Consider the following 115,343-nt stretch of genomic DNA (forward strand, 5'->3'; position numbering starts at 1 on the left):
TTTCATTCGATAGCAGAGCCATCCATTTTAACTTCATTGGCATTTATCCTTTTCCCAACGATGGGGGCATTAAGATTAGCTAAATTTAGTGTTAAACCAACCATTGGGTATTTTAAAGGATTACCTATTCCAGCTGCGGGATTGCCATTGGCTGGAATGGGATTATTTTTATATAGCAATGCATGGATCACTTTAATCCTTGCTCTCTTAATGGTGAGTCCAATTAGGGTTAAAAAACTTTAATTTTATTATCCGATGTAAAAAAGCTAGTAACCTTTTCATAAAGGCAATAGCTTTTTTATTTTATCCATTATCCTTTTTGTTCTCTTAATACAAGATTAATAATTCATTAAGATGGAAAATGAAATCATTTATCGTGCTACATTGTATTTAGAACTAGAGTTGATGGATTATTTATTTTAGTGTTTTTATAAATAACGGAGGCATTTATATGTCATACTTAATCACTTTATTTGAACAGCACAGTTATCTGATTCTATTTTTAGGAATCTTTTTAGAACTTATGGCCCTGCCTATTTCAGGCGAATTTCTAATGAGCTACGCCGGGTATTTTGTATTTCAGGGAAAAATGAATTACCTTTTGGCTCTCTTGACAGTCTTTGTTTCAGGCGGTGCAGGAATTACTGTAACCTATTGGATTGGAAAGGCAGGGGGATATAAACTTATCGAAAAATACGGAAAATATATCCATCTAGGACCTGAAAGATATAAAAAAACATCCGTTTGGTTTGAACGTTCAGGTAGTAAATTGCTGGTCTTTGCCTATTTCATTCCAGGGATTAGGCATTTCACTGGTTATATTTCGGGGATTTCTAGAATGCCATTTCGAAAATTTATTATTCCTGCATATATAGGTTCATTTTTATGGGGATTCTGTTTTATTACATTAGGAAAAGTATTGGGACCTCACTGGGAGGTTTTCCATCATGCAGCAAGTAAATATTTTGTGATTTTTATAATTGTTATAGCAGTATTACTAGCAGGGTATTTAGTCTATCGGTTTAATAAAAATCAAATTAAGTCATTATTTATTAGTTTGTTAACTTGGTTAATTAATCGACTAAAAACCATAAGAAAAACAGAGATATTTCTTACTTTTCTCACTTTAGTTTTAATTGGTATGGTGACCTTGATGCTAGGAATGGCTCAAGACTATTTATTTAATGAGTTTACTCAGTTTAATGAAATAGCTGAATATATGGTTAAGTCTGTTATCTATATGAGTTGGATGAAAGGGTTTCTAGTATTTCAATCTCCGTATGCTATTGGTCCAATTATCGGCATAACCATCATCCGTATTTGGAGAAAAGGAAAGAACAGGATCCTAGAGTATCTTCTTCTCATCGTTTCAATTTTAGGAGCTAGGCTGTTTCATGAATCCATTCTGCAGATTTTTTCCCATCTACAAACAATAGGGTTTGTAGGAAAATTTCATTCCGATAATTTTCCTGATATAAGTTCCACTTTAACAATCATTGTTTATGGGACATGCATATTTTTACTTGTTCGCCATCCCAAAACGAATATACCGCCAGTATTAGGCCCTTTATTTACTTTAGTTTTATTAATGGGATTAACCATAGCAAATATTGCATCCACTGAAAAACTCCCGAGTGATATTGTTGGGGGTTATGTTTATGGGGGTGTCTGGATATTTTTTAACTTCTTGTTTTTTGAAATGATACGCCTTGTATTGGAAAAAAATAAAAATGAATACATTTAAAGTCATCATGGTTAAGAGAAAATTTCAAACAAACAAAAACCCCCATATCTACAAAAGTAGGTAAGAGGGTTTTTGTCTGTTACATGCCAGTCCTAATTCATTAGAGTTACGGTTTTTTCCTCAAAGTATTTATTCATAAGTAAATTAAGTCTGATTGAAAGTGTAATATATTCGGAACTGCTTGGACCTATTTGATTATATATTTCGCTTAGTTTCGTTTTAAGAGTAACTATTTCCTGTAAAAGTTCCATGTTTTCATTTTGAGCAGATTCGATTGCTTCCATCATACACCTCGTAAAATAATATTTTTTTCCAACAATGGTTTGGAAGGCATGATGACTTGATTCCTTATTCTTCATCTTCTAATGATAATACGATTCCAATCCCATTCTGATAGTAACATAGTGGATTTTTCATGTGAACAGGGAATGAAATAGTAAAAATATTTGAAAAAAGGTAAATAATATTGGTATATCAAGTGTTCTCCAATAGCAATTTGTAACCGCTTGAAAATAAACAAATACTGAATTTAGCTTATTTCGATTCACTGCGAACAAGTTATATTGTAATAACATTAAAATTAAAATAAAAATATTTTAAAAATTGAAAATAACTTAGATGAGGCATCAAATCTGGTTAAAGCTTTTTATAAAAAAATATCCGGCAAGATGCCGGATCTACAAAAAATATATTAAAAGGGGGTTATGAAAAAGAAAAAGTTAAATGTTGTCCTCTTCATGTATTTATCTTACTACTTAATCATGAACAAACTATGAATAAACCGTTTAGATTTTATTAAAAAAGTTAAATTCAAACCTATTTATGGGAATAGGGCTCTGCTACTAGCTCGTTAGATACCGTTTGCTAGGATTGTTACAAATGCGCTTAGTATAATAGTTCCTATGGCTATAAAACTATAAGTAAGGTTCTTTTTGCGCTTTTTCTTTTCCAGCATTTCCTCTGTGGTGAGCCAGTAATTTTTTGACATCTATTTTACTCCTTTATGCCATTATAAAAATTCACTAAATTCCTGATGTTTATCTGTTTTTCCAAAATGATATTATACTATAATTTTTAAAAGATGGAAAGTGGATTTTAGGTAGTGAATTTATGGATGCTGATGGGTAAATTTATTCTAGTCTATAAATGTGATCCTTGGGTTGGTGTACACGACCTTATGTGAATAAGAGGGGGGTCACTTTGTCATATCCAGAGCTCAGCATCTTCATTGGCAGGCATCCCTTTAGTTTTTACATAAGAATCGGTGGGTAATTCGCCTAATTTATAGGTAAAATAAGCTCCCATATTTTCTTTTAGCATAGTATACAAAAGAAAGTAGGTGAAAACATGACATTAGGGTCACAAGGTATGATGTCATTTCCAGGAATGGGAATGGGCGGTTTTCCAGGCATGGGGATGAGCGGTTCACCCGGAATGGGAATGGGCGGTCAACCAGGCATGGGGATGGGCGGTTTTCCAGGAATGGGAATGAGCGGTTCCCCAGGAATGGGAATGGGCGGATTTCCCGGAATGGGAATGAGCGGTTCACCAGGAATGGGAATGGGCGGTCAACCAGGCATGGGGATGGGCGGTTTTTCAGGAATGGGGATGTAGCGGTTTCTCTAGAAAGGGTATACGGCTATGCTGTAACGAAAACCAAAGCTGTCAATAACACCATTCAAGTATTCCAACGAGTAAGGAAACCAAGGCAATCATAAAGAATGATTCGTATAAGGTAATTATTACATCAATAGACAAGAAGGAAACTGTGATTACATCTAATTGATAGGTGGGGATTTGCCTCCGCTCAGTTAAAGCGGTAAAGTAGAAAAGCTTCTAGTGTGGACTAGAAGCTTTTTGCTGTGTCATATCAATTTTTTGGAAAATCAAGTTCAATTTCAGGTTGATAATTTACATATATTGTCTAAAAGCACAAAATCAACTGAAAAATGCACAAAACCCTCCTAAAAATACACAAATCAAAATTTCTTGATAAAAAGATCTATTCAGCCTTACAAAGAGTCTTAATTACAACCAAAAAAACCCCAACTCGGGAGGTTTAGCGGGTCTGACCACCAGTTTGTTATATTGATAGTTACGACTGAAAAATGTATAATATTTACAATAACAGCTAATTAGGAAGTGGTCGGATGAAATTAAAGAGCTTTATAGTTACATTTGGTTCATTTGTATTTACGGTAGGACTGCTTTACCTAGTTGGACATATGTTTACTATTCCTTGGTTAATGTTCCATCACGAATATACAGATAACGCAAATGGTTTCTTTATTTCAGCTGGTTCGTTGACTCCGCTTGTTATCGGGTTGATTATTAGCTTTTTGGCAGAAAAAATTTACATTTACAAGTCCCGAAAAAAGCTTAGTTAATCATGCCAAGTTTTTTTGTATGTCATTATTATGTTTTTAATTTAAGTTTATCAAAAAGCAGCATAAAACCCCTAGCTTTAGATATGGGGATATAAGCTGTATTTTTGTTCGTTTTTTTAGGAAAATGCATGTAATTTTACTATACATTCTTTGAAATTCTTTGGTATAATGAGAATATAAATAGAACATTTGTTCTCCTGTGAGAGGGGTGAATGATATGTATCGATCCTATAAAATACAAATTCAGCCGGAACATGAATTGTTCGACTACTGTGACTCACTCTGTTTTAAAGCGAAAAACTTGCACAATATCACCAACTACTATATTAGACAGGTTTACACTGCTTTAAAAAAGGAAACAAGAAATGAAAATCAACTTCAAGTTCTTACAGATATTCAAGTCCATTTACCTGAAATGAATAAAATTCGTCTAAAAAGTTTTGAGAGAGCCAAATCTAAGCCAAAAAAAATTGATAATAATGGTCACGTTTTGGAGCCAAAACCAAATCTATTTAAAATGCCCCATCCAAAGAAAGCATTCCTTCCCTATAACTTTGTAGAAGCACTGTTTAAAGTGATGAAACAAACCGATTACCTTTCTATGCCCTCTCAGTCCAATCAACAAACTATGAAAAAGGTATATGATGATTGGAAAAGTTTCTTCGAAGCCTCTAAGAAATATAAAACCATGCCTACTAGCTTTTCAGGAAAGCCAAAGATTCCTAAGTATAAACCGAAGAATGGACGTACGACTTCTTATTTAACCAATCAAATTATCAAAATTAAAAATGGAAATCTGCTTTCATTACCAGGTACTCCTCTTACATTAAAACTGGGGAAAATCCCACATATAGATTGTAAACTACAACAAGTGCGGATTGTCCCGACTTATGGCCGGTATGTAATGGAAGTCGTTTTTAAAAGTGAAGATGAAAAAGAGATCAAACGATCAGAAAAACAATTAAATGAATGGCTTTTTGAGCCGAGGCGAGTAATGGGTATTGATTTGGGCGTGGATAACCTGGCAACTATCATCGATAACACGGGGCTAAAGCCTCTGCTTATCAAGGGCAAATGGTTAAAATCGATCAATCAATATTATAACAAATTAAGAGCGAAATACATGAGTATCCTTCGAAATGGAAAAGGACCAAAGGAAGGGAGGTTTAACAGCACAAGATTAACTTCATTAGACCGAAAAAGGAACAATCGGGTCATGGATTTTTTACATAAGGCCAGTGCAAAAGTGGTGGAGATTGCGAAAGAAAGAACCATAGATACGATCATCATTGGAAAAAATAAGGGTTGGAAGATGGATGTTGATATGCAAAAGACTAGTAAACAAACCTTCATACAAATCCCATATGCCACTTTCATAGGAATGATTCGATACAAAGCAGAGCGACATGGAATTCAAGTCATTGTTCGAGAAGAAAGCTATACCTCCAAGTCTAGTTTCTTGAATCATGACCCGATTCCAACTTACGGGGAAGAGCACCAAACTAATTTTAGCGGGTATAGAAGCAGTCGAGCTTTTTACAAAATCAAAGGTTCTAAGATTTTGATCCATGCCGATGTGAATGGAGCTTTTAATATTGTCCGTAAACATACCAAGGATGTCTTCGAAGGACTGGAGAGAAAACAGTTCCTCCAATCCCCACGAAAAATAAACATCATAAAGAAAAGAAAGGCAAAGCTGAAGGCCTCGGTCTGATGTAGTAGCGGGACTTGTGGTAGCCCTCGTAAAGACAATGCGGCTTTAAAGCCTATTCTTTCGAAACCCCTAGCTTCAGCTATGGGGATACTCATATATAGTAGAAAATGTTCCTTATATCTATCTTAATTGAGTTTAGAGGCGAAAAATCGGCTCAATTATAAACAAATGAGAAATGTTTCATGATAAGGTTGTTGCAAGAGGCCTTGTTATGGACAATTTACAGGATGGTCATTAGTTTAGATAGTGTTCGTAAATTTGAAAGGCTGAAATCAATAAAGTGAGGTTTATGAATGATTTTTACCTATGCTATTACACAAGATAATCAGTTGATAAAAGAAGTAAAGTTGGAGGATCTAAGGTCAGATCGGTTCAAATTTTATTGGGTGGATTTTGAGGAACCAACTGATGTGGAAACGAAGTTATTAAGTGAATTTTTCCACTTTCATCCCTTGGCGATTGAGGATTGTCTGCATTTTATCCAGCGCCCCAATATGAATTATTATGATGGTGTCCTTTTCTTTGTTTTACATTCATTAAGTAAAACAATAAGGTGCGAGGAGATAGATGTTTTTGTAGGAGAAAACTATGCCGTGTCCTTTCATAAGGAGAAGGATGTGGCAATAGATATGGTTAAGCAAAAATTATTTGCAAATAAGGAAATGGAAAAGGTTGGACCGTTATTTGTTCTACATAGCATTATTAATGAATTAGTGGATTGCTATTTTCCAATTTTGCATCAAATTGAGGATAAATTAAATGAATATGAAGAGAAGGAAGCCAGCAGCAAAAAAATCATCGAAGAGGTTTATGAGATTCGCAGAGAACTGATTCGGTTGCGAAAAACGATCATTCCGATGAGAGATTTGTTATATCGGATGATAAACTCGAAGCGGATTCAGGAAACAAAGCAAATTCATCATTATTTTTCCGATATATATGATCACTTGATGAAGTTAACGGATATGGTTGCGTCTAATCAAGATGTAACTTCTGATATGAGGGAGAATTACATGTCTATTCAATCCAATCGCATGAATTCCATTATGATGACACTTACCGTTATAACAACCATTTTTATGCCGCTTACATTTATTGTAGGCGTGTACGGAATGAATTTTGATCATATGCCAGAGTTACATTGGCAATACGGCTATTTTATCACTCTAGGAGTTATGGCGATCATTGTAATTGTAATGATTTTTTGGTTTTACAAAAAAGGCTGGTTATTTAAAAAGTAACAACCAACCAATATTAATTAATTTCAGAAAGAGTAAAGTGCATGGTTACATATTAATCGGTATAGTTGATATTTTGTATGATTTTCTCTCGGTTTTTCTCGGTAATTTCACCTAAACACGAACATTAAGTGGTTCAAATGGATTAATATTCACCTTTTTATTGATTATCTATTTTAGCTTTGTTATATTATCATAGTAATCATCTTAAATATCATTACTCGTATATACTCGGTAATATGGTCTGAGTGTTTCTACCTGGTTCCCAATGAAAGAACAAGACTACGAGTTAAAGTATTTGGCTGTACGGCTTTTTTAGCCGTTGCCATGTTATCATTTAGCCTATTTTTCTATGTTTGCTAAATGATCTATACTTTGACTCTTGTAGGTCTAGAAGGTAGAAATCATTCTACAATTTCTAGATCTTTTTTATTGGCCAAATTTTTCGAGTTTATTAAACATCAAGAGAAAAGGGAGAGGTTTTTTATGACGAACAAAATTTTAAAGAAATACGCTCCATTAGCAGCTATTGCTCTGCTGTTCTTATTGTTGCTTGCATTACGTAATTCAGCTTTTCTAAATGAAACAGAGGTAGAGGGTGCTGGGAGGCCAATACTTATTCAAGGTCCAATGCCAATAGAGGCTGAAAAATTTGCACAAAAGTTAGAGAAAGTTAAAGTGGAAAAATCAGGGAATTTTGTCTTTTACAAAGGAAAGCTGGACAATTATCCTGTAATCGTTGCTAAAACAGGTAAGGGAATGGAAAATACAGCAGCCGCTACAGCAGTGGCGATTGAAAAATATAACCCGATCGCTATCATCAACCAGGGGACATCTGGCGGACATGATCCGAATTTACATGTATTTGATATTGTTTTAGGAAAAAGAACGACAAATATCGGTTCCTTAAAAACAGAAAGTAAGAATGAAAACGAGGGAATGGATCCCACTCAATGGATCCCGATGGACTTAATGGCTTCTGAAGGAAGCGGGTCAGATCCGAATGCTGAAAAAATCCGTTACTACGAGGGCGATAAGGATTTACTTGCAGCTGCTAATGCGGTTAAAGATACCTATACTAAGGGTGAAGTTGTCGAGGGTACGATCGGTTCAGCAGACGTTTGGAATAATGAAGTTGATCGAATTAAATGGTTCCATACGAATTACGGTACATCTGTAGAAGAAATGGAAGGTGCCGCAGCAGCACAAATGGCCAAAGCTTATGATGTACCATTCTTGGGTATTCGAGTACTGTCAAATAATAAAACAAATGGTGATAAATACAACTCGGATACGGCAGCAGCCAATCAAGAATATGTTTATGAAGTAGTTAAAAAATACATTTCTACTATTCAAGGCAAATAATATCGTAAAACTAAACAAAAACCCTTGTCCAAGTAGACAAGGGTTTTTGCTTTAAGTGGAATTCAGGTTATTTATTTTCCCATCAACCAATTTGAAGAAGAAGACTTATCTATATGATAACTTCTTCTTTTTTTTGCCGATAAAACGTTTCGAGGCCATGTAATTATTATAAAAATGTGTATTGACAATTGGTTAAATAGAGGTATACTAAAATCATAAGGTACCTTAGTAGACAAGTAGACAACGTAGAAATACTGTGATGCTTTTAGTTAATGTCTAAAAAAAGTAAGTCAAAATTTAATGAGGTGGCTGGTATGAAGGATTGTAGTGTTGAAGAATTAAAGAAAAAAGCGATTGAGCTTAGAAAAACGGCTATTACGATGATTCATGAAGCAAAATCTGGGCATCCAGGTGGTTCCCTATCAGCAGCTGATGTAGTAGCGGCACTTTATTTTAGGGAAATGAACATTGATCCGGCTAATCCCCAATGGGAAGACCGTGACCGGTTTGTTTTATCAAAAGGGCATGTTTGTCCTATTCAATATTCAGCATTAGCTTTACGAGGGTATGTTCCGTACGAAACCATTTACACGTTAAGACAGTATGGCTCTCCATTTCAAGGTCATCCCGATATGAAAAAGTGCCCTGGCATTGATATTTCTACTGGGTCTCTAGGACAGGGACTTTCTTGTGCAGTTGGAATGGCACTAGGAGGAAAAAGAGATTCAAAGGATTATAGAGTTTTCACTATTGTAGGAGATGGAGAGTGTCAAGAAGGACAAATATGGGAAGCGGCACAAAGTGCGGTTAAGTATCAATTAGATAATTTAGTTGTATTTGTTGATGATAATGGATTGCAAATTGATGGTACAACGGATGAAATTATGCCAAATCAAGATTTAGAAAAAAAGTTTCAAGCCTTTGGTTTTGAAACAAGAAGAATTGATGGACATTCAATGGAAGAGATCGTTCACACATTAGATGATATAAGAGAAGCGAAAAATGGAAAGCCGAAATGCATCGTATGCGACACGGTAAAAGGTAAGGGCGTATCTTTTATGGAAGATGTTTGTGGTTGGCATGGTGTTGCTCCAAATGATGCTGAGTATCTTCATGCAATAGAAGAAATTGCTGGGGGGTTAAAATAATGAGTGTTATCGAAAAGGATGTTTTCCAGAAAAAAGCTACCAGAGAAGCCTTCGGTGATGAAATTGTAAAATTAGGAAAAAAGAATAAAAATATTTATGTTGTTGATATTGATATTGGCAAGTCATGTAAGACGACAGAATTCGCAAAGCAATTACCTAATCAGCATGTTAATGTTGGGATTGCTGAGCAAAATGGTGCTGGATTAGCTGCAGGATTAGCGACAACTGGCAAAATTCCTTTTGTAAGCACTTACGCAGTATTTGGTTCATTAAGAATGGCAGAGCAGATTCGACAAGAAATTTGTTACCCCAACTTAAATGTAAAAATTGCTTGTTCTCATGGGGGACTTACGCCAGCTAATGATGGTGCAAGTCATCAAAGTATAGAGGACATGGGAGTGCTAAGAACGATTCCAAATATGACAGTCATTATGGGTGCTGACTATTATTCTACTAGAAAATTAGTAGAGCAAGCGGCAGAAATGTATGGTCCGGTCTACCTTCGTTTTACTAGAGATACCGTTCCAATTTTATATGATGAAAATGAAGAGTTTACCATTGGGAAAGCAAAGAAAATCAAGGATGGTAAGGATATTGCGATTATTGCGAATGGTGATACCGTCTATCTTGCATTAGAAGCAGCAAAGGAATTAGAAAAAGAGGGGATTTCTGTCAAGCTATTAGACATGCATACGATTAAACCTCTCGATCGAGAAGCGGTCGTGGAATGTCTAACGATTGGCAAGATCATTACGGTTGAAGATCATAATATTTTAAATGGTCTTGGAAGTGCCGTGTGTGAAGTAGTTGCGGAAGAAGGAAAGGGTATTGTGAGAAGAATAGGGGTTCAAGATCAGTTCGGACAATCTGCCCCCTATGAAAAATTGTTAGAGCTTAATGGAATTACGATAGAAGATATTGTTAGAACAGCAAAGGAAATGCTTTAGTAAGGAATAATAAATCAGGAAGAGGGAGTAAACAATGTTTGAATTAAATAATAGAGTAGCAATCGTTACTGGCAGCGGATCCAAAAAGGGGATAGGACGTACCATCGCATTAACACTTGCAAAACAGGGAGCATCCGTTGTTGTTGCTGATATAAATATGGACGGAATTCAGGATACAGTTCATGCGATTACAGAAGCTGGCGGAACAGCTTTAGGGATCGAGTTAAATGTAACTAGCAAGGAATCTAATGATGCCATGGTGGAAAAGGTTCTCCAAACCTATGGCAGGATTGATATCCTTGTCAATAATGCAGGGATTTCACAAAAAGTCACTGTTCAAGAGATGACACTAGAGGACATAACAAGAGTCTTTAATGTTAACATGTTTGGATTATTTTTATGCACCCAATCTGTACTTGAAACGATGAAAAAACAAAAGTATGGCAGAATCGTGAGTCTTTCCTCTGTTTCAGCCAAACGAGGAGGAGGAGTGTTTGGAGGGCCGCACTATTCAGCCTCAAAGGCTGCTGTATTAGGATTCTCCAAGAACCTTGCTCGCGAGGTTGCACTGGATGGTATTACAGTAAACTGTGTAGCACCAGGACTTGTTAATACGGACATATGGAAATCGCTTCCTGAAGATCAGGCGAAGGAAGTTGTAGCAGGAATCCCTATGGGAAGACCTGGTGAAACGAAGGAAATTGCAGCAACCATCGCATTCTTAGTTTCAGAAGAAGCATCCTATATTACTGGTGAAGAAGTAGATATAAACGGTGGTTCGCACATGGATTAGTCTACATAGTTCTCCTTTACAGGCATTCCAAACTGGTATGCCTGTATTAGCATTATATAGGAATATGGAAATTTCAATGGAAAAAAATGAGTCTGCTCGGCTTTTGTTAAAAGCTTTATCGTCAGCCCATGCTGTTTCCATCAAAAGAATTAAGCTTGTTGCCCTTTCAAATATATATATATATAATTATTTATATCTAATTACCTAAAATATAATGAACAATATATGGAGAGAAGTGGTTATTATTAATTTTAATCCAGTATCTAGCAAAAAATTATACATGCAAATTTATAATCAAATTCTTTCAGAAATTCAATCAGGTTCATTTAAAATAGGTGATAAGCTGCCAGCTGAAAGAGAGCTATGTGAACAGTTTGGTGTAAGCCGTGCACCTATTAGACAGGCCCTTAGTGCATTGGAATTGAATGGGGTTATTTATTCCCGTCAAGGCGAAGGTGCTTTTGTTAAAAGTAATCATACTGCAGCTGAAAATTCTCAATCCGCCATCTTTTTTGAATCCATCACTCCAGAGGACATTGTTGAAGCAAGGATGAATATCGAGCCTCTGATTGTTAGATATGCAGCCGAAAGGGCTACTGATGAAGACATAGAGGAGCTTCGTTCGACCATCAAAAAGATGGAGGAAGAAACCAAGGCTGGTGTATATGTACCAGAAACAGATGAGAAATTACATAATAGTATTGCAAAGGCCTCACATAATGATTTATTTATTAACATTATGGCGGCTATTAGTAATGCTATGAAACAACAAGAAATGTGGAAATTTATTCGAGACCGAACCGTAACTCGACCAGACTATCGAGACGTTAATTTTAAAGAGCATCAATTACTTATTAAAGCAATTGAGGATCACAACGAAATAGAAGCAGTAGAAATTATGACGAAACATATGCAAAACTTATATGATCGATATTGGAAAGATTAAACAGGAGAGTCCCGTGCCCAAAAGAGTTTGAAGGCCATTAAACAGGACGTAAAAGAAACTTACAGTTTAAATCCCCTACCTAAAAAATGGTGGGGGATTTTTATTTTTCATTAGAAATGGATTCATTTCAATAATCTTATTGACAAACAATTCAAGTAAAAGTATATTACTAATATAAGGTACCTTAGTAGACAAGTAACCAAGATGACAAGAGCAAAGCAGGGTGAGTGTAAAGATTTTCATTGGTTAAAAAAGGGGGAAGATGATGAGAGCAGCAGTCATTGATAAACCATTCTCAGTAGAATTACAAGAGGTTGGCATCCCAGATATCAAGCAAGCGAATGAAGTCAAGATCCAAGTCAAGGTAACTGGAATATGTGGTTCTGAAATTCATGCTTACCACGGAACCCATCCTTTTCGAATTCCACCAGTCATCTCAGGACATGAGCTTGCTGGTGTGGTAATCGAAATAGGTTCAGAAGTAAAAGGTGTCTCGGTGGGCGATCGCGTCACTGTTGAGCCCCATTATGGCTGTGGGGTTTGTAGACACTGTCAAGCCGGAAATTATCATATTTGTAAAGAAAAGAAGGTTTTAGGTACACAGGAATGGATCGGTTCCTTTGGTGAATTTATTGTTGTTCCGGAAAACACAATCGTAAAGTTGCCTGATAATGTATCCTTTGAAAAGGGAGCCCTGATTGAGCCGCTTGCTGTTGGTGTCCATGCTGTCAGAAAGACTAGAGTAGGTCTGGGCGATAAAGTGGCGATCCTAGGAGCAGGTCCAATTGGGTTGGGACTATTGCTAGCAGCAAAAAATTCAGGCGCAACCAAGATCTTTATAACAGATGCTGTGGATTTTAATTTAGATATTGCAAAAAAATTAGGAGCCACTTCTCCCATCCATACGATTCATGAGGATGCAGTTCAAAGAATTTTGGACGAGACCAATGGTGAGGGGGTAGATACTGTATTTATTGCGGTTGGAATCCAATCCGTGCTAAATGATTCTTTCAAAATGGTTAGAAGGGGCGGAAAGGTTTCTGAAGTTGCTCTTTTTGGAAAGAAACCAGAAATTGATATTTCCTACATTCAAAATAAGGAAATCCAATTAATCGGTTCCAATATGTATGTGAGAGATGATTTCGAGATTGCTGCGGAGGCAATAGCAGCCAATATGTTTGATACCTCTCTGCTCATTTCAAAGGTTGTGCCCATTGAAGATATCAAGAATGCCATGAAAATTGTTGATGAAAAATTAGAAAATGTGGTAAAAGTATTGCTGAAGTTCTAATCTATCCTATACTGTATTGCTTTATATACCTCTTGGTCTTTACTTTATCGTATAGTAAGATAAAAGTTATTATGGGAAAACATTTGAGGAATCGATCGGACATACCCCATCTTTTGTTTCGCTAAACCGAGTGAAATAAAAAGTATTTTTTGAAAGCGTTTTATGTAGGGGGTTGCGATTTTTAAATTCTCGAAATTTTTAAACCTTTTCAGGGAGATTAGTAGCTTCATTGTCTAAAGGCATTTGATAGACTATCAAACTCTAAATGAAGGCTTGAAAAATAAGGCATGAACACACAAGGGGGAATTATTTTGGATCTACTACAATTAGAGCGTTCAACTACTAAAAAAGTTACGTTAAGATTAATCCCATTTCTATTTCTATGTTTTACAATATCGATACTTGATAGGGTAAATATTGGATTTGCTGCACTGCAAATGAACGAAGATTTAGGTTTTTCTAATGCGGTTTTTGGATTTGGAGCAGGGATCTTTTTCCTTGGTTATTTCCTTTTAGAGGTACCTGGCAGCGCCATTATGACGAAAATTGGAGCTAGAAAATGGATTAGTAGAATCATGGTGACATGGGCTATAATTGCCGTTTTAATGGCCTTCGTACAAACTCCAATGCAATTTTATACAGCACGGTTTCTTTTAGGTGTTGCTGAAGCTAGTTTTTATCCATGTATGGTTTTTTATTTAAGTGGTTTTTATCAAACGAAGCATCATGCCAAAGCGATTGCAGGATTCATGGTGGCGATACCAGGTGCGAATGCATTAGGTGCTCCACTCTCTACTTTCTTACTAGGAGCCGACTGGTTAGGCCTGGCTGGATGGCAATGGCTGTTTATTATGGAAGCGATTCCAGCGGTCATCTTAGGTGTAGTATGTTTCTACTATCTTGATGATAAAATTGAAGATGTAAAATGGTTGAACAAAGACGAGAAAAAATGGTTAATTGACGTTACAACAAAAGAGAAACTTGAAAAACAGAAAGTAAAACACTACACTTTCTGGCAAGCTTTAAAGGATCGTGACGTTCTCATCTTATCGGTAGGGTATTTTTGCTGGATGATTGGTTATTACGGAATTGTCATGTTTTTACCAACCATTTCTCAAGGATTAACGGAGACAACATCACTAAGTACACAATCTATGGGTTGGGTTTTAGGGCTAATGTATGTTTGTGCCATGGTGACGATGATTCTAGTTGGTAACCATTCCGACAAGAAGAACGAGAGACGGTGGCATGTTGCGGCATGTTTAACAACAAGTGCCGTTGCAATGGTTATTAGCAGCTTAGTTGCAAATACCAGTATTGTATTATCCTTTGTTTTCCTAACAATCGCCTTATGTGGAGCTTTTGGTGCCTACTCTCCATTCTGGTCCATTCCGCCATCTTTCTTAACGGAGGCCGCTGCAGCAGGGGCAATTGCACTCATCAACAGTGTAGGAAATCTTGGTGGATTCTTTGGACCATATATTGTGGGATATATTAAGGATACAACAGGATCCTTTAATACAGCGATGATTTTCTTAGGTGTCAGCATGATCATTAGCTCCTGTATTGTTGTTTTCTTGGTGAAACAGTCAGGAAGGTCTCTAAATAAGAATGACTTAAGTCTAAAAAAATCTAGTTAAAACAAAAATTTGATCATTCCATGATCTACCTTAAATAAAATTTCGGCGGTTATGTTTATCTGGCTGCTGGAAGTTCCTTCTAACCTATTAAAATTCTTATTGTGTAAGAGGTGTATTGATAATGAATAAACTAGGGGTCTTAACAAGTGGTGGAGATGCCCCAGGAATGAATGCTGCTATTAGAGCAGTCGTAAAAGCAGCAAATTATTATCATATCGATGTAATGGGTATACAGTGTGGATATCAAGGTTTAATTGATGGTGAAATTCATCGATTAACTTCATCAGATGTAGAAAATATTGCTGATAGAGGAGGAACGATATTAAAAACGTCGAGATCCTCAGAATTCATGGAAGAAGCAGGAAGAAAAAAGGCTCTTAAGGTGTTAAAAAACTTTGATATAAATTCTTTAGTTGTAATAGGTGGGGAAGGATCTTTAAAAGGAGCCGAAAAATTACATGAACTAGGTATTAACGTGATCGGTATACCCGGAACGATTGATAATGATTTGGCGTACACAGATTATTCCATCGGATTTGATACCACTTTAAATACCGTATTGGAGTGTATTGGTAAAATTAAAGATACAGATTTTTCTCATGATAAAACAACCATTGTCGAAGTGATGGGAAGATATTGTGGTGATTTAGCCTTATATTCAGCTTTAGCAGGCGGTGGAGAAATCATCTCCACTCCAGAAAGAAAACTTGATTTTGATACCATATGTTCAAAACTAAGTTCAAGAATTAGTAGTGGGAAAAAGGATAACCTCGTCATCATAACAGAAAGAATGTATGATTTACAGGAATTACAACACTACATTGAAGAGAAGTTAAACATTAGTGTAAGAACTACTGTATTGGGTTTCATACAAAGAGGCGGAAACCCATCAGCATTTGATCGGGTATTAGCAACCAAAATGGGCGTTACGGCCGTAGAATTGTTGGTGAAAGGACACTCCGGTCATACTGTAGGAATGAAAGAAAATAAAATCATCCATAGAGAACTTGAACATGTCCATGCCGAACGGGCTGATAAGCAAGATAAATATAGATTACTAGAAACGCTGTTGCACTAGGAAATAGCCATTAGATTAGGATGATTTTAATGGTACCAAAAATGTGTTTATCAAACAAAAGTTAAGGGGGCAAACAATTATGGTTGAGCAATTAATAGTAAAACAAGGTACCATCATATGTCAGGTATGTGGAGAAGTGATTGACATAGTTGATAGCCCAGAAGGCGTTAAAACATGGTATGGAATGTGTACGGATTGTTCTAATGGGAAGAAAGAAGATTGATTTTGTTCTAGGAACTTTTATGTTTTATATTAGCTGAAGACGAGAGCAAGCTGCTCTTTGTCTTTTTTTATTAGGAGTGCACTTAAAAGCCCTTGATTAAAAAAAGACAAAAAAGAGAGAGAATGCCATGGGTGCATTCTCTCTAAATTATTAACGAATTCAAACACATTTAGAAACGGTTCTCAAAGGACTTAAGTTGAGGTATACGACTATTGCAATTAAATAAAAAAAGATCCGTAAGGAATAGATAAAATCCTATGTACGTGTGTTGTAAATATTGTGAAAAGGTCAAAATAAGGATTTAGGGGGTTAGAATGTTTATCGTCTAATAATAACCTATTATATTCGTTAAGCAGTTTGTCTAGTTCTTGGCTGCAATAGATGGTTTCTTCATTTTGAAGTCCTTTTGTCATTCCTAATTTAATCATTTCCTTTTTTTTCTCTTTAATAGCAGCTTCACATTGTTCTAGTCTCATTGCCGATTACTCCTTATAAAATTTCAGTAAAATTTCAGTAAACGTAGATTCTAGTAGAGTTGAATGAATTATAGCATTTATTAACTGATATGGATTAGATTCGATAAAAGAAGATAAAAGAAGATAAAAGGAGACAAAAATAGACGAGGCTTGTAGATTTTCGACAACATGGCCTGTTGAATTCACTCACATTGTAGTCCCTTAAAGAAGTTGAAGGACTTTAAGACTAAAATTTGCAGGAGTGTTTCCAACAACTAATAGGTAGATAGTAAGCCCTTCTGGAGATTAAAAAGACCGAGTTTCTTCTATTAAGGAAGAAATTTCTGTTATTATTATTTCATACTTAAAAAGGTGTATGGAAGGATGCGTGATCGTTTGATGGACCACTATGATGTGATTATTGTAGGCGCAGGGTCTATGGGCATGGCTGCAGGGTATTATTTATCGAAGCTTGGAAAAAGGACATTATTACTAGATTCGAATGATCCCCCCCATAGCTTAGGCAGCCACCATGGGGATACTAGAATCATTCGTCATGCCTATGGAGAAGGAAGGAAATATGTTCCGCTTGCGCTCCGCGCTCAAGCATTATGGCGTGAATTAGAACAAGAATCAGGAATGGATTTGTTTTCTCCTACAGGAGTATTGTGTGTCGGTGCAGAGGGCTCTTTATTTATCGAGGAAGTTGTCAAAAGTGCAAAAGAATTTTCTTTACCTCTTGAAATACTATCAAGTGATGAGATAAATGTTCGGTGGCCAGGCTTCAAGATACCAGAAGGATCCGTAGGATGTTTAGAAAAAAATTCAGGAGTGTTATTTAGTGAAGAATGTATTCGAGCCTATCGCCGACTTGGCTTAGCGAATGGGATGACATTGGTGCCATTTACAAAAGTGGAGAAAATTGAAAAGTTTGGTGAAGGTGCCGTTGTACAAACAAATAGCGAGCAATATGTTGCTGATTATGTGGTGATCTGTTCAGGAGCTTGGACAGGAAAAATCCTCGAGGAAACAGGATTGGACATTCCTCTTCAGCCGACACGTAAGACTGTCTCATGGTTTGAATGTGATGATCTTCTTTATGATGCCAGTCATTTTCCGGCTTTCACGATCGATTTATTAAATGAACACTATTATGGCTTTCCAAATATCAATGGAAGTGGGGTAAAAATCGGAAGACATGATGGAGGCGAAAAGGTAGATCCGGATTGTTTCAATCGGGAATACGGTGTGAATTCAACTGATGAGGATGAGGCTCGAAACTTTATTAAGAAGTATCTGCCAAAAGCCAACGGTCCCCTGATTAAAGGTAAAACATGTCTTTATACACTTACTCCTGATGAGCATTTTATTATTGACCGTCACCCTATACTCTCAAATGTCATTATAGCGGCTGGTTTTTCAGGACATGGCTTTAAATTTGCCAGCATTGTAGGAAAAATCATTTGTGATCTAGTTACGGAAGGTAAAACAAATGATGATATCTCCATGTTTTCACTTCATCGATTTTCAAGTGAATGTAGTAGTAAATAATATTGCAGTAGACTGAATGGGTCATCATCGGCATATCCTTGATTAAAAGTTGGGATCAGAACCCTACTCATGAAAGTAAAGAAATAACGTTTGAAAAAACAAAAAAAGGCTGACTCAAAATGGTTGCAGTGTACAACTTATTGAGTCAGCCTTTGCTAACCTATGCTTATTTCAAATCTCAGTTATTCATCAAATCCTCGCAGTACTCCCGGATTAGTTTCGAGGCTTTCGTCTGGCTGATACCGAGGTCTTCCGCGACTTTCCTTGACGATTTGTAGGTTTGGAAAGATCTTCTGATTAGTAACCGCTTCGTTTCGTCAATCGCTTTATCGAGTGAAGTGGGGAGAGCAAGCTGGGTAACTTGTTCCACGTTGTCGGTGATCATATCCGGCAAGTCGGCCACCTGGATGATTGAGTCGCTAATGACGACTAACCGTTCAATCAAATTTTCGAGCTGGCGTACATTTCCCGGCCACGAATAATGGATTAATATATTCATGCATTCTTCCGAGATAACTTTGTTGTCTTGGTATTTTTTATTGAATTGATGTAAAAAATTGTACGTGAGCGGAATGATATCTTCTTTGCGCTCACGCAGCGGCGGCAGGTAAATGTCGATCACATTCAGCCGGTAAAATAAATCTTCCCGGAATCGTTTGTCATTGACCATTTCAATTAAGTCCCGGTTTGTTGCGGCGATGATGCGGATATCGACTTTTTTCATTTCGCTGCTGCCGATGGGAATGAATTGTTTATCCTGGATGACTTGTAAAAGCTTTGCCTGCAGGGCGAGTGGCATTTCCCCGATTTCATCAAGAAAAACCGTGCCGCCGTTCGCAGCTTCGATCAATCCTGGTTTTCCAGTTTTGTTTGCTCCGGTAAACGCCCCTTTTGAATAGCCGAATAGTTCCGATTCGAGCAGCTCTTCCGGAATGGCCGCACAGTTAATCGTCAGGAACGGGCCGCTTTTCCGCTTGCTGATCCGGTGGATGTAATGGGCGAGTACGCCTTTTCCTGTTCCTGATTCTCCCTGGATTAAAATCGTGGAATCTGTCGGGGCTACTTTTTCGCAAAAAGTCAGGATTCGATTGATTTTGCTGCTGTTCGTAATGAACTGGCCAGCTTCCTCCTCTTGAGTGGTTTTTGACTCATTGCTCGTTCCAATCGCTTTCCCCATTTTATATGTCTGTAATTCGGTCGATGTGGTGACGACAAGTTCGATTTCCCCCTCGTCATTTAAGATGGGAATCGCCGATGTCATCAGTTCAGCTCCGATATACGTCTGCTGCCTCATGTAGCAAGGCTTTTTTCTTTTATACACTTCTGGCACAATCGACGGTTTCCAGTAGCCTTTTTCAAATAATTCGACATTGTATTTACCGATGACATCACTCGGCTTCAGCCCATAATGGCGCTCACAGGCCTGGTTAACATATAGAATCCGCTTTTCGCCGTCGAGGACGAAAATTTCATCGGAGGAATGATCGAGAATTTTTAAAAGAGTTTGCAGCGTCATCTCAATATTGCCAGTTGCCTCAGGACTTTTCATAGAATGTTCCTCTCTTTTCACAAGGTATGAGTTAATTTTGACAAAAATTTGACCATATTGAGTCAATTATAACTCAATATGAAAGCGTTTTTAATAAAAATCAAAATTTTTCGTGTATTCTTACAGTTATTTAAACTTGGCACACGAATTGCATATATACAATTGACAGGCGGCAAAGCATGTAGGCAATCATCATTTATTTACGGAGGAGAATGAATTATGGCTTATAACACAGTAGAAAATGCATCTAATCGGACATTTGAAAGAACATTGACTTATGACAAATACACAGATCCGAAAGTACTTGAAAAAGAGTATGATCTTGTTTTCTCTAAATCCTGGCAGCTTGTGGGACATATTAGCCAGTTGGAAAAAGTAGGTTCTTTCTTTACGACTGAAGTAGCAAAAGAACCGATTATTGTGACTCGCGGTCAGGATGAAGTCATCCGTGCTTTTTATAACGTTTGTCCTCATCGTGCCACAAAGCTTGAAAAAAGTGAGTCAGGCAAGAAGAAAATTTTACAATGCATGTATCATGGGTGGACCTTTAAGTTAGATGGAAAATTAAACAAAGCACCGAACTTTAAAAGTGAGGATGAAGCTTGTGTACAAGACGCTTGCTTACGTACAGTTCGTATGGAAATCATGGAATCTTTAATTTTTGTCAACTTGGACGATAACGCGAGGCCACTTAGTGAATCTTACGGCGATTTTTTCGACCGCTTGAGTAAATTTCCATTTTTGAGTGAGTTAAAAAGAACGGGCGTAACATCACGGGTGATTAAAGCGAACTGGAAAGCGTTTATTGATAATTATTTAGAGTGCGATCACTGTCATGTAGCTCATCCAGGCTTCGTTGCAGCTCTTGACATGGATGATTATCAAATCATTACATGTGAAAACTATTCACTTCAAGGCTCAATTGTTAAACCTGATAAAAATTATGGAACCGTTGATTTAAATCAGGCAGAAATGCAAGGCGGATCTTTCTTCTGGTTGTGGCCGAACCTAATGTTAACAATTTACCCAGGTCCTGGGAACATGGCGACAATTCAATTAGTGCCGATTGATCATGAAACAACTAAGATTGTGTACACTTATTATTTCCGTGACGAAAATTTGACGCAAGAAGAAAAAGACTTAGTTGCTTTTGCTGAACAAGTTCGCTTGGAAGATGTGGAACTTGTAGAGTTAGAACAAATCGGTTTCCGCTCACGTGCATTTAACAAAGGAAGATATTCGTCTTCAGAAAAAGCAATTGTACAATTTCATGAAATGGTATTGGAGGCCCTCAATGAGTAATTTAGCGAATGAAGTAAAAGTGGCGAAGCAGTTTCTCATGATCAATGGTGAAAAAGTTGAAACAACGAAATATGCTCCATTATACTCCCCTTATTCTGGGGAAGAAATCGCTCAAATTGCGATGGCGGATAAAGAACTGACTGTACAGGCCATTACTGCTGCCTATAACGCACGCGGAATAATGGCAAAAATGCCAGCGTATCAGCGGGCGGAGATTTTGGAAAACGTTGTGGCGCTATTAAAAGAGAAAGCGGATCAAGCGGCTGAAGTTATTTCTCGTGAATCAGCTAAACCAATTATGTTCGCAAAAGCGGAAGTGGCCAGAACGATTGAAACGTATAAGTTTGCGGCTGAAGAAGCAAAAAGAATCCACGGAGAAACGATACCTTTTGATGCCGCTGTTGGCGGCGTCGGCCGAATTGGTTACACGTTAAGAGAGCCGATTGGTGTCATTGGAGCGATCACACCTTTTAACTTCCCGATGAATCTTGTTGCTCATAAAGTTGGGCCGGCTATAGCGGCGGGCAATACGCTTGTCTTGAAACCAGCGTCGCAGACTCCACTGTCTGCTCTCTTTATCGCGGAAATTTTTGAAGAAGCAGGTCTTCCAGCGGGTGTATTAAATGTAGTAACAGGTCCCGGCGGCATAGTCGGTGAAGTGATTGTTGAAGATGACCGCGTAAGGATGGTAACATTCACAGGCAGCCCGAGTGTCGGAATTGGCATCCGCAATAAAGCGGGCTTGAAAAAGACGACGCTTGAACTTGGTTCAAACTCTGCATTAATTATTGACAAAGATATTGACATTGATCAAATTATTGACCGATGCATCATGGGGGCATTCTCGAACCAGGGACAAGTATGTATTTCTCTGCAGCGTGTGTATGCACATGAGGATGTATATGATGAATTTGTTGCCAAGTTCACTGAGGCAGCAAAGAAACTGAAAATTGGTGACCCTCTTGATCCGGACACATATATTTCTGCTTTAATCTCTAAAGGGGAAGCTGAACGTGTACTAGGCTGGATCGAAGAAACGAAAGGCAGTGCTGCAACAATAGCTGCGGGCGGCAAACTTCAAGATGGCGTTCTTGAGCCAACAATTATTACAGATGCGGACCATTCATTAAAAGTTTCTTGCCAGGAAGCATTTGCACCGGTTGTCGTTGTAAACAAAGTGAGTTCAGTTGAAGAAGCGATTGAGCAAGTGAATGATTCTCGGTTCGGATTACAGGCAGGCATTTATACAAACAATGTGAAAAACGCTTTATACGCTTCAAAGGAACTGCATGTGGGCGGAGTAATCATTAATGACGTGCCTACCTATCGTGTCGATCAAATGCCATATGGTGGTGTGAAAGAAAGTGGTACAGGCCGTGAAGGCATAAAATACGCAGTGGAAGAAATGACTGAAATGAAATTGGTTGTTTGGAACCAAAGCTAAAAAGCGAGGGAGATCATAGTGAAACTTTTTAAAGTAGCAGTTATTGCTGGAGATGGCATCGGTCCTGAAGTCATTACTGAAGGGGTCAAAGTATTAAATAAAGTGGCTGAAATTGATTCTGGTTTCAGATTTGAATTCACATACTTTCCATGGGGATGCGAGTTTTACGCGGAAAATGGAAAAATGATGGAAGAGGATGGAATTGAGCAGCTGAAAGAATTTGACGCAATTTATTTAGGGGCAGTCGGGTTTCCCGGCGTCCCTGACCATATTTCGCTTTGGGATTTGTTGTTAAAAATTCGCAAAAGCTTTGACCAATATGTTAATATCCGTCCTGTGACGCTATTAAAAGGGGCTCACTTGCCTCTTGTGGATGTAAAACGCGAAGACATCGATATGCTGTTCATTCGTGAAAACACTGAAGGCGAATATTCAGGCGCGGGTGACTGGCTGTTTAAAGGGCAGGAACACGAAGTCGTTTTGCAAAACGGTGTATTTTCCCGTAAAGGCACAGAGCGAATCATTCGTTACGCGTTTGAAACGGCGAAAAAAGAAGGAAGATCGCTGACGAGCATTTCTAAAGGAAACGCCCTTAATTACTCAATGGTTTTCTGGGACCAGGTATTTGAAGAAGTTAGTGCAGAATATCCTGAAGTCGAAACGGCATCTTATCTCGTCGACGCGGCGGCGATGCTGATGATTAAAGATCCAAAACGCTTTGAGGTCGTTGTGACATCGAACTTGTTCGGCGATATTTTAACGGACTTGGGGGCGGCGATTGCTGGTGGGATAGGGCTCGCTGCCGGAGCGAATATTAATCCCGAAAGAGACTTTCCGTCTATGTTTGAGCCGATTCACGGATCAGCTCCTGATATTGCAGGACAGCAGATAGCTAATCCGCTTGCCGCTATTTGGTCCGCTAGCCAAATGCTCGACTTTTTCGGCTTTGAAGCATACGGAAAACTAGTGTTGGATGCGATTGAACAACTTTTGGTAGAAGATGAAGTTTTGACACCTGATATGAATGGAACTTCTACTACGTCAGACGTAGGAAACCGTGTAGTAGACCTGATGAAATCTTTAGTTTTTTCTCAAAATGTGAAAAGCTGATAGACTGATAGAGATTCATTTGATGTATTAAGTATTACATAAAAGGTCTCAATTGGCCTTTTATGTAATACCCATTTCATTTTTGTATTCGAAAATTTAAAGCGTTCTCAAACATGATGCTAAACTCACTTGATTTTATATTACCAATACTCTACTCTAATAGAATTCGAAATAGGCAGAGAGTAAAAAGTCTCAAAATTCATACTAATTTTGCGTGAGGGGGAATTTCTGAGTGAAAGTTTTAATTTGGATCCTAGCAATAATTCCTATTATTGGTGCGTTCACAGTTGTAAACCGTATCGAGCCGTATATATTTGGGTTACCCTTCATTGTTTTTTGGGCGACGGCCTGGCTCGTTTTAACTTCATTATTTTTGTACATTATTAATATTCTAATAGATAGACAGGAGGGAATTAAATGAATAGTGCTATCTTCATTCTCTTAGCTACTCTTCTTCTTGCTTTCTATTTAGGTGTCCGTGCCCGCAAAGGACAACAGCTCGAAGAATGGGCCGTAGGCGGCCGTAATTTTGGTTCTATCACCATGTTTGTGTTAATGGCCGGTGAAATTTTTACAACGTATGTGTTTCTAGGAGGAAGCGGCGGATCCTACCGAATGGGAGGACCTATCATTTATATCTTCAACGCCTTCTGTTATATTGTGCCGTTCTGGATTTTGCCTCCCATTTGGCGTTATGCCAAAAAGCATCGAGTGATTACTCAATCTGACTTTTTTGCAAAGAAGTATAATAGTAAACCACTCGGGTTATTAGTAGCCATTGTCGGGGTCGTTTCCATGATTCCTTATATCGTTTTACAGTTAAAAGGACTTAAAATCATTGTATCAGAGACTTCATATGGTGCGATTTCACCGAATTTAGCGGTGTGCATTGGGGTGGTTGCTGTCACGATATTTGTGACATTATCTGGTATTCACGGTTCAGCCTCAACAGCCATTTTAAAAGACATTCTCCTTCTCGTTGTCATTCTTTTTTTAGGTATTTATTTGCCGTATCACTACTACGGCGGAATAAAGCCGATGTTTGAAACATTGGATACGGCAAAGCCGGAGTTTTTATTAATTCCTAAAGAAGGATACAGCATATCATGGTATATTTCGACATGTTTAACAATCGGATTAGGGCAATATATGTGGCCTCAATGCTTCGGTGCAAGCTTATCATCTAAAAATGAACGGACACTGCGCCAGAATGCTGCTATTTTGCCGCTTTACCAAATCATTTTAGTATTCATTTTATTCATTGGCTTCACAGCCCTTTTACAAATTCCAAATTTACAAGGAACAGATACAGATTTAGCTCTCTTTAAAATCGCAAAAGCAACGTTCGATCCGTGGGTGGTCGGAGTCATAGGAGCCGCCGGTATCTTAACCGCACTTGTTCCGTGTTCGATGTTATTACTAACAGCCTCGACGATTTTATCGAAAAATATTTATAAGGCGATCAAACCGAATACCACCGATGAGCAAATTGGACGATACACACGTATTTGTGTCCCTATTGTGGCGCTAATCGCTTTATTTTTCACTTTTTTCGGCGGAAACAGTATTATTGCCTTGCTGATCATGGCTTACAGCTTTGTGCTGCAATTATTCCCCCCACTGCTTTGCAGCTTATGGAAGAAAAACTCTGTGAACAAAACAGGCGCAGCTGCAGGAATCATAACCGGTGTTATCATGGTTGCTTATGTAACGATCACCAGTTCAACTATGGGGACGTTCTTTCCGAAAGCCCCTCAGTTCATAAAAGATCTTGATATCGGTATAGCTGCCCTTGTCGTTAACATTGTTTTCATGTTCGCGGTCAGTGCAATTACTAGAACATCAGTAAAAATAGAGACAGAGATTGAGACAAAAGCGGTATAAAAAAATGCTGCACACGGTCACTAAGAACGGTTGATAAAGAGGGAGACCTTAAAAAAGGTTTCCCTCCTTTTTTATGCACAGATAATCACTTTACAATAGCAAAATTGTGCTAATAGTTCGAATGATTATCTAGAGCCTTCTGTATTTCAAAGCATTATAATTTAGTTAGCTAAAGTGTAAACGCTTAAATAACGATGAAAGGTAATTAATTTATTTTTTTGAGAGTAGTTATCTGAAAAATTAAAAAACAGTGAAAAGGAGTTTTTTATGAGCAATCAAAAATATTTAATGGATGATGCCCCGCTTAATAAATTTCATCTTCGTATTACTGCACTTACTTTCGGTTCTAATTTTTCAGATGGTTTTGCTTTAGGCATTATTGGAATGGCCCTTTCATTATTAGGACCAGAAATGAAACTTGGACCTATATGGGAAGGGTTAATCGGAAGCTCGGCTTTAATTGGTCTCTTTTTTGGGAGCCTATTTCTAGGTGGGTTATCTGATCGCATTGGCAGACAAAAAATCTACTTAGCTAACTTTCTAATTATTACGATTGCCTCTGCTTTACAGTTTTTTGTCAATGACCCATGGACGTTATTCATTTTACGCTTATTGATCGGGATTGCATTAGGAGGAGACTACGCTGTTGGATCGACTTTACTAGCTGAGTTTGCCCCTAGAAAGTATAGAGGATTATTGCTTTCTTCTTTAAATGTACTTTGGACAGTTGGTTATGTCGTTTCAAATATTGTAGGTTTTTATTTACAAAAATCAGGCCCGGATTCTTGGCGATGGATGCTTATGAGTGCTGCCATCCCCGCTTTCCTTTTATTAATTATGCGTTTGGGAACTCCAGAATCGCCACTTTGGTTAGTTAAAATGGGGCGTGTGGAAGAGGCTCGTGCCATCGTTAGAAAATATATTGGACCCAATGCCATCATGGATGAAACAATTAAAGAAAATTCCAAAACAGCTTTCCGTATGGTTGATCTTTTCAGTAAACATCTTTGGAAACGGACAACCTTTGGATCGTTATTTTATTTATGTCAGGTTGTTCCTTATTTCGCCATCTATACTTTTCTACCTACGATATTAAGTAAAATGGGATTTGAGGAAACGTTTAGTATTGATATGCAACTGAACATTTTCCTGCTAGTTGGATCCATCGTTGGAGTTTGGTGTACGGAAAAGCTTACGCGAAGAAGCTTCACGATTTCTACCTTTATCATTCTTACCATTTCATTATTTTTGTTAAGTGTATTACCTAAGGATTCGCAAACTTTAGCGATCATTATCTTTGCTACCTTTACTTTTGTTATGTCTGCGGCATCAAACCTTACATTAGTTTATCCTGCAGAACTTTTCCCTACAGAAATTCGTGGCACAGGTGTCGGCGTAACTACTGCTGTCAGCCGAATTGGTTCTGCCATTGGAACCTTCCTGTTACCAGTTAGTGTTAGTTCATGGGGGATGGGACCATCGATGATTGCGATGAGTGGTATACTGTTGATTGGAACAATTGTATCGATCGCATGGGCACCAGAAACAAAGTATCTATCGATAAGTGATGTTAATAAACCAGAACTTGAAACGGGGAACTCTCCAATCATAGATTCTTCGCTTTCAAGCAAAAGAAATTTATCATAAGTATTATTTTGGATAAAGAGGTGTTTTAGATGATCAAGAATGAATACTTACACCCAAAGGATATAAAAGAGGTTATTCTTGGAGATCATGAGCTTTCGCTTCATGAGGTGATCGCTGTTGCTAGATATTCAGCGATAGTTTCATTTACAGAAACGTATTATAACAGGGTAAAAGCATCACGAGGATTGATAGAAAAGTTTTTAAAAGAAGAGCGCGCAATTTATGGAGTGACAACCGGATTTGGCAGTAATGTAACAGAAGTTATTTCGAAGAACGATGCAGAAATACTACAACGAAATATTGTTCGATCTCATGCGGTTTCGGTCGGAGAGCCACTGGAAAGAGAAGTGGTTAGAGCGATTCAGCTAATGATCCTAAACCATTTAGGGCATGGATTTTCAGGAGTTAGTTTAGAGGTTTTAGAACTAATGGCCGGATTATTAAATCATGATATATTACCGATTGTTCCCGGTGATGGTTCAGTGGCCTATCTTTCTCCTGAAGCCCACATCGCTTTAGTATTAATGGGTGAAGGAAAAGCGTGGTATAACGGCGAACTCCTATCAGGTTGTGATGCGTTAGAGAAAGCAGGATTAAAACCAGTTATTTTAGGTTGTAAAGAGGGACTGGCCCTTATAAATGGTACAACTTCCGTTACAGCGTTTGCGGCTCTCGCCTTATACAATGCAATTCAAGCTGTGAAGACCGCAGATATTTCGGGAGCTATGTCGTTTGAGTCGTTAAAAGGAACCATAAAAGCTTTTGATCCTCGCCTCCATTCCGTAAAAAAACACGAGGAACAGGGGAAAACAGCTCGAAATTTAGTGAGAATTCTGAGTGGTAGTGAAATTGTTGAACAGTACAAAGATTATCGATTACAAGATGCTCTAAGTCTACGCTGTATTCCACAAGTCCATGGTGCCGTAAAGATGGTATTGAAAAATACTTTGGATAACTTAATGAATGAAATGAAGTCGACCTGTGATAACCCAATCATCTGGCCTGAAGGTGATGATGGAATTGCTCTTATGGGAGGAAACTTCGATGGCTCCTTCATTGGAATGGATGCAGATTCCATGTGTATCGCGATGGCTAACTTAGGGAAGATAGCTGAACGTCGGATTGATCGATTAGTGAATTATCATGTAAGTGAACTACCAAACTTCTTAGTTGCTAATCCCGGTTTGAATAATGGCTATATGATTCCACAGTATACGGCTGCCGGATTATTAAATGAAATCAGAGTTCTTTCTCATCCAGCTACCATTGATAATGTCCCTACTTCTGCGAATCAAGAAGATGTGGTGAGTTTTGCTTATTTTGCTGCTAAAAAAGCTTATCAAATTTCAAAGAAACTTCAATATATTTTAGCGATTGAACTGATGCTTGCCACGCAGGCTTTAGATTTCTATGAAACATTGAATCCATCAATCGTCACTGGAAAAGTTCATCAGTTTATTCGAGAGAAAATTCCAACTGTACAAGAGGACAGATTTTTCCATCCTGATATTGAAATCATTTTCCATTATATTCAAGAAGGAGAAATCGTCTCATTAGTCGAAGAGTTAATTGGAGAAATAGAATAATAATTCTTTAAGGAGGAAGCCACAGGAAGCTTCTTCTTTTTCTTTAACTTAGAAAGACAGGATGAACGAGGGGAATGATTATGAAGCAAGATCCAATCAGCGCTGCTTTTTCGCATCTTCTACTCTCAGGAACGCTTGTTCATGAAGGGACATTTGCAGAGTTACAACAAAAATTCGGGATTTCTATTCATCCACATTTAGTTATGATTATTTCAATTGATCGTTATCCAGATATAGCAAGCGCAAACGGGAATTCTTTGGAGTGGAGAAAAAAAGTTGGCCAGCAGCTAGTGGGAAAAATTGAGGAAACCGTACGTATTCCTTTTCTGTGGAATTGGATTGAAGAGGGAGTTCTAGCTCTTCTTTTAGAATTAGAGGAACAGGATTCAGTAAATGAGTTTAATAGAAAAATGGTTCATATGGCAAAAGAAATCCAACTTGCTACTAACTCTATTGACCTGTCAGTATCCATAGGGATTGGACGATATTATCAGGATCCATATTCGCTTTACCAATCGTTTTTAGAAGCAAGGAAATCCATGTCAGGCCGCTTTTTTCAAGGTAATCAATTAATCTTTCATTGTGAAATGAAACGAAATAACGAGGAGCCAGTAATCAATCCGTTTAATGAAGAAAAGGCAGAGCTGCTGGCGCTTGTTAAAATTGGGGATGTAGAAGGGACCATTCAAAATTTGAAAAGCCTCCTGGAAAAATTAGCTGTGGCTAGTCATTTTAATGAGGATATTTTCAAAACAGAAGTAGTGTCCATTGTCTTATTATTGTCTAAATGGGTGATAGATTCAGGTGCAAATGCAATAACCATCCATTCAAATAATACTAATTTTATTCAAAACTTGTATCATATTATTCGTTACGATAAATCTGTCAATCAGGTTTGTGAATATGCGGTTTGGCTTATCGAGCAATCAGTAACCACGAATTTAAATGAAGTAAGTCCTGTCATTCAACAAGCTATCGGTTATATTAAAGAACACCATCAGAAGAGTATTTCGCTGATTGAAATAGCACAATATTGCTGCTTAAGCCGGCATCATTTTAGTCATTTGTTTAAAAAAGAAGTAGGGATTAGTTTGATTGATTATTTAAATCGAATGAGAATTGACATGTCTTTGTCGTATTTAGAAATGACTGATTTACCAATAAGTGAGATTGCTGCCAAAATAGGATTCCATGATGCCAATTATTTTAGCCGCATGTTTAAAAAGTATATGCAGTTTAGTCCTTCAGATTATCGATTAGCAAGAGTTCAGACCGCAACTCCATAAAGAAAGCCTTTCATATAACAAGGTTTGAATCCTGTATATGAAAGGCTTTCTTTTATTATTCTACTAAAAAAACGGATCGTCTTTTTGAAAATCACATTCAAGTCTTATTTCATCGCTTCAACTAATAAGTCCACGATATGGACCGCACGCATTGTAGAGGACAAGCCTTCCCGTTCAATGCCAAGCTGCATCTGTAATAGGCAGCCGGGATTTGCGGTGACAATCGTCGTTGCGTGTGTCGCTTTGGCCTCAATCATTTTTGCGTCGAGCATTACCATCGACATCTCTGATTCGACAATATTATAAATCCCGGCCGAACCGCAGCAGCGATCGGCATCCTTCATTTCTTTATATTCTGCCCCTTGGATGGCTTGAAGGAGTCTTCTTGGTGAGGCGGCTGTTTTCATGCCATTTCTTAGGTGACAAGAGTCCTGGTAGGTGATCACCTGCGCAGGAAGTTTCAATGGTACCTTTTTATGAAAATCGATGGCTGCTAATATTTCGGAAATATCCTTTATCTTTTCCTTAAAGTCTCTAGCGCGGTCTTTCCAAGCAGGATCATCTTTCAGTAAATGATCATAATCGACTAAGAAGGCGCCGCATCCGCCGGCGTTGGTAATGATGAAATCAACGTTAAGGTCTTCAAAGGCCCTAATATTCCGTTTGGCTAAGTCTTTTGCTGCATCTTTTTCTCCACTATGACCGTGGAGCGCACCGCAGCAGGTTTGATTTTGCGGAATCACCACTTCACAGCCGGCTTTTTGCAGCAGCTTCATGGTGGCATCGTTTGACTTCAGGAACATCGTGTCCATTAAACAGCCGCTGAAAAAAGCAACTCTGTGTACCTTCTCAGCTATTGCTGGTAAATAGGTGGGCCGATTTTTCATCTCTTTCATCGTTGGCACATTTGGCAATACTTTTTCCATTGCCGCTAATTGGTCTGGTAACAGGCCTAAAAAGCCGATTTTTCGAGCAATCGTTTGAATGCCGGAGCGCTGATAAAATCCGATTAAACCGACCACCCCGCGTATACGGTTCTGGTGCGGGAACAGCTCTTGAAAAACGGTTTTTCTGACAATCCGGGCTGGCAGAGAGTGCTTTTTGTTTTGATGGATAATGTCCCTTGCCTCTTCGAGTAAATGGCCATAATTCACGCCGGATGGACAGACCGGTTCACAGGCACGGCAGCCAAGACAGAGTTCAAGCGAGCGCTCAAAATCCTCATCCGGCTCAATCAGCCCATCCACAACGGCTTTCATTAGTGCGATCCGGCCTCTTGGAGAATGAGATTCTTTGTAGCCTGATTCAATATAGGTCGGACAGGTTGGCAAGCAAAAGCCGCAGCGCATACAGTTAAGCAGTTCATCTTCATTCATCCGCGCTTTAAATTGTTCTTGAATCGTTTGTTTTTCTTTCACGGTTGTCATCTTGTAATCACCACGCGTTTCTTGCTGTCTTTGGCAAAAACCTTCCCAGGATTCATGATGTTATTTGGGTCAAACGCGCTTTTAATAGATTTCATTGCTGCAATTCCTTCTTCTTTCAATTTCCATTCAAGGTAGGGGGCTTTCATCGCGCCGACTCCATGTTCCCCGGTAATCGTTCCGCCCAAATCAATCGCTTTTTCAAAAATTTCCTCAAATGCTTTTTCGACCCGTTCCATTTCTTCATGATTTCTTGCATCTGTTGCACAGGTTGGATGGAGGTTTCCATCTCCGGCGTGGCCAAACGTACAAATGGTCAGTTGGTATTTTTCAGTTATCTCATTGATCGCCTGCACCATATTGGCAATTTCTGATCTAGGAACCGTCGCGTCCTCGAGTATGGTCGTCGGTTTTAAGCGTGCAATCGCAGAAAGGGCGGCCCGTCGTGCTGTTCTAAGTGCGTCCGCTTCTGCCTCAGAAGCGGCGACTTGAATCGAAACCGCATTTTCTTGCTTACAAACTTCCGCCATTTTAATTAAATCACGCTCGACCACTTCAGGTGGGCCGTCTTGCTCGATTAAAAGAACGGCCTTTACATTGGTAGGCAGACCGATTTGAGCAAATTCCTCAACCACCTTTAAGGTTGGCTGGTCAAGGAACTCTAGTGTTGTAGGAATAATTTTATTAGCAATGATTTTTGAAACAGAGTTTGCAGCAGCGGATAGATCTTGGTAAAGGGCAAGCATCGTTTGTTTCGTCTCCGGCATCGGAATCAATTTGAGTGTGGCCTCGGTAATGACCACTAAAGTGCCTTCAGATCCAACAAATAGCCGGGTTAAATCATAGCCAGCAACATCCTTTGCCAGCTTTCCGCCGGTCCTGATGATGTCGCCATTTGGCAGAACGACTTCAAGGGCGATGACATAATCGCGTGTCACCCCGTATTTAAGCCCGCGCAACCCACCGGAGTTCTCATTGATATTTCCGCCAATCGTCGAAATCTTCATCGAGCTTGGATCGGGCGGATAGAACAGCCCTTTTTCTTCTACCTTATTAATCAGATCGAGGGTAATGACACCAGGCTGAACGGTGACCGTTAAATTTTCCTCATCAATTTCAAGGATTTGGTTCATATGCTTAAAAAGCATGACAATCCCGCCCTCGGTTGGGCATGTCCCAGCACAAAGGTTGGTCCCGGAACCGCGCGGAACAATCGGAACCTTATGCTCATTACATACCTTTAGGATTTGAGAAACTTCTGCCGTATTCCTCGGGCTGATGACCGCATCAGGCATCGACTGAAAGTTCGGTGTGGCATCATATGAGTAAACTAAGCGTTCGACTTGGGAATCATCGAAGTTTTCCTTGGCTACAATGGAAATTAGTTTTTCTTTCACTGTATTCGAGAGCATTTGGTTTCCCCATTTCATTGTTTTATCTATTTTAATGTTTCTTACAGTATAGGTGATTCTTGTTTGAAAATCAGAATATTATATAAATTTCCGTCCTAAAAAAGTGGTGTCAGGCACCACTATAATTTGAAATTAAATTTCAGTAATATTATATTAGAAATAAAATAAAATTACAAAGGGGAAATAATAGGTGAAATATCTACTATTAGCGACGGACTTGGACGGCACATTATTAAACGATGAAAAAGAGATTGATGTGGAAACAATTGAGGCAATCCACGAATACCGCAAACGAGGGGGGAAAGTCGTAATTTGCAGCGGGCGTTCCCCGCTTTCAACCCAATGGATTGCCCGTACGATTGGGCTTGAGGGGGAGCCAATCATTGCATACAATGGGGCGATAATGTTCGATGAAAATGGAGAGGTCAGCGAGCAATCAGTTTTTCAATACGAGCCGCTGTTGAGCTTTTGGGAATTATGTGAGTCGGAGGGCATCTATGCCCACTTTTACGAGGGGGATACGCTCCTGGTCCCACAGGTGAATAAATGGAACGAGAACTGGATCGAAAATAACATCCCTACCCTTGAAAAATCAGGAGGAGAACGCCAACATTGTCAAAGTTTTCGAGAAAAGTGTCAGGTGAAAGTGGTTGAGGACTTTTACCGATACGTAAAGGAACAAGAGCCGAACATTACAAAAATTGCTGTCTTTGATGATGGGAATAGGCTGGATGATTTTACCAAACTCCTGAAGGAACAGAGCGTCGATATGGAAATTAGCAGCAGTTTTAACTTTGTTAATTTAGAAATTACCCCCACTGGTGTGACAAAGGCGTCTGCCCTTATGAAACTGACCGAGCAGCTGAAGATTCCACTCTCTCAAACGGCTGCGATTGGTGATAATTACAATGACGCCCTCATGCTCTCGGTTGCCGGCCTTGGAATTGCGATGGGAAATGCGCCCGAAAAGGTGAGACAATTAGCGGATCAAGTGACTGGAAATAATTATGAAGCAGGGGTTGCGAAAGCGATCCGCCGCTATTTGCTTGAATAATGTCCAAATAAACATTTCAGTACAATAGTGTTTTGAAATAACATTTCATTATTTTAATAAAAATCTTGAAATATTATTTCATATGTAATATAATAAATGTACGGGTAACCGTTTTCACCTCAGAAAAGACTTACAGGAGGATCTAAAAAAATGGCAGAAAATCTTGAATTATTAACGACAGAATCACGAAATGAACAGTCGATGCAAATAGATACAGCAAATCCAATCGAAATATTACAAATCATGAATGAGCAAGATCAACTGGTCGCATTAGCGGTCAAGGATGTGTTACCAGATGTGGAGGCAGCGGTTCAATTTGTGTTTGAATCCTTTAAAAACGGCGGGCGCCTCATTTATTTAGGTGCAGGCACGAGCGGAAGATTAGGAGTTCTAGATGCAGTCGAATGTCCGCCTACCTTCAGCACGGACCATGAAATGGTCCAAGGGATTATGGCAGGGGGAGAAGGAGCCTTTTTGAAAGCAGTCGAAGGAGCAGAGGATCAGCCTGATCTTGGTGTAGCCGATTTGAAGGAATTGGGTCTGACAAAAGATGATACCGTGATTGGGATTGCAGCCAGTGGGCGGACACCTTATGTCATAGGGGCACTTCGATATGCACGAAGCATTGGGGCGAAAACCGTTGCACTTTCCTGCAATAAAAATGCGGCGATTAGTAAGGAAGCCGACCAAAGCATCGAAGTAATTGTCGGTCCAGAGGTACTAACTGGTTCAACTCGCTTGAAATCAGGGACCGCCCATAAAATGATTTTGAACATGATTTCAACTTCTTCGATGATTCTTTTAGGAAAAGCCTATGAGAATTTAATGGTCGATGTTCATGTGAGCAACCAAAAATTGAAGGAACGAGCGATCGGCATCATCCGTAAAATTACCGGGGTTTCCTATCAACAGGCTTTGGAAACACTAGAGGCATCAGATCTACAAGTTAAAACGGCAATCGTCATGATAAAAACGAATAGAAATAAACAAGAAGCTGAACGATTATTAACAGAAGCGAATGGCTATGTAAAAAAAGCAATCCAAAACGTGGAAGAGTAATTTAAAAAAAGGTGGTCTTTGGTGTGGCAGCAGGCGGATTAAAAATGATTCAAAATATGCTGGAACAGCTTCCAGCTTCCGAGCGGAAAATTGCTGAATTTATTCTTGATAATCCTCAAGCGATTTTAAACAGTACCGTTCATGACATCGGATTGCAGGCTAATACAAGTGGTGCTGCTGTTATTCGGCTGTGTAAGTCCTTGGGCTTAAACGGTTTTCAAGATTTAAAAGTACGAATTGCTGGGGATCTAGTGAAACCAGTTGAACAAGGGTACCGTGACATCGAGCCTGGTGAATCTTTTTTCTCTATCGCTCAGAAGACAACAAGTAATAGCATCCAAAGCATCCGCGACTCGGAAGAGATAATCAATTACGATGAATTGGAACGTGCTGTGCACACCTTGTCGACTGCTAAAAATGTTCATTTTTTTGGAATTGGGGCTTCAAATATTATCGCTAGGGACGCACAGCAAAAGCTCCTTAGGGTTCATAAAAACGCAACCGCTTTTTCGGATACACATCTTGTTGCTACATTGATTGCCAATGCCAATAAGGATGATCTGGTGTTTGGAATTTCCCACTCAGGAGAGACACCTGAGGTGATTAAAGTTATGGCACTCGCAAAAGAGCGCGGGGTTAAAACAATTAGTTTAACGAAATATGGGCAATCATCGGTCTCTGCTTTGGCAGATATTAAATTGTTTACCGCATATTCGGGTGAGGCTCCGTTTCGAAGTGCAGCCACTTCATCACGCCTTGCGCAGTTATATATCATGGATATTTTGTTTTTATCGATGGCAACCGTTCAATATGAGGATACGATTCATTCCATTGATAAAACAAGAGAAGCGATCCGGTTTATTAAAGAAGGGAAATAATCCTTTCAGGAGGTGATGTGAACACCATTCCATCTCTTATCGTCCTGCAATACTGACTTGGAATAAGAAGTTCACTTTTGAAAAAACAACAGAGAGAAGGGGAATTAGCATGTCTGGAGAGAATAAAATTTTAGCAGAAAAGATTCTTGAACAATTAGGCGGCCCAGCGAATATTGAAAATTATACTCATTGTATGACAAGACTTCGTGTGACACCGAAGGATGATTCGATTGTCAACCAAGCAGCCATTAAGAAAATAGACGGAGTCATGGGAGTGGTAGAGGAAGAAACACTTCAAATTATCTTAGGCCCTGGAAAAGTAAACAGGGTGACAGAAGAGTTTGGTAGATTGATAGATGCTGCTGGCGGAATCGATTTGAAAGAAAAGGCAGCCAGCAAAAAGGCTGAAATTAACAAAAAGAATGCCACGCCATTTAAGTTATTTTTACGAAAAATATCAAGTATTTTCATTCCATTAATCCCAGCACTTGTCGCTTCCGGATTGATTACTGGGATCACCAAAGCAATCGTCCAAGCGGGATGGTTAGCTGCAGATTCCCAACTTGCGACCATCTTGTCCGTGATTGGAAGCGGTTTATTTGGTTACCTTGGTATTTTAGTTGGTACCAATGCAGCGAAAGAATTCGGTGGTTCACCCGCACTTGGGGCGATTGCCGGTATTTTAATCATTAACCCAGCTGTTGCAGGAATCAAATTGTTTGATACCGCTTTACTTCCTGGACGGGGCGGCTTAATTGGAGTTCTCTTTGCAGCCATCTTTATTGCCCTTGTCGAAAAACGAGTTCGTCGTTATGTTCCACAATCGCTTGACCTGTTTATCACGCCAACGGTTGCTTTATTGCTTACTGGTATTGTAACTTATCTTGTTTTTATGCCGCTTGGTGGTTTCGTTTCAGATGCGATTACAAAAGGATTAACTTCGCTGCTTGATGTGGGTGGTGTCGTGGCTGGCTTTGTGCTTGGTGCAACCTTCCTGCCGCTCGTTGTCACTGGTTTACATCAAGGCTTAACACCAATTCACTTGGAGTTAATTAATACGCTTGGAAATGACCCGCTTCTGCCAATCTTGGCTATGGGTGGTGCAGCACAAGTCGGAGCTGCGTTTGCAATTTACTTTAAGACGAAGAAAAAACGCTTAAAAAGAGCGATTGGCGGGGGGCTGCCTGCAGGAATTCTTGGAATTGGCGAACCACTTATTTTCGGTGTGACCTTACCATTAGGCCGTCCATTCTTAACTGCTTGCTTAGGTGCGGGTGTTGGCGGAGCGTTCCAGGCTGTCTTCCATGTAGCGACGATTGCAGTCGGTGTATCTGGTTTACCGCTTGCCTTCCTAGTGGTTTCTGGCCAAGTCCTGCTTTACCTGCTTGGTGTGTTAATTTCTTATGCTGCTGGTTTCTTGTTCACCTATTTATTTGGCTTCAATGATGACATGGCCGGTGAGTTTGATTGATCGGTATTTCCTTCTATTTAAATGACCCTTTAGCAGAAGAACGGATTAGGTTCGCAGGAAAAATGGGTGTGAGGCGGGCGTTTACGTCGCTTCACATCCCTGAAGAGGCAGGCGATTTAGCGGGCCGCGCGAAATCGTTGCTTAAAGCAGCAAAAGAAGCTGGAATAGAGGTTTATGCGGATGTATCGGCACGAACACCTGCCCATTTAGGATTAAAAAGCTTATCTGCGTTAAAATCCTTAGGAGTCATCGGTTTGCGTTTGGATGACTTTTTTGAAAATGATACGATTTTGACCCTGGCTAAGGAATTCAAACTTGCTCTCAATGCCAGTATTTTATTTGAGAAAGATGTGGATGCTCTCCTTGAGGGCGGGTTAGAGGCTGGTCAGCTGCTGGCTTGGCATAATTTCTATCCAAGGCGTGAAACGGGCTTATCTGAATCGTTCTTTGAATCACAGAATGAACTTTTTAGACGGTATGGTATTCCAGTAAGTGCGTATATTCCAGGAGACGGTGAGAAACGCGGCCCTCTGTTTGAAGGGCTGCCCACCTTGGAAGCGCATCGTGAAGTCGATCCGTATTTGGCTGCATTGGAGTTGTTCCGGGCTGGTGTTGTGGATGTCTATATAGGCGATCCCGAGGTAAGTGAGGAGCTTCTTAGTAAATTAATGGAATTAGACCGTTTTGGTCGGGTTTCGCTCCGAGTGGAAGGGTTTCAAGAAGGGGAGTTCCGGCTTCGCCCTGATTTTTCCCGTGACGTTCTCCGGCTTATGGATACGAGAAGTTCAGGCTCGGTCGTCGCTGAGAATACGGTGGCACGGCCGGTGGGGACGATTACGAGAGACAATGACCACTATGGACGATATCGCGGAGAGGTCCAAATCACGCGTCATGACCTACCGTCCGATAAGCGAGTTAATGTGGTTGGAAGGGTAGTGGAGGCGGATTTACCTTTGCTTTCCTTCCTGCAACCGGGTCACATCGTAAAACTAATTCGAGTTTGATTAAAACCAAGGGATTTCCCTTGGTCTTTTTCTGTTTGAATGTCTGAATTTATCGTGTAGAATTATTTTTATATATACTGTGGAATGGTGTTTGAGAAGGAGATTACAATTAATGAACAACAAAAATAAAACAGTTGTCCGTTCGATGGATGTATTAAATCTATTTATAGAGCATTCCGAATTATCATTTCAAGAAATTATTGATCTATCAGGAATTCCAAAAACTTCAGTCTATCGAATGCTCTCGTCGTTAGAGGAAATGGGGTTTGTAGAAAAAGGAAGTGATTTGAAGTACAGACTTGGACTTTTGTTTCTCAAATTTGGCCATCTGGTTTTGGCGAGGATTGACCTACGTCAGATTGCCTACCCATTTATGGTTGAATTACATAATGATATTAAGGAAGCCATTAACTTAATTGTTAGAGAAGGGAACGAAGCCATCTATATCGAGAAAATTGACACAAAACAAAAGGTTCGTCTGTATACTGCGATTGGAAGGAAAAGTCCCCTTTATGCTGGGGCCTGTCCACGTGCGATCTTGTCCTTTTTACCTGATTTAGAAGTGCAGGAATATCTCGAATCAACTGAGCTCAAATCGTTTGCACAAGGGACAATTACTGACAAAGAGAGAATTTATGAAACCATAAAACAGGCGAGAATCGATGGATACACCATCAGCCATTCTGAATTGGAAAACCATACATCTGCGATTGCCTCCCCCATTTTTAATCACCTAGGTGAAGTGATAGCGGGCATTAGTATAGCGGGCATTGAAGCGAATTATCAAGGTGATAACATTGAGAAATATGCGAAGAAAGTGAAAAAAGTTGCAGAGGAAATATCGATGCGATTAGGCTATACAAAATGAAAAGAACGGGGCGGTCTCTGCATCAACACACAGTTTGATGTAGAGACCGCCCCGTTCATACGATTTGAAGCTACATTTTCATCTGCACCTGTACTCTCATTCATAAAGTGCTTTAAAGCGAATGCCTAACGCTAATTTACGGAGCTTCTGCCCTTGCATGATTAGTTCTATTTCTGCTTGTTCAAGCGAAACTTCCTTGAACTCCATGTTAGCGTTAGGCTGCATCTGGGCCAAACAAGGCAGGTCGACGGAAATGACTTGACCGATTTTGGGATATCCTCCAGTCGTTTGTCGATCTGCCATTAAAATAATCGGCTGTCCGTTTGAAGGTACTTGAATGGTCCCGTACGTAACTCCTTCTGATAGCAGCTCAAATTTTTCTGATAAGTTGAGTGATTCTCCTTCCAACCGATAGCCCATCCGATCCGCCTGAGTGGTTAACGTGTACCGATCCGAAAAAAATGTTTGTTGACTAGCCGTATCGAAACGCTCGAACTCAGCCCCTCGTAAAACCCTTATCGTTTGTGTTTTATTAAATGATATAAATTTTGTATAGTTGACTGACCATGGAAAATGAGTAGTCATTTTTTCGAGCTGATGAACGAATGCCCGACTGATTCTATTGAAGGTTCCGCTCTCAAACACATCCCCTTTTTGTAATGCTCTGCCGTGAAACCCTCCAATCGCCGCGCGAAGATATGTGCTTTTACTTCCCATCACTTCGGGAATATCGATTCCACCAGCCAAGGCCACGTACGCCCTGCATCCCTTAATGGCGGATTTAAATTTTAAAATAGAACCTTTGCGGATCAGGACGGGCCGCCACATCGGTGCTTCCTTCCCGTCAATTTTAGGCTGAAGGTCACCGCCTGTAATCGCAATTAACTCATCTGTTTCAAATTCGAGAGTTGTCCCAAACAGGGTAACTTCAAGTGCACCTTCTCCTTCGTTATTTCCCACGAGTAAATTTGCGACTCTAAGAGAAATAGGATCCATGGCACCACTTACGAGTACCCCGAATTTTTGTGAACCGAATCTCCCTAAATCTTGGATTGTAGTCAATAATCCAGGATGAAGCACTTTAATGCTCATTGTTTCATCTCCCTATAGGCAGCATACTCTTCATGTGTAATTGGTACATAGCGGATTCTATCTCCAGACTGTAACATCGTTGGCGGTGAAAGCTCGGGAAGAAACAAATCAAGCGGGGTGCGCCCGATAATTTGCCATCCTCCTGGTGTTTCCAGCGGGTAGATGCCTGTTTGTTTTCCAGCAATTCCAACAGATCCCGGCACGATGGCCAGGCGGGGTGAATCTTTACGTGGTGTGGCAATCCTTTCGTCCATTCCCCCCATGAACGGAAAACCTGGAGCAAAGCCAATCATATAGACTAAGTAATCAGCTGACGAATGAATTTCAATTACTTTTTCAACAGAAAGTCCATGATACGTTGCTACATACTCTAAATCTGGACCAAATTCTCCTCCGTACAAGACTGGGATGGTTATTAGCCGTTGTTCAGGTTTTTCACTCGTTCCTAATTGATCTAGTAACGCCAAAATGAAGGTGCTTACTTTTTTATAAGGACTTGTTGCTTCTTTATCTGGGTTGGACAAATAGACGGCAACAGGATTGTAATAAATGGTCAAGCTATTATAAGACGGTACAGATTCCATGAATCCTGTAAACGGCTTTTTTTCTAATAAGTTGGATAGATTTTTCACTTTTTCATGGATGGCGGGGCTCATTCCATCGCCTAACTGAATCACAAGAGCAGAATCCCCTAAAGGCCTTAAGATAACATTATTTTTATGATGGGCCATTATAATTAGCTCCTCTAAGTTTCGAATTTCGGTAACTAGGTTCTGTTAAACGGATACTATCAATATTATAGTTTATACAAATTTAAATACAAGACTATAAATATGGAATATTATGATATTTATAATTTTCGTATAATTATATTCAATTGAAAATATTTATGCTAGAATTGGTTTAAGTTTTAAAACTAGAGTTCCGAATATCGAAACTAAATAAAGATGAAAGCGCTCTTCTGAAGGGGACGAGTAATGAGATGGAGGGGAGAAACATGTTTCAAGTGGATTTGAATTGTGATTTAGGGGAGAGTTTTGGACGGTACAAGCTTGGGGAGCAGGAAGAAATTTTGAAATACGTTACATCGGCAAATATTGCTTGCGGTTTTCATAGCGGAGACCCAAGTGTAATGAGAGAAACGGTAAAGATGGCCATTGCTAATGGGGTCAAAGTTGGAGCACATCCTGGTTTGCCAGATTTAAACGGATTCGGGCGAAGGGAAATGGCTATTACACCTCAAGAAGGATATGACATGGTCGTCTACCAAATTGGGGCATTGCAAGGATTTTTAATGACGTTCAATGAAAAAATGCAGCATGTAAAACCCCATGGTGCTTTGTACAACATGGCTGCCAAGGATCGAAAACTTGCCGAGGCCATTGCCCAAGCGGTTTATGATGTATCCCCGTCCTTAATATTATTCGGCCTTGCCGGCAGTGAATTGACAAAAGCCGGAGAGAAGATCGGTTTACGCACGGCACATGAGGTATTTGCAGATCGTACGTATCAAGCGGACGGGTCTTTGACTTCTCGCTCACAAATGGATGCGCTGATTACAGATCAAGAACAATCTGTTGCGCAAATTGTGAAAATGGTGACAGAAGGAAAAGTAGTATCCCAGCAAAAAACAGAAGTTTCGCTGCGTGCAGATACCATTTGTATTCACGGTGATGGTACGCACGCCCTAGCCTTTGCCAAATATATTAACGAAACATTAGAAAAGAACAATATTACGGTAGATGCAATCAGTAACTTGGAGGTTTACTATGGAAAATCCTAAATTTGATGTTCCACAAAAAGATGTCAAAGCTTCTAAGCAAAAGAAGGTAAGTAGAAGTGTCTTACTCGGTGCGGCATTTTTAATGGCGACTTCATCGATCGGACCTGGATTTTTGACCCAAACGACTGTATTTACACAGCAGTTGGCTGCAAGCTTTGCCTTTGTTATTTTAATTTCATTATTATTAGACATTTTTTCACAAATGAACATTTGGAGAATCATTGCCGTCTCTGGGTTGCGTGGACAAGAAATTGCCAACAAAGTGTTCCCTGGACTCGGAGTTGTCTTGGCCATACTTATCGTCATAGGCGGTTTGGCGTTTAATATCGGAAACGTAGCTGGCGCTGGATTGGGTCTGAATGCCATGCTTGGATGGGATCCTATTACAGGTGCAGTGATTAGTGCACTATTAGCGATTTTTATTTTTGTGGTTAAAGAAGCAGGTAAAGTAATGGACAAATTCGCGCAAATCGCAGGGTTCGTTATGATCCTCCTCATGCTGTACGTTGCATTTACGACAGCACCGCCGGTTGGAGAGGCGATTGTGAATACGTTTATGCCGGAAAAGATTAACATGTTTGCTATCGTTACGCTTGTTGGAGGTACGGTAGGAGGGTATATTACGTTTGCAGGCGGACACCGTCTATTAGACGCGGGTATCAAAGGTGTGGAAGCTTTGCCAGCAGTTACAAAAAGCTCTGTTACAGGGATTCTCGTTACCGGTATTATGCGTGTGGCATTATTCTTGGCTGTTCTTGGGGTTGTAACAAAAGGACTAGCGATTGATCCAGCGAATCCGCCTGCTTCGGTGTTCCAACTAGCTGCAGGTGACGTCGGTTACCGTATGTTTGGTGTAATCATGTGGGCTGCTGCGGTAACATCAGTTGTAGGAGCGGCGTATACGTCGGTTTCCTTTATCCGCACGTTTCATCCAACCATTGAGAAATACCAAAATTGGGTCATTATTGCATTTATCGTTATTTCAACAGCGACATTTGCCATTGTTGGAAGGCCAGTAACAATCTTGCTTATTGTTGGAGCATTGAATGCCCTTATTTTGCCAATAGGTTTAGGTACATTATTAGTTGCGGCCTACAAGAAAAGTATCGTAGGTGAGTACAAGCATCCGCTATGGTTGACGATTCCGGGTTGTTTTGTTGTGGTGGTAATGGGCTATTTGAGTGTTGTGACATTGATCGAACAATTACCTTTGATTTTTAAGTAATTTTATAAGATTACCAATTTAGGAGGGTTCATTTTGGGGAACTATGAAACATTGGAGCCGGAAAAAATTAGGGAGTTGATTCGGAAGCAAGAGATTACAGGACCAACTGCCGGAATGTCAAAAGGGTATACCCAAGCGAACTTGGTGATCTTAAAAAAAGAGCATGCCTTTGACTTTTTGCTGTTTTGTCAACGGAATCCGAAGCCATGTCCTTTATTGGACGTGACGGAGCCTGGCTCATTTGTTCCTGCTTTGATTGCCAAAGGGGCAGATATCCGAAAAGACATCCCGAAATATCGTATATACAGAGAGGGTGTTTTTACAGAGGAAGTCGCAGATATTGCCGAGTATTGGGAAGACGACATGGTGGGCTTCTTGCTAGGGTGCAGTTTTACATTTGAAACACCACTCCTTGAGAGCGGTATTCCGGTCAGGCATATCGAGGAAAACTGTAACGTTCCGATGTACAAAACGAATATTAAGTGTGAAAAAGCAGGCCTGTTTGAGGGGCCGACCGTCGTTAGTATGAGGCCAATGACACCGCAGGATGCCATCCGTGCCGTTCAGATTACATCTCGTTTTCCGGCCGTACATGGTGCGCCAATCCATATCGGAAATCCAAGCGAAATAGGCATCATGGATCTTTCAAGACCTGATTTTGGAGATGCTGTGTCCTTGAAACCAGGGGAGGTTCCGGTATTTTGGGCTTGTGGTGTAACCCCTCAAGCCGTTGCGATGGAAAGTAAGCCTTCCATCATGATCACTCATGCACCAGGATGTATGTTCATTAGTGATATAAAAGATGAAGCTTTCAGTGTGCTATAAAACGTATCTATTGATAAAAGGCTAAAATATTTCGTAGTCTTATAGAAGATCCTGCGATAAACAGAGTCTGCAAAGTATTATACTATCGTGAGGTGATGCATCAGTGCGTCGTCTCTTTGAACTTTACGGTGACGAGTTCGACCTGCTTGTTTGTCGTTGAAAAGGGGATGGAAAATATGTCTAAAAAATCGAAGGCTGCGCTTTTCGTGCTCATTTTGATCTGGGGCGCAAGCTGGCCAATCAATAAATTAGCAGTACCCTATTCACCGCCATTGCTTTATGCAGGACTGCGTACACTGTTAGGTGGAATCTTGTTGACACTAATTATTTGGAAGACGCGGAAGGCGATCAATTGGCGGAATAACTGGCAGAAGTACTGTATTGCGGCTTTCTTTAACTCCATCCTTTTTTTCGGGCTTCAGACATTAGGATTGCTCTATTTACCGGGTGGATTGTTTTCCGTACTTGTCTATTTCCAGCCGATTTTACTCGGCCTTTTCGCTTGGCTGTTCCTAGGTGAATATTTATCGCCAATCCAAATCATTGGTTTGTTGCTTGGATTCGTTGGGATCGCAGTCGTTAGTGTCGACGGTTTGACCGTTCATATCTCACCAATTGGAGTGATACTCGGGTTACTAACAGCGGTAAGCTGGGCGTCAGGTGTTATCTACGTAAAGAAAGTAAGCAAAGAAGTGGATGCATTTTGGATGGTGGCGATTCAATCTGTGATTGGAGGCATTTTCCTCCTAAGTACTGGAACAGTGTTTGAAAGCTGGTCTGCAATCGAATGGAATCGATATTACATAGTAGGGCTCTGCTTTGGTGCGACCATTGGCATCCCCTATGCCTACATCCTTTACTACAAGCTTGTTAATGCGGGTGAGGCAAGTAAAGTTGGTTCCTATACGTTTCTCATTCCTATTGTTGCTGTTCTCCTCGGCGTGCTTTTCTTGGGAGAAACGGTGACCTATACCCTTATTGTCGGGATGTTATTAGTTGCCACAAGCATTCATTTTGTGAATTTCCGGTATAAGCCTATATACAAAAGGATGAGTAATAAATAAAATCATCGACTCAATTAAATATTCCTTAATAAGCCCACTTATTTAATGGGCTTATTTTTTTAGACTATATTGTCTTACTCACATAATCATTGCGATATTTAGCGGGTGAAACGTTCATCATTGTAGTGAATACGCGTGTAAAGGAATGCACTGATCCAAAGCCGGTGACATCAGCTATCTCTTTAATAGGAATGCTTGTCATTTCAAGAAGACGAGCCGCCTCTCTTACTCTTTCCTTGCGAATATAATTGGAGAAACTTTCACACAGTTCAGTGGAGAAGAGCCTTGATAAATGACGACTAGAAATGTGAAGATAGTTGGCGACATGTTCTAGCTTCAATGGTTCTGATAAATTATCACGAATAAACAGCTTTGCTTGATATAAATGGGTGGGAGAACGATTCGAAAACATTTTTTCTTGATTTCGACTTCTCTGATTTGTTTCGGAAAACATAGTACTAAAGGACAGGATGAGCGTGTGTGCCATATTAGTAATGAAGTTAAAATCGTTGGCACCGCCGTTTGACGTATAATCTACCAATGCCCTCCATAGTAAGGCCGTTGAGGAATCATCAGCAGCACTAATACAAATTCTATTTGTTTTCGCCAGTAGATTAAACTTCCTAATGCAATCAACCTTTGATTGTTCATGTAAAAGCTCGAAAGCAACAAATACAAGAAAAAGTCCGGTTTCGCTTAAAATTTGGTGATGAATGTTCGGACGGGATAAAAATACTGTACCTTTCTTTAACGGATATTGTACATCCAGGTCTTTATACTGTCCTTCTCCATTTAGTACATAACAAACTTCAAAAAATGAATGCCTATGGACCGGATTGTTAAAATGCTCCGGGTTCACTCCCCAATAATGCACCTTAAAGGAAATTTCTTCTCCAATCGGCCGTATTGCATATTGATTCAACATTCCTTCACTTAGTTTACATGATTGGACGACCAAAAATATCCCTCCGATGTCTTCAAAAGACAAAAAAACAGCCTCTTTTGATAAAGACTGGAATCCATTATTTTCTTAAAATTATAACAATTATACTATTAATCTTAAAGGAGGAAATTATCATGATTACTTCAAAGGATGCTGATTTTTACAAAGAATATGGATACTTGCTTGTTAAAGGGGTTTTTTCTAAAGAGGAAGTAGAGCAAATGAAAACGGCGGTTGAACGCATTATTCAACGTGCTGCAAATACTAAACATGATCGAAATCATGCCTGGCAAGGGGATTACATTCCCCCGAATGAGTTAAAAAAACTTGTTTTGAAAGGGTTTCATGACGTTCATTATCATGATGCATCTTTCTCAAGAGCGGTTATTCATCCTAATATGGTGTCTATTTTGCAAAAGCTGATCGGACCGAATGTGCAATTACATCACTCCAAAATGCTGGTGAAGCCGCCTGAAAAGGGAGCAGCTTTTCCAATGCATCAGGATCATCCGTATTTCCCACATGAAAGTCATACCATGCTGGCTGCTAGTGTTCATCTTGATGATGCTGACTTGGAAAACGGATGCCTAAGGGTGATACCAAAATCTCATCATAAAGGACCACTTCCTCATGTAGGCAGTCACTACTTAAATCATAAGGAATATCCGATTTCCATAGGGACTCCCTGCCCTGCTGAAGCAGGGGATGTACTGTTTTTTAATTATTTAACGGTACACGGTTCGGATAGTAATCGCAGTAACCGTCCGCGCAGAAACGTATTATTCCAGTATCGTGATCCTGCCGATAAACCGTCCTCCGATGTACATGTGAACTGGGGGCAAGGCCTGATGGTATGTGGAGAAAATCCAACATTCCGTGATTATCACGCTAACTTTGCCTTAAAATAGTGAATTGAGAGGAAACAGTTACAAATAGGGTAGGTCTACGTGACCGAAAAGAGTCAGGAGAAGAGAAGTGGGTAACGTAGAAGGGCTCTACGTGACCGAAAAGAGTCAGGAGTAGAGAAACCCTGCGATTCGGTAATCCTGTTAACGGGTCGTATTATTTTAAGGGGGGTAGGGTCAGACCCCGCAGGCGCTAGCGCCGAGGAGGCTCCCCGGACCGCCCGCGGAAAGCGAAGCGCATGAGCGGAGATCCAACAGCCAAGTATAACAAAGCCTTATTTTAAAAAAAACCAGAGGATTCGATAAAGTGAATTTATTGATGTTATGGCTTTGAAAAAATTATTCTAATCTCTAAAAAAAAGATTGATAGCTACGGTTATTAATCTTTTTCTATTTACAATAACTTTACAGTAGAGAACTTGAATTAAATTTTTTATTGCTTTAACATATAAGCAGATAGTTATATGTAAATTTGTATTAAATTATTAGAATCCGATTTAGAAAGTCATGAACGATATGTATAATTTCTTGGATTCAACGGAAAATTAAAACACTATATAACACACAGATTTTAAATAAGTATATTATTATTTGCTTATATGCAGGGAGGTGTCCAATATGTTGAAATCAATAGTTGAAATAGAACGAGCTGCCAACGTTTTGAAACTATTAGGGGATAAAACACGCTTGACCATTGTGACAATTTTAAAACAAAGGGAATGCTGTGTATGTGAATTTCTTGAAGTGTTTGATATGAGTCAGCCGTCTATTAGTCAGCATCTTCGAAAACTAAAGGATTTAGGGTTAGTTAAAGAGGATCGTAGAGGTCAGTGGATCTATTATTCCTTGAATTCACAAAGTGATTTATATGGACTTATAGAAGAAATTTTAGAGCATGTGCCAGTTCAGACAAAGAAAATCAAACAGATTGAAAAGAGCAATCCTACGCTTCGTTGTGGATGTTAAGCAAATGATCAACAAGGGGATTAAAACAAAATGAAAAAAAAGTTAATCAGCGAATTTTTAGGAACTTATTTTCTTGTTTTTGCTGGAACAGGTGCAGTTGTAATAGATTCGATTACTAAAAGTTTAACTCATGTAGGAGTAGCCCTTACATTTGGGCTAGTTGTAATGGCACTAATTTTCTCGTTTGGTCACCTATCTGGTGCACACTTTAATCCAGCTGTTACTATTGGATTTTTAATTCATGGGGATATAAAGAAGAGAGAAGCACTTTATTATATTATTATTCAAATCATTGCAGGGATTGCAGCAAGTGCAACGTTGTGTTGTTTATTTGGAAACGTTGCAACGCTCGGTACCACCTTACCAAGAGGATCATGGTCACAATCGTTTATTTTGGAATTTATCCTTACTTTTTTCTTGATGATGGTTATATTCGGTTCTGCGGTCCATGGTAAAGCGGTAAAATCCTTCGCAGGAATTGCCATTGGTGCAACGGTAGGATTGGAAGCTATGTTCGCAGGTCCAATTAGTGGTGCTTCAATGAATCCAGCAAGATCAATTGGTCCAGCCATCGTATCAGGTACAACACAACATCTATGGGTGTATATTGTCGCTACTATTTTAGGAGCAGTTTGTGCGGCAATGATTTATAAACTACTTCACGAAAATTAAGGAGAATGCATCATGTCTAAAAAGAAACTTTACTTCTTATGTACAGGTAACTCTTGCCGAAGCCAAATGGCAGAAGGTTGGGCTAAAAAACATTTAGGTGACGAGTGGGAAGTACGCAGTGCTGGGATTGAAGCACACGGATTGAACCCCAATGCTGTAAAAGCGATGAAAGAGACTGGAATTGATATTTCAAGTCACACCTCTGATATTATCGACCCTGAATATTTAAACAATGCCGATTTAGTTGTTACATTATGTGGTGATGCTGCTGATAAGTGTCCGGTCACACCACTAAAAGTAAAACGAGTTCATTGGGGATTTGATGACCCAGCTAAAGCTCAAGGGACTGACGAAGAAAAATGGGCATTCTTCCAACGTGTCCGTGATGAAATCGGAGAACGCATTAAGCGTTTTGGTGAAACTGGTGAGTAAGAATTGAAAGCCAAGAGTAACAATTAAAAACTTTTATCAATGCTACTAAATAAACATTAAAGGTGGAGTAAAACCATGGCTGCAAAAAACTATAACGAATTAATTAAAGATCATATTTATTTCGGCGGAGCAGATGATGTGAAGGACATGATGGAAAATGAAAAAGCCGATGTTATTTACGATTTGCGAGCGGAGTCGCATGAGAACAAGTCAGGGTACGATCGAATCCATAGTCCAATCGTTGATGATGCTGAGCATCAAGACGAATCAATCAAAAAGTCAATTGAGCATGTTGTAAGTGCCTATAACGAAGGCAAAAAAGTTTATTTCCATTGTGGTGGTGGAAGCACCCGAGCAGGAACAGTTGCAGTTGGAACCTTATTGTCATTAGGTAAAGCGAAGACAATTGATGAGGCTGAAAAAATTGCTAAGGCAGCTCGTCCAAAAATTAACGTAAAACCTCAGATGAAAGAAGCATTGCAACGCATCTTTCCTAATGCTTAATAAGAAAACAAAAATTAATGAAATCAGACGTTCTGATTTCTTAATTCATAAGAAACAAGTAAGATAAGTAAGTGAATTTGGAAGGTGATGGGCAAATGAATATCACAGATCAAGCTCGTGATGTATTGAAACAATTGCTCCAAGAACACGAAGCTAAAAACCTTCGTGTCTATTTTGCAGGCTATGGCTGAGGACAGCCAAATGTAGGGCTGGCTCTGGATGAGCCAAAAGAACAGGATTTAGTAGTAACCATTAATGAAGTATTGGTGGCAATTGATCCCGATATTGAGCCATATACGGATAACCTTACACTGGATTTTAGTGAAGAGGCGAATGGTCTCGTGTTATTAGGAAATGAAAGTGATTGTTGTTAGGTAAGAAACGTAAGGGGTAGTTAGTTAATTAAGGACTAACTACTTTTTTTGAAATATGTTTGATTCATTTCAAAATGTAATACTCTAATTTTACAAACTTAAACCCTATTTTCTTTAGTTCAGGAATTGCAAGCCTCCTGGAAAACTATTTTTATTTCTCTGTGGTGCAGCACTGATTTTGTGCTGGATGGATGGCTAACGGTGAGTTTAGTATTTTGTCTTAAGTAAAAGCGACGAGATTACTCATCGCTTTTGTTATTTATCTAATTTCTTTTTGACAATCATCGAAATGCCGTTGTAGGAAACCTTCCCATTTCAATTCTGTTTGCTAAATTTTTTATTTTAACTAATTTGTAAAAGTAATGCCTATGTTTATATGTTAAGAATAATAATCTAAACAGCTTTTTCCTTAACTTTTTCATCCATATCTTTTTGAATAGTCTGGTTATCCCCAATTAAGGTGATTTCGCTAAATGGCTGATCTTCTCCCACTTTAACATTAGCTTCAATTACCGTTCCCATACCAACAACTGCTCGGTTAATCACCGCATTTTCACCTATAATGGTATTGGGCAAAATAACGGAATTTTTTATAACAGCTCCGTTGCCTACGGTAACTCCATAAAAGAGAACTGAATTTTCTACCTTTCCAAACACCTTACAGCCTTCACTTACTAGAGATTGGTGTGTGCTAGCCTTTCCGTCCAAATACAATGGGGGCTGGGAAGTTTCATGTGTATAAATAGGCCAGTCTTCATTTTGTAAAATTGGATTACTCTTAAATGAAAGTAAATCCATATTCGCTTCCCAGAGGCTATGAATGGTTCCGACATCCTTCCAATAACCCTTGAAACCATAAGCATATAAGTTGCACCGATCACTTATCATCGAAGGGATAATGTCCTTCCCAAAATCCTTTGATGAAAATGGCTTTTTTTCTTCTTTTTCTAAATATTTTTTTAATAGTTTCCAATTAAAAATGTAAATGCCCATAGATGCAAGGTTTGATTTAGGCTGTTCTGGTTTTTCTTCAAAATCTACTATTTTCTTCGAATCGAGATCGATATTCATAATACCAAACCGATTGGCCTCACTCCATGGTACGTTGATAACAGAAATGGTGGCATCGGCTGACGTTTCTATATGCTGCTTTAGCATTTTACTGTAATCCATTTTATAAATATGATCACCTGAAATAATGAGAACGTACTCTGGATTGTAACTTTCAATAAATTGAAGGTTTTGATAAATAGCATGGGCGGTGCCTTCATACCATCTTTCACCCAACTCACATTGAAAAGGTGGAAGAATGGTAACTCCTCCATTTTTTCGGTTTAAGTCCCAGTGCTTGCCATCACCAATGTAATTTTGAAGAGTGTGAGGTTGATACTGTGTCAAAACACCAACAGTATCAATACCAGAATTACAACAATTGCTTAATGTAAAATCAATGATTCGATATTTTCCACCGAATGGAACTGCAGGCTTTGCTATGTATTTGGTCAATTCTTTTAATCGAGAACCTCTTCCCCCAGCTAATAGCATGGCTATACATTGTTTATTAGTCATAGTTGCCTCCATATTAGGATTTATGTTTTTATTTGAGTTACAATCGATCATCTTCCCATAACTTGTAATATAACTCTTCAGATTCTGAATCATCTTCTTCATTTATGGTAAAAGTGTCTTCCAACTTTATTCTATCTAATAGACTTTGCATCAAAATTTAAGCTCCTTTCATGTTGTTAGTGTTGCAATCTGTTTTTCATTGTAGCAAACGAGGTATTAAGTCAAAATTAAATAATTCCGACTTTTACAAACATAATTCGACATAATTTAAGTAATCTGATGTGTGACCTATAAATTATTAAAAATTAATAATAGAACTTTCTCTTTTTCTGTCGAATTATAACGAAAAAAATCTGAAAATTATAAAAACAATGTAAACATGGTTTAAAATTCCTTTACTATTTTTACAATCGAAGCTATTATACAAAAAATTTGAATTTACGCTGTTAAAAAATGGCATGGAAAAATTTCTAGGCTATTTTGTATGTGAAAAACAAATCTTTACATTGTGTTAATAATAGATTTACAATTTTGTTTTATAGTTTAATAGCAAGCCAAAATTAAAATCTAATGAAAATTGCATTAGGTTTTAATAAATATTTAAGGGGGCTATTATTTTGTTTAAAAACATACTCAAAAGAAAAGTTTTACCAATAGCAGTTTTATCCACTGTAGCATTTGGAACCTTTCTTGGTAACATAAATAATGACGTCAAAGCTAATGAAGTAGGACAAAACAATGCAGAGATTAAGAATGTTATATTCTTAATTGGGGACGGAATGGGAGTTTCCTATACCTCTGCCTATCGTTATTTAAAGGACAACCCTTCAACAAAAGAGGTTGAGCTAACAGAATTTGATAAGTACTTAGTAGGACAACAAAAAACATATCCAGAAGATCCACATCAAAATGTTACGGATTCAGCAGCAGCTGCAACAGCGATGTCTGCAGGTGTTAAAACATATAATGCAGCCATTGGTGTAGATAATGACGGATCATCTGTAAAAACTGTTCTTGAAGCAGCTAAAGAAAAGGGCAAATCAACTGGATTGGTTTCGACTTCGGAAATTACACACGCGACACCTGCTTCTTATGGTGCACATGATGTTAGCCGTAAAAACATGAATGCCATTGCTGATGATTATTATGATGAAATGATCAATGGCGGACATAAAATCGATGTTATGCTTGGTGGCGGTGTAAGCAACTTTGTTCGTCAAGACCGTAATCTAACAGAACAATTTCAAAAAGATGGTTATTCTTATGTAACCAATAAAGATGAAATGTTAAAAAGCGACAACCCTCGTATGTTAGGTTTATTCGCTCCAGGCGGAATGCCAAAAATGCTTGACCGTGAAGCAACTATGCCTTCATTAAACGATATGACTGAAACAGCTTTGAATAAACTAAGCCAAAATAAAAATGGTTTCTTCTTAATGGTAGAAGGAAGCGAAATCGACTGGGCTGGACATGATAACGATATTGTTGCAGCTATGAGTGAAATGGAAGACTTTGAAAAAGCATTTAAAGCTGCGATCGAATTTGCTAAAAAAGACAAGCATACTCTAGTTGTAGCAACAGCAGACCATTCAACTGGCGGGTATTCTATCGGTGCTAGAGGGGATTATAACTGGTTCGGAGCTCCTATTGCAGCAGCAAAACGTACACCTGACTTCATGGCAGAACAAATCGCCAAAGGTGCCGATGTAGAACAAACTCTTAAAAACTATATTGATTTACAATTAACAGCTCAAGAAATCGATTCTGTTAAAAAAGCTGCTGCATCTAAGAATGTAACAACCATTGATAATGCAATCGAAACTATCTTTGACCTACGTTCCGTAACTGGCTGGACAACAGGCGGACATACTGGTGAAGATGTTAACGTATATGCTTACGGTCCTGGCAGTGACCTGTTTGCTGGAAATATTGAAAATACTGACCAAGCGAAGCATATCTTTGACATTCTAAAAAATGGCAAGTAATCTTTATAAATAAAAAATATTAATATCCCGTTGGGCTCTTTGTTCAACGGGAACTTTTTTTAAGAACTCATGCTTAATTTGAAAAAATACTAAGATACTATCCAACAAGAAAAGGGGATTTTTGTGAAATTATTGACGCCTATCATCCTGGTATTGTCTTTTGTATTGTTTGGCTGTAATGCTGTTCAAAAGGATGAATCTACTGCGAAAGAAACTGAAAAACTGGAACATGTGTCTGAAAAAAAGAATGATGGTACCAATAAAGAAAAAAATAGAGCCAAATCTTTATCTGATATTTATGTCCCAAATCCACAAGTGTCCGATGATACGAAACTTTTAAATGTAGGACAAACGATAAAAGATAGTAAAGGTACAGTGACCTTAAAAGGGATTGCATCCCTAAATAAAAACTTTACACTTGGACCAGTTGAAATGAAAATCAAGAATGTAAAGCTCATTCACAATTTACCGACGTATTCCTTAATGGATTATTTTCATTATTATACGGAACAATATGAAGAATTTGATTTTATTAAAGTGGAAGTTGAACTAATCAATAAATCTGACCAAACAGTTCATTTTGGACCTATTGCTCATCTAAATACAAGTAATGGTGAGAAAAGAAACTTTATAGATGACTTTTATATTGAGTATATGGGTGGAGAAATTGAGCCAAATGGTTCAAAGCAAGGAGCACTAGGTTTTATAGTCGAAAAATCAAGTCCAGATTTAAAATGGGTAGAAATCCAAACTAGCGATGTTCTTGATAAAAACCATAAGGAAATTGGTAAGTCACAGAAAATAAAAATTGATTTAAAGCGGTAAGTATTGCTAAATGACCTATTCACATGTTGAGTAGGTTATTTTTATTTTGTGTTTAACCCTAATGCTATTTTTGTATTTATTAATAAAAATGAATATAAAAATAAAAACTTCATCTTGTTGCTGATAGATTTTATTTCAATAATGAGTTTGGAGAAAGGCTCCAAACTCATTATTACTTTTCTGCATTTAATTTAATTAGGTTCAACGTGGACATGAACATCATAGACATTATGTTCTTTTATTAATTCATTTTCAACCTTGGTTGCAATATCATGGGCTCCGCGAATATCTAAATTGGAATTGACCAGAATCACAATGTCCACAACTACGTTATTCCCGTAATTCCGAGCTTTGATGTCTTTAACCCCTTTTACACCAAAACAATTAATGATTGTTTCTTTATATGTTTCTATTTGTTTTTCGTCAAATCCATCGGTCAAATAATGGGAAGCATCTCTAAAAATCTCCCAACCTGTCTTACAGATGAGTAATCCAACAATTATAGCAGTAATTGGGTCGAGCCAAGGAAGATTGAACTGGGCACCAACGATACCAATAAATGTACCTACACTGACCCATGCATCTGAAAGGTTATCCTTTGCTGCGGCCATAACAGATTGGCTATTTATCTCCCTTGATAATTTTTTATTATATCGATAAACAAAATACATAACCAAAGCACAAAACAGACCTGTCCATGCAGAAACCAAATCTGGAGTTTCATTTCTTCCATAAAATATACTCGAAATCGCTTCGTATGTTACTTGTATTCCAACAGCAATCATAATAAAGGAAGCCACCATTGAGGCAACTGTTTCAGCTTTCCAGTGCCCATAAGGATGGTCATCATCAGCCGGTCGTTGTGATAATTTAAGACCAATAAGTACAGCTATTGATGCAATAATATCTGTGAAATTATTTAAACCGTCTGCTTTTAAGGCTTCAGAGTTAGCTATAAAACCTACTGATAGTTTTAATGAAGATAAGATTATGTAAGCAATAATACTTATTATCGCTCCTCGCTCTCCTCTTCTAAGATCCAAATATCCCTGTTCGTTCATGTTTCTATCCCCCACCATTTCTCCATTTATATTATGGAATAAAAATATCTAGTGGGTCTAGAGAAACCTTTTGTCACCTTTCAAACTAAGTAATCGCAGTGAAAAAAAGTTTCACTGAGGAAACTATACTGAGCATTGAAAAATATAAAATATTACACTACAATATGTAATGGATGGGAGGATGTTAAATGACAATCAATAATTTTCGTTTTGACCAAGAAGGACTTAATCGTTTTTTCGGACCGCTTGAATCTAAAATAATGGACATTCTTTGGGACGGCAATGAAAAGAGTATAAAGGATGTTCAACAAAAAATAGAAAATGAAAAACCGATAAACTTTAATACAGTTATGACCGTTATGAACCGTCTTGTCGCTAAAAACATCCTAACGAAAAGATTGGAAGGAAGAACATCTCTCTTTAAACCTGTAAAGACCAAAGAGGATTTTATTAGTGACCAATCAAAAAAACTAACAGATAACCTTTTGGACGAATTTGGGGGATTAGTTGTTAATCATATGCTTGATTCTTTAAATGAAGTTGATGATAACTTGCTTCAGAAACTGGAACAAAAAATTGAACAATTAAAAAAGGGCAGAAAGTAACATGATCTGGAAACATAAATCAACTGCCGTTTTAGGATTAGCTCTTTTCTTTGCGATCATTTTGTTTGTTCAAATGACTATGTATCTAGTTAATATCTTATTTGGCCCATTAGAGCTTTTTAATTTCTTTAATTTTTGCGTTAGCCTATTTGAAAAAGGCACTTTTGCCTATTATGCCAGCTTATTCATCGTGAATGCTTATATTTTTTATACGGCTTTCATCATTGGTAATAAGATCGTTCAGCAGATCCTGCTTTTAAGTTCATTTGAAAATAAAATTCAACGACTTATTAATAAAGACAAATCCAGTTATTTGAATCAAATCTTTAATAGAAAAAATGATGATATTGTTGTTATCAATCATAAAGATCCGTTGGCATTTACATTTGGGTTTTCGAAACCAGTAATTGTCCTTTCTACTACTTTAACTGAAATGTTAGATGCAAAGGAATTAGAAGCAGTCATCTATCACGAGACTTCCCACCAAAGGTATTATGATGGAGTTAAGGTTTTTATTTTACAAATCATTTCAGAATCTATATGGTATATCCCTCTTACGAAATGGTCCTATCAGAATTATCGGATTATGATTGAACTAGTTGCAGATGAATATGCTATTAATCGGATGGGTTCAGAACTTGGATTAGGAAGTGCTTTATTAAAGCTAATTAAGAAGAAGCAACTAAAAGTTAATTCAAATCTTACGCCAGCTATTGTGCATTTTGCGGATAGTACAGTCGATTACAGGCTTCAACAATTGATTAATCCGCAACAATCCATACCCGTTAAAGTTCAGACACGATCAATCGTAATCTCTTTAAATGTGTTTATTTTAATATTATTCCTATTAGTTATTGCCTAACAAGGATTGGAGGTAAAGTCCAATCCTTTATTTAATTGAATAGTTAATAGATTAATTGGTAGAGATATATTATTGCTTGACCGTTTGTAACACCTTACACTACAATAAGTAGTGTAAAATAGGTTATTATGTGTAAAAGGGAGAATATGTTACCCTCTTGCACTACGATTTGTAGTGCAATATTAAAGGATTTTGAAAGGAGAAAGTAAATTGAAAAAATCAGAAGTCGGGACACTAATTCTAAGGTTATTTTTAGGGCTATCATTCTTTATTCATGGTGTTTCAAAGTTTCAAAATGGGATTGAAAATACTATAGGTTGGTTTGATAGTTTAGGAATTCCAGGTTTTGTGGGGTACATAGTCGCCATTATTGAATTAGTAGGGGGTTTGTTGTTAACAATTGGATTTGGAACACGATATATCGCAGCTCTCTTTGTATTTATCATGATTGGAGCCATTTGGAAAGTAAAATTGGCAGCAGGTTTCATGGGAAATGGACAAGGTGCTGGGTTTGAATTGGATCTTGCCTTTGCAGTCATGGCAGTATATATATTCCTAAATTCAAATTCTGCACTTTCTCTTGATTCAAAATTGTTCTCTAAAAATCCACAATAAAGATGTAAATTCATAGAGAGATTAAAAGTTTAAATAGAGGGTGAATAGATGTCTTCAGGAAAAAAGAAAACCAAACAATCGAATAATCAATCATCTAAATTTATATTTTGGATGATTGGTTTAATAGCTGTTTGTTTAGTCGGTTTAATTTTTTTATCAAATACGGCTAAAAAAGAAGCAATGGACTATGAGGGACAACCAGTTTTAGGGGAAAAGACTGCTCCAGTAAAAATAGTTGAATTTGGCGATTATAAATGTCCTTATTGTAAAAATTTTAATGATACACTTTTTCCGAGTATCGAAAAGGATTTTATCGATACAGGAAAAGCATCGTTTTATTTTTTGAATTATTCGTTTATCAATATTGATTCTACTCGTTCTGCAAAATTTGCGGAAACCGTCTTTAAGGAACTGGGAAATGAAAAGTTTTGGAAGTTTCATGAACTATTATATGAAAAACAGCCTGATGATACTGAAGCAGAGCAAATGGATATATATTCAGAGTCTTTTCTTAAGGACACTTTAAGCGAAATTGTCTCTGAAGCAGAGGTGAAAAGAGTGGTTAATTCCTTTAAAAATGACCAATCAAAAGAGGCATGGGAAAAAGATATGAGTGCTGCTAATAAGTTAAGTATTACAAGTACCCCTTCGATTTTTATTAATGGTGTGAAATTTGAAGGGAACACTTATGACGATTTCAAGAAGCGAGTAAACGAAGCAGTAAAGGAAGAGTAATTTCTAGAATAAAAAAACGTCTTATAAATTCATAATTATTTATAAAATAAGCAGGTAAACGCTATGTTTTACCTGTTTTCCTATTTGAAATATATTTGCATTTGATTTACTTCCTGAAGTATTTAGGATTCAATAAAATGGAACACTGTCATGATGGGAATGAAAATTGGAACCATGGGTTACGTTACATTTTATGAACTGCTGTGGAAGAAATCGAAAAACCTACCGAAAGGAAATAAAAGAAATGTTATAAAGGAATTGATATACAACAATTTGTTTAAATCGGAGAAAAAAATGATAAAAAACATTAAGACCTGGGCGAGGAAATTAAAGAAACAAATAATTACACTTTATTTTGCAAGTAAAGACAATAGAGTATCTTTGCATGTAAAAGTATTTACAGCATGTGTTGTTGCCTATGCATTTAGCCCAATCGACTTGATACCTGACTTTATACCGATTCTTGGCTATTTAGACGATGTAATTATTGTCCCATTAGGAATCATGCTGGCTTTAAAGATGATACCTAGGAACGTCATCATTGACTGTGAAGCTCAGGCAGAGGAATTAATGGGAAACGGTAAACCTAAGAACTGGATTGCAGGAACAATAATCATATTGATTTGGGGATTAGTTTTAGGATGGATAATTTTTAAAATTTATAGCTTGTTCGCTTAAGGGTTTCCCAAAACTAAGAGAGTTGCATACAGCAGCTCTTATTTTATTGGGAATACAGCTATATTAGCATTTGGACTATTAGGGTTCATTGAAAGAGCTTTTTAAATTGAATTATAATCAACCTGATTCCTGTTTGTTCCCTGTATAAATCTGGAACTATTTTCATAAGGTTATCTTAAAGGGGGGATCAAAATGTACTATACGAAATCTATAGTAAGCGGAATCATTGCGCTTGTTATTATCGTGGTTGGCTTTTTTTCTAGTACATCCGTTGATTCTGGATATAGAGGAGTTCTATTACAACTAGGGGCCGTTAAACCGACGATTTTAACGGAAGGATTTCATTTTAAGATTCCGTTTATTCAAACCGTTCAACCCATTGAAGTCCGGGTCCAAAAAGAAGAAAGCTCGCAAACAGCTGCCTCAAAGGACCTGCAAATGGTCACCGCCATGGTGGCCGTAAACTATTCTGCTGATCCAGAAGCGGTAAATAAGCTCTATCAAGAAATCGGCTTGGATTATCGTACCCGAATCGTTGACCCAGCGATTGCTGAATCATTAAAGGCAATCACCGCCCAGTACACAGCGGAAGAATTAATTTCCAAACGACCGGAAGTATCGGCGAAAGTAAAAGAGATGCTCGCAAGTAAATTAACAAAATATTATATGATTCTTGAAGATATCAATATCAAAGAATTTGCATTTAGTGAAGAATTCAATAAAGCAATTGAATCGAAACAAACCGCGGAACAAAATGCGTTACGTGCAAAAAGAGATCTCGAAAGAGTCAAAATCGAAGCCGAGCAGAAAATTGCTCAAGCTGGTGCAGAGGCTGAAGCCTTACGTTTGAAAAAACAAGAGGTAACAACGGAATTAATCCAATTAAAGCAAATTGAAGTCCAAGAAAAAGCTTTGGAAAAATGGGATGGCCGCTTGCCAAGTGTAACAGGCGGAGCCACTCCATTTGTTGATGTGGAGGGACTTTCGAAAAAATAAGCTGGGATATGTCTCTCGTAAACCATGTTGATTATACTCAACAATATACTGTGATAAAGGAGAGGCAATGGGCCTCTCTTTTTCTATGGTGAATTGCCGTTTCCAAAGTGTCCGAGACGAAATCGGAGATCGCATAATGTAATGCAACCAGCTTTCGGTGGTTAGACAGGAATGAAACTTCTAATACTATAGATAACTTTAGTTCCGTAACGGCGTTTGATAGGATTTATAAGGAGAGATGTAAATTTGGAAACAATTTACCATGCATTTTTGGTTTTTGTTGTAGGATATTTGTTTTTAAGGTTGACGGGAAAAAAAGCTGTAGCTCAAATGCACAGTTTCGATCTATTGTATATTCTTGTCCTAACCAATATCATCAGTACCCCTATAGAGGTTAAAAATATGGGAATGGCAATTACCTATGCTGGAATCACAGTCATTCTATATAAAATCTTTATACGTTTATCCTTACATAATAAATTAAGATGGATTCTTTATGAAAGTCCAACGGTATTAATTCATAACGGGGATATCGATCGAAAAGGGCTGAAAAAGGTGCGTATGACAATAATTGAATTATTGTCATCTTTAAGAGTACAAGGGTACACTGATACTCAAAACATTGCCATTGCAGTGATGGAGGAAACAGGAAGTATTAGTATTATCCCCAAGTCGGAATACCGGCCAGTTCAACCTAATGATTTAAAGTTACAGGTAAAGAGAGAATATCTTCCTATCCCACTAATAATGGATGGTCAAATTATTTACCATAATTTAAAATATCTGCAATTAGACCGTGGTTGGCTAATGGACGAGCTCGAAAAATCGGGTGAAAAAATAGAGAATATTCTATTAGCAACTTTTTTAGAAGATGGAAAGTTATTTATAGACAATAATGAAATGAAGGAACATAAAGGCGATCCATATTACTACAAACCAGGGAGAGATAATTAAATTAAATATAGTTGGCTGGGGAGCCTACATATTCTATATGGAATAGAAATTTGTTTGTCCTTATAAAAATCCTAGGGAAAGAGCCCTTCCGATTCTTATTTCTTAACATAAATTGTAGGGATAAGTCTAAGGAGGGGTATAAAATGTTTGGATACGGTGGATTTGGTGGTTGTTGTGGCTATGGCTACGGTGGAATCGGCTACGGGGGCGGATTTGCCTTAATCGTTGTATTGTTTATCTTGTTAATCATCGTTGGAGCCACAATCTGTTTCTAAGAAAATACGATTAGTCGTAACTTAAAAAAGCCCTACAAGGGCTTTTTTGGTTGAAACTATACTTCATTCATATCGTCCATGGGATTTTGAAGCCGTTATAAAGATTTCAGGAACTTCTGAAAATTCGGTTGACTTATCCTGCAGTTGTTTTATTATAGAAAATATAAAACAATGTTTTACTTATAAAACAAACAGGAGGAAGAATATGCCTTTTTTACAAGTGGAAGATTTACAGATTCATTATGAAATCGAAGGAGAGGGTGCCCCATTAATTATCTTACATGGAATGGGGAACAACTCTGAGTCATGGAAAAAACAATTAACGGGCTTATCCAATCAATTCACGGTGATTGCATGGGATGCACCTGGGTATGGAAAAAGTTCTGATCCAAAAGTGGAATTTAGGGAATTTAAGCAATTTGCTGAAGTTTTAAAAGGATTGATCGAAAAATTAAACTATGAATCTGTCACGCTGCTAGGACATTCAATGGGGTCGGCGATTGCACTCGATTTTAGTTACCGCTTTCCCGAAATGGTTGACGCGTTAATTATTTCAGATGCAACAAGAGGGGCAGCGGCACTAAGTAAAGAAGAGAATGAACGGAAATTAAAAAATCGTCTACATACCATTGAAACAGTAGAGCCGGCAGAACTGGCGAAGCTTCGTGTAAAGGAACTTCTTTCACCGCAGCCAGATCCGGAAATAAAGAAAGAGGCAGAAAGAATCTATTCGCAAATCAGACCGATGGGATTCCGCTCTGTCGCCTATTCACTTTTTTCTTTAAATCAAATGGATATCTTATCTTCAATCACTACACCTACCCTTGTTATTTGCGGAGAATTGGATAGAGTAACACCGGTTAGTGAATCGCAGATTTTTCATGAGACAATAAAGGATTCAACATTTGTTACCATCCCTGGGACTGGTCATTTGTGTTATCAAGAAGATCCCAATAACTTTAATGCAATCGTTCTAGACTTTCTGACCTCCTTGGTGAAAGTATAAATCAAGACGAGATTACCCTTCTTTGCATAAACTTTGATATGATTGTAGTATATGAAAATTAATAACAATGAGATGGTGAAATGCTGATGGCAAAAGATGAAAAGGAACGCTATAATGCCAATGCCTTAGTGCGAGGATTGGAAATTTTAAAGCTATTTAGTGAAGAGCGCCCCACATTATCCTTGGTTGAAATCGCGAAGGAACTGGATGTAAGTCGAACGGTCCCGTTCCGGTTATTGTATACACTCCAAACACTTGGATATCTCTATCAAGATGAACATACGAAGCGCTACAGTTTAACCCCAAAGGTGTTGGAATTAGGCTTTGCCTATTTAAGTACCTTAAAACTCCCTGAAATTGCACAGCCATATTTAGAAAAATTAAGGGATGAAACTGGGGCATCTTGTCATTTATCGATATTGGATGGTCAAGAAGTTGTCTATGTTGGCAGTGCACCAGTCCGAGGAGTCTCAGCAGTTAATGTGAATATTGGGTTGAGACTGCCCGCCCATGCGATCGCCAATGGAAAAGTACAGCTGGCTTATCAACCCCAAGACAAATTAAACCAAATCTTATTTGGCTCCAATTTAAAACCATATACGGAAAGAACGCAAACAGATTACATGGATTTTCAACAAGAATTAGCTACGATTCGGCAAAAGGGCTATGCGATAACAAAGGGTGAATTCCATCATGGAATTCAATCGGTTGCTGCTCCTATCTTTGAGCGCACGGGTCAAGTCAGGGCAGCGATCAATGTGGTCGCAACAGAAGCTACCTTCAATCAAGAATTTATTGAAAAAATAGCCTTACCTAAAGTGCTGGAAGCTTCCGAAATATTATCCGGCTTTATGGGCTACCACTCAAAAATGGATTAGAATGCTTGCGAAATCCGCAAGCTTTTTTTTGTTGCTACGTTTTATATATAAAACATGTTTTATTTTGTGAAACAAAATAGATGATTTTTGTTGACACAATATTCTCAAAACTTTAAAATAAACTTAGTGGTAAACTGTGTTTTGTATATAAAACATTTTCCTTGCTGCGAAAAATAAAAAAAGGAGTGATAAGAGTCCGTTTGGGCGTTTGAAGTATTATATAATTAATAATAAAATTTTCTGGAAGCGCATTCACTCGATTGAAATCAAAAGGGGGTCCTTTAATGCTGAGAACTAATAAACGTTGGATTTATATTGCTATGCCTATTTTCTTTTTTTGGTTTTTTGGACAAATTGATAAATTAGGTATTTCAATTATCCAAACGGATCAAGGTTTCTTAAATGATCTGGGATTAACAGGTGCAGATAAGAATGCAAAAATTGGGATGATCACATTTATCTTTACCATAGCTTATGCCTTATCCAATATCTTTTGGGGATTTATCATTGACAAGCTTGGAGCAAGGAAAACAGGTATCATCGGTCTGATTGTATGGGCTATTACCATGATTATTGGCGGGTTATCTACTTCCTACGAGATGTTTATCTTGAGCCGTGTCATTCTTGGTATTGGTGAGGGGATGATGATTCCGATTTGCGGAAAATTTATCTCTAACTGGTTTAATCAGCGTGAACTTGGGCGGGCACAATCCTCATGGCTTGCAGGGAACTATTTAGGACCTGCTAGTGGAGCGATTATCTTAACGCTTGTTATTGCCACCTTCCATTGGCAAGCCGCCTTTTTCGCTTTAGCAGCCTTTAATATTTTAATCGTTCTTCCTATGTTTATCTTCCTTACTCGCGATACACCTGAAGAACATCCACGACTAGATCAAAGGGAATTAGCGTATATTCGACAGTCAGATTCCAAAGTATCAACGAAAAAACAAAGCTTTGTTCAAGACTATCGTTACTGGATTGTCTGGTTCGGCATGTTAGTGTCGTCATTTTTATTTTTCGGTATTAGTATTTGGCTGCCTACTTATTTAGTCGGAGCGAAAGGTTTCACAAGGGAGGCTATGACTGGAATCACCTCTTTATCTTGGCTTTTTGCTTTAGGATTCGTATTAATTTGCGGATTTCTAGCGGATAAAACCAAGCGTCCTGGTTTACTTGCGACGATTCTATTTCTATTGACGGCATCATTTTTAACTGCGGCCATTCTTTCTCCGCAGCCAGTTATGGCCGGGGTATGCATGGGCTTAGCAATGGGAACACAAGGCGGCGTATTCCATTTAAGTAATTTATTCATGGTTAAATTCTCGACGCCTGAAACAGCTGGACGTGCTGCGGGATTGATGGGATTTACTAACATTCTTGGCGGGTTTTCAAGTTATATTATGGGCTGGATGGTTGATATTGCCGGTGGGGACTTTGGACCTTCCATTGTGATGTTGATTATCGCAGCTACGCTTGGGTTCATTGCGTATCTATTTACATTGAAAAGGGAAGCAGCAGAGCTAAAGATTGAGAATCTACCTCCTCAACGGGTGATTTTATAAAATGTTAATTTATATAAATGTTACGTATATAAAACATAGTTTTAAATATTAAAAATTCTCAATATTTATAATTGACAATTATAGTATTGGGAATTAATATTAGTTTATAAAGAAAACAATGTTTTATATATAAAACATATTCAAGAAGGAGTGTTGTAAATGTCTGAGGAAAAATTTTCAGTAGAAGCGTTTGAGAAAAAATATGTGGCGAGGTTAAAGGATCGCTCACTAGATTTTAACGTGTTGAAGTTTCAGGAAGAAGTGGACCCAGCTTATCGCAGAGCACAGATGAGATATATCGGCCGCGGTGCCACGGCTAATAATGATGCAAATGTGATTGCTGCAGAACACTTCACATTAAGCACCATGGTTTTACCAGCAGGGTGTAAAGGACCACTTCATTTACATGATGATGTGGAAGAAGTTTTCTTTATCTTAAAAGGCAGTGTGACTGCACTTATCCAAGAAGAGGGTGAGAGTGAAGTCCATGAAATCGTCTTAAATGAAAGGGATTGTATCAGTTCTCCTCCTGGAGTCTATCGCGGACTGCGCAATGATAGCGATGAAGAGGCATTAATGCTCGTTATGCTAGGTGCTGTTAAGCCGAATTTACCGACCTATCCAAAAGGAAGCGCATTAGAGGAACTTCGTCTTAAGCGGGCTAAAGAGAGAGAAGCAATTATAAACGGAAAATAATTTTTCAATAGGCAGATGTTTCTCAGCAAACATACTCCCTGAAACTTAAGAAATTTGTTCGTTGACAGGGATGGTCCTCTTATTTTCATGCGGGATCATCCTTGTTGACTTTTAAAAAAAAATGGAGGTGGCAGGATGTTAGGAATCACACATTTAAGGCATATTAGCTTAATTACCCCCGTTCTCAAGGAACAAGCTGAATTTTATGAGAAAATATGGGGCTTGGATAAGGTTTCTCAAGATGAACAGTCTGTTTACTTTCGCGGGGCCGGCCCTGAAAACCATATATTAAGCCTGCATGCAGGAGAAAAAAGAGGGCTGCACCATATTGCATTCGGAATGGTAGATAAAAACGCAGTCGACAGAGCGGCAGAAATCCTTGCTTCAAAAGGTGTGAAGATTGTTTCCTCGCCTGGTTATTTGGATGAGGAAGGAAAAGGCTATGGCTTGCGTTTTGTCGATCCAGAAAATCGCTGTATCGAATTATCCGCCTGGGTGGAAATTCATACCTCGATTTGGAACAAGAAAAATGTCGATCCAGTCAAACTGAACCATGTCGTCATGAATACGAAAGACCTTGATATGATTACTGATTTTTATACGAATGTCCTAGGGTTTAAGGTGACCGACTGGAGCGAGCACCAAATGTCCTTCTTACGCTGTAACAGGAAACATCACTCGATTGCCTTTAATCAGGATGCTCACGCCTCCGTTAATCATATTGCCTACGAAGTGGATACGGTGGATGAAGTGATGCGGGGAATCAGTAATGTCAGAAAAGCAGGCTATCAAGAGATTTGGGGCCCAGGGCGCCACGGTCCTGGAAACAATGTTTTTTGCTACTTCCAAGATCCAGGGAAGTTTGTGATGGAGTATACCTGTTATTTGGAAACGATTGAAGATGAGTCAGAATGGAGAGCGCGTGTTTGGAAGCGAGTGCCTCATTTAATGGACCAATGGGGAATCGCCGGACCTCCAAAACCGGAAACACGGGCAGCAATGGGCGGCGAGCCAGACCCAGGCTGGGTGGATGTTAAAGCATTGGTTTGACGAAAAGGGGTGTCAGGATGGATTTAGGATTAAAGGGTAAAGTAGCGGTTATCATGGGAGGAACCTCTGGAGTTGGCTTAAAGACGGCAGAAATGTTTCTTCAGGAAGGTGCCCGCGTAGCGGTTTGCGGCAGAAATAGCGAGCGGAAAGAAAAAGCCTATGATCACCTGCTGAAATTTGGACCAGCCGATTCGATTTTTGCAGCAACCTGTGACGTGACTAATAAGAATGATGTTAACGCGTTTATCAACGGGACAGCCACACACTTTGGCGGGATTGATATCCTTGTGAATGCTGCTGGACAAAGTGTCATGGGTTACTTTTTTGATGTGACGGATGAACAATGGGAGCAGCAAATCCAATTGAAATACTTTGCGATTATTTATGCGGTGAAGGCGGTTCATCCTTATTTGGTTAAGAATGGCGGCGGCCGCATCATCAATATCAATGCTACGTTAGCGAAAGAGCCGGAAAGACATATGATTGCAACGGCGGCAACAAGAGCCGGATTATTGAATTTAAGTAAGACTCTATCACAAGAGCTTGCATCAGATAATATTTTAGTCAACTCAGTGAGTTTAGGGTTGATTCGTACCGATCAATGGGAGCGAAGAAGATTGAAAAATGCCCCAGATATGAACGCAGAAGACTATTATTCTGATTTAGCCAAAAAGCGAAATATCCCTTTAGGGAGAGTTGGCGAAGCAGAAGAAGTGGCCAGTGTGATTTTATTTTTAGCATCAAGCAAAGCAAGTTATGTAGCCGGTTCAACCATTGAAACAGCTGGAGCGCTGGGGAAAGCGCTTTAATTACTGATAAAGGCAGGAATGAATGATGAGCGAACAAAATCAGATGGAATATACCACAGCAGATGCAGTTGTAAAAGAACTTGTCCGTGCTGGAGTGGAAACAGCGTTTGGAATTGTCAGTATCCACAATATGCCGATCTATGATGCGATTCTCCGGGAAGGAAGCATTCATTTAGTCTGTTCCCGCGGTGAGAGCGGCGCGGCAAATATGGCAGATGGCTATGCCAGAGCAACGGGTAAATTGGGAGTCGTGATTACGAGTACGGGAACAGGTGCCGGTAATGCGGCAGGTTCGTTAATTGAAGCTTGGGCCGCAGGTGTACCTGTTCTTCACCTTACTGGTGAGGTGGCTTCCCCTTACTTAGGAACGGGCAGAGGATATATCCATGAATGTAAAGACCAGTTGTCGATGATGGAAGGGTCTTGTAAAAAAGCAGTTCGCTTAAGAAGACCAGAGCAGGCAGCTGCCGTCGTCCGGCAAGCCATACAAGACGCGTTTGCCTATCCGGCAGGACCAGTAACACTTGAAATCCCCATTGATTTTCAATCAGCCATTATCCCTAATCATCCGATTGAGGATATCAGTATAAAAGCTCCAACTAATAATACCATTCCGTCCATTCCTGAAGAGGCATTAGCCAAAATTAGTCATGCTCGCCGGCCGGTCATTTGGGCAGGAGGTGGAGTGATTACCTCTGGCGCCTCAAATGAGGTTACCGCGTTGGCAGAAACGATTGGGGCGGCCGTGATCACAAGCCAATCTGGAAAAGGAAGCATTCCTGAAAATCATTCACAATGTATCGGTCACTTTGCTGCGAATGAATTAACGAAAACCCTACTGAAAAATTCAGACCTGTTGATCAGTATTGGGGTTCGTTTTAGAGGGAATGAAACAGCCAATTGGAAAGTCCCTGTTCCAAAAGAACATATCTCGATTGACGCGGATTGGCAGGCGATTAATCGTAACTATGAAGCGACCTATGGATTAGTAGGTGATGCGAAACAAATTTTACAAGGCTTAAATCAAGCATTATCGCAAAAATCAATCGTTCCAGATCCTGCCTATCTTGATGAAGTACAGTCCGTTCGGGAAGAATTGCGGACACAGTTACGAGCAACACTGGGTCCTTATGAGCAAATCCTCGATGGGATGCGAAACGTGTTACCAGAAAACACGATTTTAGTCCGGGATGTAACCGTTCAGGCGAATGTGTGGGGAAGCCGCTTATTTGAAATCTATCAACCTAGGACATCGATTCACGCGTCCGGCGGCGGGATTGGCCAAGGGTTGCCAACAGCGATTGGTGCGCAAATGGCTTTTAAGGATCGTCCGGTTGTGCTGATGGCAGGCGATGGCGGATTTATGGTCAATGTCGGTGAAATGGCCACTGCTGCCCAGGAAAAACTACCGTTGATTGTGGTCCTGTTTGATGATGCGGGTTACGGGGTGCTTCGAAATATTCAAAGTGCGGCCTATGGTCGTCAAGTTGCCGTTGATTTAATGAGCCCTGACTTTGTGCTACTAGCTCAATCGATGGGATTTGATGCCTCACGGATCGGTTCAGCCACAGAATTTGTCACAGAACTGGAGAAGGCCGTTGCTGGTAAAAAGCCAACGATGATTGTGGTAGACATGGAAGCGGTCGGACCAATGGCGAAACCCTTTGGAGGCCCTCCAGGTGCAGCAGATGCTTTCAAACCGAAAAAGTTATAGGGAGGAATTTAGTGTGATTTCAACACATCCATTTGTTTCAGGAAAATACCTGATTGGCGGGCAATGGCTTCAAGCGGAAAGAACAGCCAATGTTACCAATCCAGCACATACGAGTGAAGTGGTCGGTGAAGTTGCCTTATGTTCAAAAGCGGATGTAGATCAAGCGGTGGGAACGGCTGCTAAAGTCTATCAAAGCTGGTCTCAAAGTGACATAGAGGATCGGGCAAACCGGATGAAGCTCGCGGCAGATGAGATTAAATCAATCGTGGAAGAGAATGTCAGTTTGTTAGTTCGCGAGAATGGCAAGGTCCTGGTTGAAGCGAAAAAGGATTTGCTTCGAGTAGTTGATATTATGAAACAAGGGGCAGAAGAATTACTAGAATGGTGGAAACCTGAGAGTTTGTCTGGAGGTCAAAAGGTGCAAATCCGCAAGCGTTCGCGCGGGGTTGCAGCTATCATCTCTCCCTGGAATTCACCGCTGATTCTTACCTTTAAGCGGGTCATTCCCGCTGTGTTGACAGGAAATACGGTGGTCGTTAAGCCTGCAACCAGCTGTCCATTAACGATCATGACGTTCTTAAAAGTGGTAGCTTCCTATTTTCCAGATGGGGTTATCAATGTTGTCACCGGTTCTGGGGGTGTGATTGGTGATGCCCTTTGTTCTGATCCGCGCGTCCGTACGATTGCGTTCGTCGGCAGTACGGAAACAGGCAAAGAAATTATGCGTTCTGCTGCTGGGACGGTAAAGAAGCTGTATATGGAGCTGGGCGGGAATGATGCAGCAATTCTCCTTGCTGATGCTAAGTTGGATGACGAAGCAATCAAACGTCTCCGTTTTGGGGTTCTTCGCGCGGCAGGGCAAGTGTGCTCCGCCATCAAAAGGATCTATGTGCACGAATCCAGATATGAGGAAGTTATTGATAAATTAACGAAGGAATTTAGCCGTATTCGGGTTGGGAATGGGATTCAACCGGATGTTGAAATGGGTCCATTAAATAACAAATCCCAATATGACTATGTAAATGGCCTGATCAATCGAGCAAGTGAATCAGGAGCAAATGTCATTACTGGAGGAATTCAGTTAGATCCGGAATCGTGGGAACAAGGTTATTTTATTATGCCGACGATCATTACTGGTGTGGACCAACAGAGTGAAATCGTTCGTGCCGAACAATTTGGCCCAGTTATTCCGATCCTACCGTTTTCAGATGTAGATGAAGTAGTGCGGCTCGCTAATGACAGTGAATTCGGGTTAAGAGCGTCTGTTTGGACGGAAGATGAATTACTCGCCGTGAAATTAGCTGATCGATTAGAAGCAGGCGCTGTCTTTCATAATAATCATACGGTTTTCCAGGATCTCCATCTTGATTTTCCTGGCCTAAAAGAAAGCGGCTTGTCCCGTGAAACGAGACATTGCGGACTCGAATATTTTGCTGATTCATATGGTTTGGCCAACTAAGAAGGAGGGTATCAGATGAGAATAGGATTAATTGGCGGAGGAAATATTGGAAAGTTCCTCCTTCAAAGCATCAATACCGATGGTCTTCTTTCAGATGGTAAAATTGTAGGTATTTATACACGGAATCAGCACGCAGCCGGGGAGCTTGCTGCTGAGTTTGCAGTAGAAAACTATTCGGATATTCAATCACTTATCCAGTCTAATATTGACCTTGTTGTTGAAGCGGCGACCATTCAAGTGGTGAAGGATTATGCAGCGGCGATCTTAGCAAGCGGTAAAGATTTAGTGTTAAGCAGTGTTGGCGCCTTAGCCGATGAAGATTTTTTTCGAAATCTAGAAAGAATATGTAAAGAAAGCGGCACAAAAATTTATTTACCATCAGGTGCCATTAGCGGATTAGATGTCCTAAAAGCGGCGAAATCCATCGGCGAACTAGAAGCTGTTTCTATTACTACTAGGAAACCTCCACAAGCATTGCCTGGTGCTCCTGCCGATCGAGAACAAGTGATATTCGAGGGCTCTGCTGCAGAAGCGATTGAATTATTCCCGAAAAATATTAATGTATCAATCATCTTGTCATTAGCAGGGCTAGGATCGGATCAAACAGGTGTTAAAATTATTTCTGATCCAGCTGTGATGAAGAATAGTCATTCAATCGAGGCGACTGGTTCATTCGGAACATTATCACTAAAGGTGGAAAATGATCCGATGCCTAATAATCCCAAAACAAGTTACTTGGCTGCATTAAGTGTGTTGTCAGCATTGAAAAATATAGATGCGGTCATTAAAGTGGGATAAATGTTAAAATATTTATTAGGAAGAACAGGGGAAACCCGAAGATTTTTGATCTCATTCTCCTGGAAAAAGTATAAGAAAAATAGTGTTAGGGGGAATAGTTGATGGTTAAAACAAACATAAATCTAGAAGACATGTCGCAAAAAGATGTAGTTGAATACTTAAGTGAATCCGTTCAGCCGGAAATTGGCGCGATTCCTGCCTCTCTATTAGGAGATCCAAAAATCTATGATCTTGAACATAAAAAGCTGTTTTTAAAAACATGGATATTTGTTGGTCATGAATCAGAAATTCCCAATAGAAATGATTTCATTACAAGAGATGTTGCTGGTTATTCCGTCATTATTACACGAGGCGCTGATGGTGAAATTCGCTGTCTCTATAATATGTGTACCCACCGCGGCATGAAGCTTTGCCGGGCGGATGCAGGAAATAAATCTTCTTTTACTTGCCCGTATCATGGGTTTAATTTTAAAAACAATGGGGATTGTGTTGGGGTACCGCTGCAAAAAGATATTTATGGTGAGGGATTTGATAAATCTGGTTTAGGGCTTCATCAAGTTAGAATCGAAACCTACAAGGGTCTTATGTTCGGGACGTGGAATGACGAGGCTGAACCATTAGAAGATTTCTTAGGCGAATTTAAATGGTATCTCGATATTTTGGCAGGCCGGGCGGAAATGGAAGTATTGGGGCCGCCGCAACGATTTATTATTCATTCGAACTGGAAAATTGGCGCGGATAACTTTGTGGGTGATTCGTATCATACCATGGTTACGCATGGCTCGATTGTCAAATTGGGAATGGTCCCAGGTGCTACCTATTCCAAAAAGGGTTATCAAATTCATACTGACAAGGGGCATGGCTTAAATCTAGGCACGCCTAATCCTGATTTTGCCTTTCCAGAGGAACTTAAAGAAGAATATAAGTCAAATTTAACAGCAGATCAGTATAACGTTTTGTCTAATCTAAAAAATATGATTGGCAATATTTTTCCCAATCTATCTTTCTTAATTTCTCATACGAAGGTAAAAGGCCAGTTGATTTCGAATACTTCGGTTCGTCTATGGCGGCCGGTTGGTGTCGATAAAATGGAAGTGATCACTTGGTTTTTAGTGGAGAAAAATGCTTCAGCCGATTGGAAAAGACGTTCGCGTGAGTCGTTTGTTTTGACCTTCAGCCCGTCAGGAATCTTTGAACAAGATGACACAGAGGTATTTACCGATATTACTGCGGCAGCCTCCGGGACGATGCCATTAGTGAAACAGCTGACCTTTAATTATACGATGGGCTTACATCGAAAGCCTGTGGAAGATTTTATTGGCCCGGGTGTCGTTTTTGATGATAAATTCACCGAGGCCAATCAAAGGAACTTTTATCGTTACTGGCTCGATCTCATGACTTCTTAAGGTTTTATTTTTTGAAGAGAGAAAGCGCCTACAAAAAAGATTGGAGGAGTCATGATGAGTTTAGAGAAGATGCTTGCAACCTTTGAAATGGAGCAATGGTTATACCGGGAAGCGAAGTTTCTCGATGATATTGATTTTGATGGCTGGTTTAGCTTGCTGCACCCAGACATTTCTTATCAAATGCCGGTAAGGGTTAATAAGGAAGGGATTGAACGTCCCGATTATTCATTCGATATGTTTGCTTTTAATGATGACATTGAATTATTGAAAATTCGCGTGGACCGTTTAAAAACAGATTACGCCTGGGCCGAAATCCCGCCGTCTCGTACACGAAGGTCTGTCAATAATGTAAGGCTTCTTGAGTATGTTCCCAATGAAACAGCGGTTGTTAACAGCTATTTGACGATTTATCGCAGCCGAAGTACCGATATTCATCACGATTTAATTTCAGGTGAACGTCTGGATGAATTCACGTATGTTGACGGGGAATGGAAGCTTTCTAAGCGCGTATTCATTGTAGATCAAACGACTTTAAATACTAGAAATCTGGCTATATTTGTATAGAAGCCAACGTAGAAAGGAGCACCTTGATGGCTCAGCTTAGTGGGAAATCAATTTATTTGACCGGAGGTGCCTCCGGGATTGGGAGGGCTGTCACCGAGGCATTTGTAAAAGAGGGTGCCGTTGTGACTATCCTTGATCGGTCTGCAGCAGGCTTAAATGAGCTCAAACAGCAATTTGGGGAACAGGTTCAATGCATTGATGGCGACGTTACGATCTATGATGATCATGTACGAGCAGTGCAAACGGCTGTAGAAACATTTGGGAAGTTAGATGTCTTTGTGGCCAATGCAGGTGTATTCGATGGTTTTGCCAAATTTGAAACCGTCACACCGGAAGCCATGTCAGATGCTTATGACCTCCTCTTCAATATCAATGTAAAGGGATATTTTAATGGGGCAAAGGCAGTCACTGCGGAACTAAAGAAAACATCAGGAAATATGATTTTCACTGTCTCAGGTGCGGGGTTCTATCCGGATGGCGGAGGGGTTTGGTATACAGCAAGCAAGCATGCTCAAATTGGACTATTGCGCCAACTGGCGTTTGAATTAGCACCGGAAATCCGGGTGAACGCGGTGGCGCCTGGAGGTACGTTAACAGCATTACATGTCATTCCACCACTGCAGCCTTTTGTAAAAATGGTCGATAATGAGACGAAAGAGAAAAGCATAAAAAAACGGAACCCCCTTCAAATTGCGATGAAGTCTGAAGATCATGTGGGGGCTTATCTCCTTCTAGCTTCGGATCAGGCCCGCGCGATTACAGGTGAAGTGATTTCAAGTGATGGGGGATTAGCTGTTCGCGGACTAGGTTGATTTGTATCCGAATTACTAATTGAGGTGAATTTAATTGACCGAATCATTGACGGAAAATAAGCCGTTAGCTGGAAATAACGTCATTAACCAAATTGCTTTCGTGGTTCGTGATATTGAGCAGGCATCGGAAGCATATGCGAAACTGCTTGGGATACCAAAACCAAATTGGTTCTTAACAGGCGATAGTGTAGTTTCTAAAGTGTTCTTTCGAGGTCAGCCAACTGATTCCCGTAGTAAACTAGTATTTTTAAACACCCCAACAGTGCAAATCGAATTGATTGAACCCAACCAAGAACCTGGGATGATGCGTGAATTTTTGGATACTGTTGGGGAAGGAATTCATCATATCGCCTTTGATGTCGATTCTATTAAAGAGAAACTTCCTGTTTTTGAGGAGAACGGTTACCCATTGCTGCAGAGCGGGGAATTTACGTCTAGTGATGGAAGATATGTTTATGTGGATACGTTAAAAAGTCATAAGACACTAATGGAACTCCTAGAAAGTGCTGTTCCGAGGGATACGGCCCCTACCACAGATATCTTCACCCCTTTATTAGGAACCAATAAAATCGAGCAGTTGGCAATTGTCGTAAAAGATCTGGATGCCGCTGCCGAAGCGTATTGCAAGTTATTGGGTGTGGAAAAACCTCCGGTCATTCAATCCGGTCCGAGTGAACTTACTCAGGTTATTTTTGAAGGAAAGCCAACTGAAGCTGACTCGAAATATATGTTTATTAATACCCCCTTACTTCAACTTGAATTAATTGAGCCGGGTGATTCACCAAGCACTTGGAAAAAACACCTCGAAACACAAGGCGAAGGTGTTCATCATATTTCTTTAGTGGTTAATGATATTGAGGAAAAAGTGAAATTGCTGGAGGATATGGGCTATCCCGTCATCCAAAGGGGTAATTTCTGGAACGGTAAAGGCAGATACGCTTACATAGATACTACATCTACATACAAAGTAATCATCGAATTACTTGAAAGATTTTGATAAGACAAAACGGAGAGCCCTTGGACTCTCCGTTTTGTCTTATTTATTGGCCCTGTATTTCATTGTGAAAAATTGTACAATAGAAGTTGGAAAATACACTTAGGTTTCGAAAAACATTATGTTTAGGGGTCGGAAAATGGATAGAAAAGAACGGACATTAATTAATTATTACTATGAAAAATTATTGGATAATCGCTTGGATGAGAAGGATGCATACGCCTTTTTAATTCTACTTAGCAATAAGAGCAATGGCAATAGCTGTCTTCAGGAGCTGGCGGGCTTTGTTGTAAGCCGAGGTACGAAGCCCGGAGTTGTCACGGAGTATCTTTGCGAGACAAGAAAAAAGTTTGCTAATCTCGCAAAAATGAACACGGCTCTTAAGATCGAAGAGGTATTTTCATTCAAGGAAATAAAAAATGGCATCAATCAAGTGCTGGTTGATTGTGAGTTAAAGAGCATATCCAATGAACAAGTTAACGATATTATTGTGTGTGTTCTCTCGATACTACAGCATGTGAAAATTACTGAAAACGGAAGAGAGATCGGTCAATTGTTTTTTGCCATCGCTAGTAAACAGGTCATGTTAATGGCTGAAGTGGGGATTGTGCAGAACGGTGGAGGTAAGAAAACAAATGTAGTTTTCCCAGTTCTTACCGCGAAAAACAATTATGCAACAATCAAGAAACAAGATAAATATGATGCCCCATACTTTTTTGAAGAAAAAGTCATTGAAATTACCAATCAGGACGGAAAGTTAGAGATTACCTTTGTAGGGGCAATGGGGTCTGACCCCCAGTCGGCTAAAGTTTAAAACGATAGAGTATGGAAATATAAGGAAACAGAAACATTCCCGAAATGAATGTGGCTGTTTCCATTTTTATTTTGTTAACTGGTGTCAGGCACCAACGTCTATAGGGGTTTCAACTATCTGTTGTCCACAAAGCTCGCAAGCATTGAGGATTAAATGAAATAATGGCCTTTACAAAGTTGTTTCATAGGTCTTAAAATTGAACTACATTTAAATTTTTACAATTAGGAATTGTCTGCAAAATGAGGAGGGTTAAGTTTGAATAATGGCATATTAAACAAGTTTCATAGTCTTTCTACCTGGATCTCCAATTTAGCCTATATTAATATTCTGTGGCTGACGTTTACACTTTTAGGTGGAGTACTATTAGGAATTTTTCCTGCAACCATAGCTATGTTTTTTATTATTAAAAGAATGTTTTTGGAGAAAAGTGATTTTAGTATCATAAAGGAATTTACTATACTCTATAAAAAAGAGTTCAAAAAGAGCAACCTACTATTTTTTCCTTTTATTTTATTAGCTATTATTGTCGCTGCTGATATCCGTTTTATTTCTTCTTTGGATTTTGCATTTAATAGCTTGGTAGTTAAATTATTTTATGTATTGTTGTTTCTATTGGCCATGATTTTCTTATATAGCCTTGTCGTTTATATCTATGGCGCCCGTGGGAAAAAAGAAATTTTTAAGAGTTCTCTCTATATATTATTTAATAATCCGATGACCAACCTATATATTTTAACAGGGTTATTATTGCTACATTTCTTGACATTAAAGGTAGCTGGCCTATCCTTATTGTTTTCTGGATCCGTTTTTAGTTTACTCGTTTTAATGATTGTACAAAAAACTGCAAAAAAACTTTATAGTTAGGTATATTGACAGACAATTCAAAATAAATTAAACTAACATCATAGAAAACGATTACATGAAAAGGAAACTTATTTTTATATTTAATCGATTAGATAAGGTCGTAACCAAACCTTTTTTATTTCATTATTCATTTAATCGATTAAATAGGATAGCACATATTGGGTCGTCCTTTTTATTTAACCGTTTAGTTAATCGATTAAATAGAGAATCCAACATCTAGATTATTACATATTTATCCTTTTAATTAATCGATTAATTATAAAAAATACAATGATTTAATCGTACGAGGGTTCATTTTAGAATATTATTTAAACGATTAAATCAAAATGGAGCAATATTTTTTTTTACAAATTTAGTTAATCGATTAAATAGGAGGTGAGAAAAACTAACTAATTACAATCAAGTTAAGAATACTAAACGAGTAATGTTAGAAATTGAGAATTAATTAGGAGTGTAGTTTTTTGGAAACTAAAAGAGCAAACATAAAGGATGTTGCTAAAAAAGCCAATGTATCAACAGCTACTGTTTCAAATGTAATGAATTCTTCAAGATTTGTAAAAGAAGATACACGGATAAGAGTCCTTCAAGCAATGGAAGAGTTGAATTATACCCCGAGTGCTGTAGCAAAATCATTAAAGGGAAAAGATACGAAAGTGATCGGTTTAATCATTCCGATCCTTCCAAATGATACTTCAGCAGATTTTTTCCTCTCGCTTTCGATTGGTGTTGAAAGTGTCTTAAATAAAGTAGGATACAAGTTGGTTATTAGCAATTCTCGTGAAAATATAAATGACGAACTAGAGCAAATCGATATGTTTAACACACAATTTATTGAGTATATTGATGGATTAATCATTGCTCCTACTTCTAACCTTGGTAATGAAACTAACGAAGCATTTAATAGATATCCAGCGGTTTATGTCGATCGCAAACCGAACTCAACGAAAAAAGTAGATACAGTATATTCTAATAACTATTCTGTTACCTATGAAGCAATTGAAATGATGGTTAAGAAGAAAAGAAGAAAAATTGCCTTCTTTTCTGGTCCAATCGATGTTTCAAGTACGATTGAGCGTTTTGAGGCATATAAAGATGTCCTTAGAAGGTACCAGATTGAACTGAATGAAGAGCTAATATTTGTAGGGGAGTCCTCCTTTGATGAAGGATATCAAATGGCAAAAGAACTTTTTTCTACACAAGAAGTTGATGGCATTATAGCAGTCAATAATGTTATTGCTATGGGAGTTTACAAGGTACTAAAAGAAAAGAATATCCAAATCCCAGAAGAGGTATCATTCATTGCTTATGATGATTTTAATTGGATGGAGCTAACAGAGCCATCTATTACCACCATAAGACAACCATCATTTGAGATGGGGCAGACCGCAGCAAGGCTTCTTTTAGAGAGGCTGGAGGATCACACAAAAGAGGCAGAAGAAATTTGTATAGAATCGACAATCGTTCTTAGAAATTCCTTATAGGGTTAATAACTAAACCTAAAAAATGGCCGGAGGTTCAGCATGAAAAAATTTAAAATTTTATTAAGTTTGGTAATGCTTATTGGTTTGATTCTAGCTGGTTGTGGAAAAAAAGAATCTGCAACATCTGCAGATGGTAAAACAACTATAGATTTTGCGATTCATGTAGCGAATCCAAAAGAACAAGAGCCTGCTTTTTATAAAGTAATTGAAAAATTCCAGGAGGAAAACCCAGATATTAAAGTTAACCTTATTGGGAAAGAGCAACAAGAACATGTGAAAGGTATTAAAATGCAATCTCAATCGGATAAACTCCCGGATGTTTTCTGGATGCTGCCAGCTTCAGCAGCTGAGTTAGAGAAGGCTGGTATGTTAATGGACTTAACAGGATTTCTTGATGATAATCCAGATATTAAGAGTTCACTAAAACCAAACATGATCAAATCCTTTAACAAGGATGGCCGTCAGTACGGCTTACCATATCAACCACTGATCACGGGCCTATTCTATAACAAAGCACTTTTCGATAAGTACGGGGTAAAGATTCCTGAAACCTTTGAGGATTTAGCAGAAGCAACAAAAGTATTTGAAAAGAACGGTATTACCACGATTTCAAAAGGTGCTAAAGATGATTACTCTGTATGGGCCTTTTTAACAATGCTTTCAAGATATGGGTACTTTGACAAAATCGATAATATTCTTGCAGGAAAAGAAAGCTATAACAACACAGACTTTGTCAACTACTACAAAAAAATCGGTGAGTTACAGAAGTTAGGTGCGTTTCCTAAAAACGTTACTACACAAACCTATTTCCAAGCCGTTGAGCAATTTTTAGCGGGCAAAGCAGCAATGTTGGATTCTGGTATGTGGGATGTTCAAAAAATTGAACAAAGCCCTATTGGAAAAGATGTAGGTTTTTGGTGGGGACCAACCTTTACTGATGGCGTAGGCGACCAAAAAGTAAGTTCAGTTGTACCTTCTGCTCCGTTGCTGGTTAGTAAAAAAGCAGGAGAGAACAAAGCGAAGAAAGAAGCTATCTTGAAATTGTTGAAGTTCTACTATGGTGAAAAGGGTACTCAAATTATGGTAGATAACCAAGTAGCCCCAATGACGAATGCCACGGTGAATGTAGATGAAGCTGCACATCCATTGTTTAAAAAGTTAGTTGATCAAGTACAGCTTGAAGGCTGGAACAGTCAACAAAACCAACCTGACCTTGTGGTTCCTGAAGCGATCGGAAGTGCCATGTACGACAGTATTTATGGTGTAATTAATGGAACTTACACCCCAGAGCAAGCGGCAAAAGTTGTGGATGAAAAAATTTCGGCAATTAAATAATTATCAGTAATTGGCTAATGTAATAGATTTGTTTATTGCATTAGCCAACTCATAAAGTAGGTGGAAAAATGCGATGGTTTAGTAATAATAAAAACAAAATAATCCTGCTATTACCAACAATTCTAGTCTATTTAATGTACATTATGATGCCAATAGTAATTGCAACCTATTACAGTTTTACAAGTTTTACAGGTATTGGTGTACCCCAGTTTGTGGGACTGTCTAACTATCAGCGATTATTCAATGATCCAATATTTATAATCGCGCTTAAGAATACCTTTATCGTCCTATTGGTTACCATAGTTATTCTAATCCCCGGTGCATTTTTGCTATCACTATTACTAAATAAGAAAATGAAGGGTGTAGGTGCATTACGAGCTATAAACTATTCTCCTTCTATCATAGCGCCAATCATGGTTGGGTTAATTTGGGTATTTATTTTAGATCCTCAAATTGGCTTGGTGAATACCTTTTTAGGGAAAATTGGTCTGGAGTCCCTTACTTTTGAGTGGATTGGCGGCGATACCTTAACTCCATTTTCAGTTGCCATTGTCCAAAGCTGGCAAAGTTTAGGGTATATTGCCACGATATTTTTAGCGGGATTAACTTTAATTCCAGCAGAGCTCTATGAAGCTGCTGAAATGGACGGGGCAAGTAAATTCAAGCAATTGGTAAACATTACTATCCCTTTGCTTAATGAAACGTTTAAATTAAACACTATATTAGTTATTACCCTTTGTTTTAAAATCTTTGAAACCGTACTCCAATTAACCAATGGTGGACCAAATCACTTGTCCGATGTATTGGTAACGTTTATGTACAGTACCACCTTTACTTCAGGGGAGTATGGTTATGGGATGTCGATAGCAGTAATATCATTACTCGCGACGATTCTATTTGCAGGTGTTTTCCTTGGAATCTTTACAGTAGGTAAAAGACTAAGTAATAAGGAAGGGGTGTGAGAAGGATGAAGTCAGAAGATACCTATATTGCTCCAATGAAGCCAACGGTGTCACAAGACACTTCGATTGAATCATTGACTCGTAAAGAATCTAGATTGAATAAGCTTTCCAGCATCCTTACTTATGCAGTCACATTACTAGTAATGGTTCCTTTTATTTGGATGATTGTCTTATCCTTTCAAGATAACCAGACGATCCTTACAAATCCATTTTCGTTACCTGATAGTCTAAACTTCGATAACTATAAGCGCGCTTTCGAAACATTGGATATGGGCTTACTTTATAAGAATACCTTTATTATTGCCATTGTATCGGTATTCCTAGAAATGATCATTACCTTTATGAGCTCTTATGCCATTAGTAGATTAATATATAAACGTGAAAAATTAAAAAATGGCTTGTACTATTTTCTTATTATTGGGCTTGCCATCCCGCCGTTTATCTTATTGTTTCCAATCTACCGAATTACGATTTCGCTAGGGATTGAAAATACGTATCTATCACTTATTTTACCGTATATTGCTACTTCGATTTCATTTAATACGTTATTGTTTACCGGCTTTCTAAAAGATTTCCCGGCTGAAATTGAAGAAGCAGCAGTAATTGATGGCTGTAACTTATTTACATTGTGTACAAAAGTGGTTTTCCCGGTCATCAGGCCAGTGGTCATGACGATCTTTATCTTTAATATTCTTTATATCTGGAATGAATTCCCTTTTGCAGTCACACTTATTAGTGATCCTGACCATATGACCATTCCGCTTGCGATATCGGAATTTAAAGGAAGATACAACATTGATTACGGTGGAATTGTATCAGCAAGCTTACTATTTATTATTCCACAATTAGTATTTTATGGAGTTTTCCAAAAACACATTATTAAGGGTATGACTGCTGGAGCAGTTAAAGGATAAAAAAACAATGATATGGAGGCAACTTTATTATGAAAACTTCTAACGGACTTATGCAAAATTTAACTAGACATACAGATGTGAGATCATCAAGGGTTTCAAGTTCTGACCAATCAGGAAGAAACCAAGATTATTGGCTGATTCCACCAAACGAGTCAGTAGTATTAGGAGAAATCGAAGGACCTGGCTGCTTAACACACTTTTGGATGACATCTTTCTGCAGAAAAATTATGGGGCCAAGTATCGTGGATCCAGTTTTAGGCAGTAATGTAGCACCAGTAAATGAAATCCACAATGCGCTAGGTGTTACGTGGGAAGAACAAGATCCATTTTATTACAGAAAAGCATTGATTAAAATTACTTGGGATGATCAAGATACACCAAGCGTTTTGGCGCCATTTGGAGATTTTTTCTGTGTGGGACATTCGTTACCAGGTAATTTTCAATCCGTACCATTCAATGTTTCTGTTAAACCAGAGGAAGCAAATAAGTTTGGTGCGCCCGCTGCCTTAAACTGCTATTTCCCAATGCCATTTAACAAAAAGGCAAAAATTGAAATCGTGAACGAAAACTCATTACCATTTGGTCTGTATTTCTATATCGATTATGAGCTATATAAAGAAGAGTTGCCTAAAGATACTGTCTACTTCCATGCGAACTGGCATCGTGAAAATCCTTGTGAAGGCTGGGGAAATGACCTTCAAGTAAATAGCCCTGCTATCCAGAGTGTATCAAATCTAACAGGTGAAGATAACTATGTGATTTTAGAAACAGAAGGTAAGGGGCATTATGTGGGTTGTAACTTATCAGTAAATCACTTCCAGGGAAGTTGGTGGGGTGAAGGTGATGATATGATCTTCATCGACGGTGAAAAAGAACCTAGTATTGATGGAACAGGTACTGAGGATTACTTTGGACACGCATGGGGAATGCAAAAGAATGCATTCTTGTATAACGGATCGATTATTCATGAGAGTGACAAACCCGGTTACCAGGTTTCCTATAGATTCCACATCGCAGATCCCATTCATTTCTCTGAAAGCATTAAGGTTACAATAGAGCATGGACATGCAAATCACTTGTCAGATGACTGGTCGTCAACTGCTTATTGGTATCAGACGTTACCATCGCCAAAGCTTGATATCCTTCCAGTGGAAGATAGATTACCGCATGTTGCCCAAATGCCAGTTGTGAAACAAAAGGCTAAGAAAGAACTAAATGAAGAGCAGCAAAAGGCATTTGAATCAGCAAAAGAAAGAGAAGCATTCTATGTGAAAGAGAAGAAGAAACAAATGGAAATTAAATACAACAAAACAAGAGAATCTTCTATTGGAAATAAAGAGCATGCTCAACGTGTAAAAGAAAGCCTTAAGGGTAAATGGAATTAAGATTAATAAAATTCGGGATAAATGTTTCTATCAATCTATATATCAGCTTATATTAAATGGAAATAGGTGATATTTATGAATCGTATAAATACGAAACACTTAGAGGCTCTTGAAAGAGCAAACCAAGAAACTGACGCCAAGAAAGCTAGTATTGCAAAAAGTCGATATAGATTACACTATCACTTTATGGCACCGACTGGCTGGATTAATGACCCGAACGGATTAGTGCAATATAAAGGTGAATATCATCTATTCTATCAATTCTATCCCTACGCTTCTAGCTGGGGGCCAATGCACTGGGGACATGCAAAAAGTAAGGACCTATTACATTGGGAGCACTTACCGGTTGCTTTGGCGCCATCAGAGTCCTACGACTCTGGTGACGTCACTGGGTATGGCTGTTTCTCTGGAAGTGCAGTCGTAGACGGAGATGAGTTGGTGCTAATTTATACGGGGCATGTAGATGGCAACCTGCCACAACAGGTTCAAAATATTGCCACAAGTAACGATGGAATATCTTTTGAAAAATATAGACAAAACCCTGTTGTAGATAACTTCCCAGTCGATGGTACACATGATTTCCGCGATCCAAAAGTTTGGCAGCATGATGGCAAATGGTACATGGTTGTAGGAACGAAGAAAGAGGGAAAAGGGAAAGCAGTACTCTATGTATCGGATGATTTAAAGGATTGGACATATAAAGGAGTAGCTGCAGAAAGTGATGGCTCTCAAGGAGATATGTGGGAGTGTCCAGATCTTTTTCCAATCAACCAGACGCATGCCTTAATTGTTTCGCCAATGTATGGGACTCAAAACGAAAAGCCTTTTTACGTGATTGGTAATATGGACTATGACCAAGGCATTTTTACTCAAAGTACGAGCAGGACGTTAGATTATGGGTTTGACTTCTATGCCCCTCAGACTTTGGTTGATGAAAATGGGCGTCGTATCATGATTGGTTGGATGGAAAAATGGTTAACAAAAATGCCTTCTCAAGAGTTCGGCTGGGCTGGGGCGATGACGATTCCAAGAGAGCTTGTATTGGAAGGAAATATTCTAAAGCAAAAGCCAGTTTCAGAGCTTACAGAATTAAGATTCGACTACCAGAAACTAGATGCGCTTGAAGTTACAGAAAAAGTGACAGTATATGAACAACAAGAATCCGTTTCAGAGATCAGTCTCGATATTAACCTCAACGAGACAGAGGCTTCCTTATTTGGGATTCAATTAAGATGTTCAGCGGATGGAAAAGAAAAAACAGAAATTCTCCTCGATCTGGAAAATAAAGAGATAGTCATGGACCGGGAGCACTCGGGCTGCGGTGAAAAAGGAATTAGCAAAGCACCACTGGTGATGAAGCAAGATGGCACCTTGAATCTCCGGATTTTTATGGATACTACATCTATTGAGCTATTTGTTAACGATGGGGAGCAGGTCATTACTAATCGAATCTTCCCGGAGGAGACTAGCAAGCAGTTTAACCTTTTTACAAAGGGCGGCAAGGTTTCTGTAAATAGTATTGAATCATGGAAGTTAGATTCTGTGTGGAATTAAATACTTCTTTTTGAAATTAAGATAGGGCTCTAATCGAATATATATGATTAGAGCTTTGTTTTTAAACAAAAACAGATATTGAAGGATCTAATAGCACAACATTTCGGCAATACCGACCCTTGAGGAAACAGTGAAGACCTGTTAAATGCTATTATTTAAACGATTATCTAAAATAAGGAAGTGATGAATGGGTAAGAATATTAAAAGTGAAAGGGGAATGAGTATGGAGTTAACAATTAATTGGAAAGAGAAAATGGCGTTTACTGGGGTTACTCCTTCCGGACATGAATTTACGATGGATGCAGCCCCAGAAGTCGGAGGAGAGAATTCAGGACCAAGACCCACGGAACTGCTGCTACAGGCAGTGGCAGGTTGTACAGGGATAGATATTATTTCTATCCTGAATAAAATGCGCCTCGAGCCATCCGCTTTTCATATGGATGTTAAAGGCGAACGTGCCGAAGATCATCCTAAGCGCTTTACAACGATTAACATTCATTATGCGATAGAAGGAGAATTGCCTGAAGATAAAGTGATTCGGGCGATTCAATTATCGAAAGACAAATACTGTTCCGTCTCCCATTCCTTGAACTCAGAAATATCCGTCAGCTACTCTATTAATGGGGTAAAAGGTGAAAAGACAATATAACATTGAAAGAAGTAACAACCAACTGGTGTTACTTCTTATTTATATGCTTTATAAAAAAGTTTATTGAGGTTTGGAGTAATGTAGAAAGGTTCTACGTGCCCGAAGCCAAGGAATATCAAAGATTACGGCCACGTAACACAAATGGCTCTTCGAAGACTAAATCGTTCTCTTATAACCATCCATAACCTACATCAATTATTCTCCGTCATCAACATATATCGTAATATCGCGGCGAGGCCCGCACCATGCTTGAACTCCCCATTTATAATTAAAGTCATTACTTCTTCCATAGTTTGCTTATGTAACTCAATTTGTTCACTGCTTTCCAATCGTTGCTCTGTAGCGATGAGGCCTGTTGCTGCAAATAAATAGATTTCCTCGCTTGTTGAACCAGGAGAAGGATAAAAGCTTCCTAAATCCAGCCAATATTCTGCTTTATTGCCTGTTTCCTCCTCAAGCTCTCTTTTGGCGGTTTCTAGTGGAGCATCACTTTCTTTGTCAATCATCCCGGCAGGAAGCTCCCATTGCCAACTCTTTATCGCATGTCGATATTGTTTTAAACAAATAATCTCTTTATCCGCAGTGATCGGCAGGATACATACGCCCTTTGCAAAATCTAAATAGGAAAAGTTCTTTTCCTCTCCATTCGGGACAATGACCTTTTCTATAATCACCCCGAAGCGATCTACCTGTTCTTTAATGGAACTACTAATCTTCCAAACCATACCCATTCACCTCTACATTTCATTATCTTTAAACTATTTTACATGGATTGTGGCTGATTGACTAATTATACCCGACGTGGATATTTATCCCATAATTTGCAAACGATAATCGAAGACGTACAATTTTAAAGGAGAAGAACTTACTATTGAATCAAATACCTCCGTTTCGAAGACAAAGGTCGTATTTATCCCAATTTTCGACAGGACAGCTGCATTTAAAAAACCCATGGATTTCAGCCTTTTTTTCCTTTTCCTATCCAGGATTTGGGCATATCATGCAGCATCGTTACGCGGCCGGGTATATTCTCATTCTCTGGGAGACATTTATTAATGATCGGGCAAAAGTGAACCTCGGAATTTTATATACCTTATTGGGTGAATTTGAAAAAGCAAAAGACGTATTGGATAATCGGTGGTTGATTCTCTATCTGGCTATTTATATGTTTGGAATTTGGGATAGTTATCGGACAACCGTTGATTTAAACAAGCAGTATATATTAGCTGACCGAGAGGACGCTCAGGTCTTGATCATGCAAATGGGAACATTTGATGTCAATTACTTGGATAAACGAAAACCGTCAATAGCTCTCATCTGGTCAGCCTTATTTCCTGGTTTAGGTCATCTGTATCTCCATCATGTTATTACAGGATTCTTTATATTTGTTTATGCGGTAGCCATATGTTATTTGGGGCATATTCCCAAAGCGATTAACTACTCAATGGTGGGAGAGTTTACAAAAGCTATAAATGAACTAAATATGCAATGGACCATTTATTTCCCGTCTATTTATTTTTTCATCATTTACGATTCTTATGTTTTAACGATTGAAAACAACAAACTGTTTGAAAAAGAAATGTCCAAATATTTGCGGCAAAAATATCAAAGTAAAGATTTCCTTTACCCTTTGTAGAAGGTGAGTGTTTGTCCATTGTTTGTCATTGTCACTTTCGAGAATAGCATTTTTATTGAGTTAGCTATCACAGCCTTGGAACAAAACGGAATTTCAAATGATAAGCTATTAGCGGCCCCTCTCGATAAAAGATCTGAACCGCGAAAATTATTTGATACGATTCATCGGGCGGACGGGTTGAGTCTTTTTGATGCAGCCGCCATGTTAGGAACCTGTTTCATGCTACTTGGGGCCATTTACGGCTATGTACTAAAATGGGGTCCGATTATATGGGGAATTATTGGAGCGGTGAGCGGTTTACTACTAGGATTTTTGATAAAATTGTTACTTGTGAAAAAAAGTAAAGGTGGAGCAAAAAACATTAGTTCAGAAATAGTCCTCATGATTCGTTGTGAAGAACATCAATGGGAGTCTGTAGAAAAAATCATCTGGGAAAATAATGCACTCGGTATGACAAGAATAAAGGGGGTCTGACCCTCGCGCTGTTATAAGTTTCATGCGTTAAAGTATGTAAAAAGACGAGAGGAAAAATCTCGTCTTTTTAATATAAGGAGATATAAGTTTTTGAAAAACTGTCTAGCTCCAGCGCCCAGCGGCTAGTGGACTTCGCTCTTTTCCCTACGATAAGTCAACATCGAATCGCTGTCGCTCTTCGTGTTTCCTTTATCTCAGTCAAAGCGCTCCAGTCCATACGCCGCTAAACGGGCGCTTCCGCTTTTCTAAGTGTCAGGCACCAAGTGTTTCGTTCACTTGCGCCCCGAGCTTTTGGATTTGCTCGATTATCGTTGTGATTTCTTGAATGGGTTGAAGTAGTTTGCTGTCTTCAAGGATTGATGGGTTAAGTTTGCCGTCTTTGAGATCCTTTAGGTAGAGGTCAATTTGTTGAGTTAAGAGGTTATTTTGTTCAATAATTTCCTGATGAAACCCCTTTACTGTTTCCGGGACATCAAGAGTATTAAAGGATTGTATCTCATTTTTCATCTGTTGGAGTTGTGCCGTGAGTTCATCTGCTGCTACTTGGATGTCTATCGACTGTTTGATAAGTGGAGGAGTTTCAGCGGCAAATTTGTCTAGGGTTGCTGCGTAGCTTGTGGCTTCCTTTACATAATCAAGCGTGTCAGCCGCCGTGTTTAAATAAGAACACCCACTCAGGAGCAGCAATAGACTGGCAGAAAAAACAGTCAACCACCTTTTCATCTAAAAACCTCCGTTTCACCATAAGTATTATAGAAGAAACAGTTTTTTACGCTCTTCTTATTTATGTATTCAGATACAAAAATAATATTCATTCTAGTGCTTGTAGAACAGGATGCTGTTTCTGAAATTCATCATCCTATTGACTTTATGTATCTTTGTGTCCAAAAAATGAACTTTTTTCCTTGGCAGAATGCAGTATTCGGCATATTCCGAGTGTCACTATAAAATTAAATGTCATAAACATTATCAAGATAGTAAAAAGTGTCGATATTTGATGATGAAAACTATTTTATTGTATTCGCTTTCAATTGGTACACTTAGTACAAGTTCTAAAATAAGGAGTTTCTGATGATGACTAACGACGATCTATTTACCAAAATCGAACATCTTAGAAAAACAATGATTTCAGTGGGGCTATCCAAAGGTTTTACTTCAGTTGAGACGGTAAAACTAAGTGAAAAGCTTGATAAATTAATCAACTTACAAATGGGTTTACTAGAGAAAATATCTGCTTAATTACTTATTATATTTATCCAATATATTCATAATGATTAAGTTTGAAAGAAAAGGCACTAGATACCATGCAGAATATCATGGTAACTCTCTCATAGAGAAAAAGCGTAAAAGTCCTTTGAGGAGGCCTTCTACGCTTTATTTTTTGGCTCAAAAGGTATCTACCTAGTGTCAGTTCCACTTCATTGAAATCAGTCTCTTATTCAACTACTAATATGGATACCCTCTATATGGATAGCTGGTTGGATATGTTACAGGTGCCGGATAGGGTGCTGGGTATGGGGCAGGTACTGGGTATGGATACCCTCCGCCAGATGACAATGCCCCGCCCGTGAGGCCGCCTAACATTCCCCCTACAAATGGAGCGCCATAACCACCATAGCCAGGGTAGCCTCCGTGATACCCACCGTGGTACCCTCCATGATAGCCTCCGTGATAGCCCCCATGGTATCCATCATGATGCCCAAAGTCGTGATAGCCCCCATGGTGTCCATCATGATGCCCAAAGTCGTGATAGCCCCCATGGTGTCCATCGTGATGCCCAAAGTCGTGCCCCCCATGATGTCCCCCCTGGTGACCGCCAAAATGTCCTCCCATCATTACAAATACATCTCCTTTTTTTGTCAATAACAAATCGTCCTTTTGGTACCCTTGAAAATGGTTACCTTTTGTACTGTATGCATGATAAACGTCCAATGAATGGGCGGATGAACACATTTATGAAATCCGCGATTTGATTTGATATGCATCCTCCTCCAGGTTTCTTGCTATAATGGCAGGTATAGAGAGTAAAAATAAGGAAGTGGCTCTTAAACTTATGAAAATTAAAGTCATAATTGCGGATGATAACTCATTTATTCGAGAAGGTCTGAAAATCATTCTATCTACCTACCGGGAATTTGAAGTGCTGGACACCGTCAGTGATGGAAAAGAGGCGGTCGATTACTGTCAAAAGCATGAAGTCGACATCGCCCTGCTCGATGTTCGCATGCCTAATATGAACGGGGTGGAAGCCACGAAGCTGATTACTGAAACAACGAACACCAAGCCAATCATATTAACGACATTTGATGATGATGAATACATCCTCGATGCCATCAAAAATGGGGCCAAGGGCTATCTATTAAAAAACAATGCCCCCGAACAAATCCGTGATGCGATGAAGAGTGTTTTCCATGGAAACAGCATTCTTCAGGATGTTATTCTTGAAAAAATAAAGTCCAATTTGTCGGCGTCTAATAAAGAACCTGAAACAAAAATCGATCTCACAGGGTTTACCGAACGTGAACGAGAGATCATGTCCTTGATTGCGAAGGGGTATTCCAATAAAGCAATCTCCAAGGAATTATTTATCTCTGAGGGGACGGTAGCCAATTACATCACGTCTATTTTAGGCAAGACCGAACTTGAGCACCGAACTCAAATTGCGATTTACTATCTGACGGGAAAAGTAGACTAAGATGGAGTTTTGGATCATTTTTACGAAGCTGATTTTATTAGTGTATATTGCTTACCTTTCAGTACAAACGAATATCAGCCATATCTCCTGGGTTGTCCTCGCCTTTCTCGTGTATTTTTGTGCCAATATTACGCTTTATATTTTTAAAAATAACACCATCAAAAGGATTCTGCATATGGTATCCATCGCTATTACGACAGGAGCCTATCTCATCGTGGATCCCTTGTTTAGCCTGCTCCTGCCTATATCGATTGTGGAATTGGCCGCTGGTTATTTTGATAAAAAAATAACGTTAATGGTTCTTTCCTTGCTTCCTATCTTGTATATGAATGAATCGTTGCAGCCCCTGTACGGTTTAGCGGCGTGTCTTTCTTTTATGATTTTTTCGGTCACGACCATCTATGGCGATAGACTGGTAAAAAATGAAACGCAAATCGATTCGATGCGAAAAAAACTCCAGAAGTTAACGAAAAATATCAATGAAAATACCGAATACATACGGCAGTCCGAATACACCTTTAAATTAGAGGAACGCAACCGAATTTCACAGGAGATTCATGATAAAATTGGCCACTCGATGACCGGTGCGCTTTTTCAAATGGAAGCGTCCAAACGATTAATGGAGACCGATCCACAAAAAGCAACCGAGCTCCTCCAAAATGCGATCAACATTTCGAAAGAGGGGATCGAAAACATCCGACTGACCCTAAAAAATATGAAGCCCCCCACGGAACAGGTGGGGATTCACCGCTTGAAGCTGCTAATCGATGATTTTAACACCAAACAACAGATAAAAACCGTCCTCACCCATGAAGGCAATTTAGATATTATCGCGCCGATTCAATGGAAAATCATCCATGAAAATGTCACAGAGTCGCTGACGAATACGATGAAGTATTCACATGCAACACAAGTTTCCGTAGATCTAAAGGTTTTAAACAAAATAATCAGAGTTGAAGTGAAGGATAATGGTTCGGGAACAGCAACGATTAAAAAAGGCCTAGGTATCATCGGAATGGAGGAGCGGACGGCATCTGTCCATGGAAAAATGATTGTCGACAGCAGTGATGGTTTTTCCGTCACTACGCTCCTGCCACTGGGTTTATGAGAATCTCACACTCACAATATGAATATTCTCATGTGAAAAGAATGAACGATTGCACTTATGCGCGTTCATTCTTTTTCTATATACTGGAAATAGACAAACGATTTAGGGGTGAGAGGATGAACGTTTTAGAAATTAACAACTTAACGAAAAAATTCGCTGACTTTATCGCAGTTGATAATATGAGTTTATCTGTTGCAGAGGGAGAAATATTTGGTTTTCTGGGTGCCAATGGAGCCGGGAAAAGTACGACGATTAACATGATTGCCGGCCTGCTGCGCAGCAATGATGGAACGATTGGTATTCTCGGAAAAAATAGTGCTAAATACAGCCGATTTGCGAAAATGAATATTGGCATGGTGCCTCAGGATTTGGCGATCTATGAGGATATGACGGCTTATGAAAATGTAAAATTCTTTGCTGGACTTTACGGTCTGCGTGGGGCCGAATTAAATGAACGAGTCGAGGAGGCCCTTGATTTCGTCGGTCTTCAGGATAAACATAAAAGCTATCCGAAAAGTTTTTCCGGCGGCATGAAGCGCCGCTTAAATATTGCTTGTGCGATTGCCCATCGTCCAAAGTTGATCATCATGGATGAACCCACGGTAGGGATTGATCCGCAGTCCCGTAACTATATCCTTACATCAGTAAAAAGGCTGAATGAAATGGGCTGCACGATTATTTACACGAGCCACTATATGGAGGAAGTCGAAGAAATCTGTTCCCGGATTGCAATCATTGATCATGGAAAAATCATTGCCGAAGGAACGCAGGAGCAGCTGAAGTCGATCATTACCAATACAAAGGATGTCTGGATTGAGGTTAAATCCACTGAAAAGGTGAACCTGGAATCGATTAAAGATATAAACGGGGTCGAAGCTGTTTCAGTCGATGAAAACTTAATTAAAATTAACTCAGATACGGGCGTCAATAACTTAAATAAGATCATTGAGCATTTTATGAGCAGCCAGATCGAAATCCGCTCCCTACAAGAAAAAGCACCGAACCTGGAAACGGTATTTTTAACATTAACGGGTAGAAATCTCCGTGACCAATAAGGGGGGACTCACTTTGAACATACTCAATATCGCGTGGAAGGGTATTAAAACAGACTTCCGGGACACCCGAACCTTGTTTTTTATGTTAGCTTTCCCAATTGTGTTAATGCTTGTCCTTGGAACGGCACTGTCGAACACGTTTACGGCCAGTCTGCGCGTCGATGATATCGATGTCTTATATAAAGATACAACGCAGGGTGAGTACTTTCCTCACTTCATCACTGAGGCCGAAAAATCAGGGCTTCATTTTAAAAAAGCAACTGAACATAGCGATGGAGAAAAAGAAGTGAAGCAAGGTAACTATGATGGTTATATAGAAGTAACCGATAAAGGGATTCAGCTCTATGTCAATAATGGGACCAGTATTGAAGGAAATATTCTGCAAGGGATGCTCGCCTCCTTTGTCGATCAATACAATATTGCTTCTGAAGTCATGAAGGTGGCTCCGGACAAGCTAGAAAGTGCCTTCATGCGTGAAAAGCCGGCAGATTTCATTAAGGAAACCTCGCTGCTTCCCGATAAACAGCCGGGATCGATGGATTATTATGCAATTGTCATCACAACGATGATTGTTCTTTACGGCGCGATGTCGTCAAGCTCGTTAATCATAAGCGAAAGAGTTCGCAAGACAGCGGACCGCCTAATTGCTTCTCCCGTACGAAAAAGTGAAATTTTCATCGGGAAAGTGCTCGGGAGTCTTGTTAGTAATAGCATCTGTATCCTGCTCGTCATCCTGTTTAGCAAGCTCATTTTCAAAGCCAATTGGGGCGAACATCTTGGATTGGTATTCCTTGTTCTGCTGACAGAAGTCGTTTTTGCGGTCAGCATGGGGATTGGCGTCAGCTTCCTGTCAAAAACAAGTGCAGGTCCGAGAGTGATCATCATGCTATTTGTGCAGTTATCGTCCTTTTTTGGCGGAGCTTATTTTAAAATCGAAAACCCGGCGGGCATTTTCAAGCTGATTACCGAGCTTTCGCCGCTAACCTGGATGAATACAGCGCTGACAAAGATTATTTATGCGAATGACTTTGCGGCAGCTATTCCGGCACTAACAATCAATCTTGGCGGGGCGCTCTTATTTTTACTCGTGGCGATCATTTCTTTGCAAAGACGGGAGGGGCTATAATGAAGGATATCCTCTGGTTAATTCAGAACACGTTACGTGTGACGTTTCGAAAAAAGAAAAACATTATTATGTATCTATGTATGCCGTTAATCGGGATTTTTATCTCGCTGCTCGTCTATGGCGGCGATCAAAAAACAATCCTCCATGTTGGAATTGTTAATCAGGACACTAGCAAGATTACTACGGATACAATTCAATTTTTAAAAAGATTAGAGAATGTGGAAATCTCCAAGATTAACGCGGCCGATGTTCAAGATCAAATCTCGTCTGGCGATCTAGATAGTGTTATTACCTTTGAAAAAGGATATTCTGACAGTGTCTTGGCTGGGGAGCCTGATCATATCCAACTAACCTCGATCAAGGGTGCAGCAATTACCGCATACGTGAAATCTTATTTACATCAGTATATCGATAATATTGCGACGATCAGTTATGTTGCGGGAGGTAATCAACAGACTTTTGAGCAGATGTATCAGGATTACCAGCAAACAGATTATAAGCTGACCACAAATGCTTTAGAAGATTCTTCAAAAAACAAGTTTATGACCAACCAAACGATTGGCTTCTTGATTATGATCATGCTGATGTCGGCCGGCAATATGTCCGAGATCATCCTTTTGGAAAAAGAAAACCGCACCTATTTTCGGTTATTATCAACACCAATTAATGCCAGGAAGTATATCTTCTCCAATGTCATGGTCAACATGATTGTGATGACGATACAGGTGCTGATCACGTTAACGATTATGAAAAGTATCTTTGGTATTGGCATCAATATGTCCTTTTGGTCAGCGGCGTTCGTCATGCTGCTATTTTCATTGATTTCCGTTGGGATTTCATTAGTGATTGTTTCTTTTTCAAACAGCCGCAGTGCCGCGGGCGCCTTACAAAATTTAATTATCACCCCGACCGTGATGCTTTCCGGCTGCTTCTGGCCGGTGGAAGTGATGCCGAAATCGTTACAGAAAATTGCTAATTTCCTGCCGCAGCGCTGGACATTGGATACGTTAACGAAGCTTCAGGAAGGAAATGAATTTAGTGGGTTGTATTTAAATTTCATGATTCTATTCGCCTTTGCCGCTGCGTTTTTCTTGATTGCAGTGTATCGATTCAGCCGAAATAATTCGACACAGACTTTTGTCTAAATAAGGATATGCGATGTACCTGCCTCAAAAATCCAGAACTAACCTCGAAGACTGTATTCTTCGAGGTTTTTTTTGACATTTCCTTGCCACTCTTCTCTTATCCTCTCATTTTCCTTTATATATTGAAAAAAGACGAAAGGTAACATAGACTCACGAAAACTAGGTTTTATATTCGACGCTTTCCATGAAGATTCTACATAACATTACAAATTTATTACATTCGTCTCAGTTCCATTGTTATTATTCTCAAACAAACTTAAACTATAGTTATACGAATTGGAATAATTTTCTCTAGAAAAGGTGATTATAGTTTGAAACGGAAAACATTAATATATACGCTATCGGTTGCTCTTTTAACTACGATCGTGCAAGCAACCCCTACTTTTGCAAGTCGACCTGTTACCCAAGGACAAATCAATGAGACAAAAGGTCAAATCAACGAGACCGAAGGACAAATTGAAGAGCTAGAAACAAAGATACAACAACTAGACAACCGCATCATTATAGGAATGGAAAAAAGCAAACAATTAAACGATGATATTAAAGCACAACAAGGTCAAATGGAAGACACAAAGGCTGAAATTGAAAGAGCCAGAAAAGACTTAGAAACGAATAAAGACTACTATTCTTCCAGACTAAGAAGCATGCAGGCACAAGGGAAACAGTCCATTATCACTTACGCAGAATTTATCATTTCGTCTAAAGATTTTTCACAGTTATTAACTCGATCTACTGCCGTTATGCAAATTCTTGAAAGTAATACAGATATAATGCAGGCTCTAGCTAAAAAAGAAGAAACCTTAAATGCCGCAGAGCAAAAGCTTGAAAATGAATTAACCCAATTAAAAAAGAGTCAGGCTGAATTAGCTTCAGAACAGAAGCAGGTTGAAGCTGATAAAGTAGAACTGAACCAGGTATTGTCAAATTCAAAAAGCGCCTTAAAGCAAAAGCAAACGGAACTAGCTAAACAACAAATACAAAAAAATGCACAAGATAAAGCACGCCAAGAAGCACAAGAAAAGGCACTGCAAGAAGCACAAGAAAAGGCGCAGCAACAAGCACAAGAAAAGGCGCAGCAACAAGCACAAGAAAAGGCGCAGCAACAAGCACAAGAAGAGGCACAGCAACAAGTACAAGAAGAGGTACGGCAACAAGCACAAGAAGAGGTACAGCAACAAGCACAAGAAGAGGTACGGCAACAAGCATCAGAAGAAGTACAGCAAGAAGCACCAAAAAGGCCGAGACAACAGGCACCACAGTCTTCGGTAAAGAGCCCATCAGCTTCCAGTTCGCCGACAATTCAAGCAACTAACTCTGACGAGGCAAATACGTTAATAGCAGCAGCTAAACAATATTTGGGTGTTCCATACGTTTGGGGCGGGTCATCTCCAAGCGGGTTTGACTGCTCAGGGTTCACTCAATATGTGTACCGATATGTTGGTATTAGTCTTCCAAGGGTATCCCGTGACCAACAAGATGTAGGAACCAGAATTTCTCCGGATGATGTACAGAAAGGTGATTTGGTATTTAGGGGTAACCCTGCCTACCATGTCGGCATATATATTGGAGGCGGGAAATATATACATGCCCCGCAAACGGGTGATGTTGTGAAAATTTCTACATATAATCCGGCTAAGTTTACAACTGCAGCAAGAGTATTGCATTAAAGTATAAATGAATAGAAAAAACAGGCTTGGAGGAAAACTCCAAGCCTGTTTGGTATAGATCAACCTGTTTCAGTTATATAATTTTACGTCTAAGCGATCGAACTCGGTGAGAAATAGAAGGAATGTGACACCGACTGTGAACTATAAGAAATGGAATGGTTTTAGAATTTTTTTTGCCGATAATCACATATACTAGAAAAAGGAGATATAACTTTTTTCGAAGAAGGTGATAAACATAACCACAATTCAAGAAATTGCTAATGTCCTTGCCGGTCTTGAGCATAAATTAGCCCCTAACTGGCTAGAAAATGACATGATCAAAAAGACTTTAGCGATTAGTTATGATTATTGGTTAGAAGATACGGGGATCCCGATGACATTGAAAGACTTTGTGCAACAATATCTCGAACACGCCGAATATCTCGGTGGGATTTTCTCACCAGATTCTGAAATAAACGATCTCAGTTGTTAAGCAGCTGGCAAAATAGAAACGGATCACGACAAAGCAAAAGTAAGTGCTTAACGGTTCTATTTAAAGAAAGACGATTCGGGCTTCCGAGTCGTCTTTTTGCTTTGATTAGAATTTCTGCGGGTCATGATACTTTAGAACCCCCCAGCCTATCCCCGTAAAAACCTGGTTAGTTATCCTGAACGATGGGTTGGTCAAGTAGATCCGCATTGACTGAAGTGGTTGTACTTTGACCTGTAATAGTCGTGATATGAACCCCTGAATTCGAAGCACCTGAGCCAAGTGAACTCTTGGAGGCGCTTTTTGGAGAAATAAACAACGAATTACCAAATTGAACAATCCCGCCACTGACTGTATCAATCTTCACTGGAACTGGAAATTCTGACATAGATGAACATCCTTTGCATTTTAATAACTTACTATATGCCAACTTAAAGGGAATGGTTCGAAAGCAATGACTGCAGATAGGATTACGAACCCAGTAAAAGGTCCAGATCACGAAAAAGCAAAAGTCACAGCTTAACTTAACATCAAAAAGCAGAAGTTAACCTTAGGGTTCCACTTCTGCTTTTCTATTTTAAGTTCAAACTCATTTAATGCCATCCGATATGTGGATCTCATTGATTTCCATTTAAGTTGCTACCCTTTATTTTTTTGCCACTAAAATTTATTTTTGGATTTTGTTCCAAATCACCTTTTGTTCCATATGCTTTAAGATAAGGGGTGATGTAATGACTGAACAATTTGATCTCGAGACGCTAAAGCACATAAGGAACAAACTTGATTATATTTACTATATCGCGAAAAGCAATTACAATGATAACCCTGAATTAATGGACACGATTGAAAATTTAGCTCAAGTGTCTAACATGTTTACGAATATAAAAATTCAAGAGTTAAGCAAACAAGTCAAAACACCAAGCCCTCAAGGATACATTTTATCAAAACTATCAAACTCTTACTCAAGAATGAAAGAGTATGAAAAACAAAAAGAAACGGATTTCCCAACTTGGAAGCTGTGAAAATTGGGAAAATCGTTGATAGGCAGAAGGTTCAATTGACCTGCTGAAAGTGTGGATCGCAGGAAATACGACTAGAGGTACGGCTACCGACGATCCCGAAAGGAAGCTCAGGTAAATAAGTTCTTCTAAGGGGCGGCTTCAAGAGGCATATACATGTCTTTTGTAAGCCGCCCTTTTTCGTATGTTCAAGATTTGGTTATCATAATTTCTAAGAAGGATAGTGTAGTAATTTGTAATAATTTAGATGAATTCAGCAGATAATAGTTGGGAAAATTTTATAAATGCGACAGAATCCAACACACTGTTATAAAAGTACTAGATATAATAGCTTATATTGAGCAGTAGAGACTATTTAATAGATAAATGGATAATTGAGAACGGAGAGCATTTTAGGAGGAAGAATATGAATGTTTCAGAAAGTGAAGTTGCGGTTATCGATAATGAATGGTTTGTACTAATTTTGGAAGCAAAAGAACTTGGATTATCAGTAGAATCAATTAAGAGTTTTCTAAAAAAGAATGAGGTAAAAGGTATGAAATGAACATTTCAATGTGATTGATCACCAGCTATATGTATTCAAAAAAGGGACTAATCTTAGCCCCTTTTTTCTGTACTATTGTTCTCTTAATGGCTAATTAAAAGTCCCTTCTTTTACCGCTTGTGGCAGTGGTTTTTGCTGCTGGCTTAAAAAGAAGAAGACACCGAGCAGGACAAGCAGGCCGCCGACAATTTGCCAGCTGACGAGATGTTCATTTAATAAGAGGACCGCTAGAATGGTGGCACCGACGGGTTCACCTAGAATACTCATCGAGATCGTTGTCGCATTGACGTAGTTTAAGAGCCAGTTATTAATCACATGACTGACCGTTGGAACGGTGGCGAGTAACAAGAAGATGCCCCATTCCTTGGCAGGATATCCAGTTAAGGAAACTCCTGTTGAGAGGTTATAGATGGTAAGAATAATCGAAGCAGAGAAAAATACGCAAAAGCTATAAAGCCAATGTGATACCTTTTTGACGATCGTCTGACCAATTAATAAGTAGCCAACTACTGAGATGACACTGAAAAACGACAGCAGGTCCCCCATGATTGCATCCTTACTTAAACCGAAATCCCCCCAGCCAATCATCATCGCTCCGATAATGGCAATACCCATGGTCATCAATGCGGACAGGGTGGTTCGCTCCTTGAATAGGAGAAAGCCTCCAAGCAATGAGACTATCGGCTGCAAGGCAAGGATGATGGTCGAGCTTGCGACGGTTGTTAATTTCAAGGACCCGAACCAAAGGACAAAGTGCAAGGCTAAAAAGAAGCCTGAAAAAAATAAAAAGAACCAATCTTTTTTCATGATATTATTAAATTCACTGCGTTTTTTCCAGACGATGGGAACCATTAAGATACTAGCAAACCACATCCGGTACATACTCAAAATCGAGGCAGGTGCGTCTGACCATTTGACAAATATAGCCGAAAATGAGATGGCAATGATTGAAATGGTCAGCGGCAGCCCAATCGATCGTGATCCTACTTCTTGTTGTTTCATCATATCCCCCTATGCCTTGTAACAGGACTTTTTCATAAAATAAGAATTTCGAAACCCGAAAGTCGGGCAAATATTTTTTATTATATCACATGGTGTCAGGCACCAGCGCTGCAAAAATTCACCTTGGCGAGAGGACTAATAAAAAAACGGGAAGGCGAGGTCAAGGGACAGCTTTTGTTCAGTCACTATGATGGGTTCCTTTTTAAAAAAAGAGGTTGTGAAATTGCCTTGATCTGCCATTGACGAATGTTGTGGTGTTCTATATGATATGAAGAAGAGAATGCCCGTACTTGCGGGAGAGGTTCATAGCTGATACCCTCTATAAAAAACTATGGATACATGACGATCAGCCATGTCCATACTGGACGTGGCTTTTTTGTGGGATCCTTTTAGTTTGAAAAATAGAGCTGCTGCGGGAAACTCTACTCTAGTGAAGTGTCGGGACAGATTACAAGGGGGTTTTTGTATGTCTGGCAGAAGCCATGAAGAAGGTTTAAAGGATTTAACTTTATTAGGTAATCAAGGGACTACCTATTCATTTGAATATGCTCCAGAGGTATTGGAGGCGGTCGATAATCTTCATCCGGATCGTGATTATTTTGTAAAATTTAATTGCCCGGAGTTTACTAGTTTATGTCCGTTGACGCGCCAGCCGGATTTTGCGACGATGTATATTTCGTATGTACCGGATCAAAAGATTGTTGAGAGTAAGTCATTGAAGTTATATCTTTTCAGTTTCAGGAATCATGGAGATTTCCATGAGGATTGTGTGAATATCATCATGAATGATTTAATTAAGCTGCTTGACCCAAGATACATTGAAGTTTGGGGAAAGTTTACTCCACGCGGCGGGATTTCGATTGATCCATGGTGTAACTATGGAAAGCCGGGAACAAAGTACGAAGAGATGGCAAATTTCCGTTTGATGAACCATGATCTTTATCCGGAGAAAGTGGATAATCGTTAGAAAAATGATGCCGGGATTCCGGCCTTATTTGTATTGTGGTTGCGATCTGATGTAGAGGAGACTTATGGAGTTTTAATACATCTTGGACAGTAACATGTTCTTATCCGCTAGTAAAGAGGCATATCCGCCAGTAAAAGTAGCTTATCCGCCAGTAAATGTCACTTATTGCCAGTAAGCGGTTTTTAAGTTTGTTAAAAAGCCACGGAACCTTTCCGTGGCTTTTTGAGCTGGGTTACCATACGTAATCGTTATGGTCATCATCTTGATAGTCATAGTCTTCATCATCTGTTCGTCTGTTTTCAAGCCATTCATCGTCGATTATTCCGCTGAACATGATTTCATTTTGAACATCTTCACTATTCCATTCGTTATCGATCATATTTCCACGAAGATTCGGGTCGTTTGTCATCTTTTTTTCACCTCCTTTACTATCATTGCCAATTTTCTCGTGACTATAATATTAAAGGTGGGAGAAAAGAAAGCTTGGTGTTATTAGTGGGAATTGGTGGTTTTAATATATCTAGTCTAATGAATAAAATTTATAATTCTGGTGCCTGACACCCTGCTGAGCGATTTCAACAGAAGTTATTAAGGGAAGGAGCAGGGGAGATTTTACACATCCAAATCAATTCAAAATACTATTTGGACATGGTGAGACATATTTTTATATAAAGCTTGGAACATAAGGAGATAACTATGGCTAAAAAATATGGACCTTCCAAAGGTATGATTATTGGGATCGTTTTGATTGTTAGTAGCTTAACAATTTTTCTGGCAATGAAGTTTGCTTTCTTTTCTCCTAGCAATCAGGCTAAGGAAATGGTCGACGAGTTTTATAGGTATGAAGCTGACGGTGATTTCGCGAATTCATGGAATCTATTTCATTCTGCTATGAAGGAAAAGTTCACTAAAGGAAACTACATCCAGGATCGTGCCCATGTGTTTATGAACCATTTTGGGGTGGAAACCTTCACCCACACAATCGGCAAGCCGGAAGAAGTGAAAAAGTGGAAGATGTCTAAAACTGGACCTTTGCTTAAAGATGTATACAAGGTTCCTGTCACCCAAACCTATAAAGGGAAATATGGAAATTTTGATTTAAAGCAAGAGGTCTTTGTAGTAAAAGAAAAAGGTGAGTGGAGGATTATGTGGGATTATAATCAGTAATTTAGATCAAAGAGAGGTGATTCATGCTCTCTATTTCAATGCTCAAGGGACATGCCTTAGGTATATTCGGTGAAATAGCTGGACAATCCTCGACAATATACTTGCGCAATTGGAGAGGGAAACCTAGCCTTGATAAGGCTTAAGGTGAAACTAATCAAACGTTTAATTAGTATTCTCATAGCTGATTTTGTAGAAATTTCTTCGGTTGACAAGGTTAAAGATATGGATTATCCTAAAATTAATTAAGTATTCTGATACATTACATTTAAAGCGCTTACAAATTACCTATTTTCAAACTTCCAAAAAGATTATCTTAACTCTATTCTTAATGGTATATACCACCGTAAAACAAAAATTTACAAAAGAAGTAGAAATACTATATCCTTTATGTATGGTATTGAATATCTGCATAAATGGGAGAAATTAGAGATGAGTAGAATGATAAGAGATGAAGAGGCAACTCCATTTTACAAACAATTAAGGAATAAAATTCTTGAGGAGATTGATAGTGGGAAACTTAAGCACGGTGATAAACTTCCTTCGGAAAGGGAATTGGCAGAGCAGTTTCAAATTAGCCGTATGACCGCAAGACACACCCTGTCGATCCTGGAAAGGGAAGGTGTGGTAGAACGGCGTGTAGGAGCGGGTACCTTTATCAATCAAAGTAAAATTGAGATGGATTTTGTTACCTTTAACAGTTTTACCAAAAACATGTTGAGTAAAGGATTGATTCCGAGTACACAAATCCTGTCCATTCGTAAAATGGAAGCCCACGCTCATTTAGCGCAAAAATTAAAGCTTCCCTCGGGGGAAGTGATGACTGCTATTAAACGGCTTCGGCTTGTTAATGAGACACCGATCTCGATTGAGGAATCGTTCCTGCCAGAGAAGCTTTGCCCAAGGCTTGATGAAATTATTACGGAAAATGATTCGTTGTATGAAATTTTAGAAAGAGAGTACGGAATTGTCCTTGTCATGGCAAAAGAGTACATGCAGGTGACCGTGTCGGATGAAGGTGAGAGCAAGCTGTTAAAAATACGTTCTGAGAGTCCGTGCATCTTACAAGAATCCGTTGCTTTTGATAAAAATGAAAAGGAAATTGAATTCTCTAGTTCATTAACAAGAAGTGACATTGTCAAATTTTATTCGGAATTAAAGCTGAAATGAGGAAAATTATTTCAGCTTAAAAAATAAACCAAATGGTATATACCATTTGGTGGTAATTGGAGGTTTTTTTCATGAAGGTAATCGGCATTGGCGATAATGTGGTTGATAAATATGTTTATAAGAAAACGATGTATCCAGGTGGAAATGCTTTGAATTTCAGTGTCTACGCTAAGCAGTTAGGGGTTGAATCGGCCTATCTTGGAGTGTTCGGCAACGATAGGGCTGCAGAGCATATTATTACTACCTTAAAAAGCTTGGAAATAGATATTTCTCATTGCCGCCAGCATGAGGGAGAGAATGGATTTGCCGCGGTTGATTTAGTGGATGGTGACCGAGTGTTTATTGGCGGGAATGGGGGCGGTGTTCAAAGCGATCATCCCGTTATCCTAAGCGCAGAAGACTTGGCCTATATTAAAAGCTTCGATATTGCCCATAGCAGCATCTACAGTGATATGGATTCAGAGTTACAAAAGTTAAAAGATTCCGGAATCCTGGTATCCTATGATTTTTCAAGTGATTATACCGATGCGTTGCTCGAGAGAAATTGCCAGCATATTGATATCAGTTTACTAAGTTGCGGGCAATTGGCCGACGAGGAAGTTAAGAATCTATTAAAGCGTGTCCATTCGTTTGGGAGTCAATTAGTTTTGGGCACGATGGGTTCACGCGGCTCGATGATCTATGACGGCCAATCGTTTTACCGACAAGAACCGCATTTTGTGCAACCGGTTGATACGCTTGGAGCAGGAGATTCCTTTTTTACCGCCTTTATCTTACATTATCTTTCTGAAAAGAAGGCAAATCCTGATGTGCAGGAAGCAGTCCTCCTGAAAAATAGTTTGGAAGAAGGGGCGAAATTTGCGGCACAAACATGTCTGGTTGATGGGGCATTTGGTTTTGGGATTCCCTTTTAATCTCCTAAAAGGGATTGAAATAAGGATAAAAGGTTAGGGGGTGAAAGGATTTTAACTGGTTGATCTTTTAAAAAAATTAGGGGGTTAATGAAATGAGAAGGAAAATAAACGTTTTAATAGCAGGACTGTTGGTGTTCGCGCTCGTCCTGACGGGATGTTCTAGCTCTTCTTCTACCAATGAGGATTCAGGGAAAGTCGTATTAAAATTTTTGCATAAGTGGCCGCAGCCAGAATACGCTCCTTATTTTGAAGAAGTAGTCAAAGCATTTGAAAAAGAAAATCCAGATATCAAGATTAAAATGGAAGCGGTTGCAGATGAACCGATTAAAGACAAACTCCGTGTTATTTTAGGCGGTAACGAAGTTCCAGACATTATGTTTTCATGGTCAGGTGAATTTGCCAGAAAATTCGTTCGTGCTGATGCAGCCTTAGATTTGACTCCATATTTAAATGAAGATACCGCTTGGAAGGACAGTTTTATTCCGGCATCCCTTCAACCTTTCACATCCAACGAAAAAAATTATGGCATTCCTCTTCGCTTCAATGGAAAATTCTTTGTTTACAACAAGAAGATTTTTGATAAATATCAACTGCAGGCACCGACTACATGGGATGAATTTTTACAAGTGTTGGAAACCCTGAAAAAGGGCGGAGAAACACCGATCATTCTCGGAAACCAAAGCCCATGGGCAGCGATCCATTACTTAACAGGTCTAAACCAAAAGATGGTCGCACAGGATGTGAGAATGAAAGACTATAATCCTAAATCAGGAGAGTTCACCGATCCTGGCTATGTGAAGGCGATGCAAATGTTAGTAGATTTGAATAAAAAGGGTTATTTTATGAAGAATGTTAATTCTAGTTCCCATGATATGGGACAACAATTATTTGCAGCTGGTAAGGGAGCGATCTTCTATGTGGAATTAGAAGAGTTCCAAACGGTCGAGAATAATATGAAAGGAAACTGGGGCTTCTTCCCTATGCCGTCCATTGCAGAGGGGAAGGGCAGTCAAAGTTTCATTACTGGTGCACCGGATGGATTTATCGTTTCTTCGAAAACCAAGCATCCGAAAGAAGCGATTAAATTCTTGAAGTTCTTAACAAGTAAAGAAAATGCCTTGAAGCTTGTGAAGCAAATTGGCTGGCCAAGTCCGATTGATGGGGCCACTAACCCGGATACGGCTCTGAAGGAAGTAGCTGAAGGTGTGGATTACATGAAGAAGGCGGAAGGTATGGCCGAATGGCTCGACACAGACGTCCATGCCAAGGTAGCAGATGTGTATTTATCCAATATCCAGCTGTTGCTTGACGGGTCAAAAACCCCAGAACAAATTATCAATGAAGTTCAGGAAGTAGCTAAGCAAGTGCAAAGTGAAGTGGAATAAGAAAAGCGAAAGTGCCACAGCTAGACAGTTTTCAAAGTTAAGACACGATACATTTAATTATTGAGAAAGGGTAGGCAGGGAAATGCTTACCCCCTCCTAGGAGGAGTTGGGGATGACAAAAACATTTCGAAGCAGTCGAACCGCTATACTATTTATTATGCCAGCGCTCCTTTTCATCCTGTTTTTTGTATTTTTACCGATCGTATTAAATCTTTATAACAGTTTGTTTCGGTGGAATTCCTTTGAGGCTGGAAGAGTATTTGTTGGCTTAGAGTATTATGGCAGACTTTTCAAGGATCCAATCTTTTTCACTGCATTGAAAAATAATTCTCTATACGCGGTTATTTCGTTAGTTTTTCAGGTAGGTTTGGGCTTAATTATTGCCGCGGTTTTAGAAGATAAATTGATTAGAAGATTTCAGCCCTTTTTCCGGACCGTCTTTTTTATCCCTTCCGTTATTTCGATTGCTGTTGTTGGGTTGTTATGGCAGCTGCTTTATAATCCAGAAGTTGGTTTAGTGAACGGGGTGTTAAAAGCGATCGGTCAATCAGAATGGGCCTTATCTTGGCTGGGTGACAGTAAGACGGCGATTTATGCGGTTGTAGCTGTTTCACAATGGCAGTATACCGGTTATATGACGATGCTTTTCTTGCTTGCCATGCAAAAAATTCCTTTTGAATATTATGAAGCGTCAATGATTGATGGCGCTTCTAAGATAAAGACGTTCATTTATATCACCTTGCCACAAATGAAGGAAATGATTCTTGTCGGTACGGTGATTACGGTTATCGGTGCCTTCAAGGTTTTTGATGAGGTGTATGTGATGACCAATGGGGGACCTGGCCGTTCAACCGAGGTTTTAGGCACGATGCTTTATCGGGCTGCATTCCGAAATGATGAAATGGGCTATGCATCCACGATTGGGACAATTATCTTTGTCATAACCCTAACCCTCTCCTTAATTCAACTGAAAATAGGCAAATCAGGACAGGAGGCGTAAGGGCGATGGAAAATAATCCGCCAGTAGTAAAAACAAATGAAATGAAAGAAATCGGGACAGGAAGTACAAAGCTTACCGTCAGGAAGGTCAAGGATCGAATTTTCCAATCTGCTGTTCTTGTGTGGTTTGGGATCTTTTCATTGGTGATCATCTATCCAATTATTTGGCTTGGCCTGAGTGGATTAAAATCAAATGCAGATTTCTTCTTGAATACCTGGTCGTTGCCAGAGGAATGGCTGTGGGGAAATTATCAGGCAGCATGGGATGCAGGGATTGGTCAATTTTTCCTAAACAGTGTGTTCATAACAGTCACTTCCGTCGTATCGGTGTTACTGCTTGGGTCGATGGCGGCCTTTGGGTTAAGCCGTTTTCAGTTTAAGGGGCAGAACATTTTTCTGCTGCTTATCCTAAGTGGTTTGATGCTGGCACCGCAGGTCAGCTTAATTCCACTGTACAAATTGCTGCAGGCGGTTGGACTTTACAACACCTACTGGGCGTTAATCCTTCCGTATGTTGCGTTTCAATTGCCGTTTGCGATTTTCTTAATGCGGTCCTATTTTCTATCCATCTCTAAAGAGCTTGAGGAGTCAGCCATTATTGATGGGTGTAATATTTGGCAGGTGTATTGGCATATTATTGTTCCGATGGGTAAACCGATCATTGCCTCGTGTGCCTTATTAACAGGGATGAACGTCTGGAATGAATTTATGTTCGCGTTAGTATTTGTAGAAGATTCAGCACTGAGGACCATTCCAGTTGGGCTGATGAATTTGCGAAGCCAGTTGAATACAAACTTTGGGATTCAATTGGCAGGATTGGCCATTTCAGCGCTGCCAATGATTATTGCTTATATCGTTTTCCAAAAGCAATTTGTTCGCGGACTGTCTGCTGGCAGTGTGAAAGGGTAATCTTCCTTACCAGTCATTCCTGTGTTGAATGGATGGATTTTTTGAAAAGTGATGGAACAGAATAGGAAGGTTGATTGGCCTTTCCTATTCGCTTTCATATTACTTGGATTTTGTACGATTGGTTTAAATGGTATATACCAAATGGTTATTTTGGTGAAAATTAGGATGTTAACGAACTTTCTACGTTGGAGGGATTGGATGGGAAAAATCAAACGGTCACAAATTACTGGGATGAATTTTCACTACCTGCACTATCCACTGGACTATTTTTTAGATGCGATGGTGAAGTATGAGTTTGAAAAAATTGAACTGTGGGGTACCGCACCGCACCTATATGTGGAGGATTTATCGTTAACTGCAATCCGCGCCATTAAGAAAGAGATTGTCCGGCGTGACCTCGAGGTCGTTTGCTTTACACCTGAACAGTGTATGTACCCTATTAATCTTGCGGCAAAGGAGTCAGCGATTCGTGAAAGAAGTGTGGCTTACTTTAAAAAGTCAATCGATGCCGCGCTTGAATTAGAAGCCCCGATGGTATTAGTAACGGCCGGGTGGGGGTACCGCAATGAAAGCAGACGGGAAGCCTGGAGCCGGACCCAAGATTCATTAGAGCAGCTTACCGCCTATGCGGAGAAACAAGGAACCGTTCTGGCCTTGGAGCCATTACAAAAAATTGAGTCCAATCTGATTAATACTTTGCCTGATCTAAAAGAAATGCTCGATTCCATCCGTTCACCTGCTCTGAAGGGAATGGTCGATACCATTCCGCTTGCGGTTGAAGGAGAAGCGCTAGCCAGCTACTTTGAAGAATTACGCGAGGATTTTGTCCATATCCACTTTATTGATGGGGACCCGGGTGGACACTTGGCTTGGGGAGACGGCAGCCTGCCATTGGAAAAATACATGAAAACCTTAGGTGACCACAATTACAATCGCGCTCTTACGTTGGAGTTTACTTCTTCTCAATACTTGATAGATCCAAATCAGGCGGTTGAAAAATCGTTACGAAGTCTTGCACCCTTTCTTGTGTAAAAGTGGAGGGAATTGTTCCGAATCGGGTGACTAGTTCAGTGATAAAAGGAGTTTTATCCTATGTCTATTTGGAGGAGTTATCCAAGGAGTTTAAAAGTTTTATTACTGGCGATGTTGGTCAATTCAACAGGGATGGCGTTTCTTTGGCCCTTGCATACGATTTACATTACGCAAGGGATGGGGAAAACCTTATCTGAAGCAGGTTTTGTGTTGATGCTTCATTCGGGAGCTGAAATCATTGGCAGTTTTCTTGGCGGCTATTTGTATGATCGCATCCGCGGGAAACGAACGCTACTCCTAGCGGTTCTAACATCAGCGAGTCTTATTTTCATTATCTCAATTGGTCTATCATGGCCGATTTATATTCTTTCGATGGTTCTACTTGGATTAGGTATAGGTACAATCTTTCCTCCCATCTATGCTCTTGCAGGGGTGGTGTGGAAGGAAGGCGGCATAAAAAGCTTCAATCTTATTTACCTTGTTCTAAACTTTGGTGTCGCGGTAGGTACGTCTTTAGGGGGAATCGTGGCCCAGTATTCGTTTCGATACGTCTTCTGGGTCAATGGGTTAACCTATCTCCTGTTTATTTTCATTGTTTGGTTTGCTCTTGATGAGAGGGAACCCGTTTATGAAGCAACTGTAAAAGAGGATGCGGCCCTGACGCCAAAAAAAGAAGTGCGTCCTACGAAGCAAAGCTTCCATTCGTTATTCATTCTTTGTTTAGGGTTTATGTTTTGTTGGGTTACGTATATCCAATGGCAAACGAGTATTTCTAACTATATGCACCAGTTAGGATTTCCGCTGTCAGCATATAGTGCTTTGTGGACAATCAACGGTTTACTGATCTTGTTAGGGCAGCCTTTGATCCAGTGGTTCATGGCCCGACTGAAGCGTCCGGTGAAGTGGCAGCTACTATCCGGTGTGATCTTCTTTATGTTAACCTTCGCCCTTCTGTCACACAGCCAGTCGTATGGCGGGTTTGTAACGGCGATGGTGATTATGACAATCGGAGAAATTCTTATTTTTCCGGCCGTGCCAGCGATTGCGGATCGACTGGCACCCCTCAATAGAAGAGGTATGTATCAAGGTTTAGTGAGTGGTGCAGCTAATGTGGGCAGAACCATCGGCCCTTTTCTGGGCGGGCTGCTATACGATGGGTTTGGGTCCTTGGTGTTGCTGTATTCTTGTATTTTTATCTGTGGCTTTGCCTTGATTTGTTTTGGTACATATCAAAGGCTCCAATATACGCAAAAAGAAATTTCAACCGTAAAAGTCCATAAATAAAGGAGGATGACAAATGTTAGCTGACGTACAAAAGGCTTTGGAAGTTTTTAAAGAACGGGCGATTGATCGTGTCTATTTCGTAGGTTGCGGGGGCTCTTCTTCCCTTATGTATGCGAGTAAATACGTGTTAGACCGTGAAAGTGACACCATTGATTCTGACCTATATAGTTCCAATGAGTTTGTGCACCGTAACCCACGGAAACTCAATGAGAAATCGTTGGTGATTTCGTGCTCGCACTATGGAAAAACGCCAGAGACGGTCGAGGCAGCCCGCTTCGCACGGGAAAAAGGTGCGATTACTGTTTCGCTAACCTTTGATGCGGAATCACCGCTTGCCCAAGTATCTGAATATGTCATTGTTTATGAAGATGGGAAAGAAGCGAAGTTTGTAAACGAGGCGCAGGCTGTGATGTTGGAGCTTGTTTTTGGACTTCTGGCTATCAAAGAAGGAAATGAAAGGTTTTCAGAGGTCGTTGCCTCCTTAGAGAACCTAGACCCAATACTTGCACAGGAGAAAGCAAAGTATTTAGCTTCGGCCAAGGAATTTGCTAATTCCTATAAGGATGAAAAAGTGATTTACACCATGGCGAGCGGAGCCAATTATGGGATTGCCTATTGGTTCTCGATTTGCCTGCTGATGGAAATGCAGTGGATTCATTCGCACGCCCTCCATGCCGGGGAGTATTTCCATGGGCCATTTGAAGTTTTGGATAAAGACGTTCCAGTGATTCAGCTGTTAGGTTTAGACGAGACTCGTCCATTAGAAGAACGTTCATTGGAATTCACCCAACAATATGGGGAAAGGGTGGTAGTCCTTGATGCAAAGGAATTTGACCTAACAGGCGTGGCCGAAAGCGTCAAAGGCTACATCGCCCCACTCGTAATACAAGCAGTCCTGCGCCAATACGCCGAAGAACTAGCCGAAGCCCGCAACCACCCACTATCCACCAGAAGATACATGTGGAAAGTACCTTACTAATGAAATTGTTGGTGTCAGGCACCAAAGAAAGACACTTAGGCTATTTGTCCGCTGTGGGTGGACAGTTGAGGGATGGCCCTTATTGTTCGCGACGTGGGGACAAATGTCCATGAATGGTGTCAGGCACCAAATGTTTCTATATAAATTTGTAGTCCCAAAAATTCTAATTTAAATTTGGAGGTAATGTTGGATGTTGAAATTTGATGCTGATTTATATTTACAGCTAGTTGGGCAAGAGGCGCTTGCGAAGAGAGAAGAGATTGAACGTGTGGTGGATGGAATTTCGGCTAAAGGTTTTAAGAATATTTTCCTGATCGGTTCTGGTGGGACGATTGCGATGATGTATCCATATGAGTATATCTTAAAGTCCAATTCATCGCTGGAGGTTCATGCTGAGATTGCAGCTGAACTGCTTGTAATGAATAATCGCCACCTGACAAAGGATTCGGTTTGTATCTTTGCTTCTGTTACTGGAACAACAAAAGAAACCGTCGCTGCTGCTGAGTTCTGTAAGAGCAAGGGGGCAACAACGATCGGTTTAGTGGCTGAACTTGGCACTCCATTGGCTGAAGCCGTTGATTATTGCATCTCAACTGGTCATGAAAAGCATTCCTTTGACACGTTCTTTATTCATTTGCAATTGCTTACTTTCCGTTTTATTCATAACAATGATGAATTTCTGCAATATGATCAGTTTGCCAAAGAAATTGCCCTTTTACCACAAGGTATCGTTCATGCACTCGAGGATTTCGATGCCCGTGCTGAGCAGTTCGCTATTAAGCACAAAAATACAGATTACCATATGCTGGTTGGGGCGGGGAACCTTTGGGGGAATACATATTCCTACGCCATGTGTATCTTAGAGGAAATGCAATGGATTAAGTCCAAATCCATCCATGCTGCTGAATTCTTCCACGGAACGCTGGAGCTGGTTGAGGAAGACACAAGTGTCATTCTATTTAAAGGCGAAGATGAAACTCGCCCATTGGTGGAACGTGTGGAAAGATTTGCAGAAAATATCACAAAGGAATTGTTCATTTTAGATACAAAGGATTATCCATTGGAAGGGATTAGTGACGAATTCAGAAAGCACTTTGCCGTATGCCTTAACTGGGCACTAACAGGCAGAATCAGCGTTTACCTTGAAAGGGAAAGAAATCATCCGTTAGAGATTCGCAGATATTACCGTAAAATGGCCTATTAGGAGGTGGGATGTTTGTTTAACTTTGATGTGAAAAGATATTTAGCCATCCAAAATGGAGCACTGTCTCTTAAGGATGAATTTGATCAGGCGATAGATTCGGTGATGGAAAAAGGTTTGAAAAATGTATTCTTTGTCGGTACTGGCGGAGCAGCCATTCTCATGTACCCGGCTGAATATATTTTAAAAACTCATTCCACTTTACCCGTTTTTACGGAAATCGCTCCGGAATTAATGTTGATGGACCATCAACATCTAGATGAACATTCATTAGTTATTTTGCCTTCTTTGTCTGGAACCACCAAAGAAACCGTCGAGGCGGCGGCGTTCTGTAAGGAAAAAGGTGCGACAACGATTAGCTTAGTGGGTCATGCTGCTACACCGCTAGCGAATTTAACCGATTATACCTTTGTCAATTATGCGGCAGATGATACCTCCTGTGAATCGTTTTATATCCAGTCCTATTTACTAGCGTTCCGCTTGATGTACAAGCGAAATGAATTCCCGCAATATCAACAATTTGTCGAGGAAATGATGCATTTACCAAGTGCACTTCTAAAAGTAAAGGAAGTAGTTGAACCTAGGGCTGCCGAGTTTGCCCGAAAACATAAGGAGACCCCATACCATATCCTTACGGGGACAGGTATCGATTGGGGTCAAACCTATTATTATGGCATGTGTATTTTAGAAGAAATGCAATGGATTAAAACACGGCCGGTACATGCGTCCGATTTCTTCCACGGTACATTGGAATTAGTGGAGGAAAATACGAGTGTTATTCTACTAAAAGGGGAGGATAAATCCCGTCCGCTCACAGAGAGAGTCGAGCGCTTTGCTGAGCATTACACGAAGGAATTAACGGTTTTTGATACAAAGGATTATGAATTAGCTGGTATTTCTGAAGGGTTAAGAAGTCTTGTCTCACCGATTGTCTGCGCGGCTTTCCTTGAGAGAGTCAGCTGTCATTTGGAACAACAAAGGGACCACCCGCTGACAACCAGGAGATACTATAAAAAAGTGCCATTTTGATAGAATAATTGTTTTGTGATACGGCCCTCACTTTAGTGAGGGCTGCTTTTTTCTGTTTAAATCATAATAAATACTGTGTTAATGTTAGTTTATAATTAACACTCGTTATACATTGGGATGCACGGCTATCTCTGAAAATGATCTATTGAAGGTAATTAAATGGTTAGATCCTAAAAGTAAACCGATTATCAAAATTGAGGGTTGATCATTTTGGAACTTCCCTTTTATAAAGGCTATGAATTTAAATTTTTAACAAGGGTGTTAACCAACTAATTGGTTTTCGCCTTTTTTAACATAAATAACTTCCATTATAACCCGGTTTGCCTGGACTGGTGCACCGTGAGTAGACTCCGTGTCCCTGATGCAAAAAGAATACCGATTAGATCGAATCCGATATCAAACATTCTTCCATCACGAGTAAAATATAATTGGAGGATTTCAGTTAGCAAAGCAAAGGCAATTGCTAGAATTAGAATGAATGCTTTTGAATGGAATTTAGTTTGCAGTAAAATTGTTAGAATGAGAAAGGCAAAGGCATGCCCACATTTTTGAAGCAGGAAGCCGCGGCTGAGCTCGAGCGGTAAGGGGAATAGCAACTCAGAAAAGTTCGGATGACCGGCCCACTCAAAGCGGACTTTGCCAGATGCCATTAATTCAGAAAAATCGGCGGTACAGGTCAAAATCAAGATTGCAGCTGCCCATAATAAAATATATATTCCGCGCATGGTGAGACCTCCCTTTTTATATCATTGTGGTCTCATTTTTTCGGTAATATACCGAATCGAGGGGGCGGAATTAACTATCTGACAAAGGAAAAGACCTCTTCTAAAAATAAAAGAGGTCTTTCGTTTGGGGAAGTCATCCAAGTATGTCATTGAAAATGGGGAAGACAATCTGGGAAGATGCTGGAGTTGCTGCTTCTCTAGCCATTAATTATCCGGAATGGATCATTTTTTCATAGAGATTTAGAATGGATTGCCCGTATGTTGTACCAGGAACAGCCCATTTTCCGTTTAAAGCGGTCCATGTTGGAGCAGATCCTCTATCGACTAGATGAAAACGGGGATCAACCAATGGATATTGATCTGGTAGTGGCTTCGCTGTTGCATACGCATACAAGTGTTGAAGTTGTGCAAGGACACCTTCTTCTTGATTTTCAAAGCTTGCTCCGCGAGTATCTCCACCAGTTGCTCCTATCCCTGAGTAGTTGTTTTGTTCAGGGTTGACGACTCCGGTAAACCGAAAATAGTCTGTTTCGTGGATGGCTTGTGCAAAGGCGACATCTCCTCTAATGCCGTAATATTTCCCTAACGTTTGGTAAAATTGACCTAATTCCGGCGCGTTAGGATTGACCTTTTTCACAAATAGATTCATCTGTTTCGGAGTAAGGAAGGTCGGACCGAAAATAGTAAATTGACCGGGGTCGGCGATGATGGGGAGTTCTTTTGTACTGTTGGCTGGAGCCGGACTTGGGTTCGTTTTCTTTTTCGTGCCGCCTGTAGTATTCGTTTCTTTGCTGGTGGTGGTTGTGGCTGGTTTTGCTGTTGTGGTTATACTGGTGCTTGTGGTTGGTTTTTGAGCAGCTGAGTTACTGATGCTCGTAGTTGGTTTTTGAGCAGCTGAGTTACTGGTACTCGTAGTTGGTTTTTGAGTAGCTGATTTAGTAGTCGTTGCACTGGCTTTTTCAATAATAATGAAGGCATCCTTATATCCTGCTTTTTCGATTTCTTTGAGACGTTTTTCTGCGTTTGCGTCGGTCGTATAGGTTGCTGCTTTCACTCGGTACCAGGTTGCTCCAGATATTTTAGTGGTAACAATTGAAGATATAATATTTTTCTTTTTCAGCTCAGCTACCCTGTCTTGTGCATTTTCTTTGGATTTATAAGATCCAACATAGACTGTGTAAACTGTTGTTAAACTAGATTGGGGTGTTTTCGGTGTAGTTATTGTTTTCGGTGTTTCCTTCGTTGCTTTGCGTTTCAGACCAAAGGCCTTGGCAATTCCATTGACGTGGCCTTGAGCTACTTTTTGCTGCCAGGATGAATCTTTTATCAATTGGGCGTCATATTTATTACTGATAAAGCCGTTTTCCGTTAGGATTGCTGGCATATTTGTTTCTCTTATTACATAGAAATTGGCCTTTTTTTGCCCGCGGTCTTTTAGCTGATTCACTTTCATCACTTCGGCATGAATGATATCTTGGACTGTGGCTGCTCTACTTGAGTTAGAGGCGCCATTGTATATAAAATCCTCATATCCTTGGGCTGAACTATCAGCAGAGTTGATGTGAATAGCCAGGAAAAAGTCTGCGTCCCAGGCGTTGGCTTCGCTTGAGCGCTGCGCTAAGCTTTTGGTGGTATCGCTTGTACGACTCATCTTAACTTGAACATTTTCAAAATCCTTTAGGATGGTATTTCGTATTTTAAGCGCAATAGCTAGGGTAATATCTTTTTCATCCAGACCATTCCCTTGGGCTCCGGGATCATCACCGCCATGACCAGGGTCTAAATATAGCTTCATGCTTACTCCTCCATTTCATTTAAAATACGTTCATATATATGTTATGGCAAATCCAATCCAATGGCTTCTATCTGAACAGTGTTAGAAGAAAAATCATACAAAAGACCTCCCAGCATTCATGATGAGGAGGTCCTTAGTAGGATATTATCATTCGGGATGTTTGTCCTCCTTTGGTGGACAAGTGTCCATGGGTGGTGCCTGACACCATACATGTAACACCATAACTGTGACACTATAAATACCACATTAAATGCCTGCTTATTCTGCAACTAGGAAAGCATCGTTGATTCCAGCTTTTTTAACTTCAGCTAAGCGGTCTTCGGCATTTTCCCGGTTGGAAAAGGCTCCAGCTTGAACTCGGTACCATGTTTCGCCCGCTATTTTTGTGGTATCTACGAATGATTCGATGCCTTTTGCCTTGAGTTGGTCTACTCGCTCGTCCGCATTTTCTTTTGATTTAAATGAACCGGCAATTACTTTGAAAAGTGTTCCGGAATCTGGTTTCGGCGGATCGATTGGTTTCCGTTTTAGGCCAAAGGCTTTGGCAACTCCGTTCGCGTGACCTTGTGCTACTTTTTGGATCCAAGAAGATTGTTTCATTAGTGCGGCGTCATGATCGTTACTGATAAATCCATTTTCAGTTAGGAGTGCTGGAATGTTTGATTCACGTAACACATGGAAGTTAGCCTTTTTCTGGCCGC

The 115,343-nt window shown here is 39.4% G+C and carries 114 protein-coding genes and 2 riboswitches (2 of these 116 cut by a window edge); of the genes, 95 read left to right on the forward strand and 19 right to left on the reverse strand.

Translation table 11 applies throughout. From position 1 onward, the window contains the following. A protein-coding gene (gene pssA, locus ACSU6B_RS08800; protein WP_410884442.1) for a CDP-diacylglycerol--serine O-phosphatidyltransferase crosses the window boundary here: on the forward strand, positions 1-243 show its 3' end. Its footprint begins 249 nt before the window's first position; the window shows 243 of its 492 coding nt (coding positions 250-492); the start codon falls outside the window, past its left edge; it ends in the stop codon at positions 241-243. Between the two features lie 208 nt (positions 244-451). Continuing rightward, complete coding sequence (locus ACSU6B_RS08805; RefSeq protein WP_410884444.1) at positions 452-1,744, forward strand: DedA family protein; 1,293 nt, start codon at positions 452-454, stop codon at positions 1,742-1,744. Between the two features lie 850 nt (positions 1,745-2,594). On the opposite strand, the gene ACSU6B_RS08810 is transcribed toward ACSU6B_RS08805, so the two are convergent. Beyond that, entirely contained in the window at positions 2,595-2,732 is a 138-nt protein-coding gene (locus ACSU6B_RS08810; RefSeq protein WP_410884446.1) for a hypothetical protein, read from the reverse strand. 359 nt (positions 2,733-3,091) lie between these two features. Between ACSU6B_RS08810 and ACSU6B_RS08815 the strand changes: the two genes are divergently transcribed. The 13 genes from ACSU6B_RS08815 to ACSU6B_RS08875 all read left to right on the forward strand — a co-directional run bounded on the left by ACSU6B_RS08815 (position 3,092) and on the right by ACSU6B_RS08875 (position 16,514). Beyond that, positions 3,092-3,358: a hypothetical protein gene (locus ACSU6B_RS08815; RefSeq protein WP_410884448.1), complete on the forward strand. Its 267-nt coding sequence runs from the start codon at positions 3,092-3,094 to the stop codon at positions 3,356-3,358. Between the two features lie 536 nt (positions 3,359-3,894). Then, positions 3,895-4,131 (forward strand): hypothetical protein, encoded by a 237-nt coding sequence (locus ACSU6B_RS08820; protein WP_410884450.1) that lies wholly within the window; start codon positions 3,895-3,897, stop codon positions 4,129-4,131. A gap of 217 nt (positions 4,132-4,348) precedes the next feature. After that, positions 4,349-5,845: an RNA-guided endonuclease InsQ/TnpB family protein gene (locus ACSU6B_RS08825; protein WP_410884452.1), complete on the forward strand. Its 1,497-nt coding sequence runs from the start codon at positions 4,349-4,351 to the stop codon at positions 5,843-5,845. A gap of 293 nt (positions 5,846-6,138) precedes the next feature. After that, positions 6,139-7,086, forward strand: a complete 948-nt coding sequence (corA, locus tag ACSU6B_RS08830) for a magnesium/cobalt transporter CorA (protein ID WP_410884454.1) — start codon at positions 6,139-6,141, stop codon at positions 7,084-7,086. Positions 7,087-7,284: 198 nt separating this feature from the next. Next, positions 7,285-7,388: riboswitch (purine riboswitch) on the forward strand. Between the two features lie 181 nt (positions 7,389-7,569). Then, positions 7,570-8,448 (forward strand): 5'-methylthioadenosine/S-adenosylhomocysteine nucleosidase, encoded by an 879-nt coding sequence (locus ACSU6B_RS08835; RefSeq protein ID WP_410884456.1) that lies wholly within the window; start codon positions 7,570-7,572, stop codon positions 8,446-8,448. Positions 8,449-8,720: 272 nt separating this feature from the next. Then, on the forward strand, positions 8,721-9,596 hold the full coding sequence (locus tag ACSU6B_RS08840) for a transketolase (protein WP_410884458.1): 876 nt from the start codon (positions 8,721-8,723) through the stop codon (positions 9,594-9,596). Beyond that, on the forward strand, positions 9,596-10,543 hold the full coding sequence (locus ACSU6B_RS08845) for a transketolase family protein (RefSeq protein WP_410884460.1): 948 nt from the start codon (positions 9,596-9,598) through the stop codon (positions 10,541-10,543). Before ACSU6B_RS08840 ends, ACSU6B_RS08845 begins: the two co-directional genes overlap by 1 nt. Before the next feature lie 34 nt (positions 10,544-10,577). After that, entirely contained in the window at positions 10,578-11,336 is a 759-nt protein-coding gene (locus tag ACSU6B_RS08850; protein WP_410884462.1) for an SDR family NAD(P)-dependent oxidoreductase, read from the forward strand. A gap of 214 nt (positions 11,337-11,550) precedes the next feature. Further along, positions 11,551-12,282, forward strand: a complete 732-nt coding sequence (locus tag ACSU6B_RS08855) for a FadR/GntR family transcriptional regulator (RefSeq protein WP_439276771.1) — start codon at positions 11,551-11,553, stop codon at positions 12,280-12,282. 262 nt (positions 12,283-12,544) lie between these two features. Next, the gene (locus tag ACSU6B_RS08860; RefSeq protein ID WP_410884466.1) at positions 12,545-13,573 is read left to right on the forward strand and encodes a zinc-dependent alcohol dehydrogenase; all 1,029 of its coding nucleotides are present in this window, start codon (positions 12,545-12,547) and stop codon (positions 13,571-13,573) included. A gap of 311 nt (positions 13,574-13,884) precedes the next feature. Further along, a complete protein-coding gene (locus ACSU6B_RS08865; protein ID WP_410884468.1) occupies positions 13,885-15,213 on the forward strand; it encodes an MFS transporter in 1,329 nt (442 codons plus the stop codon). Positions 15,214-15,334: 121 nt separating this feature from the next. After that, the gene (pfkA, locus tag ACSU6B_RS08870; RefSeq protein ID WP_410884470.1) at positions 15,335-16,291 is read left to right on the forward strand and encodes a 6-phosphofructokinase; all 957 of its coding nucleotides are present in this window, start codon (positions 15,335-15,337) and stop codon (positions 16,289-16,291) included. A 79-nt stretch (positions 16,292-16,370) separates the two neighbouring features. Further along, a complete protein-coding gene (locus ACSU6B_RS08875) occupies positions 16,371-16,514 on the forward strand; it encodes a GapA-binding peptide SR1P (protein ID WP_410884472.1) in 144 nt (47 codons plus the stop codon). A 218-nt stretch (positions 16,515-16,732) separates the two neighbouring features. On the opposite strand, the gene ACSU6B_RS08880 is transcribed toward ACSU6B_RS08875, so the two are convergent. Continuing rightward, positions 16,733-16,990, reverse strand: coding sequence for a Spo0E family sporulation regulatory protein-aspartic acid phosphatase (locus ACSU6B_RS08880; RefSeq protein WP_410884474.1), 258 nt, complete (start codon positions 16,988-16,990; stop codon positions 16,733-16,735). A gap of 363 nt (positions 16,991-17,353) precedes the next feature. Here ACSU6B_RS08880 and solA point away from each other — a divergent pair, with 363 nt between their 5' ends. Then, positions 17,354-18,520, forward strand: coding sequence for an N-methyl-L-tryptophan oxidase (solA, locus tag ACSU6B_RS08885; RefSeq protein WP_410884476.1), 1,167 nt, complete (start codon positions 17,354-17,356; stop codon positions 18,518-18,520). Positions 18,521-18,698: 178 nt separating this feature from the next. On the opposite strand, the gene ACSU6B_RS08890 is transcribed toward solA, so the two are convergent. Next, positions 18,699-20,069 (reverse strand): sigma-54 interaction domain-containing protein, encoded by a 1,371-nt coding sequence (locus ACSU6B_RS08890; protein ID WP_410884478.1) that lies wholly within the window; start codon positions 20,067-20,069, stop codon positions 18,699-18,701. Positions 20,070-20,288: 219 nt separating this feature from the next. On the opposite strand from ACSU6B_RS08890, the gene ACSU6B_RS08895 reads away from it, so the two are divergent. The 8 genes from ACSU6B_RS08895 (at position 20,289) to ACSU6B_RS08930 (ending at position 30,328) form a co-directional block, all read left to right on the forward strand. After that, positions 20,289-21,371, forward strand: coding sequence for an aromatic ring-hydroxylating oxygenase subunit alpha (locus ACSU6B_RS08895; protein WP_410884480.1), 1,083 nt, complete (start codon positions 20,289-20,291; stop codon positions 21,369-21,371). Further along, positions 21,364-22,815, forward strand: a complete 1,452-nt coding sequence (locus ACSU6B_RS08900; protein ID WP_410884482.1) for an aldehyde dehydrogenase family protein — start codon at positions 21,364-21,366, stop codon at positions 22,813-22,815. Before ACSU6B_RS08895 ends, ACSU6B_RS08900 begins: the two co-directional genes overlap by 8 nt. 18 nt (positions 22,816-22,833) lie before the next feature. After that, positions 22,834-23,925: a tartrate dehydrogenase gene (locus ACSU6B_RS08905; RefSeq protein ID WP_410884484.1), complete on the forward strand. Its 1,092-nt coding sequence runs from the start codon at positions 22,834-22,836 to the stop codon at positions 23,923-23,925. Positions 23,926-24,157: 232 nt separating this feature from the next. Continuing rightward, positions 24,158-24,346, forward strand: a complete 189-nt coding sequence (locus tag ACSU6B_RS08910; protein WP_088089896.1) for a DUF3311 domain-containing protein — start codon at positions 24,158-24,160, stop codon at positions 24,344-24,346. Then, positions 24,343-25,809: a sodium:solute symporter family protein gene (locus ACSU6B_RS08915; RefSeq protein ID WP_410884486.1), complete on the forward strand. Its 1,467-nt coding sequence runs from the start codon at positions 24,343-24,345 to the stop codon at positions 25,807-25,809. The genes ACSU6B_RS08910 and ACSU6B_RS08915 overlap by 4 nt, the downstream gene beginning before the upstream one ends. Before the next feature lie 267 nt (positions 25,810-26,076). Beyond that, positions 26,077-27,456 carry an MFS transporter gene (locus ACSU6B_RS08920; protein ID WP_214997975.1) on the forward strand — a complete coding sequence of 460 codons (1,380 nt, stop codon included), beginning with the start codon at positions 26,077-26,079 and terminating at the stop codon, positions 27,454-27,456. 29 nt (positions 27,457-27,485) lie between these two features. Then, on the forward strand, positions 27,486-29,042 hold the full coding sequence (hutH, locus tag ACSU6B_RS08925; RefSeq protein ID WP_410884488.1) for a histidine ammonia-lyase: 1,557 nt from the start codon (positions 27,486-27,488) through the stop codon (positions 29,040-29,042). A gap of 80 nt (positions 29,043-29,122) precedes the next feature. Continuing rightward, a complete protein-coding gene (locus ACSU6B_RS08930) occupies positions 29,123-30,328 on the forward strand; it encodes a helix-turn-helix domain-containing protein (protein WP_410884490.1) in 1,206 nt (401 codons plus the stop codon). Between the two features lie 104 nt (positions 30,329-30,432). On the opposite strand, the gene ACSU6B_RS08935 is transcribed toward ACSU6B_RS08930, so the two are convergent. Then, positions 30,433-31,755, reverse strand: coding sequence for a (Fe-S)-binding protein (locus tag ACSU6B_RS08935; protein ID WP_410884492.1), 1,323 nt, complete (start codon positions 31,753-31,755; stop codon positions 30,433-30,435). After that, entirely contained in the window at positions 31,752-33,164 is a 1,413-nt protein-coding gene (glcD, locus tag ACSU6B_RS08940; protein WP_410884494.1) for a glycolate oxidase subunit GlcD, read from the reverse strand. Before glcD ends, ACSU6B_RS08935 begins: the two co-directional genes overlap by 4 nt. Positions 33,165-33,354: 190 nt before the next feature. Between glcD and ACSU6B_RS08945 the strand changes: the two genes are divergently transcribed. The 6 genes from ACSU6B_RS08945 (at position 33,355) to ACSU6B_RS08970 (ending at position 39,498) form a co-directional block, all read left to right on the forward strand. Further along, on the forward strand, positions 33,355-34,218 hold the full coding sequence (locus tag ACSU6B_RS08945) for a Cof-type HAD-IIB family hydrolase (RefSeq protein ID WP_410884496.1): 864 nt from the start codon (positions 33,355-33,357) through the stop codon (positions 34,216-34,218). A 150-nt stretch (positions 34,219-34,368) separates the two neighbouring features. Continuing rightward, positions 34,369-35,277, forward strand: coding sequence for an N-acetylmuramic acid 6-phosphate etherase (gene murQ / locus ACSU6B_RS08950; protein ID WP_410884498.1), 909 nt, complete (start codon positions 34,369-34,371; stop codon positions 35,275-35,277). A 23-nt stretch (positions 35,278-35,300) separates the two neighbouring features. Further along, positions 35,301-36,155: a MurR/RpiR family transcriptional regulator gene (locus tag ACSU6B_RS08955; RefSeq protein ID WP_410884500.1), complete on the forward strand. Its 855-nt coding sequence runs from the start codon at positions 35,301-35,303 to the stop codon at positions 36,153-36,155. A 109-nt stretch (positions 36,156-36,264) separates the two neighbouring features. Further along, on the forward strand, positions 36,265-37,626 hold the full coding sequence (locus ACSU6B_RS08960; RefSeq protein ID WP_410884502.1) for a PTS transporter subunit EIIC: 1,362 nt from the start codon (positions 36,265-36,267) through the stop codon (positions 37,624-37,626). Beyond that, positions 37,623-38,630, forward strand: coding sequence for a MupG family TIM beta-alpha barrel fold protein (locus tag ACSU6B_RS08965; protein WP_410884504.1), 1,008 nt, complete (start codon positions 37,623-37,625; stop codon positions 38,628-38,630). Before ACSU6B_RS08960 ends, ACSU6B_RS08965 begins: the two co-directional genes overlap by 4 nt. Positions 38,631-38,742: 112 nt before the next feature. Beyond that, positions 38,743-39,498 carry an IclR family transcriptional regulator gene (locus ACSU6B_RS08970; protein WP_214997984.1) on the forward strand — a complete coding sequence of 252 codons (756 nt, stop codon included), beginning with the start codon at positions 38,743-38,745 and terminating at the stop codon, positions 39,496-39,498. 96 nt (positions 39,499-39,594) lie between these two features. Here ACSU6B_RS08970 and ACSU6B_RS08975 read toward each other — a convergent pair whose 3' ends face one another. Further along, positions 39,595-40,590: a biotin-dependent carboxyltransferase family protein gene (locus ACSU6B_RS08975; RefSeq protein ID WP_410884506.1), complete on the reverse strand. Its 996-nt coding sequence runs from the start codon at positions 40,588-40,590 to the stop codon at positions 39,595-39,597. Next, positions 40,587-41,321: a 5-oxoprolinase subunit PxpB gene (gene pxpB, locus ACSU6B_RS08980; RefSeq protein ID WP_410884508.1), complete on the reverse strand. Its 735-nt coding sequence runs from the start codon at positions 41,319-41,321 to the stop codon at positions 40,587-40,589. Before pxpB ends, ACSU6B_RS08975 begins: the two co-directional genes overlap by 4 nt. 266 nt (positions 41,322-41,587) lie before the next feature. On the opposite strand from pxpB, the gene ACSU6B_RS08985 reads away from it, so the two are divergent. From ACSU6B_RS08985 to ACSU6B_RS09000, 4 genes are all read left to right on the forward strand, one after another. Then, positions 41,588-42,373, forward strand: coding sequence for a LamB/YcsF family protein (locus tag ACSU6B_RS08985; RefSeq protein WP_410884510.1), 786 nt, complete (start codon positions 41,588-41,590; stop codon positions 42,371-42,373). After that, a complete protein-coding gene (locus ACSU6B_RS08990; RefSeq protein WP_410884512.1) occupies positions 42,360-43,598 on the forward strand; it encodes an NRAMP family divalent metal transporter in 1,239 nt (412 codons plus the stop codon). Before ACSU6B_RS08985 ends, ACSU6B_RS08990 begins: the two co-directional genes overlap by 14 nt. A 33-nt stretch (positions 43,599-43,631) precedes the next feature. After that, positions 43,632-44,423, forward strand: a complete 792-nt coding sequence (locus ACSU6B_RS08995) for a putative hydro-lyase (protein WP_410884514.1) — start codon at positions 43,632-43,634, stop codon at positions 44,421-44,423. Positions 44,424-44,590: 167 nt separating this feature from the next. Beyond that, positions 44,591-45,487 (forward strand): DMT family transporter, encoded by an 897-nt coding sequence (locus tag ACSU6B_RS09000; protein WP_410884640.1) that lies wholly within the window; start codon positions 44,591-44,593, stop codon positions 45,485-45,487. A 64-nt stretch (positions 45,488-45,551) separates the two neighbouring features. Here the strand turns inward: ACSU6B_RS09000 and ACSU6B_RS09005 are convergent, their stop codons facing one another. Beyond that, the gene (locus ACSU6B_RS09005) at positions 45,552-46,475 is read right to left on the reverse strand and encodes a helix-turn-helix domain-containing protein (RefSeq protein ID WP_410884516.1); all 924 of its coding nucleotides are present in this window, start codon (positions 46,473-46,475) and stop codon (positions 45,552-45,554) included. Between the two features lie 89 nt (positions 46,476-46,564). Here ACSU6B_RS09005 and ACSU6B_RS09010 point away from each other — a divergent pair, with 89 nt between their 5' ends. The 5 genes from ACSU6B_RS09010 to ACSU6B_RS09030 all read left to right on the forward strand — a co-directional run bounded on the left by ACSU6B_RS09010 (position 46,565) and on the right by ACSU6B_RS09030 (position 49,909). Continuing rightward, a complete protein-coding gene (locus ACSU6B_RS09010) occupies positions 46,565-47,338 on the forward strand; it encodes a phytanoyl-CoA dioxygenase family protein (RefSeq protein WP_410884518.1) in 774 nt (257 codons plus the stop codon). A gap of 615 nt (positions 47,339-47,953) precedes the next feature. Further along, complete coding sequence (locus tag ACSU6B_RS09015) at positions 47,954-48,301, forward strand: ArsR/SmtB family transcription factor (RefSeq protein WP_410884520.1); 348 nt, start codon at positions 47,954-47,956, stop codon at positions 48,299-48,301. Positions 48,302-48,331: 30 nt separating this feature from the next. Then, positions 48,332-48,973 (forward strand): aquaporin, encoded by a 642-nt coding sequence (locus ACSU6B_RS09020; protein WP_410884522.1) that lies wholly within the window; start codon positions 48,332-48,334, stop codon positions 48,971-48,973. 12 nt (positions 48,974-48,985) lie between these two features. Then, positions 48,986-49,405, forward strand: coding sequence for an arsenate reductase (thioredoxin) (gene arsC / locus ACSU6B_RS09025; RefSeq protein ID WP_410884524.1), 420 nt, complete (start codon positions 48,986-48,988; stop codon positions 49,403-49,405). 75 nt (positions 49,406-49,480) lie between these two features. Further along, the gene (locus ACSU6B_RS09030; RefSeq protein ID WP_410884526.1) at positions 49,481-49,909 is read left to right on the forward strand and encodes a protein-tyrosine phosphatase family protein; all 429 of its coding nucleotides are present in this window, start codon (positions 49,481-49,483) and stop codon (positions 49,907-49,909) included. Between the two features lie 767 nt (positions 49,910-50,676). Here ACSU6B_RS09030 and ACSU6B_RS09035 read toward each other — a convergent pair. After that, positions 50,677-51,852: a glucose-1-phosphate adenylyltransferase gene (locus ACSU6B_RS09035; RefSeq protein ID WP_410884528.1), complete on the reverse strand. Its 1,176-nt coding sequence runs from the start codon at positions 51,850-51,852 to the stop codon at positions 50,677-50,679. Between the two features lie 617 nt (positions 51,853-52,469). Here ACSU6B_RS09035 and ACSU6B_RS09040 point away from each other — a divergent pair. Beyond that, positions 52,470-53,837, forward strand: a complete 1,368-nt coding sequence (locus ACSU6B_RS09040) for an alkaline phosphatase (RefSeq protein WP_410884530.1) — start codon at positions 52,470-52,472, stop codon at positions 53,835-53,837. Positions 53,838-53,960: 123 nt separating this feature from the next. Continuing rightward, the gene (locus ACSU6B_RS09045) at positions 53,961-54,662 is read left to right on the forward strand and encodes a hypothetical protein (RefSeq protein WP_410884532.1); all 702 of its coding nucleotides are present in this window, start codon (positions 53,961-53,963) and stop codon (positions 54,660-54,662) included. A 191-nt stretch (positions 54,663-54,853) separates the two neighbouring features. On the opposite strand, the gene ACSU6B_RS09050 is transcribed toward ACSU6B_RS09045, so the two are convergent. Continuing rightward, positions 54,854-55,723: a cation diffusion facilitator family transporter gene (locus ACSU6B_RS09050; RefSeq protein ID WP_410884534.1), complete on the reverse strand. Its 870-nt coding sequence runs from the start codon at positions 55,721-55,723 to the stop codon at positions 54,854-54,856. Positions 55,724-55,911: 188 nt separating this feature from the next. Between ACSU6B_RS09050 and ACSU6B_RS09055 the strand changes: the two genes are divergently transcribed. From ACSU6B_RS09055 to ACSU6B_RS09200, 30 genes are all read left to right on the forward strand, one after another. Continuing rightward, a complete protein-coding gene (locus ACSU6B_RS09055) occupies positions 55,912-56,328 on the forward strand; it encodes a BlaI/MecI/CopY family transcriptional regulator (RefSeq protein ID WP_410884536.1) in 417 nt (138 codons plus the stop codon). Between the two features lies 1 nt (position 56,329). Next, on the forward strand, positions 56,330-57,190 hold the full coding sequence (locus ACSU6B_RS09060; RefSeq protein WP_410884538.1) for a M56 family metallopeptidase: 861 nt from the start codon (positions 56,330-56,332) through the stop codon (positions 57,188-57,190). A gap of 210 nt (positions 57,191-57,400) precedes the next feature. Beyond that, positions 57,401-57,805 carry a DoxX family protein gene (locus ACSU6B_RS09065; RefSeq protein ID WP_410884540.1) on the forward strand — a complete coding sequence of 135 codons (405 nt, stop codon included), beginning with the start codon at positions 57,401-57,403 and terminating at the stop codon, positions 57,803-57,805. A 48-nt stretch (positions 57,806-57,853) separates the two neighbouring features. Next, complete coding sequence (locus tag ACSU6B_RS09070; protein ID WP_410884542.1) at positions 57,854-58,540, forward strand: DsbA family protein; 687 nt, start codon at positions 57,854-57,856, stop codon at positions 58,538-58,540. A gap of 294 nt (positions 58,541-58,834) precedes the next feature. Next, positions 58,835-59,218, forward strand: coding sequence for a YkvA family protein (locus tag ACSU6B_RS09075; protein ID WP_410884642.1), 384 nt, complete (start codon positions 58,835-58,837; stop codon positions 59,216-59,218). 192 nt (positions 59,219-59,410) lie between these two features. Then, entirely contained in the window at positions 59,411-60,214 is an 804-nt protein-coding gene (locus ACSU6B_RS09080; protein WP_410884544.1) for a prohibitin family protein, read from the forward strand. Between the two features lie 246 nt (positions 60,215-60,460). Then, positions 60,461-61,168 carry a DUF421 domain-containing protein gene (locus ACSU6B_RS09085; protein ID WP_410884546.1) on the forward strand — a complete coding sequence of 236 codons (708 nt, stop codon included), beginning with the start codon at positions 60,461-60,463 and terminating at the stop codon, positions 61,166-61,168. A 194-nt stretch (positions 61,169-61,362) separates the two neighbouring features. After that, the gene (locus ACSU6B_RS09090; protein ID WP_410884644.1) at positions 61,363-61,443 is read left to right on the forward strand and encodes a YjcZ family sporulation protein; all 81 of its coding nucleotides are present in this window, start codon (positions 61,363-61,365) and stop codon (positions 61,441-61,443) included. A gap of 205 nt (positions 61,444-61,648) precedes the next feature. Continuing rightward, the gene (locus tag ACSU6B_RS09095) at positions 61,649-62,449 is read left to right on the forward strand and encodes an alpha/beta fold hydrolase (protein WP_410884548.1); all 801 of its coding nucleotides are present in this window, start codon (positions 61,649-61,651) and stop codon (positions 62,447-62,449) included. Positions 62,450-62,535: 86 nt separating this feature from the next. Further along, complete coding sequence (locus ACSU6B_RS09100) at positions 62,536-63,327, forward strand: IclR family transcriptional regulator (RefSeq protein ID WP_214998568.1); 792 nt, start codon at positions 62,536-62,538, stop codon at positions 63,325-63,327. A 284-nt stretch (positions 63,328-63,611) separates the two neighbouring features. After that, positions 63,612-64,889, forward strand: coding sequence for an MFS transporter (locus tag ACSU6B_RS09105; RefSeq protein WP_410884550.1), 1,278 nt, complete (start codon positions 63,612-63,614; stop codon positions 64,887-64,889). 159 nt (positions 64,890-65,048) lie between these two features. Continuing rightward, the gene (locus ACSU6B_RS09110) at positions 65,049-65,585 is read left to right on the forward strand and encodes a cupin domain-containing protein (protein ID WP_214998570.1); all 537 of its coding nucleotides are present in this window, start codon (positions 65,049-65,051) and stop codon (positions 65,583-65,585) included. 135 nt (positions 65,586-65,720) lie between these two features. Next, complete coding sequence (locus ACSU6B_RS09115; RefSeq protein ID WP_410884552.1) at positions 65,721-66,635, forward strand: VOC family protein; 915 nt, start codon at positions 65,721-65,723, stop codon at positions 66,633-66,635. A 17-nt stretch (positions 66,636-66,652) separates the two neighbouring features. Then, on the forward strand, positions 66,653-67,444 hold the full coding sequence (locus ACSU6B_RS09120; RefSeq protein ID WP_410884554.1) for an SDR family oxidoreductase: 792 nt from the start codon (positions 66,653-66,655) through the stop codon (positions 67,442-67,444). 25 nt (positions 67,445-67,469) lie between these two features. Beyond that, a complete protein-coding gene (locus ACSU6B_RS09125) occupies positions 67,470-69,158 on the forward strand; it encodes a thiamine pyrophosphate-binding protein (protein ID WP_214998572.1) in 1,689 nt (562 codons plus the stop codon). 13 nt (positions 69,159-69,171) lie between these two features. Then, positions 69,172-70,617, forward strand: a complete 1,446-nt coding sequence (locus ACSU6B_RS09130) for an aldehyde dehydrogenase family protein (protein WP_410884556.1) — start codon at positions 69,172-69,174, stop codon at positions 70,615-70,617. Between the two features lie 15 nt (positions 70,618-70,632). Further along, positions 70,633-71,415 carry an aspartate dehydrogenase gene (nadX, locus tag ACSU6B_RS09135; protein WP_410884558.1) on the forward strand — a complete coding sequence of 261 codons (783 nt, stop codon included), beginning with the start codon at positions 70,633-70,635 and terminating at the stop codon, positions 71,413-71,415. A gap of 101 nt (positions 71,416-71,516) precedes the next feature. After that, on the forward strand, positions 71,517-72,821 hold the full coding sequence (locus ACSU6B_RS09140) for an aromatic ring-hydroxylating oxygenase subunit alpha (protein WP_410884560.1): 1,305 nt from the start codon (positions 71,517-71,519) through the stop codon (positions 72,819-72,821). A gap of 51 nt (positions 72,822-72,872) precedes the next feature. Then, on the forward strand, positions 72,873-73,385 hold the full coding sequence (locus ACSU6B_RS09145; protein WP_410884562.1) for an aromatic-ring-hydroxylating dioxygenase subunit beta: 513 nt from the start codon (positions 72,873-72,875) through the stop codon (positions 73,383-73,385). A 26-nt stretch (positions 73,386-73,411) separates the two neighbouring features. Beyond that, positions 73,412-74,197, forward strand: coding sequence for an SDR family NAD(P)-dependent oxidoreductase (locus tag ACSU6B_RS09150; RefSeq protein WP_410884564.1), 786 nt, complete (start codon positions 73,412-73,414; stop codon positions 74,195-74,197). A 34-nt stretch (positions 74,198-74,231) separates the two neighbouring features. After that, positions 74,232-75,194, forward strand: coding sequence for a VOC family protein (locus ACSU6B_RS09155; RefSeq protein WP_410884566.1), 963 nt, complete (start codon positions 74,232-74,234; stop codon positions 75,192-75,194). A 136-nt stretch (positions 75,195-75,330) separates the two neighbouring features. Then, positions 75,331-76,005 (forward strand): hypothetical protein, encoded by a 675-nt coding sequence (locus tag ACSU6B_RS09160; protein ID WP_410884568.1) that lies wholly within the window; start codon positions 75,331-75,333, stop codon positions 76,003-76,005. 255 nt (positions 76,006-76,260) lie between these two features. Beyond that, positions 76,261-76,869 (forward strand): YesL family protein, encoded by a 609-nt coding sequence (locus ACSU6B_RS09165; RefSeq protein ID WP_410884570.1) that lies wholly within the window; start codon positions 76,261-76,263, stop codon positions 76,867-76,869. Positions 76,870-77,330: 461 nt separating this feature from the next. Next, positions 77,331-78,350 carry a LacI family DNA-binding transcriptional regulator gene (locus ACSU6B_RS09170; protein ID WP_214998580.1) on the forward strand — a complete coding sequence of 340 codons (1,020 nt, stop codon included), beginning with the start codon at positions 77,331-77,333 and terminating at the stop codon, positions 78,348-78,350. A 39-nt stretch (positions 78,351-78,389) separates the two neighbouring features. Then, positions 78,390-79,685: an ABC transporter substrate-binding protein gene (locus ACSU6B_RS09175; RefSeq protein WP_410884572.1), complete on the forward strand. Its 1,296-nt coding sequence runs from the start codon at positions 78,390-78,392 to the stop codon at positions 79,683-79,685. A gap of 68 nt (positions 79,686-79,753) precedes the next feature. After that, positions 79,754-80,647 carry a carbohydrate ABC transporter permease gene (locus ACSU6B_RS09180; protein ID WP_214717874.1) on the forward strand — a complete coding sequence of 298 codons (894 nt, stop codon included), beginning with the start codon at positions 79,754-79,756 and terminating at the stop codon, positions 80,645-80,647. 5 nt (positions 80,648-80,652) lie between these two features. Further along, positions 80,653-81,561, forward strand: a complete 909-nt coding sequence (locus ACSU6B_RS09185; protein ID WP_410884574.1) for a carbohydrate ABC transporter permease — start codon at positions 80,653-80,655, stop codon at positions 81,559-81,561. A 29-nt stretch (positions 81,562-81,590) separates the two neighbouring features. After that, complete coding sequence (locus ACSU6B_RS09190; protein WP_410884576.1) at positions 81,591-82,946, forward strand: glycoside hydrolase family 172 protein; 1,356 nt, start codon at positions 81,591-81,593, stop codon at positions 82,944-82,946. Between the two features lie 75 nt (positions 82,947-83,021). Then, the gene (locus tag ACSU6B_RS09195; RefSeq protein WP_410884578.1) at positions 83,022-84,500 is read left to right on the forward strand and encodes a glycoside hydrolase family 32 protein; all 1,479 of its coding nucleotides are present in this window, start codon (positions 83,022-83,024) and stop codon (positions 84,498-84,500) included. A gap of 223 nt (positions 84,501-84,723) precedes the next feature. Continuing rightward, positions 84,724-85,149: an OsmC family protein gene (locus ACSU6B_RS09200; RefSeq protein WP_410884646.1), complete on the forward strand. Its 426-nt coding sequence runs from the start codon at positions 84,724-84,726 to the stop codon at positions 85,147-85,149. Between the two features lie 191 nt (positions 85,150-85,340). Here the strand turns inward: ACSU6B_RS09200 and ACSU6B_RS09205 are convergent, their stop codons facing one another. Continuing rightward, entirely contained in the window at positions 85,341-85,874 is a 534-nt protein-coding gene (locus ACSU6B_RS09205) for an NUDIX hydrolase (protein ID WP_410884580.1), read from the reverse strand. Between the two features lie 146 nt (positions 85,875-86,020). On the opposite strand from ACSU6B_RS09205, the gene ACSU6B_RS09210 reads away from it, so the two are divergent. Together ACSU6B_RS09210 and ACSU6B_RS09215 are read left to right on the forward strand one after the other, a co-directional pair. Beyond that, positions 86,021-86,785 carry a hypothetical protein gene (locus ACSU6B_RS09210; RefSeq protein ID WP_410884582.1) on the forward strand — a complete coding sequence of 255 codons (765 nt, stop codon included), beginning with the start codon at positions 86,021-86,023 and terminating at the stop codon, positions 86,783-86,785. Positions 86,786-86,803: 18 nt separating this feature from the next. Beyond that, the gene (locus ACSU6B_RS09215) at positions 86,804-87,259 is read left to right on the forward strand and encodes a hypothetical protein (protein ID WP_410884584.1); all 456 of its coding nucleotides are present in this window, start codon (positions 86,804-86,806) and stop codon (positions 87,257-87,259) included. Between the two features lie 252 nt (positions 87,260-87,511). Here ACSU6B_RS09215 and ACSU6B_RS09220 read toward each other — a convergent pair whose 3' ends face one another. Next, a complete protein-coding gene (locus ACSU6B_RS09220) occupies positions 87,512-87,982 on the reverse strand; it encodes a DUF6376 family protein (protein ID WP_410884586.1) in 471 nt (156 codons plus the stop codon). Positions 87,983-88,330: 348 nt separating this feature from the next. Here ACSU6B_RS09220 and ACSU6B_RS09225 point away from each other — a divergent pair, with 348 nt between their 5' ends. After that, on the forward strand, positions 88,331-88,498 hold the full coding sequence (locus tag ACSU6B_RS09225; RefSeq protein ID WP_168240888.1) for an aspartyl-phosphate phosphatase Spo0E family protein: 168 nt from the start codon (positions 88,331-88,333) through the stop codon (positions 88,496-88,498). A gap of 207 nt (positions 88,499-88,705) precedes the next feature. Here ACSU6B_RS09225 and ACSU6B_RS09230 read toward each other — a convergent pair whose 3' ends face one another. Next, positions 88,706-89,092 (reverse strand): hypothetical protein, encoded by a 387-nt coding sequence (locus tag ACSU6B_RS09230; RefSeq protein WP_251032807.1) that lies wholly within the window; start codon positions 89,090-89,092, stop codon positions 88,706-88,708. Positions 89,093-89,312: 220 nt separating this feature from the next. On the opposite strand from ACSU6B_RS09230, the gene ACSU6B_RS09235 reads away from it, so the two are divergent. From ACSU6B_RS09235 to ACSU6B_RS09265, 7 genes are all read left to right on the forward strand, one after another. After that, entirely contained in the window at positions 89,313-89,954 is a 642-nt protein-coding gene (locus ACSU6B_RS09235) for a response regulator (RefSeq protein WP_410884648.1), read from the forward strand. Between the two features lies 1 nt (position 89,955). Further along, positions 89,956-91,062, forward strand: coding sequence for a sensor histidine kinase (locus ACSU6B_RS09240; RefSeq protein WP_410884588.1), 1,107 nt, complete (start codon positions 89,956-89,958; stop codon positions 91,060-91,062). A 116-nt stretch (positions 91,063-91,178) separates the two neighbouring features. After that, positions 91,179-92,117 (forward strand): ABC transporter ATP-binding protein, encoded by a 939-nt coding sequence (locus ACSU6B_RS09245; protein WP_410884590.1) that lies wholly within the window; start codon positions 91,179-91,181, stop codon positions 92,115-92,117. 13 nt (positions 92,118-92,130) lie between these two features. Then, positions 92,131-93,243 (forward strand): ABC transporter permease, encoded by a 1,113-nt coding sequence (locus tag ACSU6B_RS09250; protein WP_410884592.1) that lies wholly within the window; start codon positions 92,131-92,133, stop codon positions 93,241-93,243. Then, positions 93,243-94,388: an ABC transporter permease gene (locus ACSU6B_RS09255; RefSeq protein WP_410884594.1), complete on the forward strand. Its 1,146-nt coding sequence runs from the start codon at positions 93,243-93,245 to the stop codon at positions 94,386-94,388. Before ACSU6B_RS09250 ends, ACSU6B_RS09255 begins: the two co-directional genes overlap by 1 nt. Positions 94,389-94,699: 311 nt before the next feature. Continuing rightward, positions 94,700-96,055 carry a C40 family peptidase gene (locus ACSU6B_RS09260; RefSeq protein ID WP_410884596.1) on the forward strand — a complete coding sequence of 452 codons (1,356 nt, stop codon included), beginning with the start codon at positions 94,700-94,702 and terminating at the stop codon, positions 96,053-96,055. Positions 96,056-96,281: 226 nt separating this feature from the next. Further along, positions 96,282-96,527 (forward strand): hypothetical protein, encoded by a 246-nt coding sequence (locus ACSU6B_RS09265; protein ID WP_214717909.1) that lies wholly within the window; start codon positions 96,282-96,284, stop codon positions 96,525-96,527. Positions 96,528-96,693: 166 nt separating this feature from the next. On the opposite strand, the gene ACSU6B_RS09270 is transcribed toward ACSU6B_RS09265, so the two are convergent. Further along, positions 96,694-96,912, reverse strand: a complete 219-nt coding sequence (locus ACSU6B_RS09270; protein ID WP_214998593.1) for a spore germination protein — start codon at positions 96,910-96,912, stop codon at positions 96,694-96,696. Between the two features lie 343 nt (positions 96,913-97,255). On the opposite strand from ACSU6B_RS09270, the gene ACSU6B_RS09275 reads away from it, so the two are divergent. Together ACSU6B_RS09275 and sinI are read left to right on the forward strand one after the other, a co-directional pair. Continuing rightward, the gene (locus ACSU6B_RS09275; RefSeq protein ID WP_214998594.1) at positions 97,256-97,546 is read left to right on the forward strand and encodes a hypothetical protein; all 291 of its coding nucleotides are present in this window, start codon (positions 97,256-97,258) and stop codon (positions 97,544-97,546) included. Positions 97,547-97,949: 403 nt separating this feature from the next. Next, the gene (gene sinI / locus ACSU6B_RS09280; protein WP_168240876.1) at positions 97,950-98,087 is read left to right on the forward strand and encodes a DNA-binding anti-repressor SinI; all 138 of its coding nucleotides are present in this window, start codon (positions 97,950-97,952) and stop codon (positions 98,085-98,087) included. Between the two features lie 90 nt (positions 98,088-98,177). Here the strand turns inward: sinI and ACSU6B_RS09285 are convergent, their stop codons facing one another. Continuing rightward, positions 98,178-99,089, reverse strand: coding sequence for a DMT family transporter (locus ACSU6B_RS09285; protein WP_214998596.1), 912 nt, complete (start codon positions 99,087-99,089; stop codon positions 98,178-98,180). A 292-nt stretch (positions 99,090-99,381) separates the two neighbouring features. Then, a riboswitch (PreQ1 riboswitch) is annotated at positions 99,382-99,428 on the forward strand. Between the two features lie 127 nt (positions 99,429-99,555). Here ACSU6B_RS09285 and queF point away from each other — a divergent pair. Beyond that, positions 99,556-100,056 (forward strand): preQ(1) synthase, encoded by a 501-nt coding sequence (queF, locus tag ACSU6B_RS09290; RefSeq protein ID WP_088089713.1) that lies wholly within the window; start codon positions 99,556-99,558, stop codon positions 100,054-100,056. A gap of 232 nt (positions 100,057-100,288) precedes the next feature. Here queF and ACSU6B_RS09295 read toward each other — a convergent pair whose 3' ends face one another. Then, on the reverse strand, positions 100,289-100,465 hold the full coding sequence (locus tag ACSU6B_RS09295; protein WP_410884599.1) for a hypothetical protein: 177 nt from the start codon (positions 100,463-100,465) through the stop codon (positions 100,289-100,291). A gap of 287 nt (positions 100,466-100,752) precedes the next feature. Here ACSU6B_RS09295 and ACSU6B_RS09300 point away from each other — a divergent pair, with 287 nt between their 5' ends. The 11 genes from ACSU6B_RS09300 to ACSU6B_RS09350 all read left to right on the forward strand — a co-directional run bounded on the left by ACSU6B_RS09300 (position 100,753) and on the right by ACSU6B_RS09350 (position 112,122). Beyond that, positions 100,753-101,223, forward strand: a complete 471-nt coding sequence (locus ACSU6B_RS09300) for a hypothetical protein (RefSeq protein ID WP_410884601.1) — start codon at positions 100,753-100,755, stop codon at positions 101,221-101,223. Positions 101,224-101,652: 429 nt separating this feature from the next. Beyond that, on the forward strand, positions 101,653-102,390 hold the full coding sequence (locus ACSU6B_RS09305) for a GntR family transcriptional regulator (protein ID WP_410884603.1): 738 nt from the start codon (positions 101,653-101,655) through the stop codon (positions 102,388-102,390). Positions 102,391-102,461: 71 nt separating this feature from the next. Beyond that, positions 102,462-103,304, forward strand: a complete 843-nt coding sequence (locus ACSU6B_RS09310; protein ID WP_410884605.1) for a fructoselysine 6-kinase — start codon at positions 102,462-102,464, stop codon at positions 103,302-103,304. Positions 103,305-103,396: 92 nt separating this feature from the next. Next, the gene (locus ACSU6B_RS09315) at positions 103,397-104,689 is read left to right on the forward strand and encodes an ABC transporter substrate-binding protein (RefSeq protein WP_410884607.1); all 1,293 of its coding nucleotides are present in this window, start codon (positions 103,397-103,399) and stop codon (positions 104,687-104,689) included. Between the two features lie 112 nt (positions 104,690-104,801). Next, positions 104,802-105,689 carry a carbohydrate ABC transporter permease gene (locus tag ACSU6B_RS09320; protein WP_098932649.1) on the forward strand — a complete coding sequence of 296 codons (888 nt, stop codon included), beginning with the start codon at positions 104,802-104,804 and terminating at the stop codon, positions 105,687-105,689. Positions 105,690-105,694: 5 nt separating this feature from the next. After that, a complete protein-coding gene (locus tag ACSU6B_RS09325) occupies positions 105,695-106,597 on the forward strand; it encodes a carbohydrate ABC transporter permease (protein WP_251033365.1) in 903 nt (300 codons plus the stop codon). 198 nt (positions 106,598-106,795) lie between these two features. Then, positions 106,796-107,629 (forward strand): TIM barrel protein, encoded by an 834-nt coding sequence (locus ACSU6B_RS09330; protein WP_410884609.1) that lies wholly within the window; start codon positions 106,796-106,798, stop codon positions 107,627-107,629. 60 nt (positions 107,630-107,689) lie between these two features. Then, positions 107,690-108,913: an MDR family MFS transporter gene (locus ACSU6B_RS09335; RefSeq protein WP_410884611.1), complete on the forward strand. Its 1,224-nt coding sequence runs from the start codon at positions 107,690-107,692 to the stop codon at positions 108,911-108,913. A gap of 13 nt (positions 108,914-108,926) precedes the next feature. Continuing rightward, positions 108,927-109,892 (forward strand): SIS domain-containing protein, encoded by a 966-nt coding sequence (locus ACSU6B_RS09340; protein ID WP_410884613.1) that lies wholly within the window; start codon positions 108,927-108,929, stop codon positions 109,890-109,892. Between the two features lie 190 nt (positions 109,893-110,082). Further along, the gene (locus ACSU6B_RS09345) at positions 110,083-111,096 is read left to right on the forward strand and encodes an SIS domain-containing protein (protein WP_410884615.1); all 1,014 of its coding nucleotides are present in this window, start codon (positions 110,083-110,085) and stop codon (positions 111,094-111,096) included. Positions 111,097-111,099: 3 nt separating this feature from the next. Continuing rightward, positions 111,100-112,122 carry an SIS domain-containing protein gene (locus ACSU6B_RS09350; RefSeq protein ID WP_410884617.1) on the forward strand — a complete coding sequence of 341 codons (1,023 nt, stop codon included), beginning with the start codon at positions 111,100-111,102 and terminating at the stop codon, positions 112,120-112,122. Positions 112,123-112,430: 308 nt separating this feature from the next. On the opposite strand, the gene ACSU6B_RS09355 is transcribed toward ACSU6B_RS09350, so the two are convergent. From ACSU6B_RS09355 to ACSU6B_RS09365, 3 genes are all read right to left on the reverse strand, one after another. After that, on the reverse strand, positions 112,431-112,847 hold the full coding sequence (locus ACSU6B_RS09355; RefSeq protein ID WP_410884619.1) for a VanZ family protein: 417 nt from the start codon (positions 112,845-112,847) through the stop codon (positions 112,431-112,433). A 208-nt stretch (positions 112,848-113,055) separates the two neighbouring features. Then, entirely contained in the window at positions 113,056-114,642 is a 1,587-nt protein-coding gene (locus ACSU6B_RS09360; RefSeq protein ID WP_410884621.1) for an N-acetylmuramoyl-L-alanine amidase, read from the reverse strand. A gap of 258 nt (positions 114,643-114,900) precedes the next feature. After that, a protein-coding gene (locus tag ACSU6B_RS09365; RefSeq protein ID WP_410884623.1) for an N-acetylmuramoyl-L-alanine amidase crosses the window boundary here: on the reverse strand, positions 114,901-115,343 show its 3' portion. It continues 367 nt past the right edge of the window; the window shows 443 of its 810 coding nt (coding positions 368-810); its start codon lies off the right edge, out of view; the stop codon is at positions 114,901-114,903.

The sequence above is a fragment of the Neobacillus sp. C211 genome (assembly GCF_051842875.1).
Taxonomy (GTDB): domain Bacteria; phylum Bacillota; class Bacilli; order Bacillales; family Cytobacillaceae; genus Neobacillus.

Bases quoted from the DNA above. Each gene is read 5' to 3' on its own strand.
- ACSU6B_RS09070 (WP_410884542.1), top strand. From the start codon at position 57,854: ATGTCTTCAGGAAAAAAGAAAACCAAACAATCGAATAATCAATCATCT.
- ACSU6B_RS08990 (WP_410884512.1), top strand. From the start codon at position 42,360: ATGGAAAATCCTAAATTTGATGTTCCACAAAAAGATGTCAAAGCTTCT.
- ACSU6B_RS09225 (WP_168240888.1), top strand. From the start codon at position 88,331: ATGATGACTAACGACGATCTATTTACCAAAATCGAACATCTTAGAAAA.
- ACSU6B_RS09190 (WP_410884576.1), top strand. From the start codon at position 81,591: ATGAAAACTTCTAACGGACTTATGCAAAATTTAACTAGACATACAGAT.
- ACSU6B_RS09230 (WP_251032807.1), bottom strand. From the start codon at position 89,092: ATGGGAGGACATTTTGGCGGTCACCAGGGGGGACATCATGGGGGGCAC.
- ACSU6B_RS09320 (WP_098932649.1), top strand. From the start codon at position 104,802: ATGACAAAAACATTTCGAAGCAGTCGAACCGCTATACTATTTATTATG.
- ACSU6B_RS09015 (WP_410884520.1), top strand. From the start codon at position 47,954: ATGTTGAAATCAATAGTTGAAATAGAACGAGCTGCCAACGTTTTGAAA.
- ACSU6B_RS09310 (WP_410884605.1), top strand. From the start codon at position 102,462: ATGAAGGTAATCGGCATTGGCGATAATGTGGTTGATAAATATGTTTAT.
- ACSU6B_RS09125 (WP_214998572.1), top strand. From the start codon at position 67,470: ATGAGCGAACAAAATCAGATGGAATATACCACAGCAGATGCAGTTGTA.
- ACSU6B_RS08855 (WP_439276771.1), top strand. From the start codon at position 11,551: ATGAACAATATATGGAGAGAAGTGGTTATTATTAATTTTAATCCAGTA.
- ACSU6B_RS08890 (WP_410884478.1), bottom strand. From the start codon at position 20,069: ATGAAAAGTCCTGAGGCAACTGGCAATATTGAGATGACGCTGCAAACT.
- ACSU6B_RS09245 (WP_410884590.1), top strand. From the start codon at position 91,179: ATGAACGTTTTAGAAATTAACAACTTAACGAAAAAATTCGCTGACTTT.
- ACSU6B_RS09150 (WP_410884564.1), top strand. From the start codon at position 73,412: ATGGCTCAGCTTAGTGGGAAATCAATTTATTTGACCGGAGGTGCCTCC.
- ACSU6B_RS09340 (WP_410884613.1), top strand. From the start codon at position 108,927: ATGTTAGCTGACGTACAAAAGGCTTTGGAAGTTTTTAAAGAACGGGCG.
- ACSU6B_RS08960 (WP_410884502.1), top strand. From the start codon at position 36,265: ATGTCTGGAGAGAATAAAATTTTAGCAGAAAAGATTCTTGAACAATTA.
- ACSU6B_RS09160 (WP_410884568.1), top strand. From the start codon at position 75,331: ATGGATAGAAAAGAACGGACATTAATTAATTATTACTATGAAAAATTA.
- ACSU6B_RS08900 (WP_410884482.1), top strand. From the start codon at position 21,364: ATGAGTAATTTAGCGAATGAAGTAAAAGTGGCGAAGCAGTTTCTCATG.
- nadX (WP_410884558.1), top strand. From the start codon at position 70,633: ATGAGAATAGGATTAATTGGCGGAGGAAATATTGGAAAGTTCCTCCTT.
- ACSU6B_RS09000 (WP_410884640.1), top strand. From the start codon at position 44,591: ATGGAAAATATGTCTAAAAAATCGAAGGCTGCGCTTTTCGTGCTCATT.
- ACSU6B_RS08970 (WP_214997984.1), top strand. From the start codon at position 38,743: ATGAACAACAAAAATAAAACAGTTGTCCGTTCGATGGATGTATTAAAT.
- pfkA (WP_410884470.1), top strand. From the start codon at position 15,335: ATGAATAAACTAGGGGTCTTAACAAGTGGTGGAGATGCCCCAGGAATG.
- ACSU6B_RS09075 (WP_410884642.1), top strand. From the start codon at position 58,835: ATGATAAAAAACATTAAGACCTGGGCGAGGAAATTAAAGAAACAAATA.
- ACSU6B_RS09200 (WP_410884646.1), top strand. From the start codon at position 84,724: ATGGAGTTAACAATTAATTGGAAAGAGAAAATGGCGTTTACTGGGGTT.
- arsC (WP_410884524.1), top strand. From the start codon at position 48,986: ATGTCTAAAAAGAAACTTTACTTCTTATGTACAGGTAACTCTTGCCGA.
- ACSU6B_RS09100 (WP_214998568.1), top strand. From the start codon at position 62,536: ATGGCAAAAGATGAAAAGGAACGCTATAATGCCAATGCCTTAGTGCGA.
- queF (WP_088089713.1), top strand. From the start codon at position 99,556: ATGTCTGGCAGAAGCCATGAAGAAGGTTTAAAGGATTTAACTTTATTA.
- ACSU6B_RS08815 (WP_410884448.1), top strand. From the start codon at position 3,092: ATGACATTAGGGTCACAAGGTATGATGTCATTTCCAGGAATGGGAATG.
- ACSU6B_RS09240 (WP_410884588.1), top strand. From the start codon at position 89,956: ATGGAGTTTTGGATCATTTTTACGAAGCTGATTTTATTAGTGTATATT.
- ACSU6B_RS09205 (WP_410884580.1), bottom strand. From the start codon at position 85,874: ATGGTTTGGAAGATTAGTAGTTCCATTAAAGAACAGGTAGATCGCTTC.
- ACSU6B_RS09195 (WP_410884578.1), top strand. From the start codon at position 83,022: ATGAATCGTATAAATACGAAACACTTAGAGGCTCTTGAAAGAGCAAAC.
- ACSU6B_RS09220 (WP_410884586.1), bottom strand. From the start codon at position 87,982: ATGAAAAGGTGGTTGACTGTTTTTTCTGCCAGTCTATTGCTGCTCCTG.
- ACSU6B_RS09270 (WP_214998593.1), bottom strand. From the start codon at position 96,912: ATGTCAGAATTTCCAGTTCCAGTGAAGATTGATACAGTCAGTGGCGGG.
- ACSU6B_RS09180 (WP_214717874.1), top strand. From the start codon at position 79,754: ATGCGATGGTTTAGTAATAATAAAAACAAAATAATCCTGCTATTACCA.
- ACSU6B_RS09145 (WP_410884562.1), top strand. From the start codon at position 72,873: ATGATGAGTTTAGAGAAGATGCTTGCAACCTTTGAAATGGAGCAATGG.
- ACSU6B_RS09355 (WP_410884619.1), bottom strand. From the start codon at position 112,847: ATGCGCGGAATATATATTTTATTATGGGCAGCTGCAATCTTGATTTTG.
- ACSU6B_RS09360 (WP_410884621.1), bottom strand. From the start codon at position 114,642: ATGAAGCTATATTTAGACCCTGGTCATGGCGGTGATGATCCCGGAGCC.
- ACSU6B_RS09285 (WP_214998596.1), bottom strand. From the start codon at position 99,089: ATGAAACAACAAGAAGTAGGATCACGATCGATTGGGCTGCCGCTGACC.
- solA (WP_410884476.1), top strand. From the start codon at position 17,354: ATGCGTGATCGTTTGATGGACCACTATGATGTGATTATTGTAGGCGCA.
- ACSU6B_RS09315 (WP_410884607.1), top strand. From the start codon at position 103,397: ATGAGAAGGAAAATAAACGTTTTAATAGCAGGACTGTTGGTGTTCGCG.
- ACSU6B_RS09140 (WP_410884560.1), top strand. From the start codon at position 71,517: ATGGTTAAAACAAACATAAATCTAGAAGACATGTCGCAAAAAGATGTA.
- ACSU6B_RS09275 (WP_214998594.1), top strand. From the start codon at position 97,256: ATGACTGAACAATTTGATCTCGAGACGCTAAAGCACATAAGGAACAAA.
- ACSU6B_RS09110 (WP_214998570.1), top strand. From the start codon at position 65,049: ATGTCTGAGGAAAAATTTTCAGTAGAAGCGTTTGAGAAAAAATATGTG.
- ACSU6B_RS08975 (WP_410884506.1), bottom strand. From the start codon at position 40,590: ATGAGCATTAAAGTGCTTCATCCTGGATTATTGACTACAATCCAAGAT.
- ACSU6B_RS09115 (WP_410884552.1), top strand. From the start codon at position 65,721: ATGTTAGGAATCACACATTTAAGGCATATTAGCTTAATTACCCCCGTT.
- ACSU6B_RS09305 (WP_410884603.1), top strand. From the start codon at position 101,653: ATGAGTAGAATGATAAGAGATGAAGAGGCAACTCCATTTTACAAACAA.
- glcD (WP_410884494.1), bottom strand. From the start codon at position 33,164: ATGCTCTCGAATACAGTGAAAGAAAAACTAATTTCCATTGTAGCCAAG.
- ACSU6B_RS08825 (WP_410884452.1), top strand. From the start codon at position 4,349: ATGTATCGATCCTATAAAATACAAATTCAGCCGGAACATGAATTGTTC.
- ACSU6B_RS09295 (WP_410884599.1), bottom strand. From the start codon at position 100,465: ATGACAAACGACCCGAATCTTCGTGGAAATATGATCGATAACGAATGG.
- ACSU6B_RS09175 (WP_410884572.1), top strand. From the start codon at position 78,390: ATGAAAAAATTTAAAATTTTATTAAGTTTGGTAATGCTTATTGGTTTG.
- ACSU6B_RS08875 (WP_410884472.1), top strand. From the start codon at position 16,371: ATGGTTGAGCAATTAATAGTAAAACAAGGTACCATCATATGTCAGGTA.
- ACSU6B_RS08805 (WP_410884444.1), top strand. From the start codon at position 452: ATGTCATACTTAATCACTTTATTTGAACAGCACAGTTATCTGATTCTA.
- ACSU6B_RS08935 (WP_410884492.1), bottom strand. From the start codon at position 31,755: ATGACAACCGTGAAAGAAAAACAAACGATTCAAGAACAATTTAAAGCG.
- ACSU6B_RS08820 (WP_410884450.1), top strand. From the start codon at position 3,895: ATGAAATTAAAGAGCTTTATAGTTACATTTGGTTCATTTGTATTTACG.
- ACSU6B_RS09105 (WP_410884550.1), top strand. From the start codon at position 63,612: ATGCTGAGAACTAATAAACGTTGGATTTATATTGCTATGCCTATTTTC.
- ACSU6B_RS09120 (WP_410884554.1), top strand. From the start codon at position 66,653: ATGGATTTAGGATTAAAGGGTAAAGTAGCGGTTATCATGGGAGGAACC.
- ACSU6B_RS09030 (WP_410884526.1), top strand. From the start codon at position 49,481: ATGGCTGCAAAAAACTATAACGAATTAATTAAAGATCATATTTATTTC.
- ACSU6B_RS09325 (WP_251033365.1), top strand. From the start codon at position 105,695: ATGGAAAATAATCCGCCAGTAGTAAAAACAAATGAAATGAAAGAAATC.
- ACSU6B_RS09345 (WP_410884615.1), top strand. From the start codon at position 110,083: ATGTTGAAATTTGATGCTGATTTATATTTACAGCTAGTTGGGCAAGAG.
- ACSU6B_RS08920 (WP_214997975.1), top strand. From the start codon at position 26,077: ATGAGCAATCAAAAATATTTAATGGATGATGCCCCGCTTAATAAATTT.
- ACSU6B_RS08860 (WP_410884466.1), top strand. From the start codon at position 12,545: ATGATGAGAGCAGCAGTCATTGATAAACCATTCTCAGTAGAATTACAA.
- ACSU6B_RS08985 (WP_410884510.1), top strand. From the start codon at position 41,588: ATGTTTCAAGTGGATTTGAATTGTGATTTAGGGGAGAGTTTTGGACGG.
- pxpB (WP_410884508.1), bottom strand. From the start codon at position 41,321: ATGGCCCATCATAAAAATAATGTTATCTTAAGGCCTTTAGGGGATTCT.
- ACSU6B_RS09255 (WP_410884594.1), top strand. From the start codon at position 93,243: ATGAAGGATATCCTCTGGTTAATTCAGAACACGTTACGTGTGACGTTT.
- ACSU6B_RS09185 (WP_410884574.1), top strand. From the start codon at position 80,653: ATGAAGTCAGAAGATACCTATATTGCTCCAATGAAGCCAACGGTGTCA.
- ACSU6B_RS09300 (WP_410884601.1), top strand. From the start codon at position 100,753: ATGGCTAAAAAATATGGACCTTCCAAAGGTATGATTATTGGGATCGTT.
- ACSU6B_RS09035 (WP_410884528.1), bottom strand. From the start codon at position 51,852: ATGACTAATAAACAATGTATAGCCATGCTATTAGCTGGGGGAAGAGGT.
- ACSU6B_RS09060 (WP_410884538.1), top strand. From the start codon at position 56,330: ATGATCTGGAAACATAAATCAACTGCCGTTTTAGGATTAGCTCTTTTC.
- ACSU6B_RS08930 (WP_410884490.1), top strand. From the start codon at position 29,123: ATGAAGCAAGATCCAATCAGCGCTGCTTTTTCGCATCTTCTACTCTCA.
- ACSU6B_RS08835 (WP_410884456.1), top strand. From the start codon at position 7,570: ATGACGAACAAAATTTTAAAGAAATACGCTCCATTAGCAGCTATTGCT.
- ACSU6B_RS09010 (WP_410884518.1), top strand. From the start codon at position 46,565: ATGATTACTTCAAAGGATGCTGATTTTTACAAAGAATATGGATACTTG.
- ACSU6B_RS09050 (WP_410884534.1), bottom strand. From the start codon at position 55,723: ATGAACGAACAGGGATATTTGGATCTTAGAAGAGGAGAGCGAGGAGCG.
- ACSU6B_RS09020 (WP_410884522.1), top strand. From the start codon at position 48,332: ATGAAAAAAAAGTTAATCAGCGAATTTTTAGGAACTTATTTTCTTGTT.
- ACSU6B_RS08915 (WP_410884486.1), top strand. From the start codon at position 24,343: ATGAATAGTGCTATCTTCATTCTCTTAGCTACTCTTCTTCTTGCTTTC.
- sinI (WP_168240876.1), top strand. From the start codon at position 97,950: ATGAATGTTTCAGAAAGTGAAGTTGCGGTTATCGATAATGAATGGTTT.
- murQ (WP_410884498.1), top strand. From the start codon at position 34,369: ATGGCAGAAAATCTTGAATTATTAACGACAGAATCACGAAATGAACAG.
- ACSU6B_RS09080 (WP_410884544.1), top strand. From the start codon at position 59,411: ATGTACTATACGAAATCTATAGTAAGCGGAATCATTGCGCTTGTTATT.
- ACSU6B_RS09335 (WP_410884611.1), top strand. From the start codon at position 107,690: ATGTCTATTTGGAGGAGTTATCCAAGGAGTTTAAAAGTTTTATTACTG.
- hutH (WP_410884488.1), top strand. From the start codon at position 27,486: ATGATCAAGAATGAATACTTACACCCAAAGGATATAAAAGAGGTTATT.
- ACSU6B_RS08850 (WP_410884462.1), top strand. From the start codon at position 10,578: ATGTTTGAATTAAATAATAGAGTAGCAATCGTTACTGGCAGCGGATCC.
- ACSU6B_RS08840 (WP_410884458.1), top strand. From the start codon at position 8,721: ATGTCTAAAAAAAGTAAGTCAAAATTTAATGAGGTGGCTGGTATGAAG.
- ACSU6B_RS09095 (WP_410884548.1), top strand. From the start codon at position 61,649: ATGCCTTTTTTACAAGTGGAAGATTTACAGATTCATTATGAAATCGAA.
- corA (WP_410884454.1), top strand. From the start codon at position 6,139: ATGATTTTTACCTATGCTATTACACAAGATAATCAGTTGATAAAAGAA.
- ACSU6B_RS08810 (WP_410884446.1), bottom strand. From the start codon at position 2,732: ATGTCAAAAAATTACTGGCTCACCACAGAGGAAATGCTGGAAAAGAAA.
- ACSU6B_RS09055 (WP_410884536.1), top strand. From the start codon at position 55,912: ATGACAATCAATAATTTTCGTTTTGACCAAGAAGGACTTAATCGTTTT.
- ACSU6B_RS09330 (WP_410884609.1), top strand. From the start codon at position 106,796: ATGGGAAAAATCAAACGGTCACAAATTACTGGGATGAATTTTCACTAC.
- ACSU6B_RS09235 (WP_410884648.1), top strand. From the start codon at position 89,313: ATGAAAATTAAAGTCATAATTGCGGATGATAACTCATTTATTCGAGAA.
- ACSU6B_RS08845 (WP_410884460.1), top strand. From the start codon at position 9,596: ATGAGTGTTATCGAAAAGGATGTTTTCCAGAAAAAAGCTACCAGAGAA.
- ACSU6B_RS08880 (WP_410884474.1), bottom strand. From the start codon at position 16,990: ATGAGACTAGAACAATGTGAAGCTGCTATTAAAGAGAAAAAAAAGGAA.
- ACSU6B_RS08895 (WP_410884480.1), top strand. From the start codon at position 20,289: ATGGCTTATAACACAGTAGAAAATGCATCTAATCGGACATTTGAAAGA.